This window comes from Vibrio sp. YT-15 (genome assembly GCF_033337445.1).
Lineage (GTDB): Bacteria > Pseudomonadota > Gammaproteobacteria > Enterobacterales > Vibrionaceae > Vibrio > Vibrio alginolyticus.
The window spans coordinates 230,686-346,028 of record NZ_JAWOQR010000003.1; the positions used below are offsets into that span (position 1 = coordinate 230,686).

The 115,343-nt window shown below is 44.4% G+C and carries 98 protein-coding genes (1 of these 98 running past the window's edge); 44 read left to right on the forward strand and 54 right to left on the reverse strand.

Features of this window, described 5'->3' with window-relative positions:
- On the reverse strand, positions 1 to 295 hold the start of the coding sequence (pspF, locus tag R7D93_RS08055; RefSeq protein WP_017820869.1) for a phage shock protein operon transcriptional activator. Its footprint begins 713 nt before the window's first position; 295 of the gene's 1,008 nt are visible here — the first part of the coding sequence; its start codon is at positions 293 to 295; its stop codon lies off the left edge, out of view.
- Between the two features lie 232 nt (positions 296 to 527).
- Here pspF and pspA point away from each other — a divergent pair, with 232 nt between their 5' ends.
- The 7 genes from pspA to R7D93_RS08090 all read left to right on the forward strand — a co-directional run bounded on the left by pspA (position 528) and on the right by R7D93_RS08090 (position 7,867).
- Positions 528 to 1,199 (forward strand): phage shock protein PspA, encoded by a 672-nt coding sequence (pspA, locus tag R7D93_RS08060; protein ID WP_005378119.1) that lies wholly within the window; start codon positions 528 to 530, stop codon positions 1,197 to 1,199.
- A 14-nt stretch (positions 1,200 to 1,213) separates the two neighbouring features.
- Positions 1,214 to 1,447 (forward strand): envelope stress response membrane protein PspB, encoded by a 234-nt coding sequence (pspB, locus tag R7D93_RS08065; protein ID WP_005378117.1) that lies wholly within the window; start codon positions 1,214 to 1,216, stop codon positions 1,445 to 1,447.
- Positions 1,440 to 1,829 carry an envelope stress response membrane protein PspC gene (gene pspC, locus R7D93_RS08070; protein ID WP_025766867.1) on the forward strand — a complete coding sequence of 130 codons (390 nt, stop codon included), beginning with the start codon at positions 1,440 to 1,442 and terminating at the stop codon, positions 1,827 to 1,829. The genes pspB and pspC overlap by 8 nt, the downstream gene beginning before the upstream one ends.
- Positions 1,830 to 1,990: 161 nt before the next feature.
- On the forward strand, positions 1,991 to 3,022 hold the full coding sequence (locus R7D93_RS08075; protein WP_053307438.1) for an efflux RND transporter periplasmic adaptor subunit: 1,032 nt from the start codon (positions 1,991 to 1,993) through the stop codon (positions 3,020 to 3,022).
- 1 nt (position 3,023) lies between these two features.
- Entirely contained in the window at positions 3,024 to 4,121 is a 1,098-nt protein-coding gene (locus R7D93_RS08080) for an efflux RND transporter periplasmic adaptor subunit (protein WP_213866623.1), read from the forward strand.
- Positions 4,118 to 7,228 carry an efflux RND transporter permease subunit VmeI gene (gene vmeI / locus R7D93_RS08085; protein WP_225495553.1) on the forward strand — a complete coding sequence of 1,037 codons (3,111 nt, stop codon included), beginning with the start codon at positions 4,118 to 4,120 and terminating at the stop codon, positions 7,226 to 7,228. The genes R7D93_RS08080 and vmeI overlap by 4 nt, the downstream gene beginning before the upstream one ends.
- 72 nt (positions 7,229 to 7,300) lie before the next feature.
- Positions 7,301 to 7,867, forward strand: coding sequence for a DNA-3-methyladenine glycosylase I (locus R7D93_RS08090; RefSeq protein ID WP_005378109.1), 567 nt, complete (start codon positions 7,301 to 7,303; stop codon positions 7,865 to 7,867).
- A gap of 24 nt (positions 7,868 to 7,891) precedes the next feature.
- Here the strand turns inward: R7D93_RS08090 and R7D93_RS08095 are convergent, their stop codons facing one another.
- The 4 genes from R7D93_RS08095 to cls form a co-directional block, all read right to left on the reverse strand.
- Positions 7,892 to 8,752 (reverse strand): lipase secretion chaperone, encoded by an 861-nt coding sequence (locus tag R7D93_RS08095; RefSeq protein ID WP_225495554.1) that lies wholly within the window; start codon positions 8,750 to 8,752, stop codon positions 7,892 to 7,894.
- A gap of 12 nt (positions 8,753 to 8,764) precedes the next feature.
- Positions 8,765 to 9,670 (reverse strand): esterase/lipase family protein, encoded by a 906-nt coding sequence (locus R7D93_RS08100; RefSeq protein WP_005378107.1) that lies wholly within the window; start codon positions 9,668 to 9,670, stop codon positions 8,765 to 8,767.
- A gap of 248 nt (positions 9,671 to 9,918) precedes the next feature.
- The gene (locus R7D93_RS08105) at positions 9,919 to 11,124 is read right to left on the reverse strand and encodes a cystathionine beta-lyase (protein ID WP_225495555.1); all 1,206 of its coding nucleotides are present in this window, start codon (positions 11,122 to 11,124) and stop codon (positions 9,919 to 9,921) included.
- A 210-nt stretch (positions 11,125 to 11,334) separates the two neighbouring features.
- Positions 11,335 to 12,789, reverse strand: coding sequence for a cardiolipin synthase (cls, locus tag R7D93_RS08110; RefSeq protein WP_005378105.1), 1,455 nt, complete (start codon positions 12,787 to 12,789; stop codon positions 11,335 to 11,337).
- 430 nt (positions 12,790 to 13,219) lie between these two features.
- On the opposite strand from cls, the gene R7D93_RS08115 reads away from it, so the two are divergent.
- The 3 genes from R7D93_RS08115 (at position 13,220) to R7D93_RS08125 (ending at position 16,338) form a co-directional block, all read left to right on the forward strand.
- Positions 13,220 to 14,590, forward strand: coding sequence for a sodium-dependent transporter (locus R7D93_RS08115; protein WP_042522154.1), 1,371 nt, complete (start codon positions 13,220 to 13,222; stop codon positions 14,588 to 14,590).
- 82 nt (positions 14,591 to 14,672) lie between these two features.
- Complete coding sequence (locus R7D93_RS08120; RefSeq protein WP_213969493.1) at positions 14,673 to 15,365, forward strand: TIGR01621 family pseudouridine synthase; 693 nt, start codon at positions 14,673 to 14,675, stop codon at positions 15,363 to 15,365.
- Positions 15,366 to 15,396: 31 nt separating this feature from the next.
- Positions 15,397 to 16,338, forward strand: a complete 942-nt coding sequence (locus R7D93_RS08125; protein ID WP_225495556.1) for a class I SAM-dependent methyltransferase — start codon at positions 15,397 to 15,399, stop codon at positions 16,336 to 16,338.
- Between the two features lie 213 nt (positions 16,339 to 16,551).
- On the opposite strand, the gene R7D93_RS08130 is transcribed toward R7D93_RS08125, so the two are convergent.
- The 9 genes from R7D93_RS08130 to R7D93_RS08170 all read right to left on the reverse strand — a co-directional run bounded on the left by R7D93_RS08130 (position 16,552) and on the right by R7D93_RS08170 (position 26,838).
- A complete protein-coding gene (locus R7D93_RS08130; RefSeq protein WP_085569583.1) occupies positions 16,552 to 17,607 on the reverse strand; it encodes a hybrid-cluster NAD(P)-dependent oxidoreductase in 1,056 nt (351 codons plus the stop codon).
- An 81-nt stretch (positions 17,608 to 17,688) separates the two neighbouring features.
- Entirely contained in the window at positions 17,689 to 19,350 is a 1,662-nt protein-coding gene (hcp, locus tag R7D93_RS08135; RefSeq protein WP_138939981.1) for a hydroxylamine reductase, read from the reverse strand.
- 174 nt (positions 19,351 to 19,524) lie between these two features.
- A complete protein-coding gene (norR, locus tag R7D93_RS08140; RefSeq protein ID WP_085569581.1) occupies positions 19,525 to 21,054 on the reverse strand; it encodes a nitric oxide reductase transcriptional regulator NorR in 1,530 nt (509 codons plus the stop codon).
- 202 nt (positions 21,055 to 21,256) lie between these two features.
- Entirely contained in the window at positions 21,257 to 21,736 is a 480-nt protein-coding gene (locus tag R7D93_RS08145) for a glycine zipper 2TM domain-containing protein (RefSeq protein WP_005386695.1), read from the reverse strand.
- Between the two features lie 123 nt (positions 21,737 to 21,859).
- Complete coding sequence (locus R7D93_RS08150) at positions 21,860 to 22,471, reverse strand: CDP-alcohol phosphatidyltransferase family protein (RefSeq protein ID WP_005386693.1); 612 nt, start codon at positions 22,469 to 22,471, stop codon at positions 21,860 to 21,862.
- A complete protein-coding gene (locus tag R7D93_RS08155; RefSeq protein ID WP_130546672.1) occupies positions 22,464 to 23,111 on the reverse strand; it encodes an ATP-binding cassette domain-containing protein in 648 nt (215 codons plus the stop codon). Before R7D93_RS08155 ends, R7D93_RS08150 begins: the two co-directional genes overlap by 8 nt.
- Complete coding sequence (locus R7D93_RS08160; protein WP_213874703.1) at positions 23,077 to 24,786, reverse strand: ABC transporter permease; 1,710 nt, start codon at positions 24,784 to 24,786, stop codon at positions 23,077 to 23,079. Before R7D93_RS08160 ends, R7D93_RS08155 begins: the two co-directional genes overlap by 35 nt.
- Before the next feature lie 9 nt (positions 24,787 to 24,795).
- Positions 24,796 to 25,956 carry an ABC transporter substrate-binding protein gene (locus R7D93_RS08165; protein ID WP_213917134.1) on the reverse strand — a complete coding sequence of 387 codons (1,161 nt, stop codon included), beginning with the start codon at positions 25,954 to 25,956 and terminating at the stop codon, positions 24,796 to 24,798.
- Positions 25,957 to 26,391: 435 nt separating this feature from the next.
- Complete coding sequence (locus R7D93_RS08170; protein WP_005378077.1) at positions 26,392 to 26,838, reverse strand: META domain-containing protein; 447 nt, start codon at positions 26,836 to 26,838, stop codon at positions 26,392 to 26,394.
- 184 nt (positions 26,839 to 27,022) lie between these two features.
- On the opposite strand from R7D93_RS08170, the gene R7D93_RS08175 reads away from it, so the two are divergent.
- Positions 27,023 to 27,271: a DUF1289 domain-containing protein gene (locus R7D93_RS08175; protein ID WP_005378062.1), complete on the forward strand. Its 249-nt coding sequence runs from the start codon at positions 27,023 to 27,025 to the stop codon at positions 27,269 to 27,271.
- Between the two features lie 135 nt (positions 27,272 to 27,406).
- Here the strand turns inward: R7D93_RS08175 and R7D93_RS08180 are convergent, their stop codons facing one another.
- Together R7D93_RS08180 and ushA are read right to left on the reverse strand one after the other, a co-directional pair.
- Positions 27,407 to 27,628, reverse strand: coding sequence for a hypothetical protein (locus tag R7D93_RS08180; protein WP_005386686.1), 222 nt, complete (start codon positions 27,626 to 27,628; stop codon positions 27,407 to 27,409).
- A 415-nt stretch (positions 27,629 to 28,043) separates the two neighbouring features.
- Complete coding sequence (gene ushA / locus R7D93_RS08185; RefSeq protein ID WP_017634888.1) at positions 28,044 to 29,732, reverse strand: bifunctional UDP-sugar hydrolase/5'-nucleotidase UshA; 1,689 nt, start codon at positions 29,730 to 29,732, stop codon at positions 28,044 to 28,046.
- A 751-nt stretch (positions 29,733 to 30,483) separates the two neighbouring features.
- On the opposite strand from ushA, the gene R7D93_RS08190 reads away from it, so the two are divergent.
- Positions 30,484 to 30,999, forward strand: a complete 516-nt coding sequence (locus R7D93_RS08190) for a GNAT family N-acetyltransferase (protein ID WP_005378065.1) — start codon at positions 30,484 to 30,486, stop codon at positions 30,997 to 30,999.
- 147 nt (positions 31,000 to 31,146) lie between these two features.
- Here the strand turns inward: R7D93_RS08190 and rplY are convergent, their stop codons facing one another.
- From rplY to R7D93_RS08215, 5 genes are all read right to left on the reverse strand, one after another.
- The gene (rplY, locus tag R7D93_RS08195; RefSeq protein WP_005378066.1) at positions 31,147 to 31,425 is read right to left on the reverse strand and encodes a 50S ribosomal protein L25; all 279 of its coding nucleotides are present in this window, start codon (positions 31,423 to 31,425) and stop codon (positions 31,147 to 31,149) included.
- 284 nt (positions 31,426 to 31,709) lie between these two features.
- Entirely contained in the window at positions 31,710 to 33,059 is a 1,350-nt protein-coding gene (locus tag R7D93_RS08200) for an ATP-binding protein (protein WP_005378071.1), read from the reverse strand.
- Positions 33,049 to 33,708: a response regulator transcription factor gene (locus R7D93_RS08205; RefSeq protein WP_005378073.1), complete on the reverse strand. Its 660-nt coding sequence runs from the start codon at positions 33,706 to 33,708 to the stop codon at positions 33,049 to 33,051. Before R7D93_RS08205 ends, R7D93_RS08200 begins: the two co-directional genes overlap by 11 nt.
- 76 nt (positions 33,709 to 33,784) lie before the next feature.
- Positions 33,785 to 34,150 carry a PepSY domain-containing protein gene (locus R7D93_RS08210; RefSeq protein ID WP_372036143.1) on the reverse strand — a complete coding sequence of 122 codons (366 nt, stop codon included), beginning with the start codon at positions 34,148 to 34,150 and terminating at the stop codon, positions 33,785 to 33,787.
- Between the two features lie 155 nt (positions 34,151 to 34,305).
- Positions 34,306 to 36,057, reverse strand: a complete 1,752-nt coding sequence (locus R7D93_RS08215) for a DEAD/DEAH box helicase (protein WP_171344595.1) — start codon at positions 36,055 to 36,057, stop codon at positions 34,306 to 34,308.
- 121 nt (positions 36,058 to 36,178) lie between these two features.
- Here R7D93_RS08215 and rsuA point away from each other — a divergent pair, with 121 nt between their 5' ends.
- From rsuA to R7D93_RS08235, 4 genes are all read left to right on the forward strand, one after another.
- Positions 36,179 to 36,880, forward strand: a complete 702-nt coding sequence (gene rsuA, locus R7D93_RS08220) for a 16S rRNA pseudouridine(516) synthase RsuA (RefSeq protein ID WP_005388670.1) — start codon at positions 36,179 to 36,181, stop codon at positions 36,878 to 36,880.
- 146 nt (positions 36,881 to 37,026) lie between these two features.
- Complete coding sequence (locus tag R7D93_RS08225; RefSeq protein ID WP_005378057.1) at positions 37,027 to 37,320, forward strand: hypothetical protein; 294 nt, start codon at positions 37,027 to 37,029, stop codon at positions 37,318 to 37,320.
- Positions 37,317 to 38,519, forward strand: coding sequence for a Bcr/CflA family multidrug efflux MFS transporter (locus R7D93_RS08230; protein WP_225495557.1), 1,203 nt, complete (start codon positions 37,317 to 37,319; stop codon positions 38,517 to 38,519). Before R7D93_RS08225 ends, R7D93_RS08230 begins: the two co-directional genes overlap by 4 nt.
- Positions 38,519 to 39,181, forward strand: coding sequence for a DUF2913 family protein (locus R7D93_RS08235; RefSeq protein WP_005378053.1), 663 nt, complete (start codon positions 38,519 to 38,521; stop codon positions 39,179 to 39,181). The genes R7D93_RS08230 and R7D93_RS08235 overlap by 1 nt, the downstream gene beginning before the upstream one ends.
- Positions 39,182 to 39,211: 30 nt before the next feature.
- Here the strand turns inward: R7D93_RS08235 and R7D93_RS08240 are convergent, their stop codons facing one another.
- Positions 39,212 to 40,663 (reverse strand): DUF2867 domain-containing protein, encoded by a 1,452-nt coding sequence (locus R7D93_RS08240; RefSeq protein WP_225495562.1) that lies wholly within the window; start codon positions 40,661 to 40,663, stop codon positions 39,212 to 39,214.
- A gap of 94 nt (positions 40,664 to 40,757) precedes the next feature.
- Between R7D93_RS08240 and R7D93_RS08245 the strand changes: the two genes are divergently transcribed.
- From R7D93_RS08245 to fabV, 8 genes are all read left to right on the forward strand, one after another.
- Positions 40,758 to 42,134 (forward strand): MATE family efflux transporter, encoded by a 1,377-nt coding sequence (locus R7D93_RS08245; RefSeq protein WP_005378048.1) that lies wholly within the window; start codon positions 40,758 to 40,760, stop codon positions 42,132 to 42,134.
- Between the two features lie 187 nt (positions 42,135 to 42,321).
- Positions 42,322 to 42,993, forward strand: a complete 672-nt coding sequence (locus R7D93_RS08250) for an ABC transporter ATP-binding protein (RefSeq protein ID WP_005378040.1) — start codon at positions 42,322 to 42,324, stop codon at positions 42,991 to 42,993.
- Positions 42,974 to 45,427, forward strand: coding sequence for an ABC transporter permease (locus R7D93_RS08255; RefSeq protein ID WP_005378038.1), 2,454 nt, complete (start codon positions 42,974 to 42,976; stop codon positions 45,425 to 45,427). The genes R7D93_RS08250 and R7D93_RS08255 overlap by 20 nt, the downstream gene beginning before the upstream one ends.
- Entirely contained in the window at positions 45,427 to 46,551 is a 1,125-nt protein-coding gene (locus tag R7D93_RS08260; RefSeq protein ID WP_225495563.1) for a lipocalin-like domain-containing protein, read from the forward strand. Before R7D93_RS08255 ends, R7D93_RS08260 begins: the two co-directional genes overlap by 1 nt.
- 330 nt (positions 46,552 to 46,881) lie before the next feature.
- Positions 46,882 to 48,033: a Na+/H+ antiporter NhaA gene (gene nhaA, locus R7D93_RS08265; protein ID WP_005378034.1), complete on the forward strand. Its 1,152-nt coding sequence runs from the start codon at positions 46,882 to 46,884 to the stop codon at positions 48,031 to 48,033.
- A gap of 717 nt (positions 48,034 to 48,750) precedes the next feature.
- Complete coding sequence (locus R7D93_RS08270; RefSeq protein WP_005378033.1) at positions 48,751 to 49,386, forward strand: TetR/AcrR family transcriptional regulator; 636 nt, start codon at positions 48,751 to 48,753, stop codon at positions 49,384 to 49,386.
- 71 nt (positions 49,387 to 49,457) lie between these two features.
- Positions 49,458 to 51,740: an acyl-CoA dehydrogenase gene (locus R7D93_RS08275; RefSeq protein ID WP_017634878.1), complete on the forward strand. Its 2,283-nt coding sequence runs from the start codon at positions 49,458 to 49,460 to the stop codon at positions 51,738 to 51,740.
- A 174-nt stretch (positions 51,741 to 51,914) separates the two neighbouring features.
- A complete protein-coding gene (gene fabV / locus R7D93_RS08280) occupies positions 51,915 to 53,117 on the forward strand; it encodes an enoyl-ACP reductase FabV (RefSeq protein WP_005388648.1) in 1,203 nt (400 codons plus the stop codon).
- Between the two features lie 78 nt (positions 53,118 to 53,195).
- Here the strand turns inward: fabV and R7D93_RS08285 are convergent, their stop codons facing one another.
- Both R7D93_RS08285 and R7D93_RS08290 read right to left on the reverse strand, forming a co-directional pair.
- The gene (locus tag R7D93_RS08285; RefSeq protein ID WP_005378028.1) at positions 53,196 to 54,878 is read right to left on the reverse strand and encodes an aspartate:alanine antiporter; all 1,683 of its coding nucleotides are present in this window, start codon (positions 54,876 to 54,878) and stop codon (positions 53,196 to 53,198) included.
- A 175-nt stretch (positions 54,879 to 55,053) separates the two neighbouring features.
- Positions 55,054 to 55,320 carry a GrxA family glutaredoxin gene (locus R7D93_RS08290; protein ID WP_005378026.1) on the reverse strand — a complete coding sequence of 89 codons (267 nt, stop codon included), beginning with the start codon at positions 55,318 to 55,320 and terminating at the stop codon, positions 55,054 to 55,056.
- A gap of 377 nt (positions 55,321 to 55,697) precedes the next feature.
- On the opposite strand from R7D93_RS08290, the gene R7D93_RS08295 reads away from it, so the two are divergent.
- Positions 55,698 to 56,942 (forward strand): iron-containing alcohol dehydrogenase, encoded by a 1,245-nt coding sequence (locus R7D93_RS08295; protein ID WP_225495564.1) that lies wholly within the window; start codon positions 55,698 to 55,700, stop codon positions 56,940 to 56,942.
- 76 nt (positions 56,943 to 57,018) lie between these two features.
- On the opposite strand, the gene R7D93_RS08300 is transcribed toward R7D93_RS08295, so the two are convergent.
- The 5 genes from R7D93_RS08300 to R7D93_RS08320 all read right to left on the reverse strand — a co-directional run bounded on the left by R7D93_RS08300 (position 57,019) and on the right by R7D93_RS08320 (position 62,736).
- Complete coding sequence (locus R7D93_RS08300) at positions 57,019 to 57,873, reverse strand: MurR/RpiR family transcriptional regulator (RefSeq protein WP_005378021.1); 855 nt, start codon at positions 57,871 to 57,873, stop codon at positions 57,019 to 57,021.
- A 311-nt stretch (positions 57,874 to 58,184) separates the two neighbouring features.
- Positions 58,185 to 59,831, reverse strand: coding sequence for a pyridoxal-dependent aspartate 1-decarboxylase PanP (gene panP, locus R7D93_RS08305; protein WP_225495566.1), 1,647 nt, complete (start codon positions 59,829 to 59,831; stop codon positions 58,185 to 58,187).
- 211 nt (positions 59,832 to 60,042) lie between these two features.
- Complete coding sequence (locus R7D93_RS08310) at positions 60,043 to 60,555, reverse strand: hypothetical protein (RefSeq protein ID WP_017634875.1); 513 nt, start codon at positions 60,553 to 60,555, stop codon at positions 60,043 to 60,045.
- A gap of 208 nt (positions 60,556 to 60,763) precedes the next feature.
- Complete coding sequence (locus tag R7D93_RS08315; protein ID WP_005378011.1) at positions 60,764 to 61,669, reverse strand: lysine exporter LysO family protein; 906 nt, start codon at positions 61,667 to 61,669, stop codon at positions 60,764 to 60,766.
- A 146-nt stretch (positions 61,670 to 61,815) separates the two neighbouring features.
- On the reverse strand, positions 61,816 to 62,736 hold the full coding sequence (locus tag R7D93_RS08320; RefSeq protein WP_025766846.1) for an HDOD domain-containing protein: 921 nt from the start codon (positions 62,734 to 62,736) through the stop codon (positions 61,816 to 61,818).
- Positions 62,737 to 63,105: 369 nt separating this feature from the next.
- Here R7D93_RS08320 and R7D93_RS08325 point away from each other — a divergent pair, with 369 nt between their 5' ends.
- Complete coding sequence (locus R7D93_RS08325; RefSeq protein ID WP_005378007.1) at positions 63,106 to 63,693, forward strand: TfoX/Sxy family DNA transformation protein; 588 nt, start codon at positions 63,106 to 63,108, stop codon at positions 63,691 to 63,693.
- A 192-nt stretch (positions 63,694 to 63,885) separates the two neighbouring features.
- On the opposite strand, the gene R7D93_RS08330 is transcribed toward R7D93_RS08325, so the two are convergent.
- The 3 genes from R7D93_RS08330 to R7D93_RS08340 all read right to left on the reverse strand — a co-directional run bounded on the left by R7D93_RS08330 (position 63,886) and on the right by R7D93_RS08340 (position 67,160).
- A complete protein-coding gene (locus R7D93_RS08330) occupies positions 63,886 to 64,434 on the reverse strand; it encodes a hypothetical protein (RefSeq protein WP_005378006.1) in 549 nt (182 codons plus the stop codon).
- A gap of 291 nt (positions 64,435 to 64,725) precedes the next feature.
- Positions 64,726 to 65,223, reverse strand: a complete 498-nt coding sequence (locus tag R7D93_RS08335; protein WP_017820839.1) for a response regulator — start codon at positions 65,221 to 65,223, stop codon at positions 64,726 to 64,728.
- On the reverse strand, positions 65,220 to 67,160 hold the full coding sequence (locus tag R7D93_RS08340) for an ATP-binding protein (RefSeq protein ID WP_225495568.1): 1,941 nt from the start codon (positions 67,158 to 67,160) through the stop codon (positions 65,220 to 65,222). The genes R7D93_RS08335 and R7D93_RS08340 overlap by 4 nt, the downstream gene beginning before the upstream one ends.
- Before the next feature lie 186 nt (positions 67,161 to 67,346).
- On the opposite strand from R7D93_RS08340, the gene R7D93_RS08345 reads away from it, so the two are divergent.
- The 3 genes from R7D93_RS08345 (at position 67,347) to R7D93_RS08355 (ending at position 71,262) form a co-directional block, all read left to right on the forward strand.
- On the forward strand, positions 67,347 to 68,615 hold the full coding sequence (locus R7D93_RS08345) for a DUF945 family protein (RefSeq protein ID WP_225495570.1): 1,269 nt from the start codon (positions 67,347 to 67,349) through the stop codon (positions 68,613 to 68,615).
- 137 nt (positions 68,616 to 68,752) lie between these two features.
- The gene (gene serC / locus R7D93_RS08350) at positions 68,753 to 69,847 is read left to right on the forward strand and encodes a 3-phosphoserine/phosphohydroxythreonine transaminase (RefSeq protein WP_005378000.1); all 1,095 of its coding nucleotides are present in this window, start codon (positions 68,753 to 68,755) and stop codon (positions 69,845 to 69,847) included.
- A gap of 83 nt (positions 69,848 to 69,930) precedes the next feature.
- Positions 69,931 to 71,262, forward strand: a complete 1,332-nt coding sequence (locus R7D93_RS08355) for a D-serine ammonia-lyase (protein ID WP_206957341.1) — start codon at positions 69,931 to 69,933, stop codon at positions 71,260 to 71,262.
- Between the two features lie 97 nt (positions 71,263 to 71,359).
- Here the strand turns inward: R7D93_RS08355 and cydC are convergent, their stop codons facing one another.
- From cydC to trxB, 3 genes are all read right to left on the reverse strand, one after another.
- Complete coding sequence (cydC, locus tag R7D93_RS08360; protein ID WP_225495573.1) at positions 71,360 to 73,081, reverse strand: heme ABC transporter ATP-binding protein/permease CydC; 1,722 nt, start codon at positions 73,079 to 73,081, stop codon at positions 71,360 to 71,362.
- A complete protein-coding gene (cydD, locus tag R7D93_RS08365; RefSeq protein ID WP_213868396.1) occupies positions 73,074 to 74,861 on the reverse strand; it encodes a heme ABC transporter permease/ATP-binding protein CydD in 1,788 nt (595 codons plus the stop codon). Before cydD ends, cydC begins: the two co-directional genes overlap by 8 nt.
- A 103-nt stretch (positions 74,862 to 74,964) precedes the next feature.
- Positions 74,965 to 75,924 (reverse strand): thioredoxin-disulfide reductase, encoded by a 960-nt coding sequence (trxB, locus tag R7D93_RS08370; RefSeq protein ID WP_225495575.1) that lies wholly within the window; start codon positions 75,922 to 75,924, stop codon positions 74,965 to 74,967.
- A 359-nt stretch (positions 75,925 to 76,283) separates the two neighbouring features.
- On the opposite strand from trxB, the gene R7D93_RS08375 reads away from it, so the two are divergent.
- Both R7D93_RS08375 and R7D93_RS08380 read left to right on the forward strand, forming a co-directional pair.
- Positions 76,284 to 76,940, forward strand: coding sequence for a 2OG-Fe dioxygenase family protein (locus R7D93_RS08375; RefSeq protein ID WP_005377989.1), 657 nt, complete (start codon positions 76,284 to 76,286; stop codon positions 76,938 to 76,940).
- Positions 76,924 to 78,159 (forward strand): cysteine desulfurase-like protein, encoded by a 1,236-nt coding sequence (locus R7D93_RS08380; protein ID WP_085569570.1) that lies wholly within the window; start codon positions 76,924 to 76,926, stop codon positions 78,157 to 78,159. The genes R7D93_RS08375 and R7D93_RS08380 overlap by 17 nt, the downstream gene beginning before the upstream one ends.
- Before the next feature lie 90 nt (positions 78,160 to 78,249).
- Here R7D93_RS08380 and R7D93_RS08385 read toward each other — a convergent pair whose 3' ends face one another.
- The gene (locus R7D93_RS08385) at positions 78,250 to 79,074 is read right to left on the reverse strand and encodes a DUF2797 domain-containing protein (protein WP_033905129.1); all 825 of its coding nucleotides are present in this window, start codon (positions 79,072 to 79,074) and stop codon (positions 78,250 to 78,252) included.
- 334 nt (positions 79,075 to 79,408) lie between these two features.
- Between R7D93_RS08385 and R7D93_RS08390 the strand changes: the two genes are divergently transcribed.
- Positions 79,409 to 80,746, forward strand: a complete 1,338-nt coding sequence (locus tag R7D93_RS08390) for a GGDEF domain-containing protein (RefSeq protein WP_206957337.1) — start codon at positions 79,409 to 79,411, stop codon at positions 80,744 to 80,746.
- 142 nt (positions 80,747 to 80,888) lie between these two features.
- On the opposite strand, the gene R7D93_RS08395 is transcribed toward R7D93_RS08390, so the two are convergent.
- The 3 genes from R7D93_RS08395 to R7D93_RS08405 all read right to left on the reverse strand — a co-directional run bounded on the left by R7D93_RS08395 (position 80,889) and on the right by R7D93_RS08405 (position 85,056).
- A complete protein-coding gene (locus tag R7D93_RS08395; RefSeq protein ID WP_017634863.1) occupies positions 80,889 to 82,259 on the reverse strand; it encodes an SLC13 family permease in 1,371 nt (456 codons plus the stop codon).
- Positions 82,260 to 82,478: 219 nt separating this feature from the next.
- On the reverse strand, positions 82,479 to 83,213 hold the full coding sequence (locus tag R7D93_RS08400; protein WP_205390822.1) for a vancomycin high temperature exclusion protein: 735 nt from the start codon (positions 83,211 to 83,213) through the stop codon (positions 82,479 to 82,481).
- A gap of 154 nt (positions 83,214 to 83,367) precedes the next feature.
- Positions 83,368 to 85,056: an NAD-dependent malic enzyme gene (locus R7D93_RS08405; protein WP_005377977.1), complete on the reverse strand. Its 1,689-nt coding sequence runs from the start codon at positions 85,054 to 85,056 to the stop codon at positions 83,368 to 83,370.
- Between the two features lie 213 nt (positions 85,057 to 85,269).
- Here R7D93_RS08405 and R7D93_RS08410 point away from each other — a divergent pair, with 213 nt between their 5' ends.
- The 3 genes from R7D93_RS08410 to R7D93_RS08420 all read left to right on the forward strand — a co-directional run bounded on the left by R7D93_RS08410 (position 85,270) and on the right by R7D93_RS08420 (position 90,293).
- The gene (locus R7D93_RS08410) at positions 85,270 to 87,624 is read left to right on the forward strand and encodes a helicase-related protein (RefSeq protein ID WP_213987231.1); all 2,355 of its coding nucleotides are present in this window, start codon (positions 85,270 to 85,272) and stop codon (positions 87,622 to 87,624) included.
- Positions 87,625 to 87,912: 288 nt separating this feature from the next.
- Positions 87,913 to 88,290, forward strand: a complete 378-nt coding sequence (locus R7D93_RS08415) for a transporter (protein ID WP_225495577.1) — start codon at positions 87,913 to 87,915, stop codon at positions 88,288 to 88,290.
- A 329-nt stretch (positions 88,291 to 88,619) separates the two neighbouring features.
- The gene (locus R7D93_RS08420; protein ID WP_225495578.1) at positions 88,620 to 90,293 is read left to right on the forward strand and encodes an alkaline phosphatase D family protein; all 1,674 of its coding nucleotides are present in this window, start codon (positions 88,620 to 88,622) and stop codon (positions 90,291 to 90,293) included.
- Between the two features lie 78 nt (positions 90,294 to 90,371).
- Here R7D93_RS08420 and R7D93_RS08425 read toward each other — a convergent pair whose 3' ends face one another.
- From R7D93_RS08425 to R7D93_RS08455, 7 genes are all read right to left on the reverse strand, one after another.
- Positions 90,372 to 91,475 carry a phosphoribosylaminoimidazolesuccinocarboxamide synthase gene (locus R7D93_RS08425; protein ID WP_064376418.1) on the reverse strand — a complete coding sequence of 368 codons (1,104 nt, stop codon included), beginning with the start codon at positions 91,473 to 91,475 and terminating at the stop codon, positions 90,372 to 90,374.
- A gap of 203 nt (positions 91,476 to 91,678) precedes the next feature.
- Positions 91,679 to 92,071 (reverse strand): SulA-like leucine-rich domain-containing protein, encoded by a 393-nt coding sequence (locus R7D93_RS08430; RefSeq protein WP_005377962.1) that lies wholly within the window; start codon positions 92,069 to 92,071, stop codon positions 91,679 to 91,681.
- A gap of 411 nt (positions 92,072 to 92,482) precedes the next feature.
- The gene (locus R7D93_RS08435) at positions 92,483 to 92,665 is read right to left on the reverse strand and encodes a hypothetical protein (RefSeq protein WP_213892209.1); all 183 of its coding nucleotides are present in this window, start codon (positions 92,663 to 92,665) and stop codon (positions 92,483 to 92,485) included.
- A 177-nt stretch (positions 92,666 to 92,842) separates the two neighbouring features.
- Positions 92,843 to 93,817 (reverse strand): J domain-containing protein, encoded by a 975-nt coding sequence (locus R7D93_RS08440; RefSeq protein ID WP_225495579.1) that lies wholly within the window; start codon positions 93,815 to 93,817, stop codon positions 92,843 to 92,845.
- Positions 93,818 to 93,893: 76 nt separating this feature from the next.
- On the reverse strand, positions 93,894 to 94,553 hold the full coding sequence (locus R7D93_RS08445) for an OmpA family protein (RefSeq protein ID WP_005377956.1): 660 nt from the start codon (positions 94,551 to 94,553) through the stop codon (positions 93,894 to 93,896).
- A gap of 217 nt (positions 94,554 to 94,770) precedes the next feature.
- On the reverse strand, positions 94,771 to 95,466 hold the full coding sequence (locus tag R7D93_RS08450) for a DUF2786 domain-containing protein (protein WP_005377954.1): 696 nt from the start codon (positions 95,464 to 95,466) through the stop codon (positions 94,771 to 94,773).
- A 208-nt stretch (positions 95,467 to 95,674) separates the two neighbouring features.
- Entirely contained in the window at positions 95,675 to 96,355 is a 681-nt protein-coding gene (locus R7D93_RS08455) for a DUF3334 family protein (RefSeq protein WP_005388843.1), read from the reverse strand.
- Between the two features lie 263 nt (positions 96,356 to 96,618).
- Between R7D93_RS08455 and R7D93_RS08460 the strand changes: the two genes are divergently transcribed.
- Both R7D93_RS08460 and R7D93_RS08465 read left to right on the forward strand, forming a co-directional pair.
- Positions 96,619 to 99,654, forward strand: a complete 3,036-nt coding sequence (locus R7D93_RS08460; RefSeq protein WP_213868404.1) for an FAD-binding and (Fe-S)-binding domain-containing protein — start codon at positions 96,619 to 96,621, stop codon at positions 99,652 to 99,654.
- Positions 99,655 to 99,727: 73 nt separating this feature from the next.
- The gene (locus R7D93_RS08465) at positions 99,728 to 100,189 is read left to right on the forward strand and encodes a methyltransferase family protein (RefSeq protein ID WP_005377951.1); all 462 of its coding nucleotides are present in this window, start codon (positions 99,728 to 99,730) and stop codon (positions 100,187 to 100,189) included.
- Between the two features lie 110 nt (positions 100,190 to 100,299).
- Here R7D93_RS08465 and R7D93_RS08470 read toward each other — a convergent pair whose 3' ends face one another.
- The 6 genes from R7D93_RS08470 to hutC form a co-directional block, all read right to left on the reverse strand.
- Complete coding sequence (locus tag R7D93_RS08470) at positions 100,300 to 101,025, reverse strand: DUF3581 domain-containing protein (protein WP_017821813.1); 726 nt, start codon at positions 101,023 to 101,025, stop codon at positions 100,300 to 100,302.
- A gap of 335 nt (positions 101,026 to 101,360) precedes the next feature.
- On the reverse strand, positions 101,361 to 102,896 hold the full coding sequence (gene hutH, locus R7D93_RS08475) for a histidine ammonia-lyase (RefSeq protein WP_017821814.1): 1,536 nt from the start codon (positions 102,894 to 102,896) through the stop codon (positions 101,361 to 101,363).
- A gap of 11 nt (positions 102,897 to 102,907) precedes the next feature.
- Positions 102,908 to 104,605: a urocanate hydratase gene (hutU, locus tag R7D93_RS08480; RefSeq protein ID WP_054578031.1), complete on the reverse strand. Its 1,698-nt coding sequence runs from the start codon at positions 104,603 to 104,605 to the stop codon at positions 102,908 to 102,910.
- 73 nt (positions 104,606 to 104,678) lie between these two features.
- Positions 104,679 to 105,689 (reverse strand): formimidoylglutamase, encoded by a 1,011-nt coding sequence (gene hutG / locus R7D93_RS08485; protein WP_054577916.1) that lies wholly within the window; start codon positions 105,687 to 105,689, stop codon positions 104,679 to 104,681.
- Position 105,690: 1 nt separating this feature from the next.
- Entirely contained in the window at positions 105,691 to 106,941 is a 1,251-nt protein-coding gene (gene hutI / locus R7D93_RS08490) for an imidazolonepropionase (RefSeq protein ID WP_054576441.1), read from the reverse strand.
- Between the two features lie 129 nt (positions 106,942 to 107,070).
- Positions 107,071 to 107,778: a histidine utilization repressor gene (gene hutC, locus R7D93_RS08495; protein ID WP_017634851.1), complete on the reverse strand. Its 708-nt coding sequence runs from the start codon at positions 107,776 to 107,778 to the stop codon at positions 107,071 to 107,073.
- A gap of 248 nt (positions 107,779 to 108,026) precedes the next feature.
- On the opposite strand from hutC, the gene R7D93_RS08500 reads away from it, so the two are divergent.
- The gene (locus R7D93_RS08500) at positions 108,027 to 108,770 is read left to right on the forward strand and encodes a sporulation protein (RefSeq protein WP_017821818.1); all 744 of its coding nucleotides are present in this window, start codon (positions 108,027 to 108,029) and stop codon (positions 108,768 to 108,770) included.
- 6 nt (positions 108,771 to 108,776) lie between these two features.
- Here the strand turns inward: R7D93_RS08500 and R7D93_RS08505 are convergent, their stop codons facing one another.
- Complete coding sequence (locus R7D93_RS08505; RefSeq protein ID WP_085569565.1) at positions 108,777 to 109,754, reverse strand: DUF3187 family protein; 978 nt, start codon at positions 109,752 to 109,754, stop codon at positions 108,777 to 108,779.
- Positions 109,755 to 110,156: 402 nt separating this feature from the next.
- Between R7D93_RS08505 and thrS the strand changes: the two genes are divergently transcribed.
- The 6 genes from thrS (at position 110,157) to R7D93_RS08535 (ending at position 115,033) form a co-directional block, all read left to right on the forward strand.
- Positions 110,157 to 112,085, forward strand: a complete 1,929-nt coding sequence (gene thrS / locus R7D93_RS08510; protein WP_005395892.1) for a threonine--tRNA ligase — start codon at positions 110,157 to 110,159, stop codon at positions 112,083 to 112,085.
- Positions 112,086 to 112,088: 3 nt separating this feature from the next.
- On the forward strand, positions 112,089 to 112,640 hold the full coding sequence (infC, locus tag R7D93_RS08515; RefSeq protein WP_080276913.1) for a translation initiation factor IF-3: 552 nt from the start codon (positions 112,089 to 112,091) through the stop codon (positions 112,638 to 112,640).
- A gap of 121 nt (positions 112,641 to 112,761) precedes the next feature.
- Positions 112,762 to 112,956 (forward strand): 50S ribosomal protein L35, encoded by a 195-nt coding sequence (gene rpmI, locus R7D93_RS08520; RefSeq protein ID WP_005377932.1) that lies wholly within the window; start codon positions 112,762 to 112,764, stop codon positions 112,954 to 112,956.
- A 40-nt stretch (positions 112,957 to 112,996) separates the two neighbouring features.
- Complete coding sequence (gene rplT / locus R7D93_RS08525) at positions 112,997 to 113,350, forward strand: 50S ribosomal protein L20 (RefSeq protein WP_004727974.1); 354 nt, start codon at positions 112,997 to 112,999, stop codon at positions 113,348 to 113,350.
- Positions 113,351 to 113,539: 189 nt separating this feature from the next.
- A complete protein-coding gene (locus R7D93_RS08530) occupies positions 113,540 to 113,857 on the forward strand; it encodes a heavy metal-binding domain-containing protein (protein ID WP_130546017.1) in 318 nt (105 codons plus the stop codon).
- 366 nt (positions 113,858 to 114,223) lie between these two features.
- Positions 114,224 to 115,033, forward strand: coding sequence for a helix-turn-helix domain-containing protein (locus tag R7D93_RS08535; protein WP_005385480.1), 810 nt, complete (start codon positions 114,224 to 114,226; stop codon positions 115,031 to 115,033).
- Here the strand turns inward: R7D93_RS08535 and R7D93_RS08540 are convergent.
- Positions 115,026 to 115,211, reverse strand: a complete 186-nt coding sequence (locus tag R7D93_RS08540; RefSeq protein ID WP_005377915.1) for a hypothetical protein — start codon at positions 115,209 to 115,211, stop codon at positions 115,026 to 115,028. The genes R7D93_RS08535 and R7D93_RS08540 overlap by 8 nt on opposite strands.
- Between the last annotated feature and the right edge of the window lie 132 nt (positions 115,212 to 115,343).

Sequence of the window (115,343 nt, forward strand, 5' to 3'; positions counted from 1 at the left end):
CGCCCTCGGCACGCTCGAAACGCCCTTTATGCTTACCTTTAGAGCCCGTGAAGGAGCCGGATTCATGTCCAAACAATTCGGAATCTATTAGCCCTTCGCTTAATGTCGCACAGTTGAGTGATAGTAGTGGTTTATCCCAACGTCTTGATAAATAATGCAAACGCTGAGCGATGAGTTCTTTACCCGTACCTCGTTCACCAATGATGAGGACAGGGCGCTCAATGGGTGCAAGTTGTGATACTTTATCTAGTACAGCGAGAAAAGCAGGTGATTCACCAATCAGGTTTTGCTTCATAAAGTCCTTCTTATTTAACAGCCGAGCCATGATTTAGGGATAGAGTTGGTAAATTTCACCAACAGTTGGTGAAAAACATCATAGCACAATAGTGTATAACGACAACAAAATGCATAACACTCTGATTTTAAAGAAAATTATAAGTTGGCACGTTACTTGTTATATATTCAGGGAAACACAAGGTTAATCACCACCTTGTCGAGTTTTAATAGGAAAAAAGAGGAGTTCCGTTATGGGTATTTTTTCTCGATTTGCAGATATCGTTAACTCAAACATCAGTGCATTACTGGACAAGGCGGAAGATCCTGAAAAAATGATCCGTCTTATCATTCAAGAAATGGAAGACACACTTGTTGAAGTGCGTACTAACTCGGCTAAAGCGATTGCAGACAAGAAAGAGTTGGCTCGTAAGGTTGAAACGTTAGAAGAGCAAATTGGCGAATGGGGCCAAAAAGCGAGCTTAGCATTAGTTAAAGAGCGTGAAGATCTAGCTCGTGCAGCGTTAATTGAAAAGCAAAAGCTAGAGCAAGTGATTAAAGGCCTCCACACTGAGCAAACCTTAGTGGAAGAAACGATCGATAAGCTTACTGGCGAGATTGGTAAGTTGGAAAGCAAAATTGCCGAAACGCGCGCAAAACAGCAAGCACTAGCAATTCGTAACCAAACTGCATCTAACCGTCGTGATGTGCAAAAACACCTGCACACTAGCCGCACTAATGAAGCGATGGCGAAATTTGAGCAGTACTCACGTAAAGTGGATGAAATGGAAGCGGAAGCAGACCTGTATGCTCAAACTGGTAATGCTAAATCGCTAGAACAAGAGTTTGCAGAGTTGCAGGCACAAGACGAAATTGAAAAAGAGTTGGCAAAACTGAAAGAACAGATGTCATCGAAAGATAAATAAGAAAGGAGCCATTTATGTCGGCATTTTTTATAGCAGGACCAGTGATTGTCTTTTTAATCTTTGTCGCTCCACTATGGCTCTTCTTACACTATCGCAGCAAACGCAAAACAGATAGTGCACTGTCGAGCCAAGATTTAGAGCGCCTTCAGGTACTATCTGAAAAAGCGGAAGCGATGCAGTCCCGAGTTGATACATTGGAGCGCATCTTGGATGCTGAGTCACCAACATGGAGACGAAAGTATGAATAATCGAGAACTGTATCGTGATCCAGTAAATGGCAAAATCTCCGGTGTTTGCGCCGGAATTGCCAACTACTTTGGTGCAGAAGTTTGGTTGATTCGTATTGTAGTGATTTCTGCAGCGCTGTTAGGTGGTACGTTTTTGGTATTGTTAGCGTACATCGCGATGGCGTTTATGTTAGAAAAGCAACCAGTAACGTATTCTGAAAATATCAGAGCGCAGCAAGAGCATACGCTCAAAAGTAAGCCTTGGCAGAAAGGGCAAAGCCCTGATCAACTGCTCAGTGTGTTGGAAAGGGATTTTGACCGTCTTGATGGCAAAATTCGTAACATGGAAGCGTATGTTACGTCTGATACATATAGGGTGAACAGAGAATTCAGTAAGCTCTAGGCATTTTGTATCCAAAGAAGATTTAACTGAAGCAGGCATAAAGCCTGCTTTTTTATCACAAATTACTAATTTTAAAGCACTATTAATCTTTTCTGCTCTGGAAGTTCGTTCAAAATTCATCTACTTTAAAAATAATCCCCCAATTTTTATGGATGAATGTAATGAGAAAATTGCTCATTCCTATTGCCATCTCGGCTGTCTTGTCGGGGTGCGGTAAAGAACTTCCTCCTGTTCCTGAACCTGAATCGCGTCCTGCGAAGCTATTTACAGTATCTGTTGGCAATGCCCAGTTTGAGCGACATTTTCCTGCCACGACGGAAGCTGGCGATAGAGCAGTACTGACTTTTCGAGTTCCTGGGCTTCTTCAAACGATAGAAGTGAATGAAGGTCAAGTCGTCAGTAAAGGTGATGTTTTGGCGTCATTAAACCCAGATGAATATTCTCTGCTCGAACAGCAAGCTCGGGCAAATTTTTTGCTCGCAGATGTGCAATACAAGCGATACCAAAAGCTACGTAAAGACCAAGTAGTATCTGAGCAAGATTTTGATGAGGCAAAAGCGAATCACAACTCGGCAAAAGCTCAATGGAATCAAGCAAAGGCAAACTTAAGGTATACCAAACTTGTCGCGCCATATGATGGCACCATTTCGTACATTCCAGCAGAAAACCATGAATATGTTGCCGCGAAAGAAGGGGTGATGAATATTCAGTCCAACCAACTCCTCAAAGTGATATTCCAAATCCCAGACTATCTTCTAAATCGTTACACGCAGGGGAGCGATGTCTCTGCCAGAATGATATTTGATGCGTTCCCCGAGCAAGCCTTTGACTTAACCTTTCAGGAAATCGATACAGAAGCCGACCCTAAAACGGGCAGTTACAAAGTCACGATGGTCATGGAGCGACCAGCAGAAATAGGCCTTTTGCCGGGAATGTCTGGCAATGCTTACCTCCTGTCCAAAAGTGCAGGAGCGACAAAGATTCCTAACTCCGCGTTGCTAGAAGAGAACGGCAAAACATACGTTTGGCGTGTCGATGAGCAAGGCATTGTGTCTAAAGCCGCAATTGAGATGAATGACAAAAATCAAGTGTTAGCTGGGCTTAACGATGGCGACCAAATCATTATCTCGGGTGTCAGTGTAATTGAACCCGGAATTAAGGTAAGAGCGTGGATTAAGGAAAGAGGGCTGTAATATGAAAGGAATCATCTCTCTAGCGACTATACTTTCAACGCTTTTTCTCGTCGGCTGTGGGGATAAGGCGCCAGAAAAAGAGCTCGAAACGCCACGAGTTAGGGTTACGTCATTAGCGGGAAACAAGGTGGACGACAACTTGTACTTCCCTGCGGTTGCGAATGCAGCGGATCGCTCTCATTTGAGCTTCAGAGTCGCAGGAGAAGTCAGCCGCATCATGGTAAAAGAGGGCGACAAAGTCACGAAGGGTGATGTTATTGCAACGCTAGATCCCACTGACTATGAGTTGGATGTAGATAATGCGAGTGCGCGTTTTTCTGTTGTCGACAGTCAGTATCGCCGCTCACGCCCTTTGGTTGATAAAGGCCTATTAGCTAAGTCTCAGTTTGATGAAATTGCAGCACAACGACAAATCGCCTTAGCTGAGCTTCAGTTAGCCAAACTTCGTCTATCATTTACTGCCTTAAAAGCGCCCGTGGATGGGATTATTTCGCGAGTTAATATCGACCAATTCGAAAATGTTCAAGTCGGACAGCATATCGTTAATATTCACAGCTTGGAGCGAGTCGAAGTGTTGATTCAGCTTCCAGACCGCCTCTATGTGAACCAACCGCCAACGGAAGAAAGGCTCACCGCGATCAAAGCATTGGTGCGCGTGCCCAGTGGTAACGAATATAACGCGACGGTAAAAGAATTTACGACTGAGCCCGATCCAACAACAGGTACGTTTACTGTCACACTGTCGCTTCCTATGCCGGAAGAAGAGTACATCCTAGATGGTATGGCTGTTGAGGTAACTTCTAAAGACGAGAATGTTGGGCTTGATCTCAACCTAGGAATTAATGTCCCTATCGAAGCCATTTTCAATGCGGACGGTGACGAGCTGGGGCGCGAAAACAAATTTGTTTGGGTACTGAATGACGACAATACGGTATCGCGCAAACAGGTGCGAGCAGGTAAGGCATCTAAAACGTCCATTCAAATCCTTGATGGTCTCATGCTCAAAGACAAAGTTGTGATTGCCGGTGTTTCTCGATTAAGGGATGGCATGAAAGTGGAAGTGATACAGGAAATGGCTACGCAGGAGACCGGTCTATGAGCGATCTTAATAAATCAGTGCCTCAAAGTGATGATGATGTGACCGGTATTGCTGCGTACTTCATCCGAAATCGCGTCATCAGTTGGATGGTTGCACTGATATTTTTGATTGGTGGTATCGCCGCATTCTTTGGTTTAGGGCGTCTTGAGGACCCTGCTTTTACCATTAAAGATGCGATGGTAGTGACCTCTTACCCTGGTGCGACACCACAACAAGTCGAAGAAGAAGTGACGTATCCAATCGAAAAAGCGATTCAGCAGCTTACTTATGTTGATGAAGTGAATTCGATTTCTAGCCGAGGATTATCGCAAATCACGGTCACGATGAAGAACAATTATGGCCCTGATGATCTGCCACAAATCTGGGATGAGTTACGCCGTAAAGTGAACGACCTTAAAGGGACGTTGCCTCCAGGTGTGAATGAACCTCAAGTGATCGATGATTTTGGTGATGTTTACGGGATTTTGTTAGCGGTGACTGGCGACGGTTATAGCTATAAAGAGTTACTGGATTACGTCGATTACTTACGCCGAGAGCTCGAACTGGTTGATGGCGTGAGTAAAGTTTCGGTATCCGGGCAACAGCAAGAACAAGTTTTCATCGAAGTATCGATGAAAAAGCTGAGCAGTATAGGTCTTGCTCCGGATACCGTGTTTAATCTTCTTTCGACGCAAAACGTGGTTTCTGACGCGGGAGCGATCAGAATTGGTGACGAGTACATAAGAATTCAGCCGACTGGCGAGTTCCAGAGTGTGGAGGAGCTGGGTGATTTGTTGATTACTGAGTCGGGCGCTCAAGGGCTCATTTTCTTGAAAGATGTGGCGGAAATAAAACGCGGGTATGTAGAAGTCCCGAATAATATTATTAATTTTAACGGAAGCCTTGCACTAAACGTCGGCGTTTCTTTTGCTGAAGGCGTCAACGTCGTTGAAGTCGGAAAAGCATTTGATCATCGCCTTGCCGAGCTAAAGTACCAACAACCTGTTGGTATCGAAATCTCTGAAATTTACAGTCAGCCTAAAGAGGTGGATAAATCGGTTAGCGGTTTTGTTGTCAGCTTGGCTCAAGCTGTCGGTATCGTCATTATCGTACTTCTGTTCTTTATGGGGCTACGTTCAGGTCTGCTTATCGGTTTAATCTTGCTGCTGACGGTGTTGGGTACGTTCATTTTCATGAAGTATCTCGCGATAGATTTACAGCGGATTTCATTGGGTGCCTTGGTTATCGCGTTAGGTATGCTGGTGGACAATGCCATCGTTGTGGTTGAGGGGATTTTGATTGGTACTCAAAAAGGGCGAACTCGACTCCAAGCAGCGACCGACATTGTTACCCAAACAAAGTGGCCATTACTTGGGGCAACTGTGATTGCGGTAACTGCATTTGCGCCAATTGGACTGTCTGAAGACTCGACGGGTGAATACTGTGGCACTTTGTTTACGGTTCTGCTGATCTCTTTAATGTTGAGCTGGTTTACCGCTATCTCGTTGACACCATTCTTTGCTGACATCTTCTTTAAAGGCCAGAAGATTAAACAAGGTGAAGGGGAAGAAAATGATCCATATAAAGGGGTTATTTTCGTTATTTATAAAAAGTTTCTACAGTTTTGTATGCGTCGTGCTTGGTTTACCGTTGTGGTGCTGATTGCGGGATTAGCGGCAAGTGTTTACGGGTTCACCTTTGTGAAGCAAGCGTTTTTTCCATCTTCGACAACGCCGATTTTTCAGTTAGATGTATGGATGCCAGAAGGAACTGATATTCGAGCAACTAACACAACGCTTAAAGAGTTAGAAAGTTGGTTAGCTAAGCAAGAGCATGTTGACCATATCACGACGACCGCGGGTAAAGGTTTACAGCGCTTCATGTTAACGTACGCGCCAGAGAAAAGTTATGCGGCTTATGGTGAGATAACCACTCGTATGGAAAATTACGAAGCGTTGAAACCATTAATGGCGAAGTTTCGAGAGTATTTAAAAGCCAACTACCCAGAAATCAATTACAAGCTCAAACAGATTGAGTTAGGCCCTGGTGGTGGTGCAAAAATTGAAGCGCGCATTATTGGTTCAGATCCAACCGTCCTTCGTACGATAGCCGCTCAGGTCAAGGACATCATGTACGCCGATCCTCAGGCAACAAATATCAGGCATGATTGGCGTGAACGAACCCAAGTTCTTGAACCTCAGTTTAACGAGAGTCAGGCACGTCGCTATGGCATTACCAAATCGGACGTCGATGATTTCTTGTCCATGTCATTCTCTGGAATGACGATAGGCTTATACCGAGACGGCACGACGCTCATGCCTATCGTGGCTCGTTTACCAGAAGATGAGCGCATTGATATTCGTAACATCGAAGGCATGAAAATATGGAGTCCAGCACAGAGCGAGTTTATTCCACTTCAACAAGTCACAATGGGTTACGACATGCGTTGGGAGGATCCTATTATTGTGCGTAAGAACCGTAAGCGTATGCTCACTGTGATGGCAGACCCTGATATTCTAGGTGAAGAAACCGCATCGACGTTGCAAAAACGTTTACAGCCCCAAATCGAAGCGATTCAAATGCCTCCTGGCTATTCACTAGAGTGGGGTGGTGAATACGAATCTTCTGGTGATGCTCAAGAGTCGCTGTTTACTACCATGCCAATGGGGTACTTGTTCATGTTCTTGATCACTGTATTCCTATTTAACTCTATCAAAGAGCCACTCATTGTTTGGCTTACCGTGCCGCTGGCGTTAATTGGTGTCACTACCGGTTTGTTGGCACTCAACACGCCGTTTGGTTTTATGGCATTGCTCGGCTTCTTAAGCTTATCGGGAATGGTGCTCAAAAATGGCATCGTATTACTGGACCAAATTGAAATTGAAATGAAGTCCGGTAAAGAGGCTTATGACGCGGTCGTTGATGCTGCGGTAAGTCGCGTCCGTCCCGTTTGTATGGCTGCTATCACGACGATCCTTGGTATGATCCCACTGTTGCCAGATATTTTCTTCAAACCAATGGCGGTTACGATTATGTTTGGTTTGGGTTTTGCGACAGTCCTGACACTGATTGTCGTGCCAGTGTTGTATCGTTTGTTCCATAAAGTGGCAGTACCGAAACAGGTTTAGTGCTACTGATATAACGATGAAAAATATCGCGCCTCTAGCTCATCAGTTAGAGGCGCTTTTTAAGGAAGAATAATGACAGAACAAAAAACGTGTGCGTGGGCGATGAATCACCCATTAGAGCGCGAATATCATGATTCCGAATGGGGCGTGCCAGTATATGACGACCAAGTCCTGTTTGAGTTTATTACTTTGGAAGGTGCGCAAGCTGGTCTTAGTTGGATCACCATCCTTAAAAAGCGCGAAGGTTACAGAGAAGCGTTCGAGAATTACGATCTAGATGCGTTGGAACAAAGAAATGAAGAACGCGCTGAATACATCGTGGAAAACTTCGATGTTGTGAGACATCGCGGAAAGATTAACTCGGTATTCAGTAATGCCAAAGCGGCCAAAGCGTTAATTGCTGAATACGGGAGTTTATCAGACGCGTTGTGGCAGTTCGTGGACGGTGAACCAATCGTCAATCAATGGCAACATATGAGTGACGTACCAGCTTCGACAGAGCAATCCAAAGCCATGAGTAAATTCCTAAAAAAGAAAGGCTTCAAGTTTGTCGGTGAAACCATCTGTTATGCTTTCATGCAAGCCGTCGGCATGGTGGATGACCATATCGTTGGATGTCCTAAAAAGCAGAATAAGTAACGTTTGGCTATTAAGCTAATGTTGTTAGTTCTGGCTATCATGAATACGTTCCAAAGCTTCGATTCGACGCCATTGAGTGGCATCGAAGCTTTGTTTTCTTAAAGCAATGATTTCTGCCTGTTTTTCGTCTTGCCCTAGAAAATCCCTATTCAGAATATTTTGACGCTGCTTTAAGTAAGTGGCGAGTTGAGTCTCAAATGATGCTCTTTGCTCATCAAGCTTTTGCAGCCTCTGCGCTCCGGCATCTCCTACCAGAGCAACACGGGCGATGTACTTATCTTGTGAATCAAGCTGAGAAGCTTGCTCGAGCTGCTCTGCTAATGCGTTATTGCGTTCACTTTCTCGTATGTAATCCGGTTGTTCTGATAACGCTTGATTGAGAAGGTGTGTTTGACTCTCGATATCCGATGCCTGTTTTTTGATCGTCAGCTTTTCTAATGCAAGCTGGCGAAGTCGGTTTTCTTCGTCAAACAATCGGGTTATCTGCACCTCGTTAAAGTATTGAAGCTGTAAGTTCAGTATTGCCTCATTCAGCATGGTTAACTGTTCAAGCGTTAGGTGGTTGTGCTCAAAAGGCTCTAGTGCAGAGAGTGCTCGCTTGTAGGAAAGGTAGGTTTGAAAAAGTTTGGCATCAATATTCAGAGTTTGTTTTGCTAAAGTGTCATCATTGACTTCCGCTTTGATCGTATCGAGATCTTCTTCGCCCAGTCGGCTAAGAGAATATTCGAAGAAATCTTTTGGGGAAGAGACATCGGCGGCTATATCTTGCTGAGATGGCGAATGGTTAGAGGTTATCTCTTGTTGTTTGTCGCTTTGCAACAGAGAAAGCGCTCCCACGCCAAATATCGAGAGCAGGATAAAAGTGGTGAGAGCGACTTTCTTCATTGTGATGACCTCTTATAAACCTTGAAGTTTGAGACGATTTGCATGTTGGCGATAAAGCGTGACTGGATCGGTTTCAAAAAGATGATGAATACCGAGCAGGCCGTTAATTTCATCCAAATGGTTCATTTGATAATCATCACGTATGACTTTGCCCAAATGTGTGCTGCACGCACCAACTAAGCCATCATTTGGCCCATCAAAGGCTAAGCCAAGTACCATCATGGCAGCGTCGGTCGGATCGAAAACGTTTGTAAAAGTGGATGATCCGGTCCATGAGTAGTAATAAACGCCATTTGAAGCTAGCAAGTCGCCATTACCACATTCACTGGTAGGGACTCCCTCTGGGTAGTGCTGGTTAAACGCCAATGATCCTTCCGTGGTCAAGGCTGCTAATGAGGCTAAAGGGTCTTGGTCGAGATCAGAACCACCTGATAGAAGATTAATAAGAGTGGTTAAACCTTGCGCCAGTTTTACCGCGAGCTGCTCACTACCCGAACCCTCAGATACGGTGCCACGAACTAAATCGGCTACTTTAGACCCTTTATTAACGCCTCCTATACTCGTAACTGATGCGACTAGGTCAGGACGGACAGAGGCAACATAGCGCGTTGTTGGACCACCATGACTGTGACCAATGAGATTGACTTTCTCTGCGCCTGTTGCTGCAAGTAAGGTTTCTACTTGAGCAAGCAGTTGCTCCCCTCGAACCTCGCTGCTATTGGTCGCGGATACCTGTGCAACATAAACTTTAGCGCCATCTTTTGTTAAGGAATGTGGTATTCCGAAAAAGTAATCAACGCCTGCCAGGGTATCAAAACCAAACAAACCGTGAACCAGAACAATCGGATACTTGGTTTGGGTATAACCTGTTGCAGCGTATACGGAGGTTATTGGGACGGTAACTAAGGTAAAAAGCATTAGCGCTATAAATTTGAGTTTCAAAACTATCTCCTTGTGGTATGACCTCTTATGAATGATAAAAAGTAGGAGAGAAACTCTAAATTTGGAAAGCCTATTTGTGGCACATTATTTCATTCTGTGACTGCTCAATTGAAAAACAACACAAATGATTAACATTAATTAATGGTTCGGGTGAATGTTAGTTAATTCTAATTAAGTCAGGGGTTTATAAAAACGCCCCGCAATGCAGGGCGATTCAATCATTGTTATAGGGAGACTTCTTTTTCAAGCATTAAGGCGTTATAACGCGCAAAACCAGCCTCTAAATCAGCGATCAAGTCATTTACGTCTTCTAAGCCAATATGAATACGAACCAAAGTACCTTCAAAGTGTGGGTGAGCTATGGTTCTCAGGCTGTTAAAGCTCTTAGGTTCGTTAGCTAGAATGAGGCTTTCATAACCGCCCCAAGAGTAACCCATACTGAAGTGTTTCATGCCATCAAGCAGAGCCGTCGTCGCTTTTGGATAAGACGTTTTGAGAACAAATGAAAACAAGCCGTTTCCACCTGTGAAGTCTCGTTTGAAAAACTCATGGCCAGGGCTTGTTTCTAAAGCTGGATGGCGGACATGATCAACTTCTGGGCGAGAAGCGAGCCACTGAGCGACTTTTAAACTGCTTTCTGCGTGCTGTCTTAGGCGAACATCCAACGTGCGAATACCTCGAAGACCTAGGTATGCGTCGTCAGGAGAAACGCACTGACCCATCAGGTAGCTTTGTTCACGAAGCTGATCCCAATACTTTTCAGAAGCCACAGCAGTACCTAGCATGACATCTGAATGTCCAACAATATACTTAGTTGCCGCTTGAATGGAAATGTCTACGCCATGCTCGAAAGGAGAGAAGTTCACGCCAGCTCCCCATGTGTTGTCTAGCATCACGATGATATCTTGCTCGTGGGCAATGCGCGCTAATGTAGGCACATCTTGGACTTCCATGGTTATTGAACCAGGAGACTCCAAGAAAAGGACTTTGGTATTCGGCTGAATCAAGTCTTGGATACCTTCACCGATCATTGGGTCATAATAGGTGGTTTCGATGCCCATCTTATTCATGATGGTGTTACAAAAGTCACGAGTTGGTTCGTAACAAGTGTCCACCATTAGAATGTGATCGCCAGTTTCAACGAAAGAGAGGATGGCGTTTGAAATTGCTGCCGTTCCACAAGGGTAAAGCGCGCAACCAGCTCCACCTTCAATCTCAACCATTGCGTCTTGGAAAGCAAAGTGCGTGTTGGTGCCTCGGCGACCATAAAACAATGTTTTGTTTGCACGATTAATGGTGGCTTGGTTCTTTTCTGCAACGGTATTGAATACCACGGTTGAAGCGCGTTGAACGGGTGGGTTTACAACACCATTTGTCCACTTTTTATCGCGGCCAGCGGTAATGAGTTTGGTTTTTTTTCCCTCTGACATAAAAGTTCCCTGTCTTAAATATTGCGGTTTTGAATATTTAAAACATGGACGACGTAGGTTATGCAAGGGAAAAGTCGACTATCAGCCAATAACAGCCAAGATGAACAGGTAATGATGTCGAGAGGTATCGTGTAGATGGGAGCTAAAAGAACAAACCTCCAGCAGGATGCATGTAGCGCTGGAGGTTTTTTAGTCGGTGTATTTGAGGTATTAGAGGAGTGGATTGAAGAGATAGAACACTCGCTCTAAGAACCGAGAAAATAGGCTCCTTTTCTCCCATTCTTCCAATACAACAGTGTGAGATTGCTTAATATAGCTATCTTGTAACCAAGACATTTGCTTGGTGAACTCTTCGTCATCAACGGCGAGGGTCACTTCGAAGTTCAGCCACAAGCTGCGCATATCCATGTTTACGGTGCCAACTAAACAGAATTGGTCGTCAATTACGACAGATTTTGTATGCAGCAAACCACCATAAAACTCATAAATCTTGACCCCTGCACTCAAGAGCTCACTATAAAAAGCGCGTGACGCCCATTGTACCATCATAGAGTCATTTTTATGGGGAATAATGAGTTCAACGTCAATGCCTCGTTGTGCTGTCATCTTTAACGTTTCGAGTAAATCAGCATTGGGCACGAAATATGGTGTTGTGATTCGTACCGAGCGATTGGCTTGGTTTATTGCCAATGTTAATACTTGATAGATCAGATATTCCGGCATACCTGGGCCAGAAGGCACAACCTGAATAGGGTGTTGGAATTCACTCTCATCGATCTTGCATTCAGGTAGTCTCGGTAAATGACGTTCGCCAGTTTCGACTTCCCAATCCCAACAGTGGATGGCACTCAATACGTTTACCGTTGGTCCCGTAATGCGAACCATGATGTCCACCCAATGCCCGACGCCACTGTTTTGCTTGAAGTAAGCCGGGTCAACCAAGTTCATTGAACCTGTATAAGCAATTTCATCATCAATTACGATGATCTTGCGATGTTGGCGAAGATCAAGACGACGTAAGAAAATACGCCACATCTTCACTTCTAGCGCTTGAATAACTTCAATTCCAGCATCCTGCATCATTCGATACCAAGGACTTCTGAAAAAACGCGGGCTACCTGCTGAATCGAGCAATAGTTTGACATCTACGCCGCGTTTAGCCGCTTGGATAAGTGCAGAAGCGACAGAGTCAGCCAAACCACCCGGATGCCAAATGTAGAATACCATTCGAATACTGCTCTGCGCGTTTTCGATGTCTTCAATAATGGAATGCAAAATCTCATTAGGTGACTGTTGCAGCGACAATGTATTGCCGCTCAATGCGGGAAGACCAAGGCGGTTGTTACAAAGTTCATCGATTCGGTAGATGTGCCTTCCCATCGTTTCTGGGTTGTGCGCGTTACAGTCGTTAAGTTGACTGAACCACTTCTCGAATGGTGTAAACATCTCTTTCGCACGTTCGGCTCGTTTTCTGCCTAAGTTCAGTTCACCGAAGAGGAAATAACATGCGACACCCAGAACGGGAAGGATATAAATGATCATTAGCCAAGCTAAAGACACGCTCACTGCACGGCGCTTTAAAACGACACGAATGGTCACACCTGCGACCAGTAACCAATATAGCCCAATGCCAGCTAAAGTAAGAAAGTGATAAAACTTGTCCATATACGCTCAGAGTAATATGCCCTTCTAGGATATTAAGCATAAAAGTGGGTTGGGGGAATAGATTTCCCATTTAGACGTGGGATTGACCTTATATGAGGAACGAATTTCATAACAGCTGATTCTGTTATTTTAATGTGAAAAATAAGGTCATTCTTTAACTTTTGAACAAAAAAACAGCATTTAACCTGCGTAACTCGACACTTGTGCGATAAATGTACTTTTTTGGGGTTCCAATTTTAAAGGGGAGCTGCTTTACTTTCTAGACATAGTGCGTCGAACGCTTATTTTATAAGTGTACAATAATTTTTACATAAACTTTTTAGACGCCTATCTCTATGCATACACAACAAACTAATTTTGGAGAAAAAGCGTGGCTACAACTAATACAGCAGCACCACGTGATACGTGGGGGTCTAAACTAGGCTTCGTAATGGCAGCAGCGGGTTCCGCTGTCGGTTTAGGCAATATATGGAAATTCCCTTACACAGCAGGTGAGAGTGGCGGCGGTGCATTCGTTGCTATCTATCTTATCTTTGTAATTTTTATCGGCTTTAGCGTGATGCTGACAGAGTTCGCTATTGGTCGTAAGACAGGTCTTTCTGCCGTAGGTGCATTCAAAACAACTGACCGACGCTGGACGTTTACTGGCGTTATGGGAGTCTTCAGTGGTCTTTTGATCATGGGCTTCTACCCTGTGGTTGGTGGTTGGGCATTGGCCTACATCTTTAAAGTGGGTGGTGGTCTACTCAGCGCGCCAGAAGCAATTGGCGACAGTTTTGGCGGTTTCATCTCAGATCCGATTCAACCTTTAATGTGGATGGGTGTTTACCTGTTCCTTAACGTCATGATTGTGATGAAAGGGATTTCGGGTGGTATTGAGAAAGCCGGTAAGGTTCTGATGCCGCTTCTGTTCTTAATCCTAATCGTTGTTTCTGTTAAAGGCTTGATGCTGCCAGGTGCAATGGCTGGCCTTGAGTTCTTATTCATGCCGGACTTTTCTAAAGTCGACAGCAACGTGGTTCTTGCTGCACTAGGACAGGCGTTCTTCTCACTTAGCTTAGGTATGGGTTGTATGATGACGTACGGTTCTTACCTGAAGAAGAAAGAGAACCTAGTTCAAACAACCGGTATGGTTACAGCTATGGATACAGGTGTCGCGATTCTTGCTGGTGTTGCTATGTTCCCAGCTATGTTTGCCTTTGGCATGGAGCCTGCGGCAGGCCCTGGTCTTGTATTTGTTGTCGTTCCTCAGCTGTTTGCTGAAATGGGCGGAGTGATTGGGTTGCTATTCGCGTTGCTATTTTTCATCGGTTTGACGGTGGCGGCATTAACTTCTTCAGTATCATTATTGGAAGTTGTCGTGTCTTACCTAATCGACGAGAAAGGCATGAAGCGCTCTAACGCTGTTCTGTCTGCAAGTGCAGTTATGGCGGCATTATGTATTTTTGCGTCACTATCTTTAGGTGGAATGGGGCCAACGCTGTTCGGTACCGGTGCCTTTGATATCTTCGACTTGCTAACGGACAAAATCTTCTTAGCGGTTGGTGGTATGTTGGTTTGTATCTTTGCAGGATGGCGCCTAAGCCGTGCTGAGCTAGAAAAAGAGATCACTAATGACGGCGAAGTATCCTTCCCGCTATTTGGATTGTGGTACAACCTAGTTAAATACCTGATTCCTGTTGCGATTGCTATTGTTGCCTTCATGGGGATTAAGTCTGGCTTTGATAGTGGCAAAGGTGAAATCATGCTGCTGGGTATCGCAATCATTGGTCTTGCTGGCATTTTCTCGAAGAAGCTTTAGCAAATACCTTGGGGGCAAGCCTCGATAGCTTTGTCCGATAACTTATGTATACTGCTGGCTCCAAACGTGGAGCCAGTTTTTTATGTTCGATATTCTACATACCCATCCCGATTTTCTGATCATCAATAAGCATCCCAACGTCTCTGTTCATAAAGACGATGGCGACACAATGCTGCTGCAAGAAGTGGCTAAGCAGAGTGGTGATCAGCAGCTCTATCTTATCCATCGCTTGGATAAAATGACATCGGGTATTCTGCTCCTCGGACGTAGCGCCAAAGCGGCCAGTGCGTTATCGCAAGCCTTCGCTGACCGCCAAGTGGAAAAGTTCTATCTGGCGATTGGCTCTAAAAAGCCGAAAAAGAAACAAGGTTTGGTCGTTGGTGATATGGAGCGTTCGCGCCGTTCATCATGGAAGCTGGTCAACAGCAAAAACAACCCAGCCGTTACCCAGTTTTTCTCTCTTGCGGCAGAGCCCGGAGAGCGTTTATTTTTATGCAAGCCACACACTGGTAAAACGCATCAAATCCGCGTGGCATTAAAATCGGTTGGCTCAGGTATTGTTGGCGACCCGATTTACAATGCAGGCAATGAGGCTGATCGCGGTTATCTGCATGCATTTTCACTTTGCTTCCAATACCGAGATGAGCAATATCGCTTTGTTTGCGATCCACGAGAATACAAAGTGCTTGGTAACAAATGGCACAGTGAAATCGTCTCTCAGGGTTTGGATACTTGGCTTTCCCCCTGGGAACTGAACTGGCCTACGATCAAATAACCGTCACAAAGAAAACTAATAAGAGAACTCGATGCAAGCATCACAACTTTCGCTGTTTTTTCAGCATCTAGAAACCGAGCTCGCGCAAGCTCCGAATGAAATTCGTCGACTGTTTCACGGTCGTGGCCGTCGTTTTGAAGGTCTAGAGCAAATCACCTGTGACTGGTTACAAGGTCAGTTGATCATCAACTTGTTTAAAGAAGTCGACGACGCGTTTCTCGCTGAGCTGAAAAGCGGCCTCAATGCGTTGGCACAATCGCAGTTGTGGGCAGACAAGCAAGGTCGTACTATGGTTCTTCAGCACCGTTATGCTGATGGTACGCCTTCAGAAGTGCTTGTCGGTGAATTAGACGCTCGCCCTGTCGTTGAAGAAAGCGGTTTGAAATACCAATTGGATATTGGCCGCAACCAAAACTTCGGTCTGTTTTTGGACATGCGCTACGGTCGTGATTGGATACGCGAAAATGCGAAGCATAAGAACGTGCTTAACTTGTTTGCTTACACGTGTGGCTTTTCTGTCGCTGCCATTGCCGGTGGCGCAGATAAAGTGGTTAACGTCGACATGGCGAAAGCGTCGCTGTCTAAAGGTCGTGAGAACCACAAGCTAAATGGTCATAACATCAACCAGGTAAGCTTTATGGGGCACGATATCTTTAAATCTTGGGGTAAGATTAAGAAATCTGGTCAGTATGATTTGATCATTATCGATCCGCCTTCATTCCAGAAAGGCAGCTTTGCGCTGACTAAAGACTACAAAAAGATTCTACGTCGATTGCCGGATTTGTTGGCAGAAGGCGGTCAAGTGATGGCATGTGTGAACTCACCATCTGTGACAAGCGACTTCTTGATTGAAAGCATGAAAGACGAAGCGCCAGAGTTGACATTCCGTGAGCGTCTGGATAACCCACCAGAGTTTATGGACGTAGACAGCGAAGCAGCATTGAAAGTGTTGCTGTTTAGCGAGAAGCAATGACGACGAAACGAAAGTTGTACCTATCTATAATACCAACCGTTTGAGTAAGGCTGGCATCTCCGCGATACCCCGTCAATCTGAATAGCGAGACGCGAGTGTGATTCAGAGTCTATTATCAGAGTGAGTTATTCCTAACACGCTGATATTAGATTCCTGACCTCGCCTAGGCTCGTCGGAATGACGGGAAACAATAAAAGATCGATACTAGCAGCATTAACCAATCTGCACTTCAAGATCCGCTTCGATGGTTGATGAGCAGGCGAGCACATAGCCTTGTTCAATTTCTTCTGGCGTTAGTGTTTCTAGGCTGGTAGAAGAGACGTTGCCTTGACGAACCTTGCATTTGCACGAGCCACAAATGCCGCTACGACAAGCGACGATTAATGGTAAACCTGCGCCTTCAAGCACATCGGCCAGTACCTGACCTTTTTGCGCATCGATGTTTTGAGCAAAGTCAGGAACGGAAACACGAACAGCTTCATCGGAGACCGATGTTTCTGCGCCAGTCGCTGGCGTAAAACTCTCTTGGTAGAAGTTTGTCATGTCAAAACCAAGGTCATTCAAATAGCCGTGAACATCTTGCATAAACTGGCTTGGACCACACAGGTAAACGGTACGTTGCTTGAAATCAGGAACAAGCTCTTTAAGCCAGTCGGCATTCAAACGACCTTGTGGGTGTGACGTTCCTTCGCGGTTTTTCAGCAACAGCTTTAAATGGAAGTTGGGATACACAGCGTCGAACGTTTCTAGCTGATCGTAGTAAATCGTCTCTTCTGGGCTGCGTGCGATATGAAGAAATGCGATGTCCACATCGTTGTCGTTTTCATCTTGATTACTCAGCCAGTGTTTTGCCATCGAAAATACGGGCGTGACGCCGCAACCTGCACTGATAAGCAAGGCTTTTGTTTCGCCATCATGTAAAACGGGTGGATGGTCAATGCAGTTAAATTCGCCCGTTGGTGGTAATGCTTGAACGGTATCACCGAGCAGCAGCGAGTCAACGATGTAGTTCGATACTTTACCGCCAGATACTCGTTTGATGGTGAGTTGAAGGTGATCGTCTTCATTGATCGAGCTGATTGAATAGGCACGAAACTCCATTTTTCCATCAATTTCGACGCCCAAGTTAATAAACTGGCCAGGCTTAAACTGAAACAGAAGTGATTCGGTTAGTTCGGCCAATTTGATGCTGACGGTGTCGTGTGTTTCGAAGTATTTGTCGATGCAACGGAGCGTGACGGGTTGGTTACCTTGCCATTCAAAAAACATAACAATCTCTTTGGTTGTGGCTATTTTTAGTTTGAAATAGATAGCGCCTCCACGTAAGGAGGCGCGTAACAAGTAGGTTTATTAGGCTGCTAGGATGGCTTTTAGATCATCCTGAACATTGCCAATACTGCGCATATCGAACTTCTCTTGGATGATGGCGATTAGGTTTGGCGTTAGGAATGCCGGTGCAGTAGGGCCTGTGTAAATGCCTTTCACGCCCAATGCAAATAGTGTTAGCAAGATAACGATCGCTTTTTGCTCGAACCAAGAAAGCACAAGCGTGAGTGGTAGTTCATTGATGTCACAGTCAAACTCTTTCGCCAGTGCAAGTGCAAGCTGGATTGCAGAGTAAGCATCGTTACATTGGCCCACATCCAATAGGCGAGGGATGCCGTTGATATCTCCGAACGTATTCTTGTTGAAGCGGAACTTACCACACGCCAAGGTCAGGATTAGCGTGTCTTCTGGCGCTTCAGCCGTAAAATCGGTGTAGTAGCTGCGTTCCGCTTTATCACCATCACAACCGCCGACTAGGAAGAAGTGTTTGATGTTGCCTTGCTTCACTTGGTCGATAACCGCAGGGGCGGCGTTCATCAGTGCATTGCGACCAAAACCAACCGTGATGTGGTGTTCGATTTCATCGTGTTGGAAACCGTCTTGCGCTAGAGCACATTCAATCACTTGGCTAAAATCATCGCCTTCGATGTGAGCCACACCAGGCCAGCCAACAATACTACGAGTGAATAAACGGTCTGCGTATTGACCCACATTTGGATTCAACAAGCAGTTTGACGTCATTACGATTGCACCAGGGAAGTTGGCGAATTCTTTCTGCTGGTTTTGCCATGCGCTGCCGTAGTTACCGACAAGGTGAGAGTATTTCTTCAGCTCAGGGTAGCCGTGTGCAGGCAGCATTTCACCATTGGTGTAAACGTTAATGCCTTTGCCTTCGGTCTGTTGCAGGATTTTTTCTAGGTCATGCAAATCATGGCCAGAAACAAGAATACATTTACCTTTTACTGGCTTGACGTTCACCGTGGTTGGTTCTGGATGGCCGAAGGTCATTGTTTCACCTTGGTCGAGCATTTCCATCACTTTGTAGTTCATCAGGCCGATGCGCATTGAGCAATCAAGTAGTTCGCCGAGATCTTCAGGGTCTGTGCCCAACCACGCCATGATTTCATGGTATTCGGCATAGATATCGTTGTTGGTTTGCTCAAGAACACGTGCGTGCTCCATGTACGCGGCTGCACCTTTAAGTCCGTATAGGCAAAGTAGGCGTAGGCCAATAACATCTTCATGTACTTGGTCCTTACCACGGTTCACCGCGACTTGAGGAGCAAAAGCTAAGATTGCTTCTGCGCTATTTGGTAGCTCAAAGTGAGCAACAACAGGGATGTCAGCAACTTCGGTATCGGCGAGTGTTGCAGCAGACATTACTTGCTCTTTTAACAATGCTTTGTACGTTGCGGCTTGAGAAGTTAACTCTAGGATGCGTTCAGGGTCGAAGTTAACGTTCGTCAATGTAGAGAAAAATGCCTTGGGTGCCCATTGGTTGATTTCATCGTTAATGATGTTGAATTCAAGTGCTTTTGATGCCCAAAAAGAAACCCCTTGCAGTGTGTAAACCAATACATCTTGCAGGTCAGATACTTCAGAAGTTTTACCACACATGCCTTGTGCAAAAGAACAACCTTTAACAGCAGGGGTTTGAATTGTCTGTTCACATTGAATACAGAACATATTGGGTTCTCCAGTGATTGTTTTAATAGTCGTGATGTTGACCGCTAGAGAGCAGAATGTGTGCCAATTATTATCTTGTTGATTTGTATTGAATTTTATCAGATTTAGGAGAGTGGTTGATGTAATTAAGACAACGCAGTTGATGTCTTAATCACATCGACTTCTTGTGGTCGGTTATTTATTGATCCCGAGCTTTTTACCCATCCGATATAAGTTCCCGCGATCCATTTGTAAAAACTCCGCTGCTTTTGCCCAAACGCCACCAGTTTGGCTCAAAGCATGTTCAATTAAATCACGTTGATAGCTTTCTATTAGCTCTCGCATTGGCTGGCTTTCTTTAGGCAGATAATGCGATGTGTTTTTTACATCATCGAGAGCTAATGAGGTGTCAAAATGGTTAAGCATGATCGTGCTTGCACCTTGTTGAATAGCGTGTAAAGCCGCGCGAGTTAAAGTGTGTTCGAGCTCGCGTACGTTTCCGTACCAAGGTAAAGACTCCAGTTGAGTCAACACTTTAGGGTGAACGTGCAGATTGGGTGCATTGAATTGTTGGCGTACTTTTTCCAACAAATATCCTGCTAAAACGGGAATATCCCCGTCACGGGCACGCAGTGGGGGGACTTGGATTGGGAACACGTTCAAACGGTGGAAAAGGTCTGCTCGAAACGTGCCAGATTCGACCTCTTTTTCTAATTGTCGATTGGTCGCGGCGATGATGCGCACATTGACCATCAAATGCTGATCGCTACCCACACGTTGCAGCTCGCCTTGCTGAATTACGCGCAGCAATTTTGCTTGCAAAATCAAAGGCAGTTCGCCCACTTCATCAAGGAAAATCGTTCCACCGTCTGCCAGTTCAAACTTACCGGCACGGTGGCTATTAGCACCTGTAAATGCGCCTTTGACATGGCCAAACAGTTCACTCTCAGCCAGACCTTCTGGTAAAGCCGCACAGTTGACGTAAATCATCGGCTTATCGCTACGATGAGATTGCGCGTGTACCGAGTGCGCGACCAGTTCTTTACCAGTTCCGGTTTCTCCTAAGATAAGTACCGCGTAATCTGATTGAGAAACGGTCGCAATGTTGTTTCGTAACTGGTTGATCTGCTGACTCAAACCCACCATTTCGCCATGTTGAGAACGGGCTTGCTGGATAAGGGTTTGAGTGACACTTTTTTGCTTCTGGTTTTGTGTTTTGAGTGCTTTTAATTGCGCAATGTTACGCAATGTCGCAGCGGTCAAAGCTGCAAAGGTTTCGATAGCGACAGGATCGATGTCATCAAACGCGCCCACCGTTAGGGCATCCATCGTTAGTGCACCAACAAGTTGGCCTTGGACATACAAGCTAAAGCCCATGCAATCATGAACATCAATGCACTGGTCTTCGGTTAATAGTGTGCCGTCAAAAGGATCCGGCAGTGAACAATCGGCATCGAAACGCACCGGTTCTCGGCTATGAATAATGGCATCTAAGCGAGGGTGCGCTTTGGGGAAATAGCGACGACCTAAGACCGAGCTGGATAAGCCTTTTACCGCGACAGGAGTTAGAAACCCATCCTCATCGAAGATAAACAGGCAGCTCGCATCACATGGGAATACTTGCGCGACCCCATCAATGAGATTTTGATATTGCTGCTCGTGAGAGCGATTTGAGCTGAGGTTTAGCGCGATATTAAGGAGTACGTGGTCAACAGTCGGAGTCATAACAAGCCCAAAGTTATCTGGAATGGGCTCATGCTAGCAACTTGATGTCATTTGAACATCGAAAGGTGTGGGAGATTGATGTTCCATTGACGACGATCAAGTTTGATACGAAAAGAAACGCGCAAGTTAACAAGCCAGTGATGTAAGCTTGCGCGGGTTAGGTGTTTGAATTAAAGCAGGCCAAAGGTTTAGTTCGTCCGAATTAACGAGGAACGACTCTAGCGTCATTACCAGAAACATTGATTTGGACCGCTTGGCCTGGTTGGAAAATCATGTTTGGATTTGCTTCTTGAACAATAGAGATAATCTTTCCGTCCTCTAAACGAATGGTCAGATTCACGCCATTTCTTTTCGCGGTTGCTTCAGCCGCTTTGCTGCCTGCATAGCCACCCAATAGACCACCACCAATGGCAGCGATATCCGAGCCAGAACCGCCCCCAACTTTTGAGCCTAAGATCCCGCCCACGGCAGCACCAGCGATGGTGCCAATGGCATTGGATTGGGTAGAGGCATCAATGGTTACGGGTTCTACTTTTTCTACTGTGCCGTAGTAAACCTGCTGAACTTTGCGAGTGTCGGATGAGCCGTATGCATCTCCGTACGGGTTAGGTGAGCTACAGCCGCCAAGCACGAGCGCACAAGTAATGGTGAGCAACATGCCTAAATTGATCTGTTTTTTCATATAGCCTCCGAATGGTTTCTTCATTCAAAGAGTATATACCCCAATTTAACCTGCGTTTTGGTGCTTTATAAAACAGTGGCTTAGCGGCCTGTCCCTTAAGGAAACGCGATTGTCTAAGCAGTATTAATGATCGTTAAGCGTATGAAACCCTGAATAAATACGTGTAAAAGTAGTAAACCAGCATGCCGCGCCAAAGATATACGCGATGACGGCAAAGTGTTGCGGTAGCAAACAAAATAAAACCAAGCAGCCAATGGTTTCTGTACCTTCGGTTAAGCCGCTCATGTAGTAAAGCGATTTGTTTTTATATACCGGATTATCGATGCCTTGTTTTCCTGCCATGATGGCAAAAGCCAAAAAGCTACTACCAGTGCCGATGAAGGAAAAAATCAAAAATGCGCCTGCAACGGCATTGTGCTCTGGGTTGGCAAGCACAAAGCCAAAAGGAATCAACGAATAGAACAAAAAATCTAAGCTGATATCAAGAAAACCACCCGCATCGGTAATGCCCTGAATCCTTGCCAGTGCCCCGTCTAACCCATCACAGATTCTGTTCAGCAAAATAAACAGCAACGCCAACAAGTACTGTTCGGCGATCAAAGCAGGCAGGGCAAAACAGCCAAGCACAAAACCAAATACTGTCGTCTGATTTGCAGTGATACCACATTTATCGATATATGTCGCACTGAGTGCCAGCGGTTTGCGGATGAGCTTTATACTCAGGCTATCAAGCATGATTTGTCTCCCACGGCCAGTTTATGCAGCGGCTGCCATCAGGAATATCATCTTCATCGTGCGTTACCATCAAAGTAGGGATGTTCGCTTGCTGCAATTGTTCGACCACCCAATTGCGAAATTGCACGCGCAGGTCTTTATCCAGCTTGCTATAGGGCTCATCAAGTAGCGCAACTTTCGGCTTTGCTAGCAGCATACGAGTCAATGAGATACGGGCACGTTGCCCTCCCGAAATTTGGTCAGGAAAGGACTCTGCTAGTTTGGTCAATGAAATGTTCTTCAGTGCTTGCATAGCGTGAGCTTTACGCTCTTCACCTTTGATTGAGTTTGGTAGCGCGAAGGCAAGGTTCTCCCACACCGTTAAATGAGGGAAGAGCAAATCGTCTTGGAATAGAATACCGACCTGACGCTTATGGGCAGGGAGGGCATCCAACTTTTCGTTATCAAGCGTAATGGATCCAGAGTAGTTGAACTCGGCGGATAGGTGCCCGGCAATGGCATCCAACAAAGTGGATTTACCACAACCGCTAGGCCCCATCAGGGTAACGATTTCACCTTTTTCTACGGTCATATTGAACGCCGAGAAAAGCGCGTCGCCATTGGTTTTACGGATGGCGAGGTTTTCGAGACAAAGACTCATTCAGTAGTAAACCTTTTATAGACAAGCGGCGATACTTCACGTGTAAGCGGCTAAGCAGTATCGCAAAAGAGAAGAACAAGAATGGCAGCAGAGCTTGCCAAATGGCGTAAATAGCGGTGACACGTCGGTCAAAACCACTGGATAGTGCAACGGCTTCGGTTGTGATGGTGCTAATGCGCCCAGCCCCTAGCACTAATGTAGGTAGGTATTGCGCTAGGCTGACACTAATACCGACAGCCCACGCGAATGCAATCGCAGGCAGGAGGATTGGCAGTTTCACTTTTAACCACGCTTGCATCGGTGTTTTACCCAAGCTGAGTGCGACGCGAGTTAAGCTGTTATCGAAGCTGCGCCACGGCCCGTCTAGCGAGAGGTAAATAAATGGGAATGCGAAGAACACATGCGCCCAGCATACCCAAAAGAAATACGCGTTACTGTTTAAGTACAGCGTCACTACTTGCATACCGAATAGCACGGATAGCTGAGGAATCAGCATTGGGATGGCGATGATGTAACCGGGCACCTGCCAGCGATAACGAAGGCGATACTCATGTGCGATCAAGGCAAGGGCTAGAGCGACAGTCGCGCTGATAACGGCAATCAGCATGCTCTGTTCCAGCGTGCCAAGAATACTGTGCCATTCGTATTCCCAAAAACGCAGGCTGTAACGGCTTGGGAGCAAATCTGGAAAGCGCCAACGTTGAGCAAAGCTCCACACCACCATGAGTGGAATCATTAGAAGTGCGAGTAGGGTAATCAGTGAAAATAGGGTTTTACCGGGTAAACGAAAACCGTTTCGACCAGAGTACTGCCAGCGTTTGAAGCCTTTGGTAATACACCATTCCATTAAGCGTGCAAATCCAATCAAAAGGCTAGCGATCGCAAACAGTATTACTGCGCCAGCGGCCGCTCTTGGTAGGAGCGATAAATCTGGATCGTTAAACCATTGCCATACCAAAACCGCAAACGTGGGTGGGTTGGTAGGGCCAATAATCAGGGCGACATCGACAACGGACAAACTGTAAGCCAATACCGCCAGCATTGGGAAACGAAGTTTTGCTAACCATTGCGGAAATACGCATTTCCACCACGCTTGCGCGGAACTGTAGCCCATCGAGTGACTGACTTTTTCAACCTTATCGACTTTCAATTGCTGAAGGATCGGAATACTCATCAACAATAAAAACGGCACTTCTTTAATCGCAAGCATGATGATCAAACCGAGTGCATGTGGGTCCTTAATCAGCAATGCTAAGTCATTCACCGTTTGTGCATTCGGGTCGTAACCAAACAGTTGGTTGAGAACACGAACGCCCATACCAGTTGGGGCAAACAAGAACGCAAAGCCAATTGCAAACGCGACGTGCGGCATCGCGAGAAGTGGGGAAAGGCTAACTTCAATTTTTCGCCAAAACTTACTGCCCCAAGAGGCTTGTAGAATTGCAAATGCGATGAAGCAAGCCAAGTAGCTACTGAAAATGGCGGAGTAGAAAGTAAGCCCGATGGATGTCCAAACACCTTCCCAATCAAAGACGGCATTGAAGCCATCAAAAGAAAAGTGGTGTAGACCGATAGGAGGTACATAACCGAGCGCAGAGACCACCACTCCAAATAGTCCCGGAATGGTAGGCAAAATACAAAATGCGATAATGACTAAATACAGCGCTCTTAACATGGATTCTTACTAATTTCCGTAGCGTTTCAACCATTCTTTTTCTAACGCCGCTTGCCAACTTGGATGTGGCTCAGCGATAGATTTGAATTGTTGAGTGTTTTTGGCCGAACCAGTTAGGTATTGGTTGCTTAGTACCGAAGGGTCGCCCCAGATGTTTAGGTTACCTTTGCGAGACTGTGCTTCAGGGCTCAATAAAAAGTTTATCGCAACTTGTGCACCAGCACTGGCATTTGCGTTCCAAGGAATCGCTAAAAAGTGGATATTTGAGAGTGCTCCTGCGTCCATTGCGTACGCTTTGGTGCTCTCTGCAAGATTACCGCTCGACTGCGCAGAGAAAACCGCGTTCGGGTTAAAGGTAATCGCCAGGTCAGTCTGACCATCATCTAGTAGCTGAAGGGTTTCTGCTGTACCGCCTGGAAACTGCTTACCACCGCGCCAAGCGACTTTATGGAACTCATCTAGATAAGACCACAGCGGTTGAGTGACTTGTTCAAACGTGTCATCGGTAACTGGTTGTTGCAGCTCAGGGGCGTTGTTAGACAGTTCAATGAGTAATGCTTTGATAAAGCTTGTGCCGTGAAACTCTGGTGGTCGAGGGTAAGTCAGGCGATTCGGGAACGCTTTTGCATAGCTCAGCATTTCTGCGAATGATTTTGGAGGGTTATTAAGGGTTTGCTCGTCATGGATAAACACTAATTGTCCTACTCCCCAAGGTGCTTCTAGACCTTCTGTTGGCTCGGAGAAGTCCACATCAATTGGTAGAGATTTATCCACATATTGCCAGCTTGGCAAACCTTCGACAAAAGGACCAAATAGCAATTGGTTATCCTTCATTGATTTGAAGTTTTCGCCATTGATCCAAACCATATCAACACTGCCACCGCTGTTTTTGCCTGCCGCTTTTTCTGCGATAAGTCGAGTAGTGGTCTCAGAAATATCAGTTACTTTAACGTGGTTTAGCGTCACGTTATAACGTGATTTTAGCTCTCTACTCGCCCACTGTATGTAGCGATTAATTTCTTGGCTTCCGCCCCAAGCATGAAAGTAGACGGATTGCCCGTCGGCTTGTTGTTCGATTTTTTGCCATTCGCTATTCACTGATGAATCGGCAAAAGAAGGTGTCGCAAAAGTCGTGGCTAAAATGCCAATGCTGCTGAGTAGCTTTTTCATATCTATTCCGTGTTATGTCTTTTGGTGCTTGCTTTCGTTTCTATTGACGTTTTCGCAAGTCGTTCCGCTCTGTTACAAGGATAGTAATTCATCTCTCTCTATTATCAATGCCAATCCCAAACGGAATCACTCATTGATTCAAAGAATTACTCTCAATGTGAAGCAAAACGAATAAAGGACAAATTTGGTGTCATTTTAGGAGCGGACCGTTTGTTTGAGGATATTCTTTCAAGTAATTGAAAATTATTGTCCCCAGAGATATGAATAGGTTGTTTTACAGAGCAAAATTGATGTCTAAAGCATGGAATTGAGGGCGAAAAGAGAAAGAAAGTTGGCCATTTAAATGACTTTAGCATGCATGACTAACGATTCATCGATATAAAAAAAGCAGCCGTTTGGCTGCTTTAAGATACTATCTGGTTTACTTCGTTGGGATTAGTTTACCCAGTCACGTAGTGTAAACGTCAATTCGTGATCGGCACTTTTCAGAACAAGACCATCTTTAGTTAGCGTGATATCGCTCCAGTTAGATAGTGTTTGTGTCATTGCGTTTTCGATCTTCATTTGATCTTCCATACACATCTTCATGGTCATGCCCATTTTTTCGATGCGTAGTTGGTTGTTTTTCAGCTCGGCTTGACCGAAGAAGTTGTTACAACCTGCGTTGCCGTTTGCGGTTAGATTTTCACCGATTTCTAGGCGAGCCGCTTTTTGGTGTTCGTCTAGAACGATATTTTTGCCATCAACTTGAACAAGTTCCCAGTTGTGGTGCTGCAAATCTTGAGCCGTTATTTCTTTCACATCATCACCGTTGCTAGCACAAGCAGTCATAAGAACAGGGAGAGAGATTGCTGTAACTAACGTTTTTAGGCTAAGCTTCATTTTATAGACTCCGTTTTTATAAACGCGGTAAGTATAAGTAATAAAACACTGTTTTTGTCAGCATAAGGTTATGGTTTCGTATGTTTTTGACATAACGAAGTATATAGCAAGTTTTGTTGCTGACTAATCTTCTCATTATTTAAACTAGGCCAATACGCCCTAATATGGAAAGAGCGGTTTTAGTATGGAGCAACTGGAGTTTTTTACTGTCCCAAGCCCTTGTGTTGGAGTATGTACCTCCGATGAAAAAGGGTATTGCAAGGGGTGTATGAGAAAGAGAGAGGAAAGGTTTAATTGGCTTAACTTAACCCCCGCTCAGCAGTTGCACGTTATTAAGTTGTGTCGTCAAAGGTACAGAAGAAAGATGTTGGCAGGGAAGACGAAGCCAGAACAGCTTCAAGATGAGTCATCGCCTCAACAAGACTTATTCTAGAACTCTTGTTCAGTCTGTGGGGTTACGCCTTCGCTTTCGGTTCTGATTAGGCTTTTACATATTCCCGGTCCGGCAAGGTGTCCTTTAAGAACCGGGAATCTCCTATCCATTTTCCCTATAAAGCGGTAATTGGCGTTATTTCATCGACCAACGGTCGCTAACCCAGCCTCCCGCTTGTTCGTCGAAGTGATTTCCTGAAAATCGATGATTGAATTCAACATCTAATTTACTTGTTGGGCGTTCATCCATGAGTTGATGAATGTATCTCGCCATAGGATCCGTACAAGCTTCACGCTCTCTACGGGTAACTACTTCTTTGATCATTTGGAGTCTGTAGCTATTGCTGGCTCGTTTCATTTTTGACCTCCAGAACTCGATGGCAGCAGTTTGAACACATTGACGTCCAGATCGCTGCTCATTAGTGTGCGCGTGGAGGCACATCACCATCGTTTGAAGTCCAAAGACAAATTGTTTGAGAGCAGTGTTTGTAACGCCATTCACATCTTTCTCAGAATCATTGACTATGCGATTAAAAATGTTTCGCGAAATTTAGCCGATGAACCTGCATATTTAAAAGACCTTATCAAACATAGAAGCCCAACACAGGGGCGTCAATAACACAAATGAACAATTTTTGAACATATTGTGAAGGTGGAGAGTTTTCAGTAATTTATCGAAAATAAAAAACCGAAGCACAAAGCTTCGGTTTTGAGGAAAGCCCTGACGAAATTGCTTGTAAAAGCTCTTAGTGCCAGGGGTAAGGTGTTGAGTATTAGCTACCAGATGCAGGACAGCCTTTTACTGGTTGGCCATTACTGAAGTACTTGATGTTCTCTAAGTTCTTGTTGTAGTTATCCGCAGAGATTTGTGGGTTGTTTACGAAGAACTCGCGCAAAACGTATGCATCGGTTAGCTGTGTAGATTGAACATCGATGATTGGATAGTTATCGCCACCAGCAGCACTGAAGCTGATTACAGAGAATGTGTACGTTGCGTCTAGATCGAAGCCTTTATTGTTAATATCGGTAATGGTTACTGAGCCAGCATCACAATTTACATCTAAAGTGATGTTATCTAGTTGAGCGTAAGCACCAGAGCCTGCAGATTTCGTCGCAACCACATCTAAGTATTCTTTAACTTCTTTACCTGTCATAGTTGCTTTAGTCACGAAGTTACCAAATGGCTGAACCGTTAGTACGTCACGGTAAGTGATATCACCATCTTGGATTGAATCACGCACGCCGCCAGAGTTCATCACACCAAAGTCAGCATTTACCGTTTTGTAAGTACGGTATGCCTCGCCGAGTAGGTGACCTAGGTTAGTTTGTTGAGAGCGAACTACGTTACGATCACCTTCTAACTTACCCGTCGTATTAGAAATCTTCTCATCTAATAACTCTTGACCTTGTTGTTGGTATGGCAGTAGTAACGCTTTTACCGTTGCATCTTGTTGAATTCGTTCACCGATAACTTCATCGTTTTCGTCTAGAAGGTTTACAGGAATCAGTGCGTAATTCGCTAAGTGAAGCTTGCCGTCGTAGTATTCGAAGTCTGCACGACCCACATATTTACCCCACTCATGCGCTTGCATAATCCAAGTGCCTTTTTGTTGGTCTGGGGCACAATCATCCCCAGGTTTGAAATCAGCATACTCATTGGTACCTGGTTCCATACATACAGGGTTTTGTGAGTGACCACCGATGATAGCGTTTAGCTGTCCTTCTTCAAGAGAGCGAGCGAGTTTAACGTCACCTGGTGCTTCACTACCGTTTTTGCCATCTTCGTAGTGACCCATGTGCGTCGTTGCAAATACTAGGTCTACCTTTTCGTTCTCTTCGATTTCTTTCAGTACCTTTTTGATTTCTACTTGAGGGTCTTCGAAGTGGATGTTTGATACGTTGTCTGGATTGACTAGCTTCGCAGTGTCTTGCGTTGTTAGACCAATAACAGCGATCTTAAGGCCGTTGATAGTAAATACTTTGTAAGGGTCGAAGTAACGCTCGTTTGTATCTTTTTTATAGATATTCGCAGCCAGCATAGGGAAGTCAGCTAGCTCGGCTTGCATATCGAGAATATCTAGTGAGTTATCAAATTCGTGGTTACCGACAGCCATTGCATCGTAACCAAGTAGGTTCATCCCTACGAAGTCTGGAACCGCATCTTGCATGTCTGATTCTGGTACGCCGGTATTAATATCACCGCCAGATAGCAGAATGGTTTCACCGCCTTTTGCTTCGACTTCTGCGCGGATAGATTCGATTAAAGTGTGACGCGCAGCCATGCCGTATTCGCCGTCGCTGTTATGCCAAAAGCGACCATGGTTATCGTTAGTGTGGAGAACGGTGAACTTAGTACAAGAATCTGCAGTCTCGCAGGTTACTGGAGAATTGTCGCTGTCTGAGCCGCATCCTGCTAGCGCAGCGCCTACTGCCACTACCAAAAGAGATTTGGAAAACTTCATAAGGGATCCTTTCTTTGTGATTTTGTTATTGTTACGGCGTGAAATATACGGAATTAATGTGAAACTTTAGTGATCTATCTCTTATTTATACTTCTATCGGAGAAATGAATTAATAAGCCTGCAAACTACGTCTATAAATAAACAGAATTGGTATTTAGTATTTATTTTGTATCGCTAGCTCTATTTTTTGTGAGGTAGTTAATTGAATGTGTGTTGTTTGTGTGAATCAATGCGCATTTTTGCGAAGTATTACGCTGATTTTGGTGATTATTTTGCCAAGTTTATGTTTTTCCTAATAGGTATGACACAAATCGTTATAAATTTTCGCTCTAATGATGAGGGGTTCGGTTTGTATGCATAATGAACAGCACAGAGCTTAAACTCATTTGATCATGGCTTTATTCTGCCAAACTCTATCAAAAATTGTATTTATCTCTTTACTATAATTGCGATCGTTTAGAAACCTTATGCTTTAGGCATCGTTTATTTATCCTCATCCGATACCTTATCGTGCTTATTCCGCATTTGACACTCGAGTGTTTAAACAAATAGATTCAACCTAATGAGTCAAAATGAAAAGTAAATAATGGATCGTTCTTCTTCGAATATTATGATGTGAACTATCATTTAATTAATGAAAATGAAATAGATTAATGTAAAGCGTTGCGACTGTAGCCGTTATCTTTGAGCTTTGGTTTAAAGGGTAGGGTTAAAAGAATTTGTAAGTGGTGAACGCTAATAAAGGATGCTTATGAGATACACAGTAAGGGACGCACTCAAAAAGGAAGCAGCCCAAATCGCCAAGATACACGTTGATTCTTGGCTGGTGGCGTATAAAGGATTAATGCCAAAGAGCTACATAGAGCAGTTTACGATTGAGCGTCGAGAAAGGATGTGGGCACGAGTGATGACGGAGCAACTGGCCCAATTGATCGTAGTTGAGAGGCAAGGAGAAATTGTTGGCTTTTTAAGTTACGAGTTACCTAACCACACCAGCGAAGATAAAACGGCATTAGTGACATGTTGCTACGTTACGCCGCTACATTATGGGCAAGGAGCAGGAAGTGCACTGTTAGATGAGTTAGAGACACGTTTGCTCTCTACGTCAGTTATGCAGATCAGTTTGAAAGCACTGGATACTAATCAACAGGGGCTTAACTTTTACAAGAAGTGTGGTTTTGTGCGTACTGGAGAGGAAGAGTCGGAAGTGATTGAGAGTATGACGCTGACCGATCTCACTTTAGTGAAGTATATTGCCCGCTCATAAATCAAATGCTATATGCTAAATATAGTAAAACCCCGGAGGTGGTAAGACTCCGGGGTTTTGAAATTTTTTAGATGTCTCGGTTGGTAAGTCCGATTATCTTTTATGCAAAAGGTTTGGATTTAATCCGATTAATTCCTTGGTAGGGAATTAGATGCGGATGAAGTCCATGTGTTCAACTTTTGGCTTGAACGCGTGACGTTGAACGTCTTGTGGCTTAACTTTAACTTCTTTGCCATCGATAACTAGAACGATGCCTTCGTAGAATTCAGGCTTGTCCATTTGGTTTACGATGTCGTCGTGGTTAAGAACGATAGCTACTGCTGCTTCTTCACCGCCGTATACAACTGCAGGGAATTTGCCAGCGTGACGTAGGCGGCGGCTCGCACCTTTACCTAGTTCAGTACGTACTACTGCTTCGAATTTCATAGTATTTACTCTCAAATTAGTAAAAATCAAATGTTCACAATCAACAATGCGACCTTGTTGTTCGTGGTAAAGCTTGAAACAGGAACTGTTCAAGCGAGCGCGGATACTATCATTCCAATTATAAATGGGCAACCCAAATCGTATCCAAATCAACAAAAAGGTATGATTTAGCGGGGTGGAAGGCTATCCCTTTTAACGCTTTGCTTGGATTTTGTTCACATCGACTTCATTTTCATCGGTTTACTGATCATGGTCCGAAAAACAAAGTTTATGTGTTATATGCTTTATGTTCGGCTGAGATGTAAGACTAAAGATGCTTTTAATCCACCTAAAGCGCTTGTATCCAATGTTAATTGACCTCGGTAACTGTGTGCCATTTCACTGACTATGTTTAGACCAAGACCTGAGCCAGGGGTTGTTTCATCCAATCTAACTCCTCTCTTGATTACTTGACTCAGTTTCTCTTTAGGGATGCCTGGCCCATCATCTTCAATAATGATGTGTATATTTTCCTTATCCTGAGAGGAGTGCACACGAATCATGCTGTTGGCCCACTTATAGCCATTTTCTAGCAAGTTACCTAGCATTTCATCGAGATCGGTCTGCTCTACTGCTACATTCAGCTCTGAATCAAGTTCATTAATTAAGGTAATGCTTCGGCTCGCATACACTTTATCAAACGCCATTGAGATAGCATCCACACGATCTGCTGGGTTCGACTTCACTGATAATATGTTCATCGATCCGGCCATACGGGCACGACCCAAATGGTAATCGATATGGTCTTGTATTTGATTGATTGGAGCTCTGAGACGGGATTGTGCCTCAGGTTCTAACGTCTGAACTTCATTTTTTAGAACAGAAAGTGGTGTTTTAAGTGCATGAGATAGGTTACCTGCATGATTGCGAGCTCTCTCTAGTAATTCTTGGTAATGGAACAGCAGAGCGTTGAGGTCGAAGATTAGAGGAGAAATCTCTTTTGGGTAGGTTTCTTCTAGACTCTTTTTATTACCAGACTTCAGCTCGGCTAATTCTTTTTGTAGCTTTGTAAGCGGACTCAATGACCAAGCAATTTGCAGTAAAATGACGGTAAGTACGCCCGCGAATAATAAACCCAAAATAAGCCAAAGTTGGCCGATTAACGTTTGAAGGGTATTTTTAATGGGCTCTTCGTCAATACCAATAATAATGTGAATAGGACCATCGTAATCAGGAAGATACAGTGCTTTTTCTAGCGTAATTAGTTTTTCGCCTCTTGCTCCATACGCATCTTTATCCAAACCTTTGTATTCGATTTTTTTGTCCCACAACGAACGAGAACGTTCGAGGCTTGCCTCTGTAGAGGCACTCCAATACAAACCACTGTAAGGTCGGTTAAATCGAGGGTCTGATAGCTGAGCTGCGAGTGAAAGATGCCCGGTGTTATCGACTTCTAACTGTGCTGCGACTTCATCCATAAAAATGCTGAGCTGTGAGCGAGTGTCATCAACCATATAGTTGTAGACCTGCGTCGGTATCGTCACACCAGCGGCGAGGATCATTGCCGTTAACCAAACGATCGCCGCTAAAACGAGGCGACTTTTGATACTCAGTCGTTTTATTGCGTTCAACGGTAGCCTGTTTCTATTCGGCATTTAATTGGTATCCCAACCCTCGGACAGTTTTGATGATCTTTGGTGCGATTTTTTTGCGAATTCGGCCGATAAAAACTTCGATTGTGTTGGAGTCACGATCAAAGTCTTGTTTGTAAATGTGCTCGACGAGTTCGGTTCGAGAAATCACTTTTTCCGGGTTATGCATAAAGTAAGCGACCACTTTATACTCTAGCGCCGTCAAGCTTACCGCTTGACCTTGCCACATGACTTTAGAAGTGCGTGTATCCAAGCTCAAGTCGCCAATTTGCATCACAGGAGAGGCATTACCAGAGGCTCTTCGAAGCTGTGCACGAATACGAGCGATAAGCTCAACCATTTCAAATGGTTTAGTTAGGTAATCGTCTGCACCTGCGTTTAAGCCTTCAACTCGCTGCGTTAGGGTGTCGCGAGCGCTTAAAATCACGACAGGAGTATTAATGTTTTCATCTCGGATGCCTTTTAGGACGGTAAGACCATCCAGTTTTGGCAAGCCGAGGTCAAGAACAATGGCGTCCCATTCTTCCGAAGTCGCGCGATACAGAGCGTCTATGCCATCTTGGGACAATTCTGGTACCCAGCCGGTACTTTCTAATGTTTCGATGATTTGCTCGCCTAAACGAGGATCATCTTCAACAACAAGTATTTTCATATTGATGATTCTTATTATGTTTGGATTTTTATCGAAGTAAGCTACGCATCGCGTCTGGATTACGCATTAGACAAGTTTAGTTGTTTTGCGGCTTTAACGCTTTGTTAAAGCTGCGACCTTTGATCTCAAGCATTTCCAGCGTGGCGGCGTCGTACTCAACTTTCAGGACGCTGTTGTTGTACAGAATTTTCAATTCATACACCCAAGCATCATCATCTTCTTCAAGCTCGACCTTGATGATGCGGCCGTATAAGTCGTTTTCTACTGCGGCGTAAAGTTCCGAAAATGGTCGTATATATCCTTGTTGAACCGCGCGATAGACCTCATCTTGATCTTCATCGAATTCGATGCGTGTTCCTGGCTTTTCGACATCTTGCACGATGGCGTGGCCATTTTGTGATGTGTACTCGTTGTCATGCTTGGCAAAACTTGGTGCACACATAAATGTTGCAATAAGGCCGAAAAGTAACGCAGAATGTAGAGAAGTCGTTGCTTTATACATAGTCAAACCTTTTCTGGAGCGTTAGCCGCAGTATATCGGATATAGATGAACAGAGAGTGAATCAGCTAATTAAGTTTTGCCATGTGTTGTGGATGTTATTTCAACTCATCTTCAAAAATTTTATCTCGCAGCTTCCAAAAGCGACCAGATTTTCTAGCAATAACAAACTGAGGCAAACGGAAACGATGTTGATTAGCGACAACGCGTGTCGGTGAAGCCTCTTCAAAAGGGCGATGCTTGTCTGCTAAGTGGGGGCGTACGAACTGATCTTTAAACGTTTGTTTTTGTTTTTTGGTACTCAATGACCAAAACTCATGAACTAACGCATTGCCTTCGCCTTGGTATGGTTCACCAGAATACGTCACTTTTAGCTGAGATTTACCATCACTGGACTTAAATACAGATAGGTCCATTTCTGTGCATTCAAAGATTAATGCATCTTTGAGATTAAGGGCTTCTTTTAGCTTTTTATCTGGGTCAACGAGCGTCGCGTCACACTCATGACAAATTCGTGCAGCGATATCGTTGTCCGCACCACATTCACCACAGTATTTGGCACGAAAACGGTAGCCACAGTGTTCACGTTCGCCTGTGTCTTCATCTTCAAAGTAACCTTGGCAACGTCTGCCAAAGTGTTCAACCAAGAAACCGTTACTATCCAACTTACCCCAGAAGTTGTTATTGAATCCGCAAGCCGGGCAAGGAATCGTGATAATTTCACTGTCAGAGTCTGGTTTGGGATCACCGACTTCAGGTTGGTATAAATCGTAGCTGTTGCCTGCGTAATCAAGCACTAAACATTCTGATTTTCCGTCTGATAAGCGTAATCCTCGTCCTACTATCTGCTGGTACAGACTGACTGACTCTGTTGGTCGCAAAATCGCGATTAAATCGACATGCGGCGCATCAAAACCGGTTGTCAGTACCGAAACATTGACCAAGTATTTTATTTGACGATTCTTGAACGCTTGGATGATCGCATCGCGCTCCGGCGTAGGTGTATCACCAATGACGATTTCAGTTTCGCCTTCTGGCAATAGACTGTGGATCTCCTGTGCGTGTCGAACAGTTGCAGCGAAGATCATGACCCCTTGGCGCTCTTTCGCATATTGCATGATTTGCTCAACAATTTGTGGAGTCGCACGTTTGGCTTTATCGATCACCATGTCCATTTCTGCTTCTTTGTAGCGTCCGGTGTTAGCGGGCTTCAGTTGAGAGAAGTCGTAAGACAAAACGGGCGCATCCATCATGCGGGCTGGAGTGAGGAAGTTTTCGTCGAGCAAGTAACGGATCGGCAGTTCGAAAATACAATCGCGGAAGAATCGAGGCTCTTCGGTTCGCACTTGACCTCGGGTGTGATACTGATAAATCCAGCCCATTCCTAAACGATAGGGCGTTGCAGTTAGTCCCAGCACCTTAATGCCAGGGTTCAGTTCTCGTAAGTGAGTAATAACTTTTTGGTAGCTGCTGTTTTTGTCATCTGGCACACGATGGCACTCATCAATAACGAGCAGAGAAAACTGGTTTTTGAACGAATCTAAGTTACGTACGACCGATTGAACCGAAGCAAACACGACTTGCTGGTCAGTTTCTTTTCGTCCCAATCCTGCTGAGAAGATGGAACCTTTTAAACCATAACCTTCATACTTTTCGTGGTTTTGCTCGACCAGTTCTTTTACGTGGGCGAGGACTAACACTCGTCCTTTCGCAAGGCGAGCAAGTTCTGCGATCACCAAGCTTTTTCCTGCACCGGTTGGCAGCACGATCACTGCTGGTGTCGAGTGTTTACGAAAGTAATGAATAACGGCTTTAACCGAGTCGGCTTGATAAGGACGAAGTGTGTACATGAAAATATGTGAAATTGCTCAACTATTCGAACGAGGAACGCTATAATACCTGACTTTTATACCCAAGTGACCTTTAAACCAAGATTTAGAGATCACTTGGGTATAATTCAATGAGGTATTCATGCGTTTAGATAAATATTTGTGTGACGCTCTGGGTGCAACACGCAAACAGGCAACAAAGATCATCAAAAGTGGAGACATCACCGTTGACGGTGAGGTTCAAAAAAGTGGTGCATTTAAAGTACCTAAAGGTGCGGAAGTGATGTGGGAAGACCGTGTTATTGGTGCTCCTGGTCCTCGTTACATTATGTTGTATAAGCCTGCTGACTTTGTTTGTTCACATGAAGATGGCTACAACCAAACTGCATTCGCATTGCTTGATGAGCCTAAAATTGAAAACCTTCACTTTGCGGGCCGATTAGATGTCGACACAACTGGTTTAGTGTTGATTACGGATGATGGTAAGTGGTCTCACCGTATTACCTCACCTAAGCATAAGTGTGAGAAAACGTACCGTGTTTGGCTCGTCGATGCTATTCAGCCAGATTACGCGGAAAAGCTCGAACAAGGCATCATTTTGCGCAATGAATCAGAAGCAACATTGCCCGCTCGTTTGGAAATCGTGAACGAGGCCGAGAATGAAGTATTGTTAACTATCGTGGAAGGTAAGTATCACCAAGTGAAACGTATGTTCGCGGCGTTAGGAAATAAAGTTGAGTACTTACATCGTGAGCGTATTGGTTCTATCGAACTTGATGAGGCACTAGAACCAGGTGATTATCGCTACCTCACGCAAGAAGAAATTGATTCTATTTGGAATTAATTGTCGGCATGGGAAATTCTTTAGTTCCTAATAGGAACTAGTCTTTTGGTAGGAATTGGCTCAAAATAAATTTTCCTACCAAAATTAGTGCCTAGACAATTCCGGTGTGCTTACTCATCTCAGTGATATGCCTTTGCATTTAGCTGATGCATGCATACTCTTATTGCAAAGCCTTCGGCTACGGTGAATGGAATGATGGTGTCAACGCCATCATTTTTACTGCATTGTGTTTGTTTCCCATAAACACATTTCGCTTTCACATGCTTTTCTATGTCGAGTTCGTCAAGGTCACACCTTGGTACATATTTGCCCTTATGATTCTCGAACGTTGGATAGAACAGGTTTTTGGCTTCTACATTCAGCGTTATGAGAACTTCCGTTATTTTCACTTTGTTCTGCAAGTATTGACGGTAGGGCTCCAACAAGAGGTAAAAGAATGACAGAAAAAGCTCAAAGTGCTCCGCAATCCCAAATCAGTTTTCTATTGTTTCTGGTACTAGGAGCGATTGGTGCTTTGACGCCTTTGGCGATCGATATGTATTTGCCTGCGATGCCGACAATTGCGAAAGATTTGGGGGTCGCGCCTGGCGCGGTTCAGATTACGTTGACGGCTTATACGGCGGGTTTTGCGATCGGCCAGTTAATTCACGGGCCGCTTGCCGATAGCTTTGGTCGCAGACCTGTGTTGATTTTAGGCGTACTTTTCTTCGGCTTGGCTGCTGTTGTGAGTGCGACAACAAATGGCATTGATGCGCTGACCTATGTACGTACGGCACAAGGTTTTGCTGGCGCGGCAGCGGCGGTCATTATCCAAGCTGCCGTGCGTGACATGTTTGACCGTGAAGACTTTGCACGCGCAATGTCCTTCGTTACTCTGGTCATTACTATTGCGCCGTTGGTGGCACCGATGATCGGTGGCCATCTCGCGATTTGGTTTGGTTGGCGTTCCATTTTTTGGGTACTAGCTATTTTCGCTGTAGTTGTGATTTTTCTCGTACTTTGGAAAATCCCTGAAACGTTACAGCCTGAAAATCGTCAGCCTCTTCGTTTCCGCACGACGCTGAGAAACTACGCCAGATTATGCTCCAATCCTGAAGCGATCGGTTTGATGCTCTCAGGTGCGTTTTCATTTTCCGGAATGTTTGCATTTTTGACGGCGGGTTCTTTTGTTTATATTGATTTATATGGTGTTCGACCAGACCACTTTGGTTACCTATTTGGTTTGAACATTGTGGCGATGATCATCATGACCAGTATTAATGGTCGCTTGGTGAAGAAAGTTGGTTCCCATGCCATGCTTCGTTTTGGGTTGTTCGTGCAACTTTTGGCGGGGATTGGTTTATTCGTAAGTTGGTTAATGGACTTCGGATTATGGGGCATTGTACCTTTTGTTGTGCTGTTTATCGGTACATTGTCGACGATAGGTAGTAACGCGATGGCGCTGCTTTTAAGTGGTTACCCATCAATGGCGGGTACGGCGTCGTCTCTAGCGGGGACATTAAGATTCGGTATCGGTTCATTGGTTGGTGCGCTGGTGGCATCACTGCCCGGGAATGTTGCTTGGCCGATGATCATCGTAATGTTTGCTTGTTCTGTGCTTTCAGCACTGTTTTATTGGACTTTAGGAAGAAAGGCGTAATGTCGAATTACACCAAAGAAATTCAAAACTTGGTTAACTCAGCACTTGAAGAGTTAGATCAAGAGCATCGCTCAGGTAAGTTAGCCAATGCCCCTGTTGCGAATAACCATTATTTAGTGCGTTGGGTAACAAAGGCGCTAAAATCACAACGTTTCGGACGTACGGTAGGCGATGACTTAACGCGTTGGCAAAAAGCAGGTCGCTCAAAGGGGAACGATGCTGGTTTGTTGTTTATCTTCAAGCGTATTTCTGCTTTTTATGCGCAATTCTTCCCTGAAGGTGAAGACTCCAAAGTGTTCAAAGATTCAGATATTGAGTCTTTTCTTGATTTGATGGAGCAAGCAGGCTGGGAAGTCTCGACGTCTGAGCAACTGATTGGGTGCGGCAAAGTACAAATCTTCACTGAAGGTCAAAACTCTTTAGCGTTATGTGCAGACCAATGCGAAAGCTGTTTTGATGGCGAGTTGCTCGTAAAGCCAATGAGTTGGTTTGTACGTGGCAATCATGCTGAGTTTGTTGAGAAAGCAGCGCAAGCGGGCTTTATGGTACATAAGGTAACAGACTACAAATCGATGGTGAAATACCATGGCGAGTACCTTATTTTTCCCGCAAACGAAGGCAACCAGTTAGCCGAAATTCCACTCTCGTTCAAAGCTGACTAAAGTGACATTTTGAGTGTTTAGAAGCCCCTGTTATTGGGGCTTTTTGTTTTCTAAACGGTTTGCTTCTTTCGCGATGGCTTTGACCATGCCTTTAAATATGAAAAGATGGGCTGGCATCATTGCAAACCAATAAAGCAGCCCAAGAAACCCTTGCGGGTGCCACCAGGCGGTAATATCCAGCTCTCGTTCGTCACCGAGATCTTTGATGGTAATTTCTAAACGCCCAAGGCCTGGGCCTTTCATACCAAAAAACAGTGAAAGAAACTGATTATTATCGCAGCGAATCACTTTCCAAGAGTCAATAAAATCACCGACTTTAAGCTCTGGTCCAGGAGGAGAAACGCGAATCGGTTTTCCGCCACCAAAAAAGATATCGAGCCATTCACGTGTACGCCACAAGATGTTGGCAAAGTAATAGCCTTTTTCGCGACTCCCGATCTTTTGCGCCACTTTCCATAATGCTGCCGCTGAGGCTTGGGTTTTAATGCTCGCTCCAGCTTGTTTTGGGTAATAGCCATATCCTGGTTGCCATCGACGAAGCGCTGCGGGTTCAAACCCCCAGACATTACTGCGTACAAATGTGCCTTCATCTTGAATGGTATCAGTTACCGCTTGCTCGTAGCTGATCAGCGTTTGAGGAAATCGTTCTTCAATCGCTTTAGAGTCTGCAATGTAGTCGTGCTCTAAGCCCGCAAGTAATGCTTTACCGATACTAGTTGGCACTGAGGTAACTAAACCTAGCCAGTACGATGCCATTTTCGGAGTAAGTAGCGGGGTCGACCACAGCCGATACGGCTTGTTCGTGATTCGGCAAATGACTTTGAACTGTTCGCGGTAGCTAAGTGTATTTGGCCCACCAACTTCATAAATGTGACTTTCTTCTGGAGAGGGGGCTTCTGCTAACTTCAATAAATAGTGGTTGAGATTGGGCAAGGCAATAGGGTTCGCTTTTGAGTCGACCCATTTAGGCGCAATCAAAATAGGTAAGTTGTAGACAAAATCTCGCATGATTTCGAAAGCAGCAGAGCCGGGGCCGATGATAACGCCTGCACGCAATTCAGTTACTGGAATACCAGACTGTCGAATTATTTTTCCCGTGGCTTTACGAGCGGCTAAATGGCGAGAGTTTCCGGTTTGAGGTTGAATGGCACTCAAATAGATAACATGCTCGACGGAGCTTTGTTCCAACGCATATTTGAAGTTCAAAGCAAGGTTTAGTTCGTACTCAACAAAGTCATCACCTTGAGCCATCCCGTGCACGAGAAAAAAGACTAAATCAAAATCGTTCACTACAGTCTTCGTGGTCTCTGTGTCAGCCAAGTCGAGATACCTTAACGTTAAATTAGGGTGAGGCTGAGTTCTTGACTCTAAATAATCAATATGTCGCGCCGCTGCTGTGACGGCGTAACCTTTATCTAAAAGTAACGGAAGAAGTTGAGAGCCAATGTAACCCGAGGCGCCTAGCACCAACACCTTTTTCATTATCTGTCCTTTTATCGTTGGTGGAATAAACACCACAGAGTATAATCATGAGACACTTTCCCCATTCTATCAATAAGTTGTCGTTGGAGCGCTTGTGACTTTTCTTTCTCAACTCTCAATACACGCAGATAAAGCATTCTTACGTCGTTTATTTGCAATCGCGTTACCAATTACACTGCAAAGCATGATGTTTTCAAGCCGAAGCCTCGTCGATGTTCTTATGCTTGGTCAACTTGGCGAAGCAGAAATTGCCGCAGTTGGAGTTGCTGCGCGCGCGACTTTCGTCACCACCATCATGTTAGTTGGGGTGACAACGGGCGGTGCATTGTTAACCGCTCAATATTGGGGGGCTGGCGATAAAGTTGGGGTGCGTCGCAGTACCGCTTTAACATGGATGATCGCAATGATGTTTGCTGCGATTGCTGTTGCTTTGTTTGTTGTTTTTCCACAGCCCATCATGAGTTTGACTACCGATTCACAAGAAGTGATTGAGCTAGGGGCCAGCTATCTCATTATTTCGTCGGTTAGCATGTTTGCTGTTGCATGTGTGGCCAGTATGTCGGTGGGCCTAAGGGCGATGCACCAACCAGGCCTAAGCACTTTTTTTAGTGGTATAGGCATTTTATCTAATGTTTTTCTTAACTGGGTTTTAATTTTTGGTCAATTAGGCTTTCCTGCTCTGGGTATTACGGGAGCAGCGATCGCAACGGTAATCAGTGGCGCGATCGAAGTAGGTTGCTTGTTTGGTTATCTATGGTTGAAAAAACACATAATCGCATTTGGTTGGGATGATATACGCGCAGGATTGGTCTTAGATAAAATTACGCGTTTCTTGAGCCTCTCTTTGCCAACCACATTTAACTTCTTGGCGTGGGCTGGTGGGCTGTTTGCTTATCACGCCATCATGGGGCAAGCAGGTGTACAAGGTTTGGCGGCACTTTCCGTAATGACACCTGTTGAGTCGATCGCATTGGCGATGATGATTGGTTTATCGAATGCGGCTGCAGTTCTAGTCGGGAACCAGCTCGGCGCTCGTAATTTTGAACCTGTTTATTATCAAGCATGGGCGACGGTCATTTTGAATGTGCTTATCGCATTTGTGGTCGCCGTCTTGTTGATAGTGTCAAATCAATGGATCCTTAATGCGTTTAGTGCACTGACAACAGACACTCGCGAGCTAGCTGAACAGTTTATGGTGATTCTTGCGTTGGGTGTCGTGTTACGCTCGGTACCGATGATGGCGATTGTTGGTGTATTACGTGCGGGCGGTGATGTTAAGTTTTGTTTGTATCAAGACATCTTGGCGCAGTGGGTGATCGGGATTCCACTCGCAGCATTTGCAGCGATTTATCTCAATTGGGACCCACAATGGGTTTACTTACTCTTTTTGACGGAAGAAGTTGTGAAGTGGGCGATTTGCTTGCCAAGAATGGTTAGCCGAAAATGGATGAAAAACCTGATTGGCCAGTAAGGAGGAACAGAGTTTATTTTGGCTGCAAAAATCTGCTCAAAACGTCAACAAAATTAGCAACAGAAAGTGAATCGAGTTGCATTTGTACTTCCATAGTGTGATCAAGCATTCAAAATACTTTCTACTAACAGGATTTTAGTGTAGATTCTGATCCCAATTTTTAAACACCATCCGAGCGGCATAATCAATGTTAAAACTGTCAGACCTATGTAAAGGCTATGTAGACGGGGGAGAGTTTCACCCTGTATTACAAGGGGCAGAATTAACATTGCAGCAAGGCGACCAAGTTGCTCTGATGGGAGAAAGTGGTTCGGGTAAAAGTACTCTGCTGAATTTAATCGCCGGATTAGATACTGCTGACTCTGGTGAAGTGCAGTTTCCAAATTTTGCTATGCATGAAGCACCGGAGCATTTAAGAACCCTTTATCGCCGCAACAATATTGGTAATATCTTCCAACAATTCAACCTGCTTCCTACACTTAATATTGCCGACAATATTCGTTTTTGTCGTCAGTTAAAAGGTCTGCCGGAAGATAAAGAGTTGTGGCGTCAAATTCTTTCTGCTTTGGACTTAATGCCATTGCTAGGACGTTATCCGGAAGAGGCGTCTGGTGGGCAGCAACAACGTGCGGCGATTGCTCGCGCCCTTTATATGGAACCCAAAATCCTGCTTGCTGATGAGCCAACTGGTAGCCTAGACGAGCGAAACGCAGAAGCAGTAATGCGCTTATTAACGAGTCTCGCTCGCCAATTGGAGTGTACTTTGCTGTTAGTGACGCACAGTGAAAAAGTGGCCGCCCATATGGAAGGAAAGATTCGACTTCAAGGAGGGCAGCTACATGTTATGGCCCGTAGTTAAGGCACTACTCGGTCATTACCGTCGTTACCCTCTACAAATTATTCTTGTCTGGCTGGGATTAACTTTAGGCGTGTCCCTCCTTGTTGGTGTTACTTCTATCAACCAGCATGCAAAACAAAGTTATGCCACTGGGGAAAAACTTTTCTCTAATCCTTTGCCATACCGAATCCGAACGAAGCACTCTGCCAATAAAATTCCTCAAGGTTTCTATATTCAGTTACGTCGAGCTGGGTTTAATCAATGTGCACCGTTTGACGTGCTTCATCTAGATGCCAAGACCGATATGAGCCTGATGTTGGTGGGGATAGATCCTGTCGCGATGATCCCACTACAACAAGGAAAATCGCTAGGTGAGATGCCTGTTTTATCACTAATGAAGCCTCCTTATCCTATTCTTGTTAGTCAAGATTTGGCCGCTTACATGAGTTGGCAGGATGGGGACTTCATTGAGATGAATGACGGAAGCCGTCTTGGGCCTATTCAAGTAGATAAGGACAAGATGCTTTCGGGTACTCGGCTGGTTACTGATATATCGTTGTTGCGTATGCTCAAGCGGAGCTCAGGTTTGTCTGCGATTTCTTGTGGTGAAATGCCAGAGGAAAAGCTAATAGCACTGAAAAACATGCTGCCAAACGGAATGACGCTTGTTAGGAATACGCGTACTGAGCTTGAGTCGCTAACTAACGCATTCCATATGAATCTCACCGCGATGGGAATGCTGTCGTTTTTGGTCGGGTTGTTTATTTTTTATCAAGCGATGTCTCTGTCTTTCATTCAGCGACAACGTTTGGTCGGTATTTTGAGACAGACTGGTGTTAACGGAACACAGTTAGCGCAAGCCTTATTGCTAGAGTTGTCTTTGCTCGTCTTTATTGCGTGGGCGTGTGGTAACTTTTTTGGCTTGATCTTAGCGAATGAACTTATCCCAGCAGTGTCTTCGAGCCTGAGTGATTTGTATGATGCCAACGTAGGTTTAACCATAGGATGGTCATGGCAATCTAGCTTATATAGCCTAATCATGGCAGCGATGGGTGCGTTGATATCGTGTTTGTGGCCATTAATCCGTTTGTTGAAGTCACAACCAATCCGCCTTTCTTCTCGACTGTCGCTAATGCGATTTGCTGGAAGAGAGTTCTCATGGCAGGCGCTTGCGGCATGTGCGTTTTGTGTCGCTGCAATAGCGGTATATCAGGCGCCGAAAACACAAGAAACCGGCTTTGCTATTATTGCTCTGATGTTGGTTAGTGTGGCGTTGTTTATGCCATTTATTATGTGGCATATGTTCCAAAGTTTTTCTTATACCATGCGATGGGTTCGTGTCCGTTGGTTTTTTGCTGATGCAGCAGCCAGCATGAGCTATCGCGGTGTGGCTACGATGGCGTTTATGTTAGCGCTGGCGGCAAACATTGGTGTAGAAACAATGGTCGGAAGCTTTCGAGATACAACCGATAAGTGGCTAAATCAGCGATTAGCCGCTGATGTGTACATCTATCCGACCAACAATTCAGCCGCTCGGATGAGCGCATGGCTCCAGAATCAGCCAGAGGTGAACTCGGTTTGGTGGCGCTGGGAAAAAGATATGCCGACCGAGCATGGTGCTCTGCAAGTTGTGAGTACGGGCTCTTCTGAAGGTGAGTTAGACTCACTTACCGTCAAGTTAGGTGTCCCAAATTACTGGTATCAACTGCACGCTACCAAGAGCTTAATGGTCAGTGAGTCGATGGCCTTGAAGCTGGATATCCGCCCTGGCGATTTCATTAACTTGCAAGAACCGCTTGGTGGTGATTGGCAAGTCGTAGGCGTTTACTACGATTATGGAAACCCATATAACCAGGTGATGATGTCGCACCGGAATTGGCTGTATGCATTTGCAGGTACGGGTAATGTTGGTCTTGGCGTAGTATTAAAAGATAACGTCAATGGAGAAGGGCTGAAAAATCGCTTAGAGAATGTATTCCGTCTCCCGCAAGATCGTGTGTTTGATAACGGTAATATTTATAGCCAAGCAATGAGAGTGTTTGATCATACCTTTGCGATAGCAGGAACCTTGGGCAATATCACGCTGATTATTGCCGTGTTTGGTTTATTCTTTGCGACGTTGGCAGGAGAACTTTCACGGCAGCGGCATTTTTCCTTATTAAGGTGCATGGGTGTGTCCGGAAAAGAACTTGTCGTATTAGGTGGTTTGCAGCTATTCGTCTTCGGAGCCATTTCTGCGATTATTGCAGTGCCGCTCGGCTTGGCGCTCGCACATTTGATCGTTGATATTATCATTAAGCAATCATTTGGCTGGTCTCTAGAGCTTCAAACGATTCCATGGGAGTATGCTCAAACCATTGCTTGGGCGATGCTTGCCATCATGGTTGCTGGCGCATTGCCAGTTATTAGAATGATCAAAAGTACACCGATGAAGTCATTAAGGGACGCGTTGTAATGAAAAAAGTGGGCTCTAAAAAACGCTTGTTGGTTTCAACGCTCATTGTTGTTACGTTCGCTTTTCTGACTGGGGCTGCTTTTTACTCAACTTTTTGGTTAGAGGCGACAGCAACACGAGAAGGCGAACTTGATTCTATCTTAACGCGTGAAAATCAAACGATTTTCGAGCCTGTACTACCTAATGAGCATGTCTCTTTACCCTCAGACTTTCGCTTTCATCCCGAGTATCAGCATGAATGGTGGCACTACTTTGCGAAACTAAAAGATGAGCAAGGCAAGATCTACAATGTTCAATGGAGCTATTTCAGGGTTGCGACGGACGAGCGAGAAACCAGCGGTTGGCAGAACCCTCAATTGTACATTTCACATGTTGTCGTCAGTCATGGCTCGCATGTATGGAAAGAGCAACGGGTAGCTAGAGGTGGGATAGGCCAAGCTGGTATGATCAATCGTCCTTTCAGGTTATGGATTGATAATTGGACTTGGCGATCACTCGGTGCGACGCCTTTCCCGGGCAACTTGAATGTGAATACTGATACGTTTGGACTTGAGCTCAATACCATGACAAGCGGCCCCTTTGTGGTGAATGGAGACAAAGGCTTCCAAGTTAAACATGCGTTGCAATCTGTTGCTTCTTTCAGCTTCAGTGCTCCATTTTTAAAAGTAAAAGGCAGCTTAAGCTTAAATGGTAAGCGATTCTCAGTGACGGGTTCTGCTTGGGCGCAAAAAGAGTGGGGCAGCGGCTTAATTGGTGAGGGGCAACAAGGCTGGGATTGGTTTGTTTTCAATTTAGATGATGGTCGAGCATTAACTGTTAGCCGTTATCGTCACCATGGGCAAACACCGCACGTGTTTGGCACGTTGTCGACACGCTCAGGTAAAGTCATCAACCTCTCAGACGATGATATCAATATTAAACCAATGCAAGTGACCAGTTTATCCAATGGAAGAAGGTTACCTTTGCAGTGGATTATCAATATTCCGAAGCATCAAATTAATTTGACTACCCGCATTATCAAGTCAGATATGTGGCTACCCTTTGTAATACCTTACTGGGAAGGGCCTACTTTAGCTTCCGGCTCCAATGAGGCTTGGGGCTTTATGCAGCTGACAGGCTATTGAGTTGTGAAGAAAACCACCCCCTACGGGTGGTTTTTTAGTGCGCGAAGCTTCCTAGCTTTTTCTCAAAAGTACGGGGTTATCATGATGGTACAAGCCGTGTTATGCTGATTTTCTCATCATCTTGATAAATATTTGGTGCGACAAAAACAAATACGATCTCCGATCAAAATTGAGTGTCATGTTGGAAAATACGATGTATAGTAAACTTAACATCGAAAAAACCGAAGTTTATACTCTGAAGAAGCGATTATTCTAAAGTTTTCGACAGCTATACACTCTTATCACTCTTTGTTAATCGTTTATTAAGATAATAAATATAAGGACGAAACCATGAACGATGTCATTCGTGACTTTTTCAAAATGGAATCAGCAGGTGGTATTCTTCTCGTAATTGCAGCGGCAATTGCGATGACCATTGCTAACTCACCGCTGGGCGAAACTTATCAATCTGTACTGCATACTTATGTATTCGGTATGTCAGTTTCTCACTGGATTAATGACGGCCTAATGGCTGTTTTCTTCTTACTTATTGGCCTTGAAGTGAAGCGAGAGCTACTTGAAGGAGCGCTAAAATCAAAAGAAACCGCAATTTTCCCTGCGATTGCAGCGGTTGGTGGTATGTTAGCCCCTGCTCTTATTTACGTTGCGTTTAATGCTAACGACCCAGAGGCGGTTTCTGGCTGGGCCATTCCAGCTGCGACGGATATTGCATTTGCTCTAGGTATCATGGCGCTACTAGGTAAGCGCGTACCAGTAAGCCTTAAAGTATTTTTGTTAGCTCTCGCTATCATCGACGATTTAGGCGTGGTTGTTATTATTGCACTGTTTTACACAGGTGATCTTTCTAGCATGGCGCTGCTTGTTGGCTTCATCATGACTGGTGTCCTGTTCATGTTGAATGCGAAGGAAGTAACGAAACTGACGCCATACATGATAGTCGGCGCGATCTTATGGTTTGCGGTACTTAAATCTGGTGTTCACGCAACACTTGCAGGCGTAGTGATCGGCTTTGCTATTCCTCTTAAGGGTAAACAGGGCGAACATTCCCCACTTAAGCACATGGAGCATGCACTTCATCCATACGTGGCATTTGGTATCTTACCTCTATTCGCATTTGCAAATGCGGGGATTTCGCTAGAAGGCGTATCGATGTCAGGCCTAACTTCAATGCTGCCATTAGGTATTGCTTTGGGGCTACTGGTTGGTAAGCCTCTAGGTATCTTCACCTTTAGTTGGGCTGCTGTGAAAATGGGTGTAGCTAAGCTACCGGAAGGCATTAACTTCAAGCATATCTTTGCGGTATCTGTGTTGTGTGGTATCGGTTTTACAATGTCTATATTCATTTCCTCTTTAGCGTTCGGAAATGTAAGCCCTGAGTTTGATACCTATGCTCGACTAGGCATCTTAATGGGCTCGACGACAGCCGCGTTACTTGGCTACGCGTTACTGCACTTTTCTTTGCCTAAGAAAGCGCAAGCGTAAGATACACACTGTTTAGTAAAGCCTCCCATTCGGGAGGCTTTTTTATGTCTGCAGATCGGCACATCAACCACTTCAGGGTGGTTACTTTTGTGACCAACTAAGGTCTAGCTTATGGAGTTGGGGCAAATCATCGAAAGAGGCGCTTGGTAAATCTATAGGCGAAAAAAAGCCCAGCCGAAAATTTGACTGGGCGGATACAAACATAGGAGTTAATAAGAAAAAAGCAGCAACGTAACAATTAGATGGAAACAAGTTTGACGGCCAGTGAAACTTCAAATGCCCTAACTGTTACGTATATTCAGACCGAGCCTTTTCCAAACAGTTCCATTTTTTTTCAAAAAATTTCTACTTAATGCTTTCTAGCTTCTTACACATCCGAAAGTAATAGAAAAATCGAGATGGATTACCAACTTGGCGAAGTTACTAACTTCTGTGTTTCTCATTTTATCTCCCCTAGAACCGAAGATGTATTTCATACTCTCGTCGCTCACTCCGAGCCGCCAAGGCTATTGTTAGCGTTTCAATTGCGCTGGACTGAGAAATTTGATCGTTTTCTTCTGGCAAGCTTCACTGGAGTATTCGATTGAATTTCAAAAGATTAGATCACACCTTTTACTGTCTGGTCAGACCAATTGGTTAAAGTGTGATGTTAATCATTTGTTAATCTTAAGTTTCGGGAGTATATTTTCAAACAGTTGTTTAATACGAGTGATTAAAATGGCCCCGAGAACATCAACAAAAGAAAAAATACTCGATGTCGCAGAAGGACTCTTTGCTGAACATGGCTTTAATGATACTTCGCTAAGAACGATAACAGGTAAAGCTAACGTTAACTTAGCATCGGTAAACTATCACTTTGGCGATAAAAAAACGCTGGTTAGAGCGGTTTTAGATAGGTATTTAGAAGCACTAATGCCGAGCATTAAGACTTCATTAATTGAGTTAAACACGCGCGATAGCTACAACATGGACGATGTCTTTGAGTCATTGCGATTACCTTTACGTACATTAAATGATGTACGCCCAAATGGTACTGCGCTATTTATGTTGTTAATTGGCCGCGGTTATACAGACGTTCAAGGTCATCTACGCTGGTTCATTACCACCAGATACGAAGAGGTACTGAACCTTTTCACTTTCTCGATAATGAAGGCGAACCCGGAACTATGTGAAGAACAGTTGTTTTGGCGACTGCACTTCACGTTAGGAACCTGTGTATTTACGATGGCTTCAAGCCAAGCTCTTTCGGAGCTGGCAGAAAGTAAGTTTGAAAAGGAAGTCGATGTGAAATCTGTCGTCGATTTACTGATTCCATATTTGTCAGCAGGAATGTCAGCAAAGCAGTTGGCATAAGACAAATAAGAAAGTTAAACCAATAATAAGATTATACCCCGAGCGGTTACGTGAACAAAAGGATCTGAACTATGAGCTCTCTACGAAGAAAATGGATTAGTGACCCGGCTTTTAAAGTGTTCAAAAAAGTATTGCCACCTCTGTCTAGCACCGAGAAAGAGGCGATGGAAGCGGGTAGTGTATGGTGGGATGCCGAACTATTCTCAGGCAAGCCAAACTTCACAACATTGCATCATTATCCAACGCCTACACTGACGGCAGAAGAGCAGTCATTTATGGATAATGAGCTTGAGACCCTGCTAGAAATGCTTGATGACCAGAAGATTGTCAAAGAAGACAGGGATTTACCGCCTGAAGTATGGGAGTACCTACGTAAAGAGCGATTTTTCTCTTTGATCATCTCGAAAGCATATGGTGGTCGTGAATTTTCCGCTTTGGCGAACTCAACCATTGTTTCTCGTATTGCGACTCGAAGTATCAGTACCGCGGTATCGGTAATGGTACCAAACTCTCTTGGCCCTGGTGAGCTGCTATCGCACTATGGTACGCAAGAGCAAAAAGATTACTGGTTGCCTCGTTTAGCTGATGGTACAGACATCCCTTGTTTCGCCCTAACTGGCCCTGAAGCGGGTTCTGATGCTGGTGGCATACCTGATCAAGGCGTGGTTTGTTACGGCACCCATGAAGGCAAAGAAGTGCTTGGCGTGCGAGTTAGTTGGAATAAACGCTACATCACGCTTGCGCCAGTTGCGACAGTGCTCGGGTTAGCATTTAAACTGCAGGATCCTGAAGGGCTACTTGGTGACAAGAAAGAGGTTGGCATTACATGTGCGTTGATTCCCGCTGACCATGAAGGTGTCGAGATAGGCGAGCGCCATGATCCTCTGGGGTCTGCGTTCATGAATGGCCCAACTCGTGGTGAAGATGTCTTCATCCCTATGGACTGGTTGATCGGTGGCGCTGATTACGCAGGTAAAGGTTGGCGTATGCTGGTTGAGTGTCTTTCTGCTGGTCGTGGTATCTCTCTTCCAGCGCTTGGCACAGCAATTGGTCACCTTACTACACGTACAACAGGTGCTTATGCTTACGTGCGTAAACAGTTTGGAATGTCGATCGGTAAGTTTGAAGGTGTTGCAGAAGCAATGGGGCGCATTGGTGGTCTTACTTACCTACTAGAAGCGACGCGTACGCTAACGACGACTTCTCTCGATATGAAAGAAAAACCTGGGATTGTAACCGCGATTGCCAAGTACCACATGACGGAAATCGCGCGTACCATTCTAAATGATTCGTTTGATATCCATGCGGGTCGTGCGATTCAAGATGGCCCAATGAACTATCTTGCTAAACATTACCTTGGTATCCCGGTTGCTATCACCGTTGAAGGCGCGAATATTCTGACTCGTAACCTGATGATTTTTGGTCAAGGTGCGACTCGATGCCACCCATATGTTCTAAAAGAAATGGAAGCCGCGGCGAATCCAGATTCTGAACAAGGTGCGAAAGAATTTGACAACCTACTCTTTAAACACATCAAGCACGCTCTCGGTAATACATTCGGTGCATTTGGTGCAGCACTAACTGGTTCTCGATTTGTTAACGCGCACATGAGTGGCCCAACGCAGCAATACTACAAAGACATTACTCGTCTTAGTCGTGCACTTGCAGTAAGTGCAGACTTTGCGATGTTAACCTTAGGTGGAGACTTGAAGCGTAAAGAAATGATCTCAGCACGTTTGGGTGATGGATTAAGCTATCTATACATGGCATCTGCTGCCTTGAAAAAGTATGAAGATGAAGGCCGTCAACAAGGCGATCTAGACTTCGTTCATTACGCTGTTCAACACTGTTTGTATAACGCTTCTAAGTCATTAAATGAGGCTTACACCAACTTCCCTGTGAAATACGTTGGCGGTGTGCTTAAGGGGCTATTGTTCCCGCTTGGTAATCATTTCAATAAGCCAAGTGATGAGCTGTGTGTGAATTTGGCTGAAGCGATGATGACACCAGGCGCGCAACGTGATCGCCTCACGCATCTGTGCTACATCGGAAAATCAGAGGATGACAGCGTAGGCTTAATGGAGAATGCATTCCTTGCAATGTACGACATTAAACCTTTGGAGCGTAAACTTATGAAGGCTGCGAAGGATGGTAAAGTGGCTCGTAAAGGTCTGCTGCATGACCGTTTGCAGCAAGCATTTGAAGCAGGCGTGTTAACTGAGCAAGAAATTGATCAAATCATGGCTGCAGATAAATTGCGCTACAAGGCGATTCAAGTTGACCACTTTAGTCATGACTTTTCTGAAGTGCGAACTCATAGCCCAAAAAAGTCGCAGTTGAATCCGGCGGCATAATAGACAACTAATGTTAAGAAAAGCACTTCAATGAGGTGCTTTTTTGTATTCTTGGGGAGTGGATGGTGGGATAGTGCTCCAACCACTTGCCTTTTAAGAGCATTTTTACAGAAATTAGATGCGAAATCCCAACGAAACTTTTATCCTAACAAGGTTTTTTAAAGGAAGTTGAATATGATCATCAAACCTAGAATTCGTGGATTTATCTGTACTACAACGCACCCTGTTGGTTGTGAAGCTAACGTAAAAGAACAAATTGCGTACACCAAAGCGCAAGGTCCAATCAAAAACGCACCTAAGCGTGTTCTTGTTGTTGGTGCATCAAGTGGCTACGGTCTATCTTCTCGTATCGCTGCGGCATTTGGTGGCGGTGCATCAACTATCGGTGTTTTCTTCGAAAAAGAAGGTACTGAGAAGAAACCAGGTACAGCAGGTTTTTACAATGCCGCTGCTTTTGAAAAGCTAGCGCGTGAAGAAGGTCTGTACGCAAAAAGCTTAAACGGCGACGCTTTCTCAAATGAAGCGAAACAGAAAACTATCGAGCTCATCAAAGAAGACTTAGGTCAAATCGATATGGTGGTTTACTCACTGGCATCTCCAGTACGTAAAATGCCAGAAACTGGTGAATTAGTTCGTTCATCTCTTAAACCTATCGGTGAAACTTACACATCAACGGCTGTTGATACCAACAAAGATGTGATCATCGAAGCTAGCGTTGAGCCTGCAACAGAAGAAGAAATCAAAGACACTGTCACTGTAATGGGCGGTGAAGATTGGGAACTTTGGATCAATGCGTTGTCTGATGCTGGTGTTCTTGCTGAAGGTTGTAAGACCGTCGCGTATAGCTACATTGGTACTGAGCTAACTTGGCCAATTTATTGGGATGGTGCACTAGGTAAAGCAAAAATGGACCTAGACCGTGCAGCGAAAGCGCTAAACGACAAGTTAGCAGCAACAGGTGGTAGTGCCAATGTTGCGGTACTTAAATCTGTTGTAACTCAGGCGAGTTCTGCAATTCCTGTTATGCCACTGTACATCGCAATGGTATTCAAGAAAATGCGCGAAGAAGGTGTACACGAAGGTTGTATGGAACAAATCTACCGTATGTTCAGCCAACGTCTATACAAAGAAGACGGTAGCGCGGCAGAAGTTGATGAGATGAACCGCCTACGTCTGGATGACTGGGAACTTCGTGACGACATTCAGCAGCACTGTCGTGAGCTATGGCCTCAAATTACGACTGAGAACCTAAAAGAGCTGACTGACTACGTTGAGTACAAAGAAGAGTTCTTGAAACTATTTGGTTTCGGCGTTGAAGGCGTAGATTACGAAGCGGATGTGAATCCAGCAGTTGAAGCAGACTTCATTCAAATCTAATCGAATCACAGACTAGATAACCAATAAACAAAAGGCGCTCATTGAGCGCCTTTTTGTATTTCATAGTCAAAGTGAGTATTAACTTAGTATTATCAGAATCGTACCAGCTAGCGTCATTAAAATATTCGCAATCGCATAGGTACCCGCATAACCAAGGGCTGGGATGGTGGACTTAGCGTAGTCGTTAACGACATCCATAGCCGGAGCGCAAGTACGGGCGCCAATAATGGCACCGAAGAGCAGGGCACGGTTCATCTTGAGTACGTGTGCGCCAACTAAGTAAGCCAGAACTACAGGCACAACACTGACAATAAATGCCAAACCAATGACTTTTGGTCCTACTTGCGTTAGGTGCTCGAACATCTTTCCACCTGCACTTAGACCAATTCCGACCATAAAGAACATTAACCCTAGATCTTTGACCATATTCAGCGCCCCTTGTGGGACATAACCGAAAGTAGGGTGATTTGCTCGTAAGAAACCAAGCGTAATACCGGACAACAGAAGACCCACCGCATTACCCAAACTGAAAGACACCTGACCGAACGTCATTGTGATGAGGCCAAACAGAATACCCAAAATAAAGAAGCTACAAAAAGCGAGCAAATCGGCCATTTGACTGTGGATCGAGATGAAACCGATTTTTTCCGCCAGTCCATGTACTCGGCTTTTCTCGCCGCTCACTTGAAGGACGTCCCCTTTAGCGAGCACAATGTCTAAGTCCATAGGCATTTCAATCTGAGCGCGAACTACGCGGTTTAAGAAACAGCCAAACTCAGACAAATTCAAATCCGATAAACGCTTACCAGCGATTGCGTCACTTTTTACGACGATTTCTTCTTCAACGATGCGTAAATCAAGCAAGTTACGGTCGAATACTTCTTTACCATTACGGAAGCTAGGGTCTAAGCGAGCATGGCTGTCAGGGAAGCCAACCAGTGCAATTTCATCTCCCTCTTGCAAGATAGCATCACCATCTGGGTGGGCGAGAATACCATTTCGGCGGATTCGTTCAATGTAACAGCCAGTTTGACGATAAATACCCAGTTCTCGTAAGTTTTTACCATCAGTCCAGTCAATTAGCTCTGGGCCCACTCGGTAAGCTCGAATAATGGGTAAATACACTTTTCTCTGGCTTGAATTTCCAAGGCCACGCTCTTGTGCGATTTGCTGCGCGGAATCAGAAAGGTTTTGTTTTTGCAGTTTTGGCAACAATTTAGCAAACATGATCATGCTAATTAAGCCGACCAGATAAGCCATCGCGTAGCCTACGGATAGATTTTCTAATACCAGAGAAAATTCCATATTCCGCGGTATAGTCGCAAGGCCAGAGTTAAGAGCATCTTGTGCACCAACCAGTACTGGCGTTGCGGTCAATGCGCCTGCCATCATACCGGCGGATAAGCCAAAATCGAGGCCGAAATAGTGACTCAAGCCATACGTTAAGCTGACCGCAGACACGAGAACAGTCATGCTTAAAATAAAATAATGCTTACCATCTCTGAAGAATATACCAAAAAAGTTTGGTCCAGCTTCAATGCCAACGCAGTAGATAAACAGCATAAAGCCAATGGTTAAAGCTTCTGCATTAAATGAGAAACCAAGGTGGCCCATTACCAAAGAGGTAATAAGAACGCCAATAGAGTTGCCTAATTGTAATTTGCCAAATCGAATTTTTCCGATGGCAAGGCCAATGGCTAATACGACGAAGATTAGAAGGATAGGGTTTTGCTCGAGAAGGTATACGACGTCTATGTTCACTGTGTGGCTCGGTAGAGTGTGTGCCAAAAAAGATTAAGAACTGTGAATTGTAACTAAATATAGCAAAAAGATAAGTGAATTTTTTTAGGTTTTACCATTAGTTGACTTAACGTAATAACCAGCTGAAAAATAATAAAAAAGCCGCATGAAGCGGCTTTTTTGAAAACAGTCTTTATTACTCGTCAAATAGACCTAGGTGCTCTTTCGCGTATGCTTCGAACTCGTCGCAGCCACCGATGTGCTCTTGGTCGATAAAGATCTGAGGAACGGTTTCAACTGGTTTACCAACTGTTTTCTCAAGATCTGCTTTAGAAATACCTTCAGCGTGAATATCAACGTAACGGTAGTTGAAGTCATCACGTTTTGCTTTTAGCGTTTCTGCGTGCTCTTTTGCACGAACACAGAAAGGACATGCAGGGCGACCAAAGATAACAACGAACATAATCTTATTTCTCCTAAATCTATTCTTTTTTGAAAGCGTACAAAACATAGCGGCTGAGTGCGCTTTCTTTTGTTGGAGTAACTATGCCCGATCCAGATACGGAAATAAAGCGGCAATTACCTCTTGGTTCTATAGGTGAAATCTATCGAATAAAAACTAAACGCGTGTTCTTATTTTACGGCTCTGAAGTATGTGAAGTGACGCATAAAAAACATACATTCTAAAGGGTTAATGATGGCAAGGTGGAATTGGTCAATTTTTTTTGTTTAAAAAAATAGCAATCTATTTTGGCTATACGCAAATAACTTCAACTCTAACATAAGTGTTAAATCAGAGGGCGAGAGGTTATTTGGGTATATTCTTTTGGGAGGGTGTGTATGTTTCAGTTTATGACTGCAACAAGGATTATATTTGGTGAAGGTGCACTTCAATCTTCATTATCCGTTATTAACCAATTTGGCTACAGTGTTTTGCTGGTTACTGGGCAGGACACCCAACGAGCTGCCCCCATTGTCCAATATCTTAAAGCTCAAAATATGCGTTACCAGCACGTAGCTATCGTTGGTGAACCATACATCACGATGGTAGAAGAGACCGCAGTGCTCGGTAGAAAATTCCAACCTGATATGGTGGTTGCGATAGGTGGTGGCAGCGTCATCGATATGGGCAAAGCCTTAGCTGCCATTATTCCCAATCAAGGCAATGTTTACGATTACGTAGAAGTGGTAGGAAGAAGCGTCCCTTTAAAAGCAAAGCCTCTTCATTTTATTGCAATTCCTACGACAGCAAGCACCGGTTCAGAAGTGACCAGAAATGCTGTGCTGAAATCTGGACAAGATAAAGTGAAAGTGAGTCTTCGAAGCCCTGATATGCTCGCAGACGTTGCCATTGTAGACCCGACACTTACTTACGGGACCGACCAATACACATCTGGACGTGGCGCAATGGATGCGTTCACTCATTTAATGGAAGCATATGTGTGTGGTGAGCCAAACCCTCTTACTGATATGGTCTGCGAAGAGGGGCTACGCCGTTTAAGCCGTTCAGTGATTGCCGCTTGTAAGCAAGATAATCATAAGGCGCGCTCTGATTTATCGTTCGCTGCATTGCTTGGTGGTATGGCGATTACTAATGCCAAATTAGGTGCCGCTCATGGGTTAGCATCGGCGTTAGGAGGCAAGTTAGACGCCCCCCATAGCGTTATTACGGCTCGCCTAGCTCCGCACGTGATGCAGGAGAACATTAACGCCGCTAAACTCGCGGGTAGGAATGATGTGATAAGTCGTTATCGCAAGCTGGCCCAATTAGTCACTGAGCGAGTAAATGCTAACGAACACGATGGAATTCTTTGGGTAAATATGGTGCTAGATAAGTTAGCGTTACCGCTACTGGCTCAATTTGGAGTATGCCAAACCTCTTTTGAGCAAGTGGCGAATGATGCGCTTAAATCAATGGCAATCAAAGGGAATCCTTTACCCCTGAATCAGGAACGTTTGATACACATATTGCAGCAAGTCTGTGATTGTAGCGGAGAGTGCGCAGCTGAGAGTGCACAACATGTCAGTTCTGTTGAAGTACTGGAATCAAGAACGGACTTATCGAGTGTCAACGACTTAGGGTGATTGCTCCCTTAGCAGCATTAAAACAAAAGGGGAGCCTTGAGCTCCCCTAGATAAAGTATTGACTAAGCTTTAGTGCTTAGTACTGGCTTAGTTTGTCATAGCGACTGTCTTTCAACGCATCTTTTACGCGTTTTAGGTTCTCACGGAAACCTGTACCACGGCGAAGAGTGAAGCCAGTTGCTAGCACATCAATCACTGTCATTTGTACAACTCGGCTTGCCATTGGCATGTAAACGTCGGTATCTTCTGGAATATCGAGCGTGATGGCCAGCGAGCTTGCCTTTTCTAGAGGAGAATCCTTCGCTGTAATCGCAATAACCGTTGCGCCATTTTCACGAGCAAGGTTCGCTATTTCTACCTGACTCTTTGTTCGACCGGTATGAGAAATAAGAACCACAACATCATTATCACTGCAGTTGATACAACTCATGCGCTGCATAACAATATCTTCAAAACAAGTAATTGGAATATTAAAGCGAATAAACTTGTTTTGTGCGTCTCGGGCAACAGAAGATGATGCACCAAGGCCAAAGAATGAAATGCGCTTCGCTTGCGTTAGCAAATCGACCGCACGGTTCACTTGCATTGGATCTAGGCTATTTTTCGCGACATCTAAACACGCCATCGTCGATTCGAAAATCTTATGGGTGTACGCGTCTGGGCCATCGTCTTCTTCCACATTACGGTTAACGTAAGGGGTGCCGTTGGCTAGGCTCTGTGCCAAGTGAAGCTTAAAATCTGGAAAGCCCTTGGTGTCCAGACGACGACAGAAGCGGTTTACAGTGGGCTCACTAACGTCGGCCATTTTAGCCAGCGTTGCAATGCTTGAATGAATTGCAGTTTGTGGAGACGCCATAATTACTTCCGCAACTTTGCGCTCTGACTTACTGAAATTCTCCAGGTTTTTTTGAATTTTTTCTAATGTATTCATAGTGTTCACGAGGGTATAGAGAACAACTCGCTGGCTCTGCTAACGAAAGGAAACACGAAGATTCCGGAGTAGAGTGGGGCGTTAACGAAAACAACCAGCGCCATAGAATCAGTATAAACCTGATCTTCAATCAGTCTAAACCAATAACGGGTACTATTTAGTGAGAATTTGACAGGCCTCAAACAAAATGTTGTAAAAACTACAGAATTGGATGTGTAAACGAAGTTTTGTTGCGCTAGTCGCACGATAATGATGTTTGAGTTACATCAAAACGAAAAAAAATTTCAAATTGATGTAACTCGATCTTGCTGTTAAGACGATTGAATATCAACAACCAGCTGTTGAATTCTTTTCATCAAATTTGGTGCTTGCTTGGCGATTTCGCGTTGTTCATCAAGCACTGAGCTCAAAATTTCTTTTGTGGTCAGTGGATTTGCCAAAACCACTCGAAACACTATCGTATTCATGCGTTGCCATTGGTCTGGGTTCAGTCTTGTACGTGAAACGAACGATTTGCCCGTTTCGCGCTGACGCTTTTGAATAAACTGTGTTAACTCATTGATCAGCTCATTCAGTTGTTCTTTTTGTGAGCCTTCTGCTTGTGCTAATGCTTCACGGATGACTGGCGGCAAATAACGGTATGTGAGTAGACAAAGCTCTGGCTCAGAAACTAACTCGAAATCATCTTGCTGTTTGATTAAATCCGCAAAGTAGCGAGCTTTTTCAATGCTTTGGTCAATCAGAAGCTCATAACCTGGGCGACTTATGATGTGCATTGCGGCGTAGACCAACATCGCCATGCCCGAACGTGAGCCTTCTAGTGTATGGCTGCCTAGGTCTTTTGAACCTTTGCGCAATATATATTGAGCGTGATGCTCTATGGATTTCATTGCGTCAGGGTCTTTGAACAGAACCATACCAGCGCCCATCGGGATATAGAGCTGCTTGTGTGCATCAATAGTTACTGAGTCTGCCATTTCCACACCTTTAAGAAGATGACGGTGATGGTTAGACATAAGTGTTGCGCCACCCCATGCGGCATCCACATGGAAGTGACAGCCGTGAGATTGGCAGACTTCAGCGATTTCAGGCAATGGATCAACATTACCTGTCTCTGTTGTGCCAGCCACACCAATAACAGCAATAGGCTTGATGTTTTGTTTTTCGAGCTCAACAATTTTCGCTTTAAGATCGTCGATAATAATACGGTTGTTGGCATCGGTTTTAACCGCAACCAAGCCCTCTTGGCCTAGCCCTAATACATCGGCTGCTTTCTTAAGGGAGTAGTGACCACGCTCAGACACTAGCACCGCTAAGCCATCATAGCCATAGTGCTTCATGGCTTTAAAAAGGCCTTCCTTTTCCACGCCTTTAAATGAGCCATTGGCTCTTAACGCTTTGTTACGTGCTACCCAAAGCGCAGTGATATTGGCAATGGTGCCGCCGGAACAAAATGCGCCTAATGAGTGATTTGCACTGTGCATCCACTGATTGTAAAACGTATCATTCTGACCATATATCAAGCGATGCAGCATACCCAAAACTTGACGCTCAAGTGGCGTAAAGGCTTTGGAAGTCTCTATTTTTACCAGGTTTTGGTTTAAGGCGATCATGATCTTTGACAGTGGCATCAAGAAATAAGGCAGTGCCGATGTCATATGACCAATGAAGCTTGGTGAAGATGTGTGAACTGAGTGCGACACCAAAGTGTCGAGTAAGTGCTCTGTATGATCTGACACGAACTCTGGCTGCTCAGGAATCTGAGCAGAAGAAAAGTCTTTTTCGATTTCGCGTAAAGGCTTTTCTTCTGCCACGATGTGTTCACGAAGAAATTGATTTAGATTTCGCGAGAGGCTCTCGTCAATTTTAGTTAACGTTGAGTCCGGACCTTCTGGGACAGTGAAGATCTTTAGCAAGCTCTCAAAGCTAACATCAGCGGTTTTTTGTTCCTTAACCATAGCAAAGAATCTTTGTAGTTATTTTGGTAATGCGAGCGGCACAATCTAAACTAAAACGGGCGCAAAGTCCCGTTTTAATTGTTGAAACCCAAGTTGTAGAAATGAAAATTTTAGGTGAAGGTTACGATATTCACATTAAAAAATTCTAGATTGAGAACGTTAAAACACTCTGATGTTATCGAATGCTAATCAACGACTAATGCGAGCAATCTTAGTCACATTTCTGCTTTTCAATCTTTTCTATTGACTGATTGTACTTATTAAGTGCGGTATCAATTTGTTGGGGATGACTAAGCAGATCAGCGAATGCTGAACGAAGCTCGTAGTTTTTTGGGTGGTTAGTTGATTGACGGTCGCTAAATGTCTGTTTTGCAACTTCACCTAACTTATCGCTTCGGGTCGCTAACTGCTTAACGTCATGTTGCTCTAGTTTTAACCATGCTTCGATTGGCTGTTCCGTCGCAACGCGGCTAGGGTCGTTCTCTAGAAAGTAGTGAACCGCTTCGCGGTTTAATTCAAAGTGATGTTTACGTCCATCCAAGAACCATTGACTAACTTCTTTCAGATCTGGATATTGGGTAACCGTCAAATCAACAAGATCTTGATACCACTGTAGTGAGGCATCGACGTAGCCATCGTATTTGCTAGCAAGACATTGTTGATCTGCGGCAAGCGTAAAAGTTGAGCTTGTAGCGAGGAGCGCTGCAACGACAAAGCGTTTCATTCTTCTTCCTTCTGGTTGTTATCCCTTTATTAACGCAATGCACATCAGTTGATGTTTCTCCCTTCTTTCTATTTGGTCGTGACAAATCGTTGGGCTGAATGACGAAAAGAAAGAGGGGTCTTGCCAAAAAATATTGACCACTTTGACGTTAACTGGGTATTTAAATTTTTGCCGTATTGTAATGGATGTTAAAGCGAAAACCTGAGATCTAGCTAGCAAGTGATACAAAGAAAAGCATCATAACTGGTACCAATAAACTCAAAATAAAGCCGCTTACGATAGCAACAGGAACACAACGCACACCACCGGTGGTTTGAATAACGGGTAGGGTGAAGTCCATTGCTGTTGCACCGGCGTAACCAATTGCGGTGCACGGATAGCTACGAATAAAGAGAGGAATGGCAACCAGTGCGACTAGCTCTCTCATTAATTCAATCAAGAACGACGCGCCACCAAATACCGGACCAAAAGCGTCACCCATTAAAATACCTGCGAGTGAATACCAGCCAAAACCTGAAGCCATTGCGAGTGCTTGATAAAGAGGAAGATCCAAAAGCACCGCTGCAAGAACGCCACCAAGCATACACGTTGCGATGACCACGGCTGCAATGGCCATTCCTTGTTTATTTAATAGGATTTGACGCAGAGTAAGCCCACTATTGCGCAGCTGAATACCAATAAAAAATAGAAGTAGAAAGAGTATCCATTCGCTTGCTGTATCTACCCAACTCAAATCAATGGGTAACAGCAGGCCAACCACTAACCCTCCGCCAACGACCACGATAAGCTTAACTGACTCTAAAGCCATCGAAGATAACGGTAGCTTCTTTTGATTCTGATTGGTCTGGAGTGGAATAATTTTATCAATAATAGGCAGAGCCAACAGGTTGCAGGCACTTAGACACAAAAAAAACGTACTCGCATAGAGGAGAATACTTTGTAAGTTGCTGCTTAAATTATCGAGCGCCGCCAAACTAAGACCCATCAACGACAAAATGACGTAAATAAGGTAGGACGTTGACTGATTGATCTTCTCCAATAACGAAGATCGAGATATAGGAATTAGATACCCCACCACAAGCGGAGCGAAAATAAATAGCATCCCTGAAAACATAAAGCTCAATGATTCCTTTTTGAGATAACATCAACACGCATAAATCAAATTATCTATCGGTTGAAATTAAAGACATTTCACCACACACAGCTCAGCCTTGAGCGAATCGTTTTATCACGGATAAGGTATTATCAGAAAGCGATAAATTACAAACCGCTAGCATTGAGTACAGCTCGGATTTGATCATTGAAGTCAGTATCACTCATGTTACTAAGTTCATACAAGACTTCTGCACCAGTTAAGTTGAATTCAACTTCATGTTCGTCAATGCGTTCATCGTGATTGCGGAACATCAATAAATGATGCGCAATTCTAGCGATGTCGAGATAACTCACTTCTGGTCGCGTTAATTCGTATTTTTCGTTTGAGGATACTTCTCTGAAGTCGTTGTCAAACCCCCAACGCTCAAGTACCAGTTTACTTGTGGCAGAACAACGTGTTTGGAAGATCTGCAATGCAATATCTGGGTCTAAGTAATTGCCCCTATCTAAGTACAAGTGGTACTCATTAATTAGGCAAAATAACCCAATATCGGCTAATAGACCGACCAATAACGCCTTTTCTTGCTCTAGATGGCCATAAGTGCCTGGCTCGTGGCTACGAAACGATTGAACCAACATCACCATGACGGCACCGAGCTCACGCGATATCGCGGCACTCTTCACCAAGATAGCATTGCATTCTTTAGTGAGATTAACTGAGTGTTTAAGTTGCTCAATCGCTTGTGCGGTAACAATATCACGTACACGAAGTATTCCGAGACGAGATACCGCGGTAGTTAAGTCGTTGCAGGTGATATTTCTGCGATTGAAAATCACAGAGTTAGCGACTCGTAAAACGACCGCTGCTAATCCGGGATCTTCCAATAAACAGTTAGCAACATCGGCAATCGTGGTGTGTTCTTCGACACATAACTGCTGAATTTTAAGCACGACATCAGGAATAGGAGGTAACGAAATCTTACCCGTGGAGATGGACTGTTCTACCAGCTGAGCAAACTCGGATTCCAGTGCGTTTATAAGCTTATCTTTATTATTTGGCAGCCAAAAAAATGATAAATGTTCCATTGTGACGCTGTACTTGAGATCTTTCGTACAGTGTACCCTTACAGCGTATTCTTTATCAATTAAATGCGTATTATGTGCCCGTAATTGCCAGCGAGATCATAATGATGGCGCGTTTTAGGCATGCTATGCGTCAAAAAAATATCACCACACGAACAATAAGTGTGAAACTAATCACGTATGCAGAATTTATACTTTTTTATATGTGACCTATGTCCTAACTTATTTTTCAACGTTAAGTATGATTAAGCAAGTTGGTGAGCACAACTCACAAAAATATCGCCAACAAATCGACATTTATAATTCGCTATAAGCTGCTGTTTATCTGGTGACATCGCTAATCGGGGTAATTTATTCAGATTAAAGAGGTCAATGGACATGACAGACCAAGCTTTTTTTAAATATGTACGCACCTTCAGTGAGTACCAAAAACGTTCTATGTTCGGTGGTATTGGTTTATTCACCGATGATGCTATGTTTGCGCTTGTCAGCAATGATTGCTGCTACTTACGTGGTGGTAATGGGCTAGATGAAGTGTTTACTCAACTGAGCTGTGAGAAGTATAAGCACGTCAAAAAACAGACGACGGCAACCGTAAATTATTATGATGTAACCGATTTATTCGAATCCGGATATGTAGGGCTTGATGAACTGGTACAGAAATCAATTGAATACTCAATTAAGGAACGGAAATATCAAAAGTCCTCTGCCAGTAGACGCTTAAGAGACTTACCCAACATGCAACTAACCCTTGAACGTATGGTCAAGAAAGCCGGTGTTGATGACGTAGAAACCTTTTTAGAACTTGGACCTGTAAAAGTCTTCAACAAAGTTAAAACGGCTTACGGTAATGATGTTGATGTAAAGCTACTGTGGAAATTTGCTGGTGCAACTGATGGCGTACATTGGAAACTGATCCAAGAGCCGCGTAAAAAACAGTTATTGGCACTGTGTGACTAAGCGAAGCTGATCGCACAATGATTGACTCGTTTCGATGGAGTTAGCGGGTCGTAAAGGCAAGTGTGAAAAGCGGAAAAAGGACGTTGAAGTTTTTTACCACTTCATTGAGTTAGTCATTAAATTAGACAAAAAACCGAGGCAGAGACCTCGGTTTTTGTTTTTTTAATTTGCTCTTTTCTTACAGCACAAATCTTAAAACTTAAAACGCGTAGTGAACATTACCTGATCACCGTAAAAATCGTTGATACGTGCTTCAGCACCCAAAGAGAAAAGCTCTGTTGAGTGGAATCGAGCGTAGGCAGAGCCAGTCCAATCGTCATCGTTATCGATAGAAACGTAGCCGACTTTGCCGCCTACTTCTAATTGAGGGCCCAACCATTGGCGAACACCTAAGTTAAGCTCCATACCAACATCTGTGCTGCTCTCATTCGAAGGTTGCACAACGCGCATTAGCATTTCACCAGTAAGATCTGCCCAGTTGTTTAGCGGAGAATGGAAGCCAAAGCCTGCAGCTGAGTCAAAATCACTTTCAAACTCAGAGTCAATACGAGCAATAACATGCGCGTTCGGGTGAATTGATTTGCTGAATCCAGCACCAAATGTCACAGGACTTGCGCCAATACGTGCTTCGAAATAGTCGTAGCTAAAGTTGCTCATAGTTGCTGGCGCATTGCGATCGTTTGCAGCTAGGGCATGGCTTGATGCCACTAGTAAGGCAGCGGCTAATAGTGTTTTACGCATAACTAACGATAAACCTTGTTCATTATTTCCATGGATTCAAGCAACCACTTGAACCGTAATCTGATTTGTCCGACATCATAATAAAAAGGAAGGTCCACGACCAACAAAAATGTGTCGATGTTTTGTCAATTAACTTAATAGTTCCTTGGTTTAAGCAAAAACTACGCCATATACGTAGTGTCCGAGAATTTCACTCGGACAAGTAACGATGTTTTTCTAACCTCGTTCTACTATGCGAGGTAAGGTGGTTCAATGACCATCGTTGAGTTCAAGTTAGAATTAAACACCTTATTACTCGCCAAAGCTTGCTCTTCTATCTGCCATGGCGTTGAGGATTGCCTCAGAATCAAGGATTTGAGTCCAGGATAGCAGGTTATCATCATTCTCAATAACAAACGCGGTAAGCTGAGACACGATTGCTTTTCTCAATGCTTCACCTTTCCAAGGTTTGGCAATGTAATAATCGAGACTCGCGTTATTTACGGCTTCTACGGTGTCTTCCAAACCAGCTTGTCCTGTGAGTAAAACTTTGCGCGCTGCTTTTGTGTCACCATTTTGACTGAGTTCGATTAAGAAGCTGATCCCAGTTTGTTCCGGCATAATGTGGTCACATAAAATGAGCGCAAGCTGAACTTCTTCTTCCGCCATCTCCTCAATCACTTGCCGAGCTTCAGTCACCGATTCCGCTCCTTCGACGACAAAGTTCTCCTCGAAGGGAGCAAGATCTTGGAGCACGCTATCCAAGACTTCTCGTTCGTCATCGACACATAAAATTAGATACTTGGTCATGTTTCATCTCCTTCTTCGATGACTGGTAACCAGACGGTCATTCGTGTGAACTGGCCGATCTCTGATTCGACGTCAATCCACCCTCTGTGTGCTGTTACGATTTGCTGGCAGATGGACAGCCCGATGCCTAAGCCAAAGTTACCTTCTTTTTTTGTGGTGAAGTTTAGCTCGAAAATGGCGTCTCTTTGCGACTCAGGAATGCCACATCCATTATCTTCAAATGAGATAACGGCATAATGTGTGTGCTCTTTTTCTACAAGGCGTGTTTGTATGTTTAACACCCCTTTTTCTGGAAATGCGTCAATGGCGTTAGAGACCAAATTCGTCCACACCTGTTGGAGTGCGATCGGTTGACAAAGGATGGAAGGCAAGTTTGCATAGTCGGTTGAAACTTGGTGCATTTTTAATTTGTTCTCGAAAATCACCAAGGTGTCTTCAATACCTTCATGAATATCAGCATAGTACAGGGTTTCATCATCTGACCGAGCATATCCTTTCAGGCTTTTTACCATATCAGCAATTCGTGCTGCACAGACATTAATTGAGCGAAGTGTGGAACCTGCTTTGTGGTATTGCTCTAGTGTATTGAGGGCATGATAAGACGCTTGCTGCTTTCTCGTTAGTTGGGTAAGTAGCTCGTGATCGGATTCTAAACCAAGGCTCACCACTTTCTTTGCCAACGCTCGGTCTGGAAGAGTATGGCTAAGCGCTTTTACGCGTGATCTGAGCTCGGCGGTTGAAGCGGGTTTTGAGGTTTGCGCTTTGTTCAGTAATTCAATGCCTTTGGTTTGTATATCGGAACTGGGCGCATCGTTAAGTAATCGTTCTAGTGTATGCGTTAAATTCTCTACGCCCCTTAATATCGCGGCTACTGGATTGTTTAGTTCGTGGGCTACTCCCGCAACCAATTGACCAAGCATCGCCATTTTTTCTCTTTCAATGAGCTGCTGGTGGGCTGATTCTAAAGATTCGAGCGTTTTTTGAAGTTGCAGTTTGGTGTTGATGCTTCTTTGCAATCGGCGGTTGAAGTGGCGTAAGAGCAAGTTTGTAAAAAGAGGCAGTAAGTTTGAGTCGCTTTGCATCACTTTATTGAATACGTTGCGATCGAGTTTGATAACTTCTGTTTTGGTTAGTGTTAGAGCTGTCGAGAAAGAACATTCCCCAGTAACAAACGACATGCCTCCGACAATATTCCCTTTGTTATGGCGTACAACCTCTCGCTGCATGCCTTGTTCATCGCGCTTGTACAGAGCCACTTCACCTTCGGTGATAAACCACAAAAAGCTATTTGGCTCGCCTTCCACGGTTAATAAGTGTTCAGGTGAGTATGTACGGCACGCTCTTGTTTCGTCATTATCTTTGAAAAATTGCTGGAGAGCGGAGATCACTTGCTCGGCTAACTCGGTATCAGACATCGAGTGGTAGTCGTGTAAGAATCCGGCTTGATAATGGCTCATCTGGTTATTGATGTGCGCTCGCAACAAGCTGTGATGATCCAATATCTGACTGTAACTTAGCAGGTCTTCTTTGCCATTTCGCAAGATAAATTGGGTCAGCTCTTTTTGCACTGTGTTAAATAAGACGTGATCTGGCAAAGGTTTAGTGAGGCAGTGGTCGAGCCTGCCCTCATTAACGGCAGTGAGAATTGCCTCTATATCAGACGAGCAGCTAATAAGAATTTTTCTTGCTTGCTCGGTATGTGGCATCCGGTCTAAACCAATAAGAAAATCCACGCCGTTAAAATGAGCGTGATGGCTCGCTATAACTAAAGCAACAGTCTGTTCTCTTTCTTCTAGATACTCTAAAGCGCTTTGAGCCTCTTCTATCGATTCGACAGAAAAAATATCAAACTTACTTGAGAAGGCAGACAGCTCCAATCGAAACTGTTCAGCACTGATTGGGTTGTTGTCGAGACACAACACAGCATAACGATTCACAGATGTTTTAGCTCCGGTTAAAACTTCGCCACGCAAACTTTAACAATAAAAGGACATGATGAGTGGGAGCCAAGTATGATTCCTGATTAATGGACTAGAATAAGCATCAATAGTCTGATTTGTCTCAATGTTTTCTCCGCAGGTGGTTTGGGGTAGACTGACCGAAAATATCTAATAAGTGACGTTATGCAAAATCTTAAAAAAATCGGCGCCATTGGTGGTGCTATCTCATTAGCACTGTGTTGGCCATTGGCTGTCGGACAAATTGGTCAGTCCATCATTGAAGATGGTATTACCAATATGAATGATGAAATGATTAAAGGCGAAGTGGTCGAGTATCAGCGTGGCTATTTGTCTTCAGTCGTGCTGACTCGTTATTCAGTTGTTGATCCTGAGCTTAAAACGCAGTTAGAGCGTGATGGTATGCCAACGACGTTTGACGTAACCAGTGATGTTAGCCACGGTCTAACAAGCCTAACAGCAGATTCAAAATTGGTGGACAATGACTTTTTGCCTCTCACGATGCATAGCCAGACTCAACTAAATGGCAATACAGCATTTATCCTCGACCTAGACAGTTGGCATTATCGTAACGAAGTGCAAGGTGTTTCTGTTTCTACAAGCCCTGCAAAAGTAACAGGTGATGTGACGGTATTGGGTGATCTCAATTACCAAGTTTCCGTTCCTTCTGTTCAAGTGGATTTTGAAAACGGTGAAGAGCTTCATCTGAATGCATTGACAGGGCAAGGTAAAGGAAAGCAAGCAAAAGGCTACTGGTTAGGCGAGCAGTCTTTCTCTCTAGAGAAGCTGGATGTGGTTGATGCGAACTTGACGCCTGTCTTTTTGATTGAAAATGCGAGCTACCGTGGTAACACTACGATGAATGAGTCTAGTGATAAGCTGAACAGTCAGCTGAACCTAGATGCTAAGAAACTGCGTTTAACTGATGGTACGGATGTCGATAACTTTAAGTTGGATTTCTCAATTGCAGATGTGGATAGTCAGTCATTTGACCAAATTATGTCTATCTATCAAAGCTCTCCAATGTTAGACGAGCAGGAAATTGCGAGCTTATTGCCGCATGTTGACACGCTGTTTAGCAAAGGTTTTGATTTATCCGTGAACGAGCTTTCACTCGCGTTCGGTGACGGCAAGTTCCACAACGAGTGGCAACTATCCATCCCTGAAGGTACTGAGCATATTACTCAAGATCCAATGAAGTTGGTGACGGCCACTACTGGTGAACTTAGCACTTACTTCTCTGATGAATTAGTAACGCATTACCCATTTATTCAAGAAGGGATTGATGAGCTCCTTATAATGGAGTTGATCGAAAAAGTAGAGGGCGGTTATCAATTAAAAGCAGAAATTGGTGAAGGCAAATTGAAGTTCGAAAATGGGCATGAGTTCCCATTGGTGGCTCTACTTATGCCTGCTTTGATGCAACAACAGTAATTCGTGTTGTTGCGAATTTGTTCCAATTCAACGCTTAGTCTTTAAAAAGAGGTCGTAAGACCTCTTTTCTTGTTTTTATCACTGCGAAAACGTGATATTAATTTCGTAATATTTACATAGCAGGAGCAATGAGCATCATGGAACAAAATACGGACAACGTATTTAACTTCAGTGCAGGGCCAGCAGGTCTGCCTAAAGCAGTTATGCAGCAAGCACAACAGGAACTAATCGATTGGCAAGGTCTTGGCACTTCGGTCATGGAAATCAGCCACCGAAGCAAAGAGTTCATCAAAGTTGCAGAAGAAGCCGAGCAGGATTTACGTGACCTTCTGAATATTCCGGACAACTATAAAGTGCTGTTCTGCCAAGGTGGTGCTCGTGCTCAGTTTGCTGCTGTTCCTCTAAACTTACTTGGTGATGCCGATACGGCAACTTACATCGATGGTGGTTATTGGGCTGAAAGCGCGGTAGCTGAAGCGAAAAAATACTGCGAACCAGACGTGTTTGATGCAAAAACAGAAATCAACGGGAAAGTCGCGGTTCTACCTGCAAGTGAATGGAAAATTGCTCCAGAAGCGGCTTACGTTCACTTCTGTCCAAATGAGACCATTGATGGTATTGAGATTAACGATCTTCCTATCACCGACAAACCGATTGTTGCTGACATGTCTTCGACAATTCTTTCTCGTGAAATCGATGTGTCTAAATACGGTGTGATTTACGCGGGCGCTCAGAAAAATATTGGTCCTTCCGGCATTGCTATTGCTATCGTGCGCGATGATTTATTAGGTATGGCGAAGCAGGTTCTACCAAGTATCTTGGATTACACTGTTTTGGCAGAAAAAGAATCAATGTTCAACACGCCACCAACCTTTGCATGGTACCTGTCTGGTCTTGTTTTCAAATGGCTGAAGGCACAGGGCGGAGTAAAAGCGATTGAGCAAGTTAACCGCGCTAAAGCCGCGCTACTGTATGATTACATCGATCAGTCTGATTTCTACCGTAATGGCGTGCACTCAGCAAACCGTTCTTTGATGAACGTGCCATTTCAACTTGCTAAGCCTGAACTGGATGCAACCTTCCTTGAGCTAGCAGACTCTAAAGGGCTGAAAGCGCTAAAAGGTCACCGAGCAGTTGGTGGTATGCGAGCATCCATTTATAACGCAATGCCGCTAGAAGGTGTTCAAGCGTTAGTAGACTTCATGCAAGAGTTTGAGAAAAACTACGCGTAAGCTCAAACTGATAGTTATTCTCCAAAGCGTCGCTATTGCGGCGCTTTTGTTTATCTCAACTCACATCATTCCAGGAAGGTAAAATGACCAAGGCAAATATTGAAGCGCTGACTAAGCAGTTCCCACTCTTGGCAGCACTTATTGATCTTGAAGAGGTTTGTTGGTTTAACCCCCATATCACTTCCTTGGAGGAAGGCTTACCTCATGTCGGGTTAGATGAAAAAGATATTCAAGCGGCGAGTGAACGGCTAACACGATTTGCGCCTTATTTGATGAAAGCGTTTCCCGAAACGGAAACGTCGCGTGGCGTTATTGAGTCCGCAGTGGTGGATATTCCCAATATGAAAGTGCGTTTGGAGCAGCAATACGGCACGCCAATATTGGGCCATTTAATGCTCAAAAAAGACAGTCATTTGCCAATTTCTGGTTCGATCAAAGCGAGAGGTGGTATTTATGAAGTGCTCACTCATGCAGAAAAGTTGGCGTTTGATGCCGGCTTGCTCTGTGAAAGCGATGATTACAGCAAATTGTTCAGCAATGAGTTTCGGCAGTTTTTTAAGCAGTACAGTATTGCGGTTGGCTCAACCGGCAATCTTGGTATGTCCATCGGCATCATGAGTGCGAAGCTGGGTTTTTCAGTTTCAGTCCACATGTCTGCGGATGCGCGGGAATGGAAGAAAAATAAGCTCCGGTCACATGGTGTTAATGTCGTAGAGCACCAAGAAGATTATGGTATTGCTGTCGAGCAAGGTCGTAAAGAGGCAGAAAAAGATCCCAACTGTTTCTTTATCGATGATGAAAACTCACGGACGCTGTTTCTAGGTTACTCTGTTGCGGGTGAGCGTCTTAAGCAGCAGTTTGATGACTTGGGAATCGTTGTTGATGAGCATCATCCATTGTTTGTTTATCTTCCTTGTGGTGTTGGCGGTGGACCTGGTGGGGTGGCATTTGGCTTGAAGGTAGCATTTGGCGAGCATGTCCACTGTATTTTCGCAGAGCCAACGCACTCACCGTGCATGCTGTTGGGCGTACATACAGGCTTGCATGACGATATTTCGGTACAAGATTTGGGTATCGATAACATCACCGCCGCTGATGGTTTGGCAGTAGGTCGTGCCTCGGGATTTGTCGGAAGAGCGATGGAAAGGCTACTTGATGGTTTTTACACCATTGATGACGCTCGTATGTATCACCACTTGGGTGAGTTAAGTGAACTGGAAGGTATTAATCTAGAGCCTTCTGCATTAGCCGGTATGATTGGGGCAGTGCACGTCTCGAATAACCATGCTTATCAGTCTCGAATGAAATTTGACGAAGAAAAACTCAAAAACGCAACACATCTTGTTTGGGCAACAGGTGGGGGCATGGTTCCGGAAGATGAAATGGCGGCTTATCTCAAAAAATCTGGTCGGTAAATCAGCACTGTATACGTGCTTAATTAGGTAACTAATAATACAGGAATAACAAAAGGGCTCATCGTTTGATGAGCCCTTCTCGTCACTGAAAATCGAATTATAGAGATTGTAATAGCTGGTAGTAACGACCTTTTTGAGCGAGTAGCGTTGGATGGTCGCCTTGTTCGATGATCTCACCTTGTTCCATCAAACAGATGCTATCCATACTTTCTAACTCTATCAGTCGGTGTGTAATGAATACTACTGTCTTATTAGCAAAGTGTTCATTGAAAAGCGCCATCACTTTTTGTTCCGTACGCTTATCGAGGCCTTCAGTCGGTTCATCTAAGAGTAGGATTGGGGCATCACGTAGCAATGCTCGAGCAATACCGATTCGACGTTTCTCACCACCAGATAACTGACGACCGCCGTCGCCTAACCAAGCGTCTAAACCCGGCTCTTCAAGAAGTCCGCCAAGCTCGACTTTTTGTAAAATAGTAGACAGTTGCTCATCACTTGCATCCGGCGCGGCCATGAGTAAGTTGTCACGTAGTGTCCCGTTTAGTACATCTACGCGTTGACTGACCACAGTCATTGCTGCTCGCAGGTCCGACTCGCTCCAATCTTGCAGTTTTGTACCACCGATTCGAACTTCACCTTGGTTAACATCCCAGTAGCGGCAAAGAAGCTGAATCAGTGTTGATTTACCTGAACCTGTTTGACCTACAATTGCAGTTTTAGTGCCCAACGGTAGTGAGAGTGACAAGTCTTTCAGTACCTTTTGCTGACCGTCAGGGTAAGTAAAATCTATGTTGTCGAATTCAATGTCTAACGTTGTGTCTTTATGTTTCGACTGCTCAGGGAAGACAACGTCAGGTTCAGCCAAAATTACTTCATTTAAACGACGAGCAGAGGTCAACGTTTGACCAAGATACTGGAATGCGCCCGCGATAGGCATCAGAATCTCAAAGCTCGCCATGGTTGCAAACGCAAACAGCGCAATCCAAGGATCAGGAGCACGACCACCTACGCCGTCTGCAGAAAACCAAAGCATCACAACCAGTGTAAGGCCGTTCACCAGCATAAGCAGGCCTGAAGCCATGCCCGTTAAATTCGCGTTCACAAATTGGTTAGACAGCAACTGCTTCTGCTTCTCTAGAATGAGATTACGATAACGTTCTTCTGCTCCAAAGATACTCAGTTCACTGTAGCCTTGAAGCCAGTCCAGTGTCGCTACTCGCAATTGCGCTTTATGATGAGTGAGCTTCTCGCCATTGTTTTTACCCAGTTTATAGAACAGTACTGGCCATACAAACAACATGACGGTAAGAATCGAGCCAAGCAGTAGGGCGAGATGCCAATCAAAGAAAGCCAGGACAGCCGTTAAACTCAATATGCCAAAAACACCAATCACGACAGGGCTGATAAGTCGAAGGTAAACGTGATCCATCGCGTCTACGTCCGCTACTAGGCGGTTGAGCAGATCGGCATCACGCATCGTAGAAACACGACCCGGAATCAGTGGTGCAAGTTTCTTAAAGAAGAAGATACGTAGATCGGTAAGCAGCTTGAACGTTGCATTGTGGCTAACGACACGTTCTCCCCATCGACCTGCGGTTCGAGCCATTGCAGTGCCGCGTACCCCGGCACCTGGTAACATGTAGTTGAAGGTCTCACGAGCAACCGTCAAGCCTGCCACCGCTGCGGCTGAAATAAACCAACCTGATAGCGTTAATAAGCCAATAGACGCCGCTAAGGTCAGAAATGCCAGTAGCATACCTAGCGAAAGACCAAACCAGTGTTTCTTATAGAGTTTTAGATAAGGGAGTAAATCACGCATCTAAGTTCCCCTTGTCTGTTTCACGTTGTGCGAGGTTCGCTTCCAACATGTCTTTAAATAAGCCATATTCTGTCGACAGTGTGGCGTAATCACCACGTTGAACAATCTGGCCGTCCTGCATAACAAGAATTTGCGATACGTTTTGTAAAGGCGCAAGTTGGTGAGTAATCATCAAATTCGTTGTGGCATGCGCATACTTGTTAATGCCTTCCATAACGAGTTTTTCACTGCGAGCATCTAAGCTTGCGGTTGGTTCATCTAATAACCAAAAACGACCATTTTGTAGCATGGCGCGAGCCAGTGCTAAACGCTGCGCTTGGCCGACAGATAAACCACCAGAACGATCAGATATCGGATAATCCAACCCATGCATTTCAACAAATTCAGCAGCGTGAGAGTCATTCAACACACAATGTACGTCTGCATCCTGAATATTGTGCTTACCTAGTGTGATGTTATCTCGAATGCTACCGTGTAATAGCATCGGGTTTTGACCAATCCAGCTTACTGCCTCTCGCCATGTGGCTAGATCCAGTTGCGACAATTCACAACCATTAATCTTCAAGCTACCTTGATAAGGCATGAAACCGAGGATGGTGTTTACCAAGCTTGTTTTACCTGCGCCACTTGGTCCAACTAAAGCCGTACTTTTGTTGGCTTCAAGAGAGAAGGATAGGGGACCTGCGAGCTGCTTACCTTCCGGACTAAAAATGGTTAACTGGTCCGCTTCAATATGGATAGGGCTGTTTTTATCTAACGCTTGGGTACCATCTTTGATTTGATCGACTTCCAAATCCAGAAATTCGACAATGCTTTCTGCTGCGCCAACCGCTTGCTGTTTCGCATGATAGAACGTGCCCAAATCACGTAATGGCTGATAAAACTCTGGCGCAAGAATCAGAATGAACAAACCAGCAAAGAGCGTAACACCCGTGCCGTAGTAGCCGAAGTCCAGCTCCCCGATATAACTAAAGCCAAAGTAGACAGCGGTAATTGCGATAGAAATAGAAGTGAAAAACTCTAACACCGCAGAAGACAGAAACGCGATTTTCAGAACGTCCATGGTACGAGTACGAAAGACTTCTGAAGCACCCTTAAGAGTTTCAGTTTCAGATTTTGTTCTATCGAATAAGCGAATGGTCGTCATTGCTTGCAAGCGGTCATAAAAGTGACCCGACAAACGCTGCATCGCTTTAAAGTTTTTACGGTTTGCTTCTGCGGCTTTCATCCCAACCAGTGCCATGAAAATAGGCACTAGTGGTGCAGTGACCAGGAAGATCAAGCCTGCTGCCCAGTTTACTGGGAATACGACAACCAAAATGATGAAAGGCACTAGTACCGATAATGACATTTGAGGCAAGTAGCGTGAGAAGAAATCTTGCATATCTTCTACCTGCTCTAAGATGAGCGTTGCCCAACTGCCAGCAGGTTTGCCTTTGATGTAAGCTGGCCCAAGTTTATGAACTTTATCTAAAATGAGTTGGCGAATATAAACTCGAATTTGCTCCCCGCAACGGTAACCGGCAAGCTCTCGACCCCAGGTACAAGCAGCTCGACCGATAACCGTGCCACCGAGCCCAACAAAATGCCAAATGAGGTCGGCTTTGTCGACTTGGTCAATGATTAACTGGTGCAGAATGGAGGCGAGCAGGGCTGCTTGAGCCAATAAAAACACGCTTGAAAGTACGCCTAGGCCTATCGCAATCATAAGCCAGCGCTTGGCTAACTTACTTTGTTGCTTCAGCCACTTATTCAAGCTGCTTTGCTTTTTCTTATCCATCGTGAAGGCTTAATGATAATTGTTTTAATGAGGCGGTAGTATACAAAAGAAAACCCAGCGGGAATACCGCTGGGCTTTAAGGATATGACACAAATGTGAAAAGTTATTTGTCACCAAGTGAGTCTAAGAAACGTTCAGCATCTAATGCAGCCATACAACCTGTACCTGCAGAGGTGATCGCTTGACGGTAGTTGTGGTCCATTACGTCGCCAGCTGCAAATACACCTTCGATACTAGTTTGTGTTGCGTTGCCTTCAAGACCTGATTGAACGATGATGTAGCCATCTTTCATGTCTACTTGGCCTTCAAAGATTTGTGTGTTTGGCTGGTGGCCAATTGCGATGAATGCACCCATTACATCGATATCTTCTGTCGCACCGCTGTTCACGTCTTTAATGCGGACGCCCGTTACGCCCATATCGTCACCCAGTACTTCATCGAGAGTGCGATCGGTATGAAGAACGATATTACCGCTTTCAACTTTATCCATCAGACGTTTCACAAGGATCTTCTCTGCGCGGAATGAATCGCGGCGGTGGATCAGGTGAACTTCTGACGCAATGTTAGATAGGTATAGCGCTTCTTCAACAGCCGTGTTACCACCGCCCACAACTGCAACTTTCTGATTACGGTAGAAGAAACCGTCACAGGTTGCACAAGCAGAAACGCCGCGACCTTTAAATGCTTCTTCAGACTCAAGGCCAAGGTATTTTGCTGATGCGCCGGTAGATATGATTAAGGCATTACAAGTGTACTCACCTGAGTCGCCTTTTAAACGAAATGGGCGTTGTGATAGATCTACTTCATTGATGTGATCAAATACGATTTCAGTTTCAAAACGCTCGGCGTGTTCTTTCATGCGATCCATCAATGCTGGTCCTGTCAGTCCCTCAGCATCGCCTGGCCAGTTTTCAACTTCAGTTGTGGTGGTTAGCTGACCACCTTGTTGCATTCCCGTCACAAGCACAGGGTTTAAGTTTGCACGCGCTGCGTAGACGGCAGCTGTGTATCCTGCAGGACCAGAACCAAGAATTAATAATTTACAGTGTTTTACGTCGCTCATTATGGCTCCAAAAAGGGCGTAACATTTCCCTCGATTGTATGGAAATTCTTAGTGCTTTAAAAGCATAAACAACGATTGTGATCGAATAATTGGTTATAGATTAGAACCCACTAAATATTGATTGAGAACGTTGACTTCTAGCATAAAATTCTATTCGTAGTAGAGAAGTCTAGTTTCAAATATTGTCAAAGCGTAAAACTGAAACATGGCTCTGTTTTTGTGGTTTGGTTTGGTTTGTTATGTTGTTTTCGTCGTTTTGTTGAAGCTATCAACGTTAAAAGCTGGTAATTGCAGAATATTTGCGTAACCTAGTGTGTAAATTAAATGTTAATTAATGTGCCTCATTAAAGGAGCAAATGATGTTACATTCACGTGAGAATACTCTACATTTAACACAGCTCAGCATGGCAGCAATTGAGCAGCTTTCCCCATCGTTTGAAGAACTGCCTCGTACCGAACATGCAGATGGTCAGTATCGACTACGACGTTATTCTGTGGTTGGTTTTGATAACGGCAAAGTCATCGACTTAAATAAAAATAGCTTTGTTCAATCCTCTGATATCAACCGATTTCAAGGTGATGTTGTAAGACAATTCGAGCCAATTGAGAAGGATATTCTTACCAGCGATGGATTTCGAGAAATGTGTGAATTGTTTGTCAATGCGAATCATCTGCCAAACGGTCAAGAAATAGAAATTCACCAAATCCGTATCAGGGCACTGGAAGAAGAAACCCAAGTAGCACCTGAAGGTGTGCACCAAGACGGTTTTGATCACATTGCAATGGTTGGTGTGGGACGCCATAACATCATCGGTGGCGACATCATGCTGTACAGCAGCCATAACCAAGCCCCATTTTTCCGTAAAGTGCTAGAAACCGGAGAGGTCGCAATCTTGGCTGATAGCAAGCTGTGGCATAACGCGTGCCCAATCCGCTCTGTTATTGATGACGAAGCGGGCCATATGGATGTATTTGTACTCACGGCTACGGATAAGCGTAATGAACTTCAATCTTAATCAGATCAGAGAGCAATTTCCGGCGTTGGCTCAATACCACAACGACAAGCCCGTGACGTTTTTTGATGGTCCAGGTGGCTCACAAGTGCCTCAATCAGTACTAGACAGCATGGTAGGGTATTTAGGTCGTTTCAACGCTAACTTAGGCGGGCATTATTTTTCTAGCCAAGTGACCGTTGACGTAATGCAAAATGCGCGTGAGTCGGCTCAGGCTCTACTTAATGCCCCTTCATCTGGCAATATTGTCTTCGGTGCCAATATGACCTCGCTAACCTTTCAGCTTAGTCGCGCGATTAGTCGAGATTGGCAAGCAGGAGATGAGATCATTGTTTCCGCTTTGGATCACTATTCAAATGTATCCAGCTGGCAGCAAGCGGCAGAAGATAAAGGCGTTACGGTTCATCAAGTTCGTATCAACGAAGAAGATTGTACGCTGGATATGGAGCATTTAAGCCGCCTTCTTTCTGATAAAACGCGCCTTGTCGCTGTGACTTATGCATCGAACACGACGGGCTCTATTGTGGATGTACAGCAAGTAGTCAGCATGGCGCACAATGTTGGGGCACAAGTTTATGTGGATGCCGTCCATTATGCGCCTCATCATTTGGTTGATGTTCAAGCGTTAGGTTGTGACTTTTTAGCTTGCTCAGCTTACAAGTTTTTCGGACCGCACGTTGGTATTGCTTACATAGCCGATCAGTGGCTCCACAGTATTCGCCCTTACAAAGTCGAGCCTGCCACTAATATAGGTCCAGGTCGATTTGAAACAGGAACGCAAAGTTTTGAAGGTCTTGCTGGTGTCGTTTCTGCGGTTGAGTATCTGGCTCAATTTGGTGAAGTCGGTTTACCTCTTCGCCAACGGTTGGAGCAAAGCTACCAACTGTATGAACAACATGAGCAGCGCTTGAGTGAGCGTTTCTTACAGCGTTTGAATGCATTAGATGGTGTCAATCTATTCGGTATCGCAAAGGAAGATAGCCAACTCCGCACGCCAACTTTTGCGCTAACGTTTGACCGATATTCTCCAGAGTTCATCGCGAAAACACTGGGTGAACATAACATTTGTGTATGGAATGGTCACTTTTATGCGTTGGGCTTAGTTCGTCAACTTGGTTTAGAAGAATCGGGTGGTGTAGTGCGAATTGGTTGTATGCATTACAACACAATAGAAGAAGTCGATATGTTATTCGATGTGCTAGAAAGCATCCTTGACGCATAATTAACGATTTCTTCCTGATAGAAAAACAAAAGCTCGAGTCAAACTCGAGCTTTTTTCGTTTTTATTTGAATCAACGCGTTTTACAAGCGATTACTCACTAACTTCAACTTCATAGGAAGTGAATTTTCTTACATTAATAACGCCAGTATCAAAGATGAGGTATTGACCTTTAATGCCTTGCAAAGTGCCAGTAACAACCGGGTTTTTATCGAAGTTATGCGAAATGATCTTCGTTGGGTGCTGTTGTACCGGGTAGCTAAGGTCGGTAATGCTTTCGTTTAATACTTCAATGGCATCTTCGCCGAATTGCTGTTTTATCTCGGCAATTTTCTCTTCGACTAAAGGCAATAGCTCAGCAAAACGGTCCTGCAATGCCATAGGTTCACCGTCACCTTTAAGCAGTGTGCGCCAATTGGTCTTGTCTGCGATATGTTTCGCCAGTTCAACTTCAATTAAACCGGAGATATGGCGAGTTTTTACTTTAAAAATTGGCAAGCCCTGAGTCGCGCCTTGGTCAATCCAACGAGTCGGGATTTGAGTATGACGAGTGATACCAACTTTTAAGCTGGATGTGTTGGACAGGTAGACAAAGTGATCCACCATGCAATTCTCTTCACCCCATTGTGGTTCGCGACAAGTCCCTTGATCGTAGTGACAGGTCTCTGGCTTCATGATACACATGTCGCAGCTTGCTAGCTTTTTCATGCATACAAAACAGTGGCCTTGCGAATAACTCTTTTTCGTTTTCTTTCCACATGAGCAACAAAAAATATTGCCAGTGTGAGTCAGTGTGAGCGTTTTACCCAGAAACGGAGTTAAGTCGATCTCTTCCTCACCGACAGGAAGACGGTAGTTGACGGCACCGTCCAGAGAAGCACGCATCTTGTTTAGCGTGCCAGTTGCAATTAATGACATGACATTACTCATTATTGTGTTTTTGCACAGTATATACTGAAGTGGAGAAGAGATGCAGGGTTGACAGGAGCTTTAAAGTAAATGTCTTGCACTAAATTATTATGCATCGTGTTTTATTTTCTAAAAATTATGGCTGTGAAATGCTTCGCAAATAGAAGTTGGGCTGCACTTTTTAGAAATTTTAAAACGTGATAACGGTTCAAAATCCGTTACTATGTGTCGAAAATAAGAATTGAATGAAAAAGCGATTTTATTTCTTGATAAATCACCTTGATTTCATTTTTTGAAATTATTGAACCCCACGTATTGTATAATCTCAGCAGGTCACTTGCCCATGAAGTGGATCCATAACTTTATCTTTGCTCTTTCTATTTGCACTATCAGTTTGGTTGCCCTTTATAGTGTGCTTGGCGATACGCGAAAGCTGACCATTACACCTGAGCATTTCAATATCTATGCAACTAAAGATGCCAGTGAAGGAGGTGTGAGTGAGGCAGATATCACATACGATCGGCAAAGCCTAGTTCTTAGCTGTGAACTAAAGCAGAGCTCGTATGCTTGGCCTTATTGCGGAATCTCGGTTTATACCGATTCAGCAACGCCAACACAGGGTATTGACCTTTCCAACTACCATACGATTCGATTGAAGGTGCGATATGAAGAGGCAGGAATAGGGGCTAACCCTAGCCACGACCTACGTTTGTATCTTCGCAATTATAATTCTGAGTATTCCAAGCCGGACGACGAGTACACCATTAAATATAATGGCATGCAGTTTTCTCCATCGGGTTCGAGCGATATTGTCGAAATTCCGATTAAAAATCTTCAGGTGATGACCTGGTGGTTAGTAGATAACGGAGTCGCGATTGAACACTCTGCACCTGAATTTTCAAACATCACACGTATTGATATTGCAACTGGGTCTGGTGCGGCACTTGGTAAACATAGAATTGTGATTGATAAAATTGAGTTTGAAGGCGCTTACCTTGCGCAAGAAACATTGTTGTATGCATTATTAATCTCTTGGATGGCGCTTGGACTGGCTTTTTCTCTGCATGAGTTACGAAAAAATAGAGTGGCTTATGAAAAAGCGCAAAAGCGTCACCGTCATTTGGAAAAGGTGAATAATACTTTGCGAGCTCAAAACTATGAGTTTGCAGAGTTAGCGCATCGAGATGCTTTGACGGGCGCGATGAACCGATATGCTGTGCAACACTGGCTGGAACAACAATCTCGTCAGGTTCGCTGGGGGCATAACACCTTCAGTATTCTCTATTTGGACTTGGATAAGTTTAAAAAGGTGAACGACAAATTTGGGCACCAAATGGGGGATGACATATTGCGCGAATTTGTCATGGTGGTAGCGACTTCTATTTACTCAGACGATCGACTCGTTCGTTGGGGCGGCGAAGAGTTTGTCGTATTTTGCCCTGATACCAATATTGAACAAGCGTTAGAGAAGGCAGAAATGATTCGCAAAAATGTGGAGGATCATTTGTGGGTGCACGGTGAGTCATTAACTTGCAGTATTGGCGTTGCCCAAATGCAGAATGAACGCGTCTCAGAAACCATGGCGAGAGCTGACGAAGTGTTGTATCAGGCGAAGCGCAATGGTCGCAACCGAGTGGAAGCTCATTATGGTTTACTTGCTTGCGAAAAGAAGCAAGCCTGATAGCCGTTCACTGAAAGGAAAGAAAAAAGGTGGCCAACTGGCCACCAAGAGGGAAACTGCTGAACACCACTTAGGGGGGAAGTTTGGGTTATCGATACGATTACCGTGAGCAGCAGTGTAGTGCTAATCGAACTTGCTATTTTTACCAGAACAACCAAGCGAAAAGCGTTAGTGCAGCAATACAGGCAATGTTTAATACGAAACCAATTCGCATCATTTCTTTTTGCTTGATATGACCCGTACCGAACACAATCGCGTTTGGAGGTGTTGCAACTGGTAACATAAATGCACAAGATGCAGCGACGGCAATCAGTGCAGAAAGAATAACCGGAGACATGCCTAAGGCTTCTGCAATGGTCGCAAATACAGGGACAAGTAGTGCAGCACTGGCGGTGTTACTCGCAAACTCAGTTAAGAAGACAACAAAAGCAACCACTGCAAGAATCGTTAAGAGAATACCAGCTTGCTCAAGGAAGCCTGACAAGCTATGAGCCAAAAATACGCTTGTTCCGGTTGCTTTTAGGACGTTACTCAGACAGATACCACCACCAAATAGGATTAACACACCCCAGTCGGTTGTTTTCTCAATATCTTTCCACTCGACGGCGCGAGAAGCACCAAGTAGAAGGATGGCGCCAATGGCTACAAGAGTATCGAACTTCGCGAAGCCACCCAGCATAGCGTTAATAGGCTTACTGAATATCCACAAAGTTACGGTCAGTAAGAAAATCGCCAACGTAATCATTTTGCCGTTTGTCCATTCGACTGGTTGATGGTCAAGGTCAAACTTGTGGCTAAGGTCAGGCTTAGTCATCGTGTACAATACGAGGATAGCGATTGGCATTAATACTAGGGAAATAGGTACACCAAACTTCATCCATTCAGTGAAGCTTAGACCAACTTCAGCGGCTGCAATTGCGTTTGGTGGGCTACCAACCAGTGTTGCAATACCACCAATTGAAGCACTGTAAGCGATACCGAGTAGAACAAACAAAAAGGTGTTGTGGTTTTTCTTGGCGTCTAGCTTTGTCATCACACCCAGCACAAGCGGTAACATCATCGCGGCGGTGGCGGTGTTTGAAATCCACATTGACAGGCCAGCACTCACACCAAATAGCATGAATACAGCGACAGACATTTTTCCTCTTGCCAGCAATAGTACTTTATCTGCAATCGCTTGATCTAACTTTTGTTTATGTAGAGCCGCAGCTAGTGCAAAACCACCCAAAAATAGAAAAATGATGGAGTTGGAAAAGTTATTCAGTGCGGCTTGAGTGTTGAACACACCCAAAAATACCGCAAGTAGTGGTATGAGCAGCGCAGTAATGCTGACGTGAATCGCTTCGGTTAGCCACAGAATAGCAACAAAAACTAAGATGCTCAGGCCGGTTACTACTTGTGGTTCAAAGGGTAAGGTATTAAACAAGATAATGAACAATAGGATATTCGCGTTCAAAATCATGCTGTTGCGAGTGAAGAACCAATTCTTCAATGTCACAGCGAGTGCGGTCATGGGTAGTGCTCCTTTTGCATTGCCTTTTGTCGGTTTTTTTATGGCAAAGTAACTGACTTGTAGTTATTTATTGATGAAATGTTACTTTGAATGCGAAAAAGAGTTTTGCCTGAATCGTAGAGCAAATTAGAAAGTGTGATGTTGAGAATTGGAAATGGGTAGAAAACTACCCATTTGTTTTATAGAAATGTTACTAGGCTTGTGAGCCACGTTATTCCTCTATTCGACGGGGACTTGAAGAGGCTCGTTATCTGCTTTATTTGGCTCTTTTACTGCAACGATAGGTTCTTGAGGGCCAAGGAACTTAGGCTGCGTATTGATAATATACAGGTCTAAAAACGCTTTCACACGGGCTAGCAGTTCTCGAACACGCATCGATGTTTTTTGCTTGTTGGCCGTCGGCCCTGCTACCGCGAGACACTGGGCATCAATGCTGTAAGCATCAGCGATGAACAGTGCGCGTTCACAGTGAAAGCGCTGAGTCACAATCAGAAATCGCTCCGAAGCAAAAATTTTTTTCGCTCGTACAATCGAATCTAAGGTACGAAAGCCAGCATAATCAAGGTGAATCACTTCTTCAGGCACGCCTGCTTTAAGTAAGTCGCGTTTCATTGTCCACGGTTCGTTGTATGAACGGTGGGCGTTATCACCACTCAATAAAAACTGTTTTACTTTGCCTTGGTTGTAAAGCTCAATCGCCGCATTAATGCGATGAGTGTAATAAGTGTTGAGGATCTTTCCGATGTATTTACTGGTACCAAGAACTACGGCAACCTCATGTTGAGGGATTTGCTCGTATTCAGTGAAAATGCTCTCTTTGGCTTGTAAAACCACCCACCGGTCGATGGCAATAACAGAAACAAGCAGACTAAGTGCAGAGATCGACAAAATCAAAGCAAATCGCTTCCAGGAAAATTTCAGCTTCCACTTTGATCTTATGCGAGAAAACAACAAAACGTTTTATATCCTTAACTAAAAATGTAGTTCTCATCATATCTGATAGAAACAAAAAGAGAGAAGCCCATTTATGCCAAAATCTGGTTAGGATGATAAAAAAATAAAAGCCCCTACATGGTAGGGGCTAATTATTAAACGAATTGTCTCAAGCTTAGAACGCAGTGCGTTTGTAACGGCGGTAAACAGGTTGCCAGAACGACTGTTCAATCGCCACGTTCAATGCTTCATCAGTAATTTCTAATGCGACACCTTGTTCAATTGCCTTTTTACCAACGGCAAATGCGATTTTTTTCGATACTAAGTGGATCTCTTCTAGTGGTGGAAGTAGAGCCCCACGACCGTTGATTGCTAGAGGAGAACATGTTGCGAGCGCGCGGCTTGATTCCATTAGCATCTCGTCAGTGACACGTTTTGCATTGACAGCAAGTACACCAAGGCCAATGCCTGGGAAGATGTAGCTGTTGTTACATTGTGCAATAGGGTAAGTGCGACCTTCATGAACCACTGGCTCAAATGGGCTACCTGTTGCAACCAGTGCTTCACCATTTGTCCAACGAATGATGTCGTTCGGTGTCGCTTCCACGCGGCTTGTTGGGTTCGACAGTGGGAAGACAATCGGACGCTTACAGTGTTTATGCATTTCTTCGATGACTTCTTGGCTAAATAGGCCAGGAGCACCAGAAACACCAATTAGTACCGTTGGCTTGGCGTTACGCATAACATCGAGTAGTGAGAAGCCATTTCCTTCATTTTCCCACTCTTTCGTATTGGTATGCTTTTGCACCAAGCGTTGTTGGAAATCAAGAAGGTTAGGCATGCCTTCTTGTAACAGACCCCAACGGTCAACCATGTAAACTTGTGAGCGAGCTTGCTCGTCAGAAATTCCTTCCGATACCATTTGCGCGATGATCGCTTCTGCGATACCACAACCAGCAGACCCTGCGCCTAGGAAGGTAATACGTTGTTTAGAAAGCTGAGTTCCTGCTGCTTTACAAGCTGCAAGTAGAGAGCCAACAGTAACAGCAGCAGTACCCTGAATATCATCATTGAAGCAACACACGCGGTCTTTGTAACGCTCAAGAAGAGGCATCGCATTTTTCTGAGCAAAGTCTTCGAACTGGATCAAAGCATCAGGCCAACGGCGCTGTACCGCTTGGATAAACTCTTCTACAAATGCATCGTATTCTGCACCCGTAATACGAGGATGACGCCAACCCATGTACATCGGATCAGCTAAGCGTTGCGGGTTATTGGTACCCACATCAAGCACGATTGGTAGCGTGTAAGCAGGGCTGATACCACCACACGCGGTATATAGTGACAGTTTACCGATAGGAATACCCATGCCGCCGATACCTTGGTCACCCAAGCCAAGGATACGTTCGCCATCTGTCACAACAATCACTTTAACGTTGTGGTTTGCTGCGTTGTTCAGCAAGTCGTCAATACGGTCACGGTTCGGGTATGAAATGAACAGACCGCGACCACGACGGTAAATGTTAGAGAAGTTTTCACATGCTGCGCCAACAGTCGGCGTGTAGATGATAGGCATCATCTCAGAAATGTGATTTTGCACTAGGCGGTAATACAATGTTTCGTTGGTGTCTTGGATATTACGCAGATAAATGTGTTTATCCATATCGCTTTCGAAACTTTTGTATTGCTGGTAGGCACGTTCCACCTGCTCTTGGATAGTTTCGGTCGACTCTGGAAGCAGACCTTCTAAGTTGAATGAACTACGTTCTTCAGCAGAGAATGCACTGCCTTTGTTCAAAAGAGGGGTTGCTAAAAGAGCCGGACCCGCATATGGAATATATAGTGGGCGTTTATCGTTGTTCATTGGGTGCCTTATGTAGGGTTGAAGGATGCGCACCAAATTTTAACGGGTTCACTATTTAGTTGTAAACATGCGTTGATGCACATCAATGTAATGTCGCAAAAAAATTCAGATACCGACGAAAATATCGGCAATATTGGTTGTTTAGAGATACCTAAAGCAGGATTTTTTTACTTGGGTATAATGTTTTGCATCATCAAATCAAATCCAATTTCTATGTTTCAACTACCTATCGACAGCCTGCAAGCCGAGTTTGACCATCATGTAAGCCTTAACCATCTTGTGGTGGAAGCCGAAACCGGGTCGGGTAAATCTACCCGCTTGCCCATGTGGGCGGCAAAACACGGACGCGTTCTGGTTATTGAACCACGTCGAATTGCTTGTACCTCGCTGGCTGAATTTCTTGCGGAGCAATCTGGAGAGCCAATAGGTCGCAAAGTCGGTTACGCGATCAAGCTTCATGCCTATTTTGATGAAAAAACCGAAGTTGTATTTGTCACTCCGGGGGTTGCACTGCGTTGGTTTTCGGAAAACAAGCTAGCAGACTTTGATGTCGTGATAGTGGACGAATTTCACGAGCGACGCTGGGATATTGATCTATTAACCGCCATTTTGAAGCAAGAAAATCAACATCGATTGATCGTCACTTCCGCTACCTTAGAAGGCGAAAAGCTTGCTCGTTACCTGAATGCTAAGCGCCTGAGTTCGGAGGGACGTTGCTTTCCAGTCACGGTGACACATCGTTCTACAGACAGCCGCTATTTACCGAACAAAAAGGGATGTGAACAGGAGGTTGTCGGAGCGGTAAAAGAAGCACTGGAAGATGAAGATGGCGATATTCTTGTTTTTCTCCCAGGACGTAAAGAGATCGCCCAATGCGCGCAGATGCTACAAAGCAGCAGTGATGTCATGGTGGTTAAACTTCATGCCTCGGTCAGTGATGCAGAACGACATCGTGCGCTGACGGTACAAAAGCAACGGAAAGTCGTATTGGCAACCAACGTCGCGGAAACCTCTCTGACCATTCCTAATATCCGGGTGGTAATCGATAGCGGCTTAGAGCGCAGAACTGTACAACGAAATGGACGTACAGCACTGACGTTAACCAACATTTCTAAGGCCAGTGCCGCGCAGCGAATGGGGCGAGCAGGTCGCGTTACCGAAGGGGCTTGTATTCGTCTATATGGTGAGCACGCGCCTTTAGAGTTGGTGACACCTCCAGAATTACACAGAGAAGAGCTCGTCGAGCCCATGCTGGCAGCGGCTTGTTGTGGGTACCGTCTCTCAACACTCGATTTTCTCGACTCAATTCCCCCAAAGTCGCTAGAGGCATCTCATTCGACGTTGTTATCTATGGAAGCGATTGATGAGGATGGCAATGTCACGCAGCATGGGAGAAAAGTATACCCACTACCCATTGATGCACTGTTTGCCGATCTCGTTACCAGAATTCAAGCGAAGCCAGAGAAGGAAGCAATGATTGATTTGGCTGCCGCCTTATCTGTGCCTGCGCAGCTCTATCAGCGACAAAGTGGTGAAGTCGCTGAGCTTCTATCTCAAGAGGAGCCATACGGATGTGATGCCTCTTTGCTGATCCGTTTGGTTCGGGGGGAGCGACTTCCGGGCATTGTCATTGATGCCAGCGCACTTGAAGAGGCACAAGGTTTAGCGAAACAAATGCGAGAAGTATTTGAATTGCCGGAACTTGACGTTGCCTCTCGATATAAACGTGAAGCGCTCTTTTTCTCCATCGCCTCATTGCACCCTGAGCTTGTGTTTGTCCGACGAGCTCGTCGAAGGGATGCTCTAGGAAATGGAGTAGTCGAGATGCTGGTTGGGCGTAACAGCCGCTTTCCTGATAAAGAAGAAGCGGCCATTGTGCTAGATAGCCATAGCGTGCCAGGACGAGGTGTTAAGCAAACACTAAACCTCGCATCGGTCATGATGCCTATCCCGCTGACATTATTACGCGAACTTGAATTTGGGGAGTGGCAACAAGGTGAGACGAATTATGAAGAAGAGACGCCAAGAGCAACAATGCATTTGGTCTACGCCGGGCGAACAATCTGTTCTGAACATCAAGCGTTACAAGGTGATGTTGCTGTTCAGTCTATTGTCGAAATGATAGAAGACGAGACACTGTTACCAGGATTTGCTTCTCAAAGAAAACAACAAATCCAACACTGGAAACTCTACAACGCATTGGGCCTTAATGTCGAAGGAGAAGAGGTTAACGACTTGGCCTCCTTGACATTTTCTAGCTGGTTAAAGGATCAGTTGGAAACATTAGGCGTTGAAAATGTCGATGATATGGCGTTGTTTGAACCGGAAGACTTAACATTTAACGGTGTTCCAGAATGGGAATACGACGATTTCACGGAGCAGTACCCTTTAGAACTTTCGCTGCCAGAACTCCAACTGGATGTTGAGTATTACGCGTCTCGCAAGCTAGTACAGGTCGTTTATCGAGAGGGAAACCGTAAGGGAGACCCGAAGCGTTGGGAGCTGCCACGCTGGGCTGGTTGGAAGATACAGTATAAAAAGGCCAGTCGAGTGATTGATGTGAAGTAGGTCGGCGGATGACGTTGTGACAAGAATTGATATTTTCTTGGTGAATCTATAGTTATTTCATATTGATAGCGTTACTTGTGTGTTGTTTTTAGTTTCTTAATTGAAATATTAATCAATTGAATGCTTATATATGGCGAAGCTGTACATCAGTTGTTACAAAGCTGGTTTTAATATTTCCTTTTGTATGTAAATTAGGGCATAAAAGACGAATGTTTTATATCCCATTGCTATATCAAAACAGTTGAACGATATTTGGTATATCTCATTTTCGAGTGTCGGGGGCATAGAATGGATCAACAAGGAAAGACGTGCATTGAATTCGACTACACTAGCTTTTTAGGAGCGACAGGTAGTAAGAAATGGACCTTTTTAGAGGCATTTGCCACCATCGCGCCTATTTTCGGTTTGATGTGGAAACAGAACATTACGGAATTGAGCAAGCCTGAAGATCGGTTGTGGGATGCCGCATTAAAATCGATGTCTTCTCGTAAAAGTGATGAATCCAATTTGGTCCGCTTAACCCAGTTAGCTAAACATGAAGGGATCAATGAATTGCGAGTCGTTATGCCATATTCGCTCGATGTTCAGCAAATCGAGTACATAGAATCTCGCAGTCAGTTGAAGGTGGATACGTCAGAACAAGATGTCCTTAACATCAAGTTTTAGGCTGAGCATTTCCACTTCATCGATGTACCACTTAACAATAGTGCAATGAAAAGCGACCTCAAAGTAGGTCGCTTTTTTATTTTGAGGTTTTTGTCACAGGTCTTGGAAGTGTGATGAATATAGAGTATTTGCACTTAAATTAACAAAAATGTAACGTTTGGAAATGCAATTGTCATAACTAGCTTCTAACTTTGTGTTTTTAGGACAAATTACCGACTAAGTGGTTGGTACTGTAAGTTCGAATTAACGTCCCTTATTGGCACACAAGGATGATTGAGTCACCACGTCATTTGGGCATAAAAACAAACACAATAAGAAAGGAAGTCAATATGTCTTTGTCTCGTCGAGACTTTATGAAAGCTGCCTCTTCAACGGCGATTGTTACCGGGCTGGTGGGCTGTGGTAGCGATGCTAGTGAATCTGTTGCGGTTACCTTTGAGCACGGAGTGGCGAGTGGAGATCCTACTCAAACACAAGTAATCATTTGGACTCGTGTTACAACCTCAGCGAGCTACGCAGATGTAAGCTGGCAAGTTTCATCTAACGAAAATTTTACTGATATCGTGCAAAGTGGCACTTTTGCCACAGACACGAGCCGAGATTTCACGGTAAAAGTTGATGTTCAAAACCTCAACGCAAATTCTCGCTACTACTATCGATTCATGGTTGGAGATGTCACTAGCGAAGTCGGGCAAACTCAAACATTACCAGAGGGTGGTGTAGAAAAGGCATCCATGGCCGTTGTTTCTTGCGCAAACTATCCTGCTGGTTATTTCCATGTGTATCGAGAGATCTTAAATCAACATGAGCAAGAACCGTTTGATGTGGTACTTCATCTCGGTGATTACATTTATGAGTATGGGGCTGGTGGCTACGCTAGTGAAGATGCTGAGGCACTAGGGCGAGAGCCAAGCAAAGGCACTGAATGCATTACCTTAGATGATTACCGAAAACGGTATGCGCAATATCGCCAAGATGCTGATTTGCAAGCGTTACATGCGAACCTACCAATGATTGCTGTCTGGGATGACCATGAGCTTGCAAATGATAGTTGGAAAAATGGTGCGGAAAACCATCAAGAAGAGGAAGGCAGTTTTAATGATCGTCGTGCAGCTGCGGCTGCCGCGTGGACAGAATGGTTGCCCGTTCGTGAAAACACTTTCTCAAACATGCTGATTTACCGTCAGTTTTCGTTTGGAAGTTTAGTCAATTTGATGATGCTCGACACGCGACTTGTGGGGCGTGATAAACCGTTGGATTATTTCTCGCTCAGCTCACCAACGATGGAAGCTATTGGCGGTTTAGTTGCCCAGTCGCGCAGTCAAGACCGAGAGCTGTTAGGCGGTGACCAACTCGCTTGGCTGATGGATGCGTTCAGTACGCACGACGCAACTTGGAATGTGCTAGGGCAACAAGTGTTAATGTCTCGTATGGAGTTGCCAAGTTCGGTTATGACCGCGATGTTTCAATTGTTTACTGCCACTGAAGAACAAAAAACAGAGGCGTTATTAGCGGTAAACTCTGCGATTACGGGTTATCTCTCTGACTCAAGTTTAGATACCATTGCTTTGCCATATAACCTAGATGCATGGGATGGTTACTACGTTGAGCGAGAGAACGTTTATCAACTGGCCAAAGCCAGCAGTGGTAACTTTGTCTGTTTGGCAGGAGATACGCACAATGCATGGGCAAGTGAGCTTAAAGACGTATCTAAGCATCCTATCGGGGTAGAGTTTGCGACTAGCTCTGTGAGTTCCCCTGGGTTAGAAGCCTACCTCGCGTTAGACCCTGTTGCGATCACTCAAATGGAATACACGCTGCCGCACTTAGTGTCAGAATTACAGTGGGCAGACATCAAACAGCGTGGCTTTATGCGCGTTACTTTTACGCCCGACAAGGCAGAGGCGACCTGGTATTTCGTATCAACGATTAAAGACAAAACATATCAGGTGACGACCAAGTCAGCCTCTACAACAGATGGCACTACGTTAAATATCGGCTAAACTGAGCCTAATACGAAAAAAGTCCGCAAGCTAGTGCGGACTTTTTATTGGAAAGCATTTAGCAATCTAGCGACAGTGCTAGTCAATCAATCCGTATTCTTTGCTCAGAACTTCGATGATTTCCGCTTTCGGATTCTCACTCAAATGAATCGGCTTGCCTGTAATCTTCTCGGCAATACCAATGTAGGTGCTCGAAATCGCCATCAAAGATTCGACGGGTAAAGCATTATCACGAGCGAGTGCTTCACGCTCTGGCATACGTTCTTTATTTAGCAAGATATCTGGGTCAGGGAAGTGGTTAAGTAGGAACTGGCGGAAACCTTCTTTTGAGTTCTCTACGATGTGACCTGCTTGGTACTCTTTAGCATCCCATATACGAGACGAGTCTGGTGTACCCACTTCATCCATGTAAATCAGCTTTTCATTGCCAGCAGCATCATGAACATAACCAAATTCGAATTTGGTATCGACAAAGATTTGGTCAATTGCTTCTAATGCTTGGCTGATAACGTTAAAGCCTTCTTTCAGCAGTTTTTCGTAGAGTGCGATATCGTCCGCACTTGAGAAGTTAAATGCTTCGTAGTTGTCTACGATATTTTGACGAGTAATATTAACGTCATCCGCTTCTGGCACACCGGGAATGCCTTTTAGAATGCCTTTTGTGGATGGGGTCATTAGCAACTCTGGCAGTGCTTTGTCTTTTTCTAACCCTTCAGGAAGTTGGATTCCACAAAACTCGCGCTCGCCATTTGCGTAAGCGCGCCACATCGAACCCGTGATGTATTTGCGGCAGATGGCTTCGATTTTTACCGGTTTGGCTTTTTGTACAATCCAAACAAAAGGGTGAGGAATGTCTAGAATATGGCTATCTGCTAAGCCATTTTCTTTGAACAGTTTGAACCAGTGATTAGAAATCGCATTAAGCGCAGCCCCTTTACCCGGGACACCATTAAGACCACCTTCAGCATGCCAAATACAATCGAACGCAGAGATTCGGTCGCTAATCACCATGATAGCCAAAGGCGCATCTGGCGCGACATTGTATCCTTTTTCTTTGATCAGTCGGGCGCTGTCTTCATCAGTTAACCAGTAAACTGAACGAACTTTTCCACTATGAACGGGTTTATGGGTGCGAATTGGCAGGTCGTCATTGACGGCAAGTACTTGATTAGCAAGGCTCATTGCGACATTCCTATCATCTTAATCAAACGTCAGAAAGAGAAGATATTCAGCAAAATGTGGGCGCTGAATAAATCGAATGTGGGCATCATACCAGAACTATTTTAACTCGCCAGAGAAAAAGCAAACGTTTGCTTGTTTTCTTTAATACAAAAAATGCCCCCTTAAAAAGGAGGCGAGATGCAGGATGGATAACGTCGAACTTATTAGTGGTACTTATTAACTCTGCCTTCGACGAAAAAGACTTCACACTGATAGCGCTGCGCCATGTCGCGCAACATAGATTGATTCATAAGTGCAATTTTATTTGATGCAACAACAGCACTGGCATTGCCTGATCGGATGGCTTTGATCACGATCTCGACTTCTGAAAGCTGTTGAGAGGGCTTCATTTGAATAACGTTTTTACAGCAAATATTAGAAGCAGTGAGTTGTTCAAAGTCTGGACGAGGGCAGTCTGCTGTAAACAAAATCCATTGTTTCTGCTGCGATAAAACAGCCAGCTTAGATAGAAGCTGATCCGAAACGGCCATGGGCTTAGTTGCTTGTGCCAATACGTTGTAACGAGAGTATGTATGAGATTGACTTTGTAACTGCATCTTACTGTTCCTTTATACATGCTGTATGTGTATACAGTAGTTTGTTTTGGTGACCTGATCAACCAGTTTCTCAAAAGTTATTTGCGGTTTTTTGAGAAGGAAATAAAAGGATTTGATTCTAAGTAATTGAATTTATGTGGTTGTTTTTCATTTTTGATATGTCTAACATCAATTTAAAAATGTGAGGTGAGTAGAAAACTGGACGAGAGACATACAGGGGTTTACTACTGTATATACAGGTGTTTTTCACGGAAAGTGGTTTGTATACAGTAAGAGAGGGCTGATAACCGATGCGACGTGCTATGTAAGATAGGAGGGAATACGAGATAGAGATTGGAAATAGGGCTTGGCCGATCAAAAAAGCGCCTTAAAAGGCGCCTTTGAAAATCAGTTCCGTTGATTCCGTCTTGCTTAGCTCGCTCGTTGCAAGCGTTCGCGCATTTGTAATTCGCCTAGGTTAAATAGGCGCACGTCGATTTTCGCCATATCGTAGCAAGCTTTACATGAGTAGTGGTGCTTGCCATCTAAATAATCGTGACGAGTTACAAGGCTAGGTTTTTTACACCAATCACAGGTGCCTTCTTCAGTGAACATTGATTTTCTCCCCACCTAGATTAATTTGAGTCGTTAGGTGTTATTTTGCGCCGGGCATTATGGCATAAAAGCGCGACTTAAGTTAAATGTCTGTTAATTTGTTTGAGAGGGAGATCGATTGCGGTGTTTGATTATATGGGAATAGAAGCATGGCAGCCAAAGTATCCTGACCTATTTTTACTGTTTTGTAACATTTTGTGAAACGAGCTTAAAGGCATGATTGAGTCGCTTCATTTCTTCTTCACTGCCCCTTGTGTCAGGATGATAAAGCTTTGATAACTGTCTATAGCGTAGCTTGATTGCCTGTAAATCAGGGATGGTTTGTGGTGTGTAGCCAAACATAGCACACGCGACGCTTAGCTTATGGTTTTCTGCCTGAGTTTTGGATTTCTTAAATTCTCTGAATAGTTTCTCTAACTGACGCTTCAGTTGCTTGTTCGTAAACTCTAGCTCTTTTATTTTTTCCGCCATTCGTTGATTTTGGCTTTCCTCTTTGGCTTCACGCGCTTTTCTATTCTGCTTGAGGTTTTTGATCACGAGGAAACTTAAGCCGCTGATGATGAGTATCGCCGCTAGCCAGATCAGCCATAAAAACTGCGAGTGTTCTACTTTGGGGTTTGCAACTGTGCTTTTCTCTTCCTGTGCTTGCTCAGCCTTTTTATCGAGCGACTTTATTTGCGAGACTTGTTTAGCTCGCAGTTGGTTGAAGCGCTGCTCTAATAGTTGATTATAAGCTTGTTCTGCTGCTGGATTATGCTGAGAAGCCATTTGATACAAGGCTTCAGTCAATTGAGAAGTTGTGACCTTATCTGGATTGCGCTGAATAAAATCGGCGAGAAGAAAGCCACGATCGGTTGGGTCATTGAGTGCGATAGAGGTTAGCCAATATAACGCTTGTGTTTCATTTTTTTCACCATTGATCCCTTTAGCAAAGTCGTTCGCGAGCTGTTTTTGTGCAGGGAGGTAACCTTGGTTGGCGGATTGCTCTAGCCAGTAGCGCGTTTCTGGTGAGGCTTCAGCTTCGTTTGATGCCAATAATTGTTGTGCGTACTCGTATTGTTCGATGGGGTCATTTGGAGCTTGAGAGGCAAGCGAGTAACCAGAAAAGCTGAGGCTAAATAAGCAGAGTAGGGCAGACGTTTTGACAGACATCAATATGTCAGGCCTAACGATAATGGTTAGGCCTGCTCCGGTAATTTTTTATTATTACCGTTATGGTGCAACCAAATTACTTCAGTGGCAAGATCTGGATTTCAACACGACGGTTGCACGCACGACCTTCAGAAGTTTGGTTTGAGCAAATTGGGTTACGTTCGCCGTAGCCGCGTGCAATTGCACGACCAGGTGCAACGTTTTGAGATACTAGGAATTGACGTACGGACTCTGCACGGCGCTCTGACAACGTTTGGTTGTATGACTCACTACCTGTGCTATCCGTGTAACCGTCAATAACGAGACTGGTATCTGGGTACTCAACTAGGATGCGAGCAACACCGCGTAGAGTATTATGGATACTAGCATCAAGCTGGTAAGAGCTTGAAGAGAAGCCGATACCGTTTTCCATACGCAGTAAAAGCTGATTTTCACCAACACGCTGAACTTGTACGCCAGAGTTTAGCAAAGCGCGACGTAATTCCGCTTCTTGTTGGTCAAAGTAGTAACCAACGCCAGCGCCAGTCGCTCCGCCTGCGGCTGCACCAATGAGTGCATGCTGACGACGTTCTTTAGCATCATCACCCGTTGCTAGGCCGATTGCTGCGCCAGCGATCGCACCAATAAGCGCGCCTTGCGTGGTGGAGTTAGTTTCGTATTCACCCGTTGTTGCATTTTGGCGTTGAGTGGCTTGACAGCCAGTAAGAGCTAGCACTAGAGCTAGTGCAATAGGCATCTTTTTCAAGGGAAAATCTCCGTATAAAACTGAGGCGAAACCATGCCTCATAATGGGATGCGAATTATGAATAAACAAGCATTGATATTTGTTATGAGAAAGTAAGATTGATAAGAGTTTCTGTAAGAAAATTCCTATCAATACTGCCAAAGCTCTCAAAGTAAGCCCCATCGACATCGAAGTCATTGCTGCTTATGTGAATCCTTTACTATTCTGGCTATTTCGATGAATCGCCCAACATTTTGCGTGCTTGTTCGCCGCCCACTCCACGGTTAACTGAAACCTTTCTACCTTTCTTTAAGCCCACTTCGTAGTCTTCAGTTAGGTTTTTCATCGCTTCTTTCAATTGCTTCTTGAACGTTTCGCGGTCAATGTTTTGGAATTCTTTATCAATATAGTCATTAATTTTATTGGCCGACTCTTCATCTGGAGAAATAATTGGCAATTTTTCAATCGCGCCTTCCACCCAGCCAGATACAAATGAGTTCACACGGCGAGTCACTTCCTGAGAAGAGGTGCCGGTGCCAGCAAAGCTGTTTCGGAATTGTCCGGTACTTTCGTTCATCTCGCGATAAACAATATCGAAAGCAAATGCAGCAAAAATAGCGCGATCTGCTTCACCGATAAATTCGACACGTTTGAGCCCTTTGTGATTCAACAATACTGCTTCGACACCGAATTTTGTGTTAATGCCGCGAATCACTCGCAATATGGTAGAACTGATGTTCGCTGGTAGCAGATGAGAAGATTGTGTTTTTCCCATTCTGATGAACTCAATATCGTCTTTATCGAGACCATATTTAAGCATGAGGCGATGTGCCATTTTGATAGCATTGGCAGCCTCATTAACATTAGCGGAATTGCCCAGTTCTAAGCACTTGGCGATTTTTTTCAGAGCTTTTTGTTTATCCATCGACAACCAGTAACGAAAGCAGAAAATTTATGAAGTCAGACATATTACCTTTTTTGACATAAAAACGAAATACAAGGTGGGACTGAAGATAATTTCTGCACATAAAAAGAAGCCTCGCATTAAGCGAGGCTGGCGTTTTAGTTCGTCGTAATCAGTATGAAGTCGTACTTGTGTCTAAGAAGCCATTCTTCATTAAGATTCGTTAGAATTACAACCCGAGCTGGTTGAGCAAGTCATCGGCATCATCGTTTGATCCCGACGATTTAGATTCTTTCTCAGCCAACTGTTTACGTGTTGCCTCTAAAATGTCGTCTGGGTTTTCGTCTTCAGCAACTTCAAACTCTTCCAGTTGGATGAACTCAGTTTTATCCATTGCTAGCTCGAGATAGAAAATATTGTTGTTTTCGGTGGAGAATGTCACTCTGCGCGCTTGAGGGCGGTCAAGGTTGGTATCAACTTGTAAGATAACTTGCTTATTCAGCGCCAGCATTTTTGGTTGGTTTTGTGTGATGTTCGTTTGCAGGTCTTTACGAATTTTATTAGTGAAGTCTCCGACCAGTTGATTCATGAGTTCACCCAGAACATCGCCTACCTCGTCAGAAGTATGAGATATTGCCAGCTCTTCTTCTGGCATGCCCATATTACGCATGTAGTTGGTGTAGATCTCCAGTGCGGCTTTTGCCGTAAAATTAATCACAACTAGCCCGGTAAATCCGCCATCAAACAGAACAAAACAGCCAAAATCTGGTTTGAGGCTAGTCTTGTGGATTTTTTGCACCATTGCTGAATAATTTACTTGAGAAGATGTCGCCGAAGTAAGTACGCCAGAAACAGACTGGCAAAGTTTGAGAAGGATATCTTCAGTGGTCACAATTTTATTTTTTTTCATTCTGAAAACTCATCTAGAAACGCGATTCGTTCCCCAATGTAAGGCATCAAGCGTGAAAAAATAAAGCATAAGTTTAATTATTGTATCGAGATTCTGATTTGCTCGTCTTTTTAAATGTTGTAAAGTGACGAAATTCAAAGAATATTACTTCACTAACTCTTTTGTGGTGTTTTTTTTCGCTTAGCGCCAATTTGTATGAGAAGTGAGCAAATAATTACACAACCCGCAGCTGATCGGATCAGCGTCGTAGGGGCAGGAAGCAAATGTTACCAAGATTACACTCGCAAACTGATGTCGATCCTCTTGTTCTTAGTTTTCTGAAAGAGCTTGAGCACGCCGGATTCACTGGCGATATCGAAAGCCAATATTCAAGCCGACTAGCGGTTGCCACTGACAACAGTGTTTACCAGCAACTTCCTCAGTCTGTCGTTCATCCCAAAACGACTGAAGATGTTTCTCTCCTCGGGAAACTGAGCAATAAAGAAAAGTACGAACGAATTACCTTTTCACCTCGTGGTGGCGGCACAGGGACCAATGGTCAGTCGCTAACCAAAGGTATTGTGGTGGATATGTCTCGTCACATGAACAAAGTGCTTGAGATTAATGAGAAAGAAGGCTGGGTTCGTGTACAAACTGGTGTAGTGAAAGACCAGTTAAATGACGCTGTTCGTCCTTATGGCTACTTCTTCTCTCCAGACTTATCTACCAGTAACCGTGCAACGATTGGCGGCATGGTCAACACCGATGCTTCTGGTCAAGGTTCTCTGAAATACGGAAAAACATCCGATCATGTTTTGTCGCTACAAGCGGTGTTTGCTGATGGTTCAATTTTAGAGTCGGACTTGTCTCATGGTTACCCAAAAGAAGGCGAGTTTGCTGCCAAGGCGCTACGTGTAACGGAATCCGTATGTCGTGAAAAACGCCAGCAGATCGTAGATAAGTTTCCTCCTCTTAACCGATTTTTAACGGGCTACGATTTAAAAAATGCCTTGAATGAAGACGGTAACCGTTTCGATATCACACGAGTACTGTGCGGCGCGGAAGGTTCATTGGCATTTATTACCGAAGCAAAGCTGAACCTGACGCCAATTCCGAAAGCACGTACTTTGGTTAACGTTAAATACAACAGCTTTGATTCTGCACTGCGTAATGCACCGTTTATGGTAGAGGCGAAAGCGCTGTCTGTAGAAACCGTTGACTCAAAAGTGCTTAATCTCGCGAAGCAAGATATCGTTTGGCACACCGTGAGCGATTTACTTACCGATGTTCCAAATAAAGAGATGCTTGGCATCAACATGGTGGAATACGCAGGTCAGGACGAAGAGGAAGTTGCTGCTCAGGTTGCAGCATTGACCGCCAAGCTCGATACCATGTTGGAAACAGAAGAAGCGGGCATTATCGGCTACCAAGTTTGTAACGATGTAGCTAGCATTGGGCGTATTTACAACATGCGTAAAAAAGCGGTGGGTTTGTTAGGCGCAGCAAAAGGTCGTGCTAAACCGGTCGCATTCGCTGAAGATACCTGTGTGCCACCAGAAAACCTGGCGGACTTCATTGTAGAGTTTCGAGAACTGTTAGACAGCAAGTCTCTGAATTACGGCATGTTTGGTCACGTCGATGCAGGGGTGCTTCACGTACGTCCTGCGTTGGATTTGTGTGACCCGCACCAAGAAGCATTGATGCACGAAGTTTCTGATGAAGTGGTCAAGCTGGTGGCGAAATACGGCGGTTTGATGTGGGGTGAACACGGCAAAGGTTTCCGTTCAGAATATGGCCCTGAGTTTTTCGGCGACGAGTTGTTTACTGAACTGAGACGTGTGAAAGCGGCATTCGATCCACACAACAAAATGAACCCGGGCAAAATCTGTACACCGCTGGATAGTGATGCAGAGCTTGTCAAAGTTACCGATACCAAACGTGGTTACTATGACCGTCAGATTGACGTTCAAGTACGTGACAGCTTTAAACAAGCGATGGAATGTAACGGTAACGGTTTGTGTTTTAACTACGATACTAGCTCGCCAATGTGTCCATCGATGAAAGTAACAGCCGATCGTCGTCATTCACCGAAAGGTCGTGCGGGTTTGGTTCGCGAGTGGTTGCGTCAGCTTACTGAGCAAGGCATTGATATTCTTGACTTAGAAAAGCAAACACTAGAAAACAAAATATCAATCAAAACCATGATTGACCGCGTACGTCATTCTATCAATCGTCGTCACGAGTATGACTTCTCTCACGAAGTGTATGAAGCGATGAATGGTTGTTTGGCGTGTAAAGCGTGTGCGAGTCAGTGTCCGATTAAAGTCGATGTTCCGAGCTTTCGCTCGCGCTTTTTAAACATCTATCACTCTCGTTACCAACGTCCTGCAAAAGACTATCTGGTTGCCAACATTGAGACTATGCTGCCGATGATGGCGAAAACGCCAGGTGTCGTAAATGGTGTTTTGAAGCAGTCGTGGGTGAAAAGTTTAACGGCATCTACGGTCGGGTATGTCGATGCGCCGTTGTTATCAGTACCCACCTTGAAACAACGAGTAGAGTCGCTGACAACGCCTTATGATCTGCAAGCGCTCAGTGGTTTGTCTTCGTCTGAAAAGAGCAAGCATGTTTTAATTGTTCAAGACCCATTCACTAGTTACTACGACGCTGATGTCGTTGAAGACTTCGTTAAGTTATTGAAAAAGCTGGGTATGAATCCGGTGCTTCTGCCGTTTAAGCCGAATGGTAAAGCACAACACATTAAAGGGTTTTTACGTCAGTTTAAGGACACAGCAGCCGACACAGCGAAGTTCTTGGCGATGGTAGCGGATTTGGATATCCCACTAGTTGGCGTCGATCCTGCTTTGGTGCTGTGTTATCGAGATGAATACGCTGAAGTGCTTGGCAGTAAGCGAGGTAATTTCGATGTACTAACAGCCCACGAATGGCTTTACCCAAGACTAGAAGCGTTTGAAAGCGGAGAGCATAAGGCGCAGGAACCTTGGTATCTGTTTGCGCACTGTACTGAAAAAACCAAAATGCCAAATGCGGAAAAAGAGTGGGGCGCTATTTTTGCTCACTTTGGTGCAGTTTTGAATACGGTACCTGTTGGTTGTTGTGGTATGGCGGGTACGTTTGGTCATGAGGTTGATAAGTTGTCGATGTCGAAAGACATTTACAATTTAAGCTGGAAGCCGAGCTTAGATAAGTTGGATAACGAGAGATGTTTGATTACAGGCTATTCTTGCCGCAGCCAAGTTAAACGCTTTGAAGGAACGAAGCCCAAGCATCCCGTTCAGGCGCTGTTAACTTTGTTGTAATCGGACTAAATCAAGCCCAGTTTTACTGGGCTTTTTAGAAACCGTATTTAGACCCTTTCAAAGGATATGAATCTTGAGAAAACTTGAACTCAAAGTCCCACCTGTTGTGGTGTTTTTGCTAGTCATACTTTTGATGTACGGACTTAAAGTTTTGACGCCGAGCATGAACATTCGAGTACCCTTTGTTGAATTTGTAGTAGGTGTATTAACTTTGTTGTCTGGCTACATGGGCATTGCTGGCGTGTATGAATTTCGCAAAGTAAAAACCACAGTGAACCCAGTAAAACCTGAAGCGGCATCTTCTGTTGTAAGAACTGGTGTGTTTGCCTTTTCACGCAACCCTATGTACACGGCATTATTGCTTCTAATCATAGCAACTGGTTTGTGGTGGCAGCACTTGAGTGTGGTGCTTTGTGGCGTGATATTTGTCAGTTATATGAATCGGTTTCAAATCAAGCCTGAGGAACGCGTTTTAGAGCGATTGTTTGGTGAAGAGTATGTGGATTATAAAAACCATGTTCGTCGTTGGCTCTAAACATTGCGTTTAGTTTTGTTTGGATGAGACATAAAAAGAAAGCCCAACGGTCGACGTTGGGCTTTCTTTTAGTAAACACGTTTTTTGTGCGCTTCTGATAGGGCAGTCGACTAGGCTGCCTTAACGAACTTTGCTAGGAATGCATCCTTACGTTCATTAAAGCGGCGTACAAGGTCGTCAACCGCTTCTTGGTCATATGGCTTCAAGCCACTTGCAACCATGCGCTTAATACCTTTACCAACGACTTCACCGTCTTCTTTGAACGCAAAGTTTAAGGTGACTACACCTCGTTTTCCTTCTACGTCGAATGTTGCGCCAGTGAAATCCACCTCTGGATGCGTAAGGTCTAAGCGTGAAAATTCGACTTCCATGCTTTCATAAATAACTAATGGACGCTGGCAGTTGATCATCATTTGCTTCTCTTCCATAAGAGGAACCATGATGTGAGGGAAGTTCATACCAGAAAATTGCACGTAATTTGTCACTACATGCTCAATAAATGCCGGATCGTGGTTAGTTTCACCTTCACGGGACATGTGTAAGTATTCTTTACCTGCCTCGTCAACAACAGCGCTTTCTTTGTCACACTTATTTTCAATATGAAGTGCTACACCATCGTTTACCATGCCAGAGAAGTTAAAACGCATCTTTTGGCTAACGCCTTCTTTACTAAGAAGCACAGCGAAAAGTAAATCTCCAGGGACACAAAAGCGTTTGTTGTCTTCATCATGAATTGGGTTGTAGTCACCTGCGACACGTTTTGCAAAGTGGCTTGCTTGTTCGCGAGTGAACTGAAACTGGTGATTAGTGTTTGAAAAATAAGGTGTTAGAAACATAATTTTTACGTAGTAACCAAAACTGTGTGGGATTATATGCGAATATCTGCGTAGCAATGGTCCATCCAGTGAAAACTTCACCGTATCCTAACAATAAGACACTATTTCGGCGGATAAACCGTTAAAAACGCATACTTTAGCAACGCTTTTATTTGTGAAAACAATAAACAACGACCTTTTCGCTCGCCTATCTTTTAAAGTATAGCCATCAAAGTAGACTGGCGTTCATAAATAGTGCCATCAACATGTTTAATCGTATGTAAAACGGCTCCACGCTGAACGTAGAGCCTTCAAGTCATTATCTGTTTATTCGATGAAATGCCAGTTATGCTTGGTTATTGAACACTTGGTAACAAGCTCTCTGGCATGAGCGTGTTGTGGATAGCCAGCTTAAGCAGAGTATTTGCCTGTTCAATGTCTGGAGCAAAGTAGCGATCTTTATCGTAGAACGATACTTTTTCACGCAACATTTGTTTCGCAATCTCAATACGCTCAGAGGACTTGTTTGGTGCTCTAAAGTCTAGGCCTTGTGCTGCTGAGAGGTATTCTACCGCCAGAATACCGCGAGTGTTTTCGCCCATTTCTTTCAATCTGCGAGCCGCGAATGTTGCCATTGACACGTGATCTTCTTGGTTTGCAGATGTTGGCAAGCTGTCTACTGACGCTGGGTGAGCGAGCGTTTTGTTTTCACTTGCTAACGCAGCAGAGGTCACCTGAGCGATCATGAAACCAGAGTTCACACCACCATTGTCGACTAAGAACGGTGGCAGTTTTGATAGCGCGCTATCGATAAGTAATGCCATACGACGTTCAGACAAGCTGCCGATCTCGGCAATCGCAAGTGCTAGGTTGTCGGCTGCCATTGCAACAGGCTCCGCGTGGAAGTTACCGCCAGAGATGATGTCACCATCTTCAGCAAACACCAACGGATTATCTGATACGGAGTTCGCTTCTACTTGTAATACTTCCGCCGCATTGCGGATTTGCTGTAAACACGCACCCATCACTTGAGGCTGACAGCGCAAAGAATACGGGTCTTGTACTTTTTCACAGTTAGTGTGCGAATCACCTATTTCACTCGATGTGTCTAACAAATGACGGTATGCGAGTGCTGCGTCCATTTGGCTGCGATGACCACGTACACGGTGAATGCGCGGATCGAATGGACGTCGGCTGCCGAGAGCGGCTTCAACAGACATTGCACCACAAACGGTTGCTGACGCGAAAAGGTCTTCCGCGATAAACAGGCCTTCCAATGCGAACGCTGTGGATGCCTGAGTCCCATTTAGTAGCGCTAAGCCTTCTTTTGGCGCCAGAGTGATAGGCTCTAGACCTGCGATTTTTAATGCTTCTTGCCCGGAAATGATTTTACCGTTGTGGCGAGCTTGTCCTTCTCCCAGTAATACAGTGCTCATATGGGCTAGAGGAGCTAAGTCACCTGATGCGCCAACAGAGCCCTTTTTAGGTACGCAAGGGTAAACTTGTGCGTTGACTAGGTCGGTCAGCATATTAATGACTTTTAGGCGAATCCCAGAAAAGCCACGAGACAGACTATTGATTTTTAATACCATCATCAGACGAACCGTTTCATCTGACATAAACTCACCGATACCTGCCGCATGAGAAAGAACGATACTGCGTTGCAGTGTTTCTAAATCTTCTGGTGCTATTCGTGTGTTAGCCAATAGCCCAAAACCAGTGTTAATTCCGTAAACCGTTCTATCTTCCGCGATGACTCGGTCTACGACCTGTGTGCTTTCTTCAATGGCCGGAATGGCTTCAGGATCCAAAGTAAGGTTGACTGGTGAACGGCTCACTTGGCGTAGTTCGTTTAAGCTAATATGACCCGGCTTTAGCGTTAAATTTAACATCTCTTTCATCCTTACTTGAGCTTCTTCAGTTCTTCGTTGAGCATTGGCAAATCTAGCCCTTGCTCTGCTGCACATTGTTTAGCGATATCGTATCCCGCATCAGCATGACGCATCACGCCTGTTGCTGGGTCGTTATGCAGCACGCGGGCAATACGTTGTGAGGCATCTTCACTGCCGTCACAGCAGATAACCATACCTGAGTGTTGCGAGAAGCCCATACCTACGCCACCACCGTGGTGCAGTGAAACCCAAGTTGCGCCGCCCGCCGTGTTGAGTAGCGCGTTTAATAATGGCCAGTCTGATACGGCGTCAGAACCGTCCATCATACCTTCGGTTTCACGGTTCGGGCTTGCTACAGAGCCAGAGTCTAAGTGATCTCGACCAATGACAACGGGCGCTTTAAGTTCGCCATTTTTCACCATTTCGTTGAATGCTTGACCAAGACGCTCACGATCTTTAAGACCAACCCAGCAAATACGCGCAGGTAAACCTTGGAACTGGATGCGTTCGCGAGCCATATCTAGCCAGTTATGTAAGTGCGGATTATCTGGAATTAGCTCTTTTACTTTTTGGTCGGTTTTATAAATGTCCTCAGGATCGCCAGAGAGAGCAGCCCAACGGAAAGGACCGATACCTTCACAGAATAGAGGACGAATGTAGGCTGGAACGAAGCCAGGGAAATCAAATGCGTTTTCTACGCCTTCTTCCAAGGCCATCTGGCGGATGTTGTTACCGTAGTCGAGTGTTGCGGCGCCGCGATTTTGCAGCTCTAACATCGCTTGAACTTGCACAGCCATGGATTTTTTCGCTGCTTTTACGACCATTGCTTCATCTTGCAAACGCATTTCTGCTGCGTGAGACATGCTCCAGCCTTGTGGTAAATAGCCATTGAGCGGGTCGTGTGCAGACGTTTGGTCTGTTACTACATCAGGCGTGATATTACGTTCTACCAGCTCAGAGAAAACGTCTGCTGCATTACCTAGTAGACCAACCGATACTGGTGTGTCTGACTCTTTAATGATAGCTAGCGCTTCATCTAAAGAAGTCGCTTTCTTATCGACATAGCCTGTACGTAGGCGGTAATCGATACGTGACTCATCACACTCTACTGCAATCATGGAGAAGCCCGCCATTGTACCAGCGAGAGGTTGAGCACCACCCATGCCACCGAGACCACCTGTTAGAATCCAACGGCCCTTTGCTTCACCGTCAAAGTGTTTTTTTGCAACAGATACGAACGTTTCGTATGTGCCTTGTACGATACCTTGCGAGCCAATGTATATCCAGCTGCCAGCGGTCATTTGGCCGTACATCATCAAGCCTTGTTTATCGAGCTCGTTGAAGTGTTCCCAGTTTGCCCAATGCGGAACAAGGTTTGAGTTTGCGATAAGCACGCGTGGGGCATTTTTATGAGTAGGGAAAACACCAACAGGCTTGCCTGATTGAACTAAAAGCGTTTGGTCATCTTCGAGTCTTTCAAGTACTTCAACAATCTTGTCGTAACATTCCCAGTTTCGCGCTGCTCGGCCAATGCCGCCATATACAACCAGTGAATGTGGATGTTCTGCAACATCAGGATCAAGGTTGTTCATCAGCATACGAAGAGGGGCTTCGGTTAGCCAAGATTTTGCGCGCAGTTTATCTCCGTGAGGTGCACGAATTGTTCTGCTTGTATCAAGTCGTGGATCTTGTCCCTGGCGCTGTGTCATTTCAGACTCCTTTAGTTTCTCGTGATGACCAAGTACTTGCTTGGTCGTAATAATCAGTGGCATCTGGGATGCATTATGGTTTGTGCTGTTTTTCCGCCATTGCGTTGGCGATATCCCAACACAAACGGGCAGCTAATCGTGCTGTTTGACTATCGACGTCATAATTTGGGTTGTATTCGGCGATATCAGCCAGCATTAACTTATTTTTGTAATGAAGAATTCGATCTAAAAAGGGTGCAATAGTGTCGTAACTCACTCCCCGAGCTGCTGGTGCGCTGACTCCAGGTGCGGTTGCGGCAGGAAATACATCCAGATCAATGGTCAAATAGAGGTAGTCACAGTCGTCAATAAAATGCTGAAGCTGAGTTAAGTGATAACTGTGGTTTAAGTAGCAGAGCTGATTGTCCTCTACATACCAAACATTTAACGCATCTGCTTTTTCAAATAGCGCTTTAGTGTTGCTACTGCGGCTTACACCAATACAAGCGTAATGAAAGTCCCAATCGTTACGTTGACAAAAATGGTGAATTTGGTTGAAGGGTGTACCAGAGCTCGGTCTTATGTCGGCGAGGTTGCTCTCAAATGCGCGCAAATCGAAATGAGCATCGAAATTAATAATGCCGATTTTAGGCTTCTTCTCTGGATAGTGCTCTTTAAAATACCCCGCTAAGCCGGAAAAGGAGGCCCACGCAATCTCATGCCCACCACCTAGCACGATGACTGGCGTATGGGGCAGTGCGCTTGAAATAGTTGCTGCACATAGAGTTTGGCTCTCTTCCAGTAAGTCGTCTTCACACACCACAGTACCTAAGTCATATAGCGGGGCGTCTTGGTGCCATGCTAAATTAGCGAGTGCTCGTCGGATTAAGTCTGGCGCTTTTTTCGCGCCAATGCGTCCTTTGTTTCGCGCAACGCCAGCGTCGGTAGCAAAACCGAGTAATGAGACGCCATGCGCAACGGCACTCAACTCATCTGCTTTTTGGCGTTGAACAACGTGATGAATTCGCTGACCAAGCTTGCCGTCCTCGGCATCATGACGGCCTTGCCAATGAAATAGGGGAGAGTGTAGGTCGAATTGAGACATATTATTGGCCTCCGTGTGAAATGTATTCACCATTTACTATACGACCTACCAGACGTTTTGCTCCGACTTGATAGCTTAAATCCGCAGGGCTTTCGATATCCCAGATAGAGAAGTCCGCATCAAACCCTACTTTGATTTCGCCACGTGAGTTTTGATAACCCAGAGCTTTGGCTGCATGTTGCGTTACACCACGCAGTGCTTCTTGCGGTGTAAGGCGAAATAGCGTGCACGCCATATTCAGCATGAGTGTGAGATCAGAAAATGGTGATGTACCTGGGTTGACGTCCGTAGCAATTGCCATTGGCACGTTATGCTCTCTCAATAACTCAATCGGTGGTAACTGAGTCTCTCTTAGAAAATAAAAAGCGCCAGGCAATAGAGTGGCGACGGTGTTTGATCGAGCAAGTGCTTTAACACCTTGCTCATCTAAAAACTCGATGTGATCCGCTGACAGACCGTTGTATTGCGCAGTGAGGGCTGTACCACCGAGATTAGAAAGTTGCTCAGTATGCCCTTTAACCTTTAAGCCGTGGCGTTTTGCAGCTACAAACACTTTTTCTGTTTGTTCAAGATTGAAACCAATCGATTCACAAAAAACATCGACACTCGTAGCTAATTCTTCCTTTGCGACAACAGGGATTATGTCCTGACAAATGTGCTCAATATAATCATCTGCACGACCTTGGAACTCTGGCGGAATGGCGTGAGCGGCGAGAAGTGTAGTGGTGATTTTAACTTTGCGCTCTTGCTCCAGCATTTTGGCGGCACGGAGCATTTTTATTTCATCATTCAGTGTCAATCCATAGCCAGATTTCACCTCGACAGAAGTGACGCCACTCGCGAGTAACCCATCTAAACGTGGTAACGCTAACTCAACTAATTGCGCTTCGGTTGCTGAACGCGTCGCATGCACCGTTGAAAGTATCCCACCGCCTTGTTTGGAAATTTCTTGATATGGCACGCCGTTTAAGCGCATTTCAAATTCGTTGGCACGATTGCCCGCGTAAATAAGATGAGTGTGGCAGTCGATCAAACCTGGCAGAACTAACTTGCCTTGAAGGTCGATACTCTGAGCGTAATGTTGGGCAGACAGCAGAGACTCGGTTTGCGGTGCGTCTTCACCAATGGCACAAGTACTGATCGCAACGATTTTTCCAGATTTAATACCAATGCGCGCTGGAGGCGTTGGAAGGTATCCGCATTCTCCCGATTGCATGGTAACTAGACGTGCGTTTTCAATCAGCAAATCCATGTTTGTGTCCCTGTGTTTATTTGTATCATTAAATGTATATACAAATAAATAGAGCAAAATAAGAACACTGACAAGATTGATGTTGCTAAAATGTGATCAAAACGTAGATCTAGAGGACAAATCTTGTCCTTAAATGAGCACTTTTGAGCTCAGCTTATACTTGTTACCAGGGTGATAAAGTAGGGCGGTACTGACTAACTTATCTTGGCTCCACGTTCTGCGATTCAAGAGAAGGCAAGGTTCATTGGCTTGCATTTTTAAGTCTTGCTTAATACGGCTTTCAGGCACAATTGCCTCTACAGTATGTTCTATCGCGCTGAGTGGGCAATTATCTGACAGGTATTGATTTGGAGTGATTTGTGTGAAGTCTTGATTTAAATAACTCGGGGCATATTGGCTATTCACCCAGCGGAGCTCCAATTGAATCGGCGTTTGGTCTTCATAGTGAATAATTTCACTGTAAAACACTGTCGTGCCTAACATAACGCCGAGTTTTGTCGCAATGTTGTCATCTGCTTTTATAGCAATCTGTTTGAGCACTTTACTGCCATACTTTCGCCCTCTATCGCTGACTTCTTCGGCAATGTTTCGAATGTCTAGCAGGGGAGATTCTGACTTTTCACCAGGATCACACACGAACGTGCCTAAGCGTGGGCGACGTTGTAATCGGCCCTCATTAACTAAATCCCGAATTGCTTTGTTCACTGTCATTCTACTGACACCAAATTGCTCGGTAAGCTCAATCTCGGTGGCGATGCGATGACCAACTACCCACTCTCCAGCCTCAATTTTATCCAGGATAAATTGTTTAATTTGAATGTAGAGTGGTGCAGACATAATCATTTTCCTTTATTTGACTATACAAATACTGCTTAATTTAGGTACAAATTGCAAACATTTCTCGACGAATGTACCGCTTAGTGACCGAACAATCCTATTGCAGGGCTGAATGACTCTTGCTGTTGAGCATTATTTGGCTTGATGATTGAATTCAAACATTTTCTTGTGGTCTATTGCTTGCACAGCAGAAAACAATTGTGTAAACAAACGATTATTAGAAGAAAAGTCGCTAAAAAAGGAAAAATATGTTTAAAAAATTGAAAGCATCACTGGGGATCGGCTCTGCAAAAGTAGATACCATTTTGGACGAAATGAGCGTGTTTCAAGGAGCGACGCTGAAAGGGCATGTTCATATCAAAGGCGGAGATGTCGAACAACAAATTGATGCTATTACGATTAAATTGAACACGGAAATGAAAGTCGAAGTGGATGATAGCGTAAGTTACCAAACCTTCACTATTGATCAATTGAAAGCAGTTGACCCTTTTGTGATTCAACCTAATGAAGAAAAGCAGGTTCCGTTTGAGCTAAAACTGCATGATGAAACGCCAATTACTGCGGTTAGCGCACTTAAGAATCAATGTCATGTTTGGGTCGAGACGACGTTAGATATTGATTTTGCGATTGACCCGCGTGACCGTGACTATATTGAAGTGAAACCACTACCAGTAGCATCTCGGGTTATTCAAGCGATCGAGCAAGCTGGCTTCACTATGGTTAAAGCCGATGTTGAAAAAGGCTTTTTGCGCGGTGGCTCGTTTGCCTCTCGCTCTGGTATTTATCAAGAGCTAGAGTTCCGTAACAGCGGCTTTATCTCATCAAAAGAAATTGAGCTCTCTTTTATTCTGGAAGGGCAGGTCATGCATTGTTTGGCAGAGATTGACCGTTCGCTCAGCTTGGCTGGTGACCAATATCGCTCGTTTACGTTGCCGATCAATGCAACCGATGCTCAAGTCGCTGCCGCAGTTGCACCAACGCTAAATCTATAGCTCTCATCAACTTGATGAAAATATGTACCGATATCCTATTGTGAAAGCGATATCGGTACTGTTATCCATGTTTCTTGCGTTCTCTACGGCTAAAAACTCAAGCGCTGAATTTTCCATTAGATATCGATAGCCCAATACCAGTTCATTAGAGGCATCAGCAAACTCTGTGGGCCCTTCTGTTGAGCCTTGATACCAATGATATTCCAACATCAGGTGATGGTTATCTTCTAAGGCATAACGGTACCCACCCGCAATGGCAATCGTATTATGTCGATAGGGCAGATCGAGCAAGGCACGGTCATCCGAGCGAAAAGTCATGCCAATCATCGAATAAAATGCATGAGCATCACTTAAGTAGCTGTAGTTTAATTGGAAGCCTTGCTCGAAACTGCTACCTTGAAAAGTACCGTGAGCCACATCGTTAAAATACAAACTGCCGCCAATCGATAGGCCGTGATGTTCATTTTGGAACACTTGATACTGTAAGTAAGTAGATAGGTTATTGGCTAGTGTTTGTCCTTCGAAATCATCTTCAAGCACATTATATTGCGGCATTGAAATGTAAAAACGATCTCTGTCTACTTTATCCCGCCCATTTTGTCCGATACCGAAAAGTTTATGGAAGCTTTTCGTCAGTCCATCTAAATGGTTGTCAGCGGCAAAGACCCATCGATAGTTGAGCTCCCACTGCCAACGGTTGCTGACTTGCCATTTGCTGCCTAATTCGATTTGATTGTGGTAATAATCCAGTGCGTATTCATCAGTATGAGCCCAAACACTTGCCACGGTTCCCGAACCATAGGCTTCGACAAAACCAGAGGGCAGACTATGTCCTGAACGCAGTATGTTGGTGTGACTAACCACTTGCATTGGGGATTGTGCGTAAGAACGCAGCGGGCCATATAAGTCATTTGATGCGAAGGCTTGCAAAGAACATATCGAGGTGCTTAGAAGTACCATGAAGCGCGATTTGAAATAGACCATGATGAATACCTACATAAAAACTACTCTATAAAACAAATATATACCTAAATCGCACGTTGAGCTCTCGCCAAGCGTGTTAAGCTTTGTATCGGTTCAAACGTAATAGGCGATATTGTAATTTGTTGTGTAAGTTCATTGGGGGGCAATTCCGTTTACAAGTTATGCGGTCTCTTAAAAAGCATGATCAGATTGTCGTGACGGGTCTGCGGTTAAGTTCTTATGACAAAACAAAATCGCGCTTTGCATTCTAAATGTGAGCTAGGTACAATCCCATTTTCGATAACGGTCCGGTATTCGTGTTACCGAGAGGCCTTTATTGACTCTCAACTATTTTCAACAAATAGCTTCTAATTTGAATAACATGTGTTGCTTGGTGTGCAACACCACTGTAAAGGACATAGCATGCCTATTATTACTCTTCCTGACGGCAGTCAGCGTCAATTTGACAACCCAGTTTCTACTATGGAAGTTGCGCAATCGATCGGTCCTGGTCTTGCAAAAGCAACTATCGCTGGTCGTGTAAACGGTAACCGCGTTGATGCGTGTGATCTAATTGAAGAAGACGCAAGCCTTGAAATCATCACAGTTAAAGATGAAGTAGACGGTCTAGAAATCGTTCGTCACTCTTGTGCTCACCTTCTTGGTCACGCTCTTAAGCAGCTTTACCCTCAAGCTAAAATGGCGATCGGTCCAACCATCGACAATGGCTTCTACTACGATATCGACTTAGACGAATCTCTAACGCAAGAAGATCTTGAAAAGATTGAAAAGCGTATGAAAGAGCTAGCGAAAACCAAGTACGAAGTGGTTAAGAAAAAAGTAAGCTGGCAGGAAGCGCGTGATACGTTTGAATCACGTGGCGAACCATACAAAGTGGAAATCCTAGACGAAAACGTATCTCGTGATGATCGTCCAGGCCTTTACCACCATGAAGAATACATCGACATGTGTCGTGGTCCTCACGTTCCTAACATGAGCTTCTGTCAACACTTCACTTTGCTGAATGTTGCAGGTGCTTACTGGCGTGGTAACAGCGACAACAAAATGCTTCAACGTATCTACGGTACGGCTTTCCACGACAAGAAAGCACTGAAAGCGCACCTAACTCGCCTAGAAGAAGCGGCGAAGCGTGATCACCGTAAGATTGGTAAGCAACTAGACCTATTCCACATGCAGCAAGAAGCACCGGGTATGGTGTTCTGGCATCACAATGGTTGGTCTATCTTCCGAGATCTAGAAGTATTCATCCGCGCTAAGCTAGATGAGTACGGTTACCAAGAAGTGAAAGGTCCACTTATGATGGACCGTGTTCTTTGGGAACGCTCTGGGCACTGGGACAAATACGCTGATGCAATGTTCACAACTTCTTCTGAGAACCGTGAATACGCGATTAAGCCAATGAACTGTCCAGGTCACGTACAGATCTTCAACCAAGGTCTAAAATCGTACCGCGACCTACCGCTACGTATGGCTGAGTTTGGCTCATGTCACCGTAACGAACCATCTGGTGCACTACACGGTATTATGCGTGTACGTGGCTTTACTCAGGATGACGCTCACATTTTCTGTACTGAGAGCCAAATTCAAGAAGAAGTAACAAACTGTATCAAGATGGTGTACGATACGTACCAAACATTTGGTTTCGACAACATCGTAGTGAAACTGTCTACTCGTCCAGAGAAACGTGTAGGTTCAGATGAAATCTGGGATCAATCTGAAGAAGCATTGAAGCAGTCTCTTGAATCGATGGACATTCCATACGAAATTCAAGAAGGCGAGGGTGCGTTCTACGGACCTAAGATTGAATTCACACTATACGATTGTTTAGACCGTGCGTGGCAGTGTGGTACTGTCCAGCTAGACTTCAACCTACCAGGTCGCCTAGGCGCTACTTATGTAGGTGAAAACAATGAACGTCTTGTACCGGTAATGATTCACCGTGCGATTCTAGGTTCACTAGAGCGCTTCATCGGTATCCTTATCGAAGAATATGCTGGTTTCTTCCCAACTTGGTTGGCGCCAGAACAAGCAGTTCTTATGAACATTACTGATAAACAGTCAGGTTATGTTCAAGAAATAGTACAAAAACTACAAAAAAGTGGAATTAGAGCTAAAGCGGACTTGAGAAATGAGAAGATTGGCTTTAAAATCCGCGAACATACTTTGAAGCGTGTACCGTATATGCTTGTTGTTGGTGACCAAGAAATGGAAGCTGGCGAAATTGCAGTGCGTACTCGTAAAGGTAAAGATCTTGGTAAATTTAAAGTGGATGATTTTATTGCATACATCCAAGACGAGATCTCTAGCCGTAAGCTCAATCTGGAGGAATAAGCTATTAAAGGCGGAAGACGTGGCCAACAGCCGGTAAAACAAAACCCGCACCGTATCAACGGTGAAATTCGTGGTATTCGTGAAGTTCGACTAACAGGCGCTGACGGTGAATCAGTTGGTGTTGTATCGATTCAAGAAGCCATTGCAGCTGCTGAAGAAGCTGGTATGGATCTCGTTGAGATCAGTCCTAACGCCGAGCCACCTGTTTGTCGTGTGATGGACTATGGTAAGTTCCTCTTCGAGAAGAGCAAAACTGCTAAAGAGCAGAAGAAGAAGCAAAAGCAGGTCCAGATCAAGGAAGTAAAATTCCGTCCTGGAACTGATATTGGAGACTATCAGGTAAAACTACGCAACCTGACGCGTTTCCTTGAAGAAGGCAACAAAGTGAAAGTAACAATTCGCTTCCGTGGCCGAGAGATGGCACACCAAGACATCGGTGTTGACGTTCTAAATCGTCTTAAGGAAGATACTGCAGAAATTGCTGTAGTTGAATCTTTCCCTAAGAAGATTGAAGGTCGCCAGATGATCATGGTGCTAGCCCCTAAAAAGAAGTAATTAACGGCTCATCAAGTAATTAAAACCTAGCCGCTTTCCTTTCGATAAAGGCATAACGGCTGGGTTTTGTTCGCCCTAATTACGTTGTTTATTAAACCTACTCAATGCGGAGTTATTCATCATGCCTAAGATGAAAACCAACAAAGGTGCTGCTAAGCGTTTTAAGAAAACTGCTGGTGGTATTAAGTACAAGCACGCTACAAAACGTCACATCCTGACTAAGCGTACTACTAAGAACAAGCGTCAACTACGTCCGAATGCAATCCTTCCAAAATGTGAAGTGGCTGCAGTAATCCGTATGTTGCCATACGCTTAATTCTTTTTAGTTATCAATCGTTTAGTTTAGGAGAAGCATAATGCCTCGCGTAAAACGTGGTGTACAAGCTCGTGCACGTCATAAGAAAGTTCTAAAACAAGCTAAAGGTTACTACGGTGCGCGTTCACGCGTTTACCGCGTAGCTTTCCAAGCAGTTACTAAAGCTGGTCAATACGCTTACCGTGACCGTCGCGCTAAGAAACGTCAATTCCGTCAACTATGGATTGCACGTATCAATGCGGCATCTCGTCAAAATGGTCTATCTTACAGCCGTTTCATCAACGGTCTTAAGAAAGCATCTATCGAGATCGACCGTAAGATCCTTGCGGACATCGCAGTATTCGACAAAGCTGCATTTGCAGTTCTAGTTGAAAAAGCGAAAGCTGCTCTTTAATTAGCAGTTTAGGATTAAGAGAAGGAGAGCATTAGCTCTCCTTTTTTATTGCTAAAATTTATACCCAAATGACTTTTAGCTTGGCTATTTAGAGTATTGTTTATCAGTCTTCTCAATTTATTGGTTAGCATCTTATGTTAGTTATAAGGTAGCTTGGGTATAAATTTTTACGTTTATAAGGGATTAAAAATGATCTACACAACGACCGAAAGCATTCCTGGCAAGCAGATCTCTGAAATCAGAGGGGTTGTAACTGGTAATGTTGTTCAATCAAAGCATATTGGCCGTGACCTCATGGCGGGTATCAAGAGCATTGTTGGCGGCGAAATTCGTGGTTACACGGAAATGATGACCGACGCGCGTGATATTGCTATACAGCGCATGGTGGCGGACGCTGAATCTAAAGGTGCCGATGCAATTGTAGGGATTCGATTTACCACAAGCTCAATCGTAGATGGTTCTTCGGAAATTTTGGCATTTGGTACTGCGGTGAAACTGGCGAACTAGTCTACTTGAATAGCATTGCAAAAATGCTAATAGAGAGCGATGAATTATTATGCATTTACCGTTCTGTTCCTTTTAGGTTAATTATTCTAGATTTTTGCAGAGCGAATAGGTTTATATTCTCAACTTTACGTTACTATTAAAATTAATCACGAGAATTTAGAGTAATTGCTTCACTTTTATTTTGCATATTATTTTACATCTATAATGAAATTGAATTCATATTGAATTTTTCATTTTTTGTGTGAATTATTCTTTTAGTATATTAATTCATGTTTTTCTTATAAAAATATGAACTTATACCTTGCCAAGCGGTTCTAAATTGTTACAAATACTATACAGCTGTAACATTGCCAAAAGGAATTGTAGATGAGAGATCTGACTCCCGAATACTTGCTAGCCGCATTACGCCAAGCGATTAAAACAAAAGGGCTAACATATCGAGAGCTATCTGAGAAAATGGGTATGCCACTATCTACCTTTAAGAGACATCTTACAAGCACGAATCTCGCTTTAGATAAGTTGCTGGAATATTGTAGAGCGGTTGATTGCACGTTAGATGAACTACAAAAGCTCGCAAATCAATTGCAAGGTGAAGACGAGGATTACTTTAGTCGTACGCAGGATGAGGTATTCTTTCAATTCCCTCACCTTTACGACTTTTATCGTGAATTGAGAATGCTACGAGGTAAAGATGGTTATTCTATTTTAAAGAAAAAGTATGACTTGTCTGAGCAGAGTATGTCTGATTACTTAAAAGCATTAGAGTTGTTGGATCTCGTTTACGTTGATGAAGATAAAAATATAACGCTGCACGGGCCTTTATATTATAGCTATGCAGAAAACTCCAAGCTCAACGACAAATATACCGAAATCATAAAAGAGCAGACGACTACCCACGATAAGTGTGTTCGCGTTGCTTTGGCGCGTATGAAAATTACCGAAGAACAGCTTTTGTTACTGGAAGATCAAGTCGCAAAGACCGTCATCGATTTTCATTCCAAAAATGTTGTAGCAGAGAACTTTAATGTCTCTGATTTTACTAATATTGTTCTACTTGCTGGGCCACATCAGCCAGTCACATTCTCTGACGGCATTATTGAGACAGAGGGGCGATTTATTGATGATATTCGTTATGCCATCGCAGCTGCAGGTGATAAGCCAAGCCTATCTATATAGATTTTGAGCCTTTTTTGAAGAGAGTTTCTGAAAGGGCGTTGCAAAAGAAAAAGCCTAAGACAGCAAATACTTTGTAAGTAGGGCATTCAGCGGTGTTTGCTCTTAATTCAGACTTAAAGTGTTTTGGGCTTATTTCGAATAATACCTGTTCAGCATCTACTTTCGTTATTTTTAACATGCTGATTTCCTTCGTAGTTCCTCCCAAAGCCTCTCTCGCTTCCTCTACAAAGAAACCATTCTCGTTGAACCAAGCATCCTGTAGCTACTTGGGTATGCATAATTGGTAGCTATTTATCTTCTAATTATAAAT

Bases quoted from the DNA above. Each gene is read 5' to 3' on its own strand.
- panP (WP_225495566.1), bottom strand. From the start codon at position 59,831: ATGGTTAAGGAACAAAAAACCGCTGATGTTAGCTTTGAGAGCTTGCTA.
- vmeI (WP_225495553.1), top strand. From the start codon at position 4,118: ATGAGCGATCTTAATAAATCAGTGCCTCAAAGTGATGATGATGTGACC.
- R7D93_RS08145 (WP_005386695.1), bottom strand. From the start codon at position 21,736: ATGAAAAAACAGATCAATTTAGGCATGTTGCTCACCATTACTTGTGCG.
- R7D93_RS08445 (WP_005377956.1), bottom strand. From the start codon at position 94,553: ATGCCTATTGCACTAGCTCTAGTGCTAGCTCTTACTGGCTGTCAAGCC.
- R7D93_RS08540 (WP_005377915.1), bottom strand. From the start codon at position 115,211: ATGTTAAAAATAACGAAAGTAGATGCTGAACAGGTATTATTCGAAATA.
- rsuA (WP_005388670.1), top strand. From the start codon at position 36,179: ATGCGTTTAGATAAATATTTGTGTGACGCTCTGGGTGCAACACGCAAA.
- R7D93_RS08335 (WP_017820839.1), bottom strand. From the start codon at position 65,223: ATGACCAAGTATCTAATTTTATGTGTCGATGACGAACGAGAAGTCTTG.
- R7D93_RS08095 (WP_225495554.1), bottom strand. From the start codon at position 8,752: ATGAAGAAAGTCGCTCTCACCACTTTTATCCTGCTCTCGATATTTGGC.
- R7D93_RS08270 (WP_005378033.1), top strand. From the start codon at position 48,751: ATGGCCCCGAGAACATCAACAAAAGAAAAAATACTCGATGTCGCAGAA.
- R7D93_RS08260 (WP_225495563.1), top strand. From the start codon at position 45,427: ATGAAAAAAGTGGGCTCTAAAAAACGCTTGTTGGTTTCAACGCTCATT.
- R7D93_RS08415 (WP_225495577.1), top strand. From the start codon at position 87,913: ATGGATCAACAAGGAAAGACGTGCATTGAATTCGACTACACTAGCTTT.
- R7D93_RS08330 (WP_005378006.1), bottom strand. From the start codon at position 64,434: ATGCGTAAAACACTATTAGCCGCTGCCTTACTAGTGGCATCAAGCCAT.
- thrS (WP_005395892.1), top strand. From the start codon at position 110,157: ATGCCTATTATTACTCTTCCTGACGGCAGTCAGCGTCAATTTGACAAC.
- R7D93_RS08255 (WP_005378038.1), top strand. From the start codon at position 42,974: ATGTTATGGCCCGTAGTTAAGGCACTACTCGGTCATTACCGTCGTTAC.
- R7D93_RS08230 (WP_225495557.1), top strand. From the start codon at position 37,317: ATGACAGAAAAAGCTCAAAGTGCTCCGCAATCCCAAATCAGTTTTCTA.
- R7D93_RS08435 (WP_213892209.1), bottom strand. From the start codon at position 92,665: ATGTTCACTGAAGAAGGCACCTGTGATTGGTGTAAAAAACCTAGCCTT.
- hutU (WP_054578031.1), bottom strand. From the start codon at position 104,605: ATGACACAGCGCCAGGGACAAGATCCACGACTTGATACAAGCAGAACA.
- R7D93_RS08170 (WP_005378077.1), bottom strand. From the start codon at position 26,838: ATGAAGCTTAGCCTAAAAACGTTAGTTACAGCAATCTCTCTCCCTGTT.
- hutC (WP_017634851.1), bottom strand. From the start codon at position 107,778: ATGTCTGCACCACTCTACATTCAAATTAAACAATTTATCCTGGATAAA.
- R7D93_RS08205 (WP_005378073.1), bottom strand. From the start codon at position 33,708: ATGAAAATACTTGTTGTTGAAGATGATCCTCGTTTAGGCGAGCAAATC.
- R7D93_RS08385 (WP_033905129.1), bottom strand. From the start codon at position 79,074: ATGTCATTAATTGCAACTGGCACGCTAAACAAGATGCGTGCTTCTCTG.
- trxB (WP_225495575.1), bottom strand. From the start codon at position 75,924: ATGAGCGACGTAAAACACTGTAAATTATTAATTCTTGGTTCTGGTCCT.
- R7D93_RS08325 (WP_005378007.1), top strand. From the start codon at position 63,106: ATGGACATGACAGACCAAGCTTTTTTTAAATATGTACGCACCTTCAGT.
- R7D93_RS08125 (WP_225495556.1), top strand. From the start codon at position 15,397: ATGCAAGCATCACAACTTTCGCTGTTTTTTCAGCATCTAGAAACCGAG.
- R7D93_RS08155 (WP_130546672.1), bottom strand. From the start codon at position 23,111: ATGAGTCTTTGTCTCGAAAACCTCGCCATCCGTAAAACCAATGGCGAC.
- norR (WP_085569581.1), bottom strand. From the start codon at position 21,054: ATGACTCCGACTGTTGACCACGTACTCCTTAATATCGCGCTAAACCTC.
- R7D93_RS08345 (WP_225495570.1), top strand. From the start codon at position 67,347: ATGCAAAATCTTAAAAAAATCGGCGCCATTGGTGGTGCTATCTCATTA.
- R7D93_RS08180 (WP_005386686.1), bottom strand. From the start codon at position 27,628: ATGAAACGAGCCAGCAATAGCTACAGACTCCAAATGATCAAAGAAGTA.
- rplT (WP_004727974.1), top strand. From the start codon at position 112,997: ATGCCTCGCGTAAAACGTGGTGTACAAGCTCGTGCACGTCATAAGAAA.
- rpmI (WP_005377932.1), top strand. From the start codon at position 112,762: ATGCCTAAGATGAAAACCAACAAAGGTGCTGCTAAGCGTTTTAAGAAA.
- R7D93_RS08380 (WP_085569570.1), top strand. From the start codon at position 76,924: ATGAACTTCAATCTTAATCAGATCAGAGAGCAATTTCCGGCGTTGGCT.
- R7D93_RS08390 (WP_206957337.1), top strand. From the start codon at position 79,409: ATGAAGTGGATCCATAACTTTATCTTTGCTCTTTCTATTTGCACTATC.
- R7D93_RS08425 (WP_064376418.1), bottom strand. From the start codon at position 91,475: ATGAGCCTTGCTAATCAAGTACTTGCCGTCAATGACGACCTGCCAATT.
- R7D93_RS08505 (WP_085569565.1), bottom strand. From the start codon at position 109,754: ATGGTCTATTTCAAATCGCGCTTCATGGTACTTCTAAGCACCTCGATA.
- R7D93_RS08295 (WP_225495564.1), top strand. From the start codon at position 55,698: ATGTTTCAGTTTATGACTGCAACAAGGATTATATTTGGTGAAGGTGCA.
- hcp (WP_138939981.1), bottom strand. From the start codon at position 19,350: ATGTTCTGTATTCAATGTGAACAGACAATTCAAACCCCTGCTGTTAAA.
- R7D93_RS08200 (WP_005378071.1), bottom strand. From the start codon at position 33,059: ATGCCGAATAGAAACAGGCTACCGTTGAACGCAATAAAACGACTGAGT.
- R7D93_RS08535 (WP_005385480.1), top strand. From the start codon at position 114,224: ATGAGAGATCTGACTCCCGAATACTTGCTAGCCGCATTACGCCAAGCG.
- hutG (WP_054577916.1), bottom strand. From the start codon at position 105,689: ATGTCTCAATTCGACCTACACTCTCCCCTATTTCATTGGCAAGGCCGT.
- R7D93_RS08100 (WP_005378107.1), bottom strand. From the start codon at position 9,670: ATGCTTTTTACCTTAGTTACCGTCCCAATAACCTCCGTATACGCTGCA.
- R7D93_RS08120 (WP_213969493.1), top strand. From the start codon at position 14,673: ATGTTCGATATTCTACATACCCATCCCGATTTTCTGATCATCAATAAG.
- R7D93_RS08165 (WP_213917134.1), bottom strand. From the start codon at position 25,956: ATGAAAAAGCTACTCAGCAGCATTGGCATTTTAGCCACGACTTTTGCG.
- R7D93_RS08150 (WP_005386693.1), bottom strand. From the start codon at position 22,471: ATGCTTGATAGCCTGAGTATAAAGCTCATCCGCAAACCGCTGGCACTC.
- R7D93_RS08240 (WP_225495562.1), bottom strand. From the start codon at position 40,663: ATGAAAAAGGTGTTGGTGCTAGGCGCCTCGGGTTACATTGGCTCTCAA.
- R7D93_RS08130 (WP_085569583.1), bottom strand. From the start codon at position 17,607: ATGTTTTTTGAATGGCAAGGTAACCAACCCGTCACGCTCCGTTGCATC.
- R7D93_RS08115 (WP_042522154.1), top strand. From the start codon at position 13,220: ATGGCAGCAGCGGGTTCCGCTGTCGGTTTAGGCAATATATGGAAATTC.
- fabV (WP_005388648.1), top strand. From the start codon at position 51,915: ATGATCATCAAACCTAGAATTCGTGGATTTATCTGTACTACAACGCAC.
- R7D93_RS08190 (WP_005378065.1), top strand. From the start codon at position 30,484: ATGAGATACACAGTAAGGGACGCACTCAAAAAGGAAGCAGCCCAAATC.
- R7D93_RS08080 (WP_213866623.1), top strand. From the start codon at position 3,024: ATGAAAGGAATCATCTCTCTAGCGACTATACTTTCAACGCTTTTTCTC.
- R7D93_RS08225 (WP_005378057.1), top strand. From the start codon at position 37,027: ATGCATGCATACTCTTATTGCAAAGCCTTCGGCTACGGTGAATGGAAT.
- pspC (WP_025766867.1), top strand. From the start codon at position 1,440: ATGAATAATCGAGAACTGTATCGTGATCCAGTAAATGGCAAAATCTCC.
- R7D93_RS08375 (WP_005377989.1), top strand. From the start codon at position 76,284: ATGTTACATTCACGTGAGAATACTCTACATTTAACACAGCTCAGCATG.
- R7D93_RS08090 (WP_005378109.1), top strand. From the start codon at position 7,301: ATGACAGAACAAAAAACGTGTGCGTGGGCGATGAATCACCCATTAGAG.
- rplY (WP_005378066.1), bottom strand. From the start codon at position 31,425: ATGAAATTCGAAGCAGTAGTACGTACTGAACTAGGTAAAGGTGCGAGC.
- nhaA (WP_005378034.1), top strand. From the start codon at position 46,882: ATGAACGATGTCATTCGTGACTTTTTCAAAATGGAATCAGCAGGTGGT.
- R7D93_RS08420 (WP_225495578.1), top strand. From the start codon at position 88,620: ATGTCTTTGTCTCGTCGAGACTTTATGAAAGCTGCCTCTTCAACGGCG.
- R7D93_RS08410 (WP_213987231.1), top strand. From the start codon at position 85,270: ATGTTTCAACTACCTATCGACAGCCTGCAAGCCGAGTTTGACCATCAT.
- R7D93_RS08455 (WP_005388843.1), bottom strand. From the start codon at position 96,355: ATGAAAAAAAATAAAATTGTGACCACTGAAGATATCCTTCTCAAACTT.
- pspB (WP_005378117.1), top strand. From the start codon at position 1,214: ATGTCGGCATTTTTTATAGCAGGACCAGTGATTGTCTTTTTAATCTTT.
- R7D93_RS08470 (WP_017821813.1), bottom strand. From the start codon at position 101,025: ATGTTTCTAACACCTTATTTTTCAAACACTAATCACCAGTTTCAGTTC.
- R7D93_RS08315 (WP_005378011.1), bottom strand. From the start codon at position 61,669: ATGTTTTCAGGGATGCTATTTATTTTCGCTCCGCTTGTGGTGGGGTAT.
- R7D93_RS08430 (WP_005377962.1), bottom strand. From the start codon at position 92,071: ATGCAGTTACAAAGTCAATCTCATACATACTCTCGTTACAACGTATTG.
- R7D93_RS08290 (WP_005378026.1), bottom strand. From the start codon at position 55,320: ATGTTCGTTGTTATCTTTGGTCGCCCTGCATGTCCTTTCTGTGTTCGT.
- hutI (WP_054576441.1), bottom strand. From the start codon at position 106,941: ATGGATTTGCTGATTGAAAACGCACGTCTAGTTACCATGCAATCGGGA.
- R7D93_RS08300 (WP_005378021.1), bottom strand. From the start codon at position 57,873: ATGAATACATTAGAAAAAATTCAAAAAAACCTGGAGAATTTCAGTAAG.
- R7D93_RS08235 (WP_005378053.1), top strand. From the start codon at position 38,519: ATGTCGAATTACACCAAAGAAATTCAAAACTTGGTTAACTCAGCACTT.
- R7D93_RS08395 (WP_017634863.1), bottom strand. From the start codon at position 82,259: ATGACCGCACTCGCTGTGACATTGAAGAATTGGTTCTTCACTCGCAAC.
- R7D93_RS08175 (WP_005378062.1), top strand. From the start codon at position 27,023: ATGGAGCAACTGGAGTTTTTTACTGTCCCAAGCCCTTGTGTTGGAGTA.
- cls (WP_005378105.1), bottom strand. From the start codon at position 12,789: ATGGACAAGTTTTATCACTTTCTTACTTTAGCTGGCATTGGGCTATAT.
- R7D93_RS08405 (WP_005377977.1), bottom strand. From the start codon at position 85,056: ATGAACAACGATAAACGCCCACTATATATTCCATATGCGGGTCCGGCT.
- R7D93_RS08460 (WP_213868404.1), top strand. From the start codon at position 96,619: ATGTTACCAAGATTACACTCGCAAACTGATGTCGATCCTCTTGTTCTT.
- R7D93_RS08105 (WP_225495555.1), bottom strand. From the start codon at position 11,124: ATGTCAGAGGGAAAAAAAACCAAACTCATTACCGCTGGCCGCGATAAA.
- ushA (WP_017634888.1), bottom strand. From the start codon at position 29,732: ATGAAGTTTTCCAAATCTCTTTTGGTAGTGGCAGTAGGCGCTGCGCTA.
- R7D93_RS08500 (WP_017821818.1), top strand. From the start codon at position 108,027: ATGTTTAAAAAATTGAAAGCATCACTGGGGATCGGCTCTGCAAAAGTA.
- R7D93_RS08250 (WP_005378040.1), top strand. From the start codon at position 42,322: ATGTTAAAACTGTCAGACCTATGTAAAGGCTATGTAGACGGGGGAGAG.
- pspA (WP_005378119.1), top strand. From the start codon at position 528: ATGGGTATTTTTTCTCGATTTGCAGATATCGTTAACTCAAACATCAGT.
- R7D93_RS08310 (WP_017634875.1), bottom strand. From the start codon at position 60,555: ATGAAACGCTTTGTCGTTGCAGCGCTCCTCGCTACAAGCTCAACTTTT.
- R7D93_RS08320 (WP_025766846.1), bottom strand. From the start codon at position 62,736: ATGGAACATTTATCATTTTTTTGGCTGCCAAATAATAAAGATAAGCTT.
- hutH (WP_017821814.1), bottom strand. From the start codon at position 102,896: ATGTTAAATTTAACGCTAAAGCCGGGTCATATTAGCTTAAACGAACTA.
- cydD (WP_213868396.1), bottom strand. From the start codon at position 74,861: ATGGATAAGAAAAAGCAAAGCAGCTTGAATAAGTGGCTGAAGCAACAA.
- R7D93_RS08530 (WP_130546017.1), top strand. From the start codon at position 113,540: ATGATCTACACAACGACCGAAAGCATTCCTGGCAAGCAGATCTCTGAA.
- R7D93_RS08215 (WP_171344595.1), bottom strand. From the start codon at position 36,057: ATGTACACACTTCGTCCTTATCAAGCCGACTCGGTTAAAGCCGTTATT.
- serC (WP_005378000.1), top strand. From the start codon at position 68,753: ATGGAACAAAATACGGACAACGTATTTAACTTCAGTGCAGGGCCAGCA.
- R7D93_RS08275 (WP_017634878.1), top strand. From the start codon at position 49,458: ATGAGCTCTCTACGAAGAAAATGGATTAGTGACCCGGCTTTTAAAGTG.
- R7D93_RS08355 (WP_206957341.1), top strand. From the start codon at position 69,931: ATGACCAAGGCAAATATTGAAGCGCTGACTAAGCAGTTCCCACTCTTG.
- cydC (WP_225495573.1), bottom strand. From the start codon at position 73,081: ATGCGTGATTTACTCCCTTATCTAAAACTCTATAAGAAACACTGGTTT.
- R7D93_RS08210 (WP_372036143.1), bottom strand. From the start codon at position 34,150: ATGTGTGCACCAAGTTTTGCCAAGCATGACAACGAGTACACATCACAA.
- R7D93_RS08075 (WP_053307438.1), top strand. From the start codon at position 1,991: ATGAGAAAATTGCTCATTCCTATTGCCATCTCGGCTGTCTTGTCGGGG.
- R7D93_RS08450 (WP_005377954.1), bottom strand. From the start codon at position 95,466: ATGGATAAACAAAAAGCTCTGAAAAAAATCGCCAAGTGCTTAGAACTG.
- R7D93_RS08440 (WP_225495579.1), bottom strand. From the start codon at position 93,817: ATGTCTGTCAAAACGTCTGCCCTACTCTGCTTATTTAGCCTCAGCTTT.
- R7D93_RS08160 (WP_213874703.1), bottom strand. From the start codon at position 24,786: ATGTTAAGAGCGCTGTATTTAGTCATTATCGCATTTTGTATTTTGCCT.